At 33.3% G+C, this 114,295-nt stretch carries 109 protein-coding genes, 8 tRNA genes and 2 riboswitches; of the genes, 79 read left to right on the forward strand and 38 right to left on the reverse strand.

What is annotated here, in order from left to right:
• The first annotated feature begins 138 nt into the window (after positions 1-138).
• Positions 139-326, forward strand: a riboswitch (Lysine riboswitch).
• A gap of 132 nt (positions 327-458) precedes the next feature.
• The 28 genes from lysA (at position 459) to ACPLVF_RS01445 (ending at position 24,514) form a co-directional block, all read left to right on the forward strand.
• Positions 459-1,796 (forward strand): diaminopimelate decarboxylase, encoded by a 1,338-nt coding sequence (gene lysA / locus ACPLVF_RS01310; RefSeq protein ID WP_424906022.1) that lies wholly within the window; start codon positions 459-461, stop codon positions 1,794-1,796.
• 88 nt (positions 1,797-1,884) lie between these two features.
• Complete coding sequence (locus ACPLVF_RS01315) at positions 1,885-2,496, forward strand: site-2 protease family protein (RefSeq protein WP_424906023.1); 612 nt, start codon at positions 1,885-1,887, stop codon at positions 2,494-2,496.
• Between the two features lie 32 nt (positions 2,497-2,528).
• A complete protein-coding gene (gene trpS, locus ACPLVF_RS01320; protein ID WP_424906024.1) occupies positions 2,529-3,515 on the forward strand; it encodes a tryptophan--tRNA ligase in 987 nt (328 codons plus the stop codon).
• 18 nt (positions 3,516-3,533) lie between these two features.
• Positions 3,534-4,301, forward strand: a complete 768-nt coding sequence (locus ACPLVF_RS01325) for a segregation and condensation protein A (RefSeq protein WP_424906025.1) — start codon at positions 3,534-3,536, stop codon at positions 4,299-4,301.
• Positions 4,283-4,816 carry an SMC-Scp complex subunit ScpB gene (scpB, locus tag ACPLVF_RS01330; protein ID WP_424906026.1) on the forward strand — a complete coding sequence of 178 codons (534 nt, stop codon included), beginning with the start codon at positions 4,283-4,285 and terminating at the stop codon, positions 4,814-4,816. Before ACPLVF_RS01325 ends, scpB begins: the two co-directional genes overlap by 19 nt.
• A gap of 11 nt (positions 4,817-4,827) precedes the next feature.
• The gene (locus ACPLVF_RS01335; protein ID WP_424906027.1) at positions 4,828-5,454 is read left to right on the forward strand and encodes a DUF2953 domain-containing protein; all 627 of its coding nucleotides are present in this window, start codon (positions 4,828-4,830) and stop codon (positions 5,452-5,454) included.
• On the forward strand, positions 5,435-5,851 hold the full coding sequence (gene ytfJ, locus ACPLVF_RS01340; RefSeq protein ID WP_424906028.1) for a GerW family sporulation protein: 417 nt from the start codon (positions 5,435-5,437) through the stop codon (positions 5,849-5,851). The genes ACPLVF_RS01335 and ytfJ overlap by 20 nt, the downstream gene beginning before the upstream one ends.
• An 89-nt stretch (positions 5,852-5,940) precedes the next feature.
• A complete protein-coding gene (locus tag ACPLVF_RS01345; protein WP_424906029.1) occupies positions 5,941-6,345 on the forward strand; it encodes a MazG nucleotide pyrophosphohydrolase domain-containing protein in 405 nt (134 codons plus the stop codon).
• Between the two features lie 99 nt (positions 6,346-6,444).
• Positions 6,445-7,590: a D-alanyl-D-alanine carboxypeptidase family protein gene (locus ACPLVF_RS01350; protein WP_424906030.1), complete on the forward strand. Its 1,146-nt coding sequence runs from the start codon at positions 6,445-6,447 to the stop codon at positions 7,588-7,590.
• Positions 7,591-7,687: 97 nt separating this feature from the next.
• Positions 7,688-8,443 carry an FCD domain-containing protein gene (locus ACPLVF_RS01355; RefSeq protein ID WP_424906031.1) on the forward strand — a complete coding sequence of 252 codons (756 nt, stop codon included), beginning with the start codon at positions 7,688-7,690 and terminating at the stop codon, positions 8,441-8,443.
• 48 nt (positions 8,444-8,491) lie between these two features.
• Positions 8,492-8,725 (forward strand): hypothetical protein, encoded by a 234-nt coding sequence (locus ACPLVF_RS01360; protein WP_424906032.1) that lies wholly within the window; start codon positions 8,492-8,494, stop codon positions 8,723-8,725.
• Positions 8,726-8,731: 6 nt separating this feature from the next.
• Positions 8,732-9,805: a hypothetical protein gene (locus tag ACPLVF_RS01365; RefSeq protein WP_424906033.1), complete on the forward strand. Its 1,074-nt coding sequence runs from the start codon at positions 8,732-8,734 to the stop codon at positions 9,803-9,805.
• Positions 9,806-9,927: 122 nt separating this feature from the next.
• Complete coding sequence (locus ACPLVF_RS01370; RefSeq protein ID WP_424906034.1) at positions 9,928-10,872, forward strand: sulfide/dihydroorotate dehydrogenase-like FAD/NAD-binding protein; 945 nt, start codon at positions 9,928-9,930, stop codon at positions 10,870-10,872.
• Entirely contained in the window at positions 10,869-12,149 is a 1,281-nt protein-coding gene (locus ACPLVF_RS01375; RefSeq protein WP_424906035.1) for an FAD-dependent oxidoreductase, read from the forward strand. The genes ACPLVF_RS01370 and ACPLVF_RS01375 overlap by 4 nt, the downstream gene beginning before the upstream one ends.
• The gene (locus ACPLVF_RS01380) at positions 12,149-12,901 is read left to right on the forward strand and encodes a pseudouridine synthase (protein WP_424906036.1); all 753 of its coding nucleotides are present in this window, start codon (positions 12,149-12,151) and stop codon (positions 12,899-12,901) included. Before ACPLVF_RS01375 ends, ACPLVF_RS01380 begins: the two co-directional genes overlap by 1 nt.
• 12 nt (positions 12,902-12,913) lie before the next feature.
• The gene (locus ACPLVF_RS01385) at positions 12,914-13,372 is read left to right on the forward strand and encodes a GNAT family N-acetyltransferase (RefSeq protein ID WP_424906037.1); all 459 of its coding nucleotides are present in this window, start codon (positions 12,914-12,916) and stop codon (positions 13,370-13,372) included.
• A 111-nt stretch (positions 13,373-13,483) separates the two neighbouring features.
• On the forward strand, positions 13,484-14,308 hold the full coding sequence (speE, locus tag ACPLVF_RS01390; protein ID WP_424906038.1) for a polyamine aminopropyltransferase: 825 nt from the start codon (positions 13,484-13,486) through the stop codon (positions 14,306-14,308).
• Positions 14,309-14,321: 13 nt separating this feature from the next.
• Positions 14,322-15,185: an agmatinase gene (gene speB, locus ACPLVF_RS01395; RefSeq protein ID WP_424906039.1), complete on the forward strand. Its 864-nt coding sequence runs from the start codon at positions 14,322-14,324 to the stop codon at positions 15,183-15,185.
• Between the two features lie 14 nt (positions 15,186-15,199).
• Positions 15,200-16,450: an ABC transporter ATP-binding protein gene (locus tag ACPLVF_RS01400; protein WP_424906040.1), complete on the forward strand. Its 1,251-nt coding sequence runs from the start codon at positions 15,200-15,202 to the stop codon at positions 16,448-16,450.
• 13 nt (positions 16,451-16,463) lie between these two features.
• The gene (locus ACPLVF_RS01405; RefSeq protein WP_424906041.1) at positions 16,464-16,925 is read left to right on the forward strand and encodes a hypothetical protein; all 462 of its coding nucleotides are present in this window, start codon (positions 16,464-16,466) and stop codon (positions 16,923-16,925) included.
• Between the two features lie 24 nt (positions 16,926-16,949).
• A complete protein-coding gene (locus ACPLVF_RS01410; protein ID WP_424906042.1) occupies positions 16,950-18,191 on the forward strand; it encodes an NAD(P)/FAD-dependent oxidoreductase in 1,242 nt (413 codons plus the stop codon).
• A gap of 9 nt (positions 18,192-18,200) precedes the next feature.
• Positions 18,201-18,563: a chorismate mutase gene (aroH, locus tag ACPLVF_RS01415; protein ID WP_424906129.1), complete on the forward strand. Its 363-nt coding sequence runs from the start codon at positions 18,201-18,203 to the stop codon at positions 18,561-18,563.
• A gap of 18 nt (positions 18,564-18,581) precedes the next feature.
• On the forward strand, positions 18,582-19,241 hold the full coding sequence (gene cmk / locus ACPLVF_RS01420; protein WP_424906043.1) for a (d)CMP kinase: 660 nt from the start codon (positions 18,582-18,584) through the stop codon (positions 19,239-19,241).
• A complete protein-coding gene (locus tag ACPLVF_RS01425) occupies positions 19,241-19,822 on the forward strand; it encodes a lysophospholipid acyltransferase family protein (RefSeq protein ID WP_424906044.1) in 582 nt (193 codons plus the stop codon). Before cmk ends, ACPLVF_RS01425 begins: the two co-directional genes overlap by 1 nt.
• A gap of 28 nt (positions 19,823-19,850) precedes the next feature.
• Positions 19,851-21,848, forward strand: a complete 1,998-nt coding sequence (locus tag ACPLVF_RS01430; RefSeq protein WP_424906045.1) for a bifunctional 4-hydroxy-3-methylbut-2-enyl diphosphate reductase/30S ribosomal protein S1 — start codon at positions 19,851-19,853, stop codon at positions 21,846-21,848.
• A gap of 62 nt (positions 21,849-21,910) precedes the next feature.
• Positions 21,911-22,951 carry a type 2 isopentenyl-diphosphate Delta-isomerase gene (fni, locus tag ACPLVF_RS01435; RefSeq protein ID WP_424906046.1) on the forward strand — a complete coding sequence of 347 codons (1,041 nt, stop codon included), beginning with the start codon at positions 21,911-21,913 and terminating at the stop codon, positions 22,949-22,951.
• A 102-nt stretch (positions 22,952-23,053) separates the two neighbouring features.
• Positions 23,054-23,428 (forward strand): adenosylmethionine decarboxylase, encoded by a 375-nt coding sequence (speD, locus tag ACPLVF_RS01440; protein WP_424906047.1) that lies wholly within the window; start codon positions 23,054-23,056, stop codon positions 23,426-23,428.
• Between the two features lie 309 nt (positions 23,429-23,737).
• Positions 23,738-24,514 (forward strand): CheR family methyltransferase, encoded by a 777-nt coding sequence (locus ACPLVF_RS01445; RefSeq protein ID WP_424906048.1) that lies wholly within the window; start codon positions 23,738-23,740, stop codon positions 24,512-24,514.
• A 24-nt stretch (positions 24,515-24,538) separates the two neighbouring features.
• Here ACPLVF_RS01445 and ACPLVF_RS01450 read toward each other — a convergent pair whose 3' ends face one another.
• From ACPLVF_RS01450 to ACPLVF_RS01470, 5 genes are all read right to left on the reverse strand, one after another.
• Entirely contained in the window at positions 24,539-26,005 is a 1,467-nt protein-coding gene (locus ACPLVF_RS01450; RefSeq protein ID WP_424906049.1) for a sigma-54 interaction domain-containing protein, read from the reverse strand.
• Between the two features lie 281 nt (positions 26,006-26,286).
• Positions 26,287-26,362 (reverse strand) — tRNA-Lys (locus ACPLVF_RS01455).
• 8 nt (positions 26,363-26,370) lie between these two features.
• Positions 26,371-26,456, reverse strand: a tRNA-Tyr gene (locus ACPLVF_RS01460).
• A 12-nt stretch (positions 26,457-26,468) separates the two neighbouring features.
• Positions 26,469-26,544, reverse strand: a tRNA-Thr gene (locus ACPLVF_RS01465).
• 9 nt (positions 26,545-26,553) lie between these two features.
• A tRNA-Ile gene (locus tag ACPLVF_RS01470) sits at positions 26,554-26,630 on the reverse strand.
• Positions 26,631-26,760: 130 nt separating this feature from the next.
• Between ACPLVF_RS01470 and ACPLVF_RS01475 the strand changes: the two genes are divergently transcribed.
• From ACPLVF_RS01475 to ACPLVF_RS01590, 24 genes are all read left to right on the forward strand, one after another.
• A complete protein-coding gene (locus ACPLVF_RS01475) occupies positions 26,761-27,813 on the forward strand; it encodes a M42 family metallopeptidase (RefSeq protein WP_424906050.1) in 1,053 nt (350 codons plus the stop codon).
• Positions 27,801-28,820 carry a M42 family metallopeptidase gene (locus ACPLVF_RS01480; RefSeq protein WP_424906051.1) on the forward strand — a complete coding sequence of 340 codons (1,020 nt, stop codon included), beginning with the start codon at positions 27,801-27,803 and terminating at the stop codon, positions 28,818-28,820. Before ACPLVF_RS01475 ends, ACPLVF_RS01480 begins: the two co-directional genes overlap by 13 nt.
• 1 nt (position 28,821) lies before the next feature.
• Positions 28,822-29,799, forward strand: coding sequence for a M42 family metallopeptidase (locus tag ACPLVF_RS01485; RefSeq protein WP_424906052.1), 978 nt, complete (start codon positions 28,822-28,824; stop codon positions 29,797-29,799).
• A gap of 182 nt (positions 29,800-29,981) precedes the next feature.
• A complete protein-coding gene (locus ACPLVF_RS01490; RefSeq protein WP_424906053.1) occupies positions 29,982-30,194 on the forward strand; it encodes a 4Fe-4S dicluster domain-containing protein in 213 nt (70 codons plus the stop codon).
• A 1-nt stretch (position 30,195) separates the two neighbouring features.
• Positions 30,196-31,323, forward strand: coding sequence for a 2-oxoacid:acceptor oxidoreductase subunit alpha (locus ACPLVF_RS01495; RefSeq protein WP_424906054.1), 1,128 nt, complete (start codon positions 30,196-30,198; stop codon positions 31,321-31,323).
• A gap of 1 nt (position 31,324) precedes the next feature.
• Entirely contained in the window at positions 31,325-32,161 is an 837-nt protein-coding gene (locus ACPLVF_RS01500; protein ID WP_424906055.1) for a thiamine pyrophosphate-dependent enzyme, read from the forward strand.
• A gap of 12 nt (positions 32,162-32,173) precedes the next feature.
• Positions 32,174-32,695, forward strand: a complete 522-nt coding sequence (locus ACPLVF_RS01505; RefSeq protein WP_424906056.1) for a 2-oxoacid:acceptor oxidoreductase family protein — start codon at positions 32,174-32,176, stop codon at positions 32,693-32,695.
• Positions 32,696-32,712: 17 nt separating this feature from the next.
• A complete protein-coding gene (locus ACPLVF_RS01510) occupies positions 32,713-33,906 on the forward strand; it encodes a PLP-dependent aminotransferase family protein (RefSeq protein WP_424906057.1) in 1,194 nt (397 codons plus the stop codon).
• 143 nt (positions 33,907-34,049) lie between these two features.
• Entirely contained in the window at positions 34,050-34,355 is a 306-nt protein-coding gene (locus tag ACPLVF_RS01515) for a hypothetical protein (RefSeq protein ID WP_424906058.1), read from the forward strand.
• A gap of 125 nt (positions 34,356-34,480) precedes the next feature.
• Positions 34,481-35,671 carry a tetratricopeptide repeat protein gene (locus tag ACPLVF_RS01520; RefSeq protein ID WP_424906059.1) on the forward strand — a complete coding sequence of 397 codons (1,191 nt, stop codon included), beginning with the start codon at positions 34,481-34,483 and terminating at the stop codon, positions 35,669-35,671.
• A 14-nt stretch (positions 35,672-35,685) separates the two neighbouring features.
• Entirely contained in the window at positions 35,686-36,447 is a 762-nt protein-coding gene (gene surE / locus ACPLVF_RS01525; RefSeq protein WP_424906060.1) for a 5'/3'-nucleotidase SurE, read from the forward strand.
• 19 nt (positions 36,448-36,466) lie between these two features.
• The gene (locus ACPLVF_RS01530; RefSeq protein WP_424906061.1) at positions 36,467-36,634 is read left to right on the forward strand and encodes a YpmA family protein; all 168 of its coding nucleotides are present in this window, start codon (positions 36,467-36,469) and stop codon (positions 36,632-36,634) included.
• Positions 36,635-36,710: 76 nt separating this feature from the next.
• Positions 36,711-37,802 (forward strand): AAA family ATPase, encoded by a 1,092-nt coding sequence (locus ACPLVF_RS01535; protein WP_424906062.1) that lies wholly within the window; start codon positions 36,711-36,713, stop codon positions 37,800-37,802.
• A gap of 126 nt (positions 37,803-37,928) precedes the next feature.
• Entirely contained in the window at positions 37,929-38,657 is a 729-nt protein-coding gene (locus ACPLVF_RS01540; RefSeq protein WP_424906063.1) for a DUF6612 family protein, read from the forward strand.
• A 32-nt stretch (positions 38,658-38,689) separates the two neighbouring features.
• Positions 38,690-39,889 (forward strand): pyridoxal phosphate-dependent aminotransferase, encoded by a 1,200-nt coding sequence (locus tag ACPLVF_RS01545; RefSeq protein ID WP_424906064.1) that lies wholly within the window; start codon positions 38,690-38,692, stop codon positions 39,887-39,889.
• A 44-nt stretch (positions 39,890-39,933) separates the two neighbouring features.
• Positions 39,934-41,361 (forward strand): adenylosuccinate lyase, encoded by a 1,428-nt coding sequence (purB, locus tag ACPLVF_RS01550; protein WP_424906065.1) that lies wholly within the window; start codon positions 39,934-39,936, stop codon positions 41,359-41,361.
• Between the two features lie 14 nt (positions 41,362-41,375).
• On the forward strand, positions 41,376-41,579 hold the full coding sequence (locus ACPLVF_RS01555) for an FmdB family zinc ribbon protein (RefSeq protein WP_424906066.1): 204 nt from the start codon (positions 41,376-41,378) through the stop codon (positions 41,577-41,579).
• A 321-nt stretch (positions 41,580-41,900) separates the two neighbouring features.
• Positions 41,901-43,085 carry a thiolase family protein gene (locus ACPLVF_RS01560; protein ID WP_424906067.1) on the forward strand — a complete coding sequence of 395 codons (1,185 nt, stop codon included), beginning with the start codon at positions 41,901-41,903 and terminating at the stop codon, positions 43,083-43,085.
• A gap of 23 nt (positions 43,086-43,108) precedes the next feature.
• The gene (locus tag ACPLVF_RS01565) at positions 43,109-43,972 is read left to right on the forward strand and encodes a 3-hydroxyacyl-CoA dehydrogenase family protein (RefSeq protein WP_424906068.1); all 864 of its coding nucleotides are present in this window, start codon (positions 43,109-43,111) and stop codon (positions 43,970-43,972) included.
• Positions 43,973-44,006: 34 nt separating this feature from the next.
• Positions 44,007-45,158, forward strand: coding sequence for an acyl-CoA dehydrogenase family protein (locus tag ACPLVF_RS01570; protein ID WP_424906069.1), 1,152 nt, complete (start codon positions 44,007-44,009; stop codon positions 45,156-45,158).
• Positions 45,159-45,182: 24 nt separating this feature from the next.
• On the forward strand, positions 45,183-45,965 hold the full coding sequence (locus ACPLVF_RS01575) for an enoyl-CoA hydratase/isomerase family protein (RefSeq protein ID WP_424906070.1): 783 nt from the start codon (positions 45,183-45,185) through the stop codon (positions 45,963-45,965).
• 12 nt (positions 45,966-45,977) lie between these two features.
• Complete coding sequence (locus tag ACPLVF_RS01580; protein ID WP_424906071.1) at positions 45,978-46,778, forward strand: electron transfer flavoprotein subunit beta/FixA family protein; 801 nt, start codon at positions 45,978-45,980, stop codon at positions 46,776-46,778.
• 13 nt (positions 46,779-46,791) lie between these two features.
• On the forward strand, positions 46,792-47,991 hold the full coding sequence (locus ACPLVF_RS01585) for an FAD-binding protein (protein WP_424906072.1): 1,200 nt from the start codon (positions 46,792-46,794) through the stop codon (positions 47,989-47,991).
• Between the two features lie 149 nt (positions 47,992-48,140).
• Entirely contained in the window at positions 48,141-50,060 is a 1,920-nt protein-coding gene (locus ACPLVF_RS01590) for a sigma 54-interacting transcriptional regulator (RefSeq protein ID WP_424906073.1), read from the forward strand.
• On the opposite strand, the gene ACPLVF_RS01595 is transcribed toward ACPLVF_RS01590, so the two are convergent.
• Together ACPLVF_RS01595 and ACPLVF_RS01600 are read right to left on the reverse strand one after the other, a co-directional pair.
• Positions 50,057-51,067 carry a hypothetical protein gene (locus ACPLVF_RS01595; RefSeq protein ID WP_424906074.1) on the reverse strand — a complete coding sequence of 337 codons (1,011 nt, stop codon included), beginning with the start codon at positions 51,065-51,067 and terminating at the stop codon, positions 50,057-50,059. The two genes, ACPLVF_RS01590 and ACPLVF_RS01595, sit on opposite strands and share 4 nt — an antisense overlap.
• Positions 51,068-51,079: 12 nt before the next feature.
• The gene (locus tag ACPLVF_RS01600; protein WP_424906075.1) at positions 51,080-51,679 is read right to left on the reverse strand and encodes a metallophosphoesterase; all 600 of its coding nucleotides are present in this window, start codon (positions 51,677-51,679) and stop codon (positions 51,080-51,082) included.
• Positions 51,680-51,867: 188 nt separating this feature from the next.
• Between ACPLVF_RS01600 and ACPLVF_RS01605 the strand changes: the two genes are divergently transcribed.
• Both ACPLVF_RS01605 and ACPLVF_RS01610 read left to right on the forward strand, forming a co-directional pair.
• Positions 51,868-53,007 (forward strand): DUF362 domain-containing protein, encoded by a 1,140-nt coding sequence (locus tag ACPLVF_RS01605; protein WP_424906076.1) that lies wholly within the window; start codon positions 51,868-51,870, stop codon positions 53,005-53,007.
• Positions 53,008-53,201: 194 nt separating this feature from the next.
• Positions 53,202-53,915 (forward strand): hypothetical protein, encoded by a 714-nt coding sequence (locus ACPLVF_RS01610; RefSeq protein WP_424906077.1) that lies wholly within the window; start codon positions 53,202-53,204, stop codon positions 53,913-53,915.
• A gap of 439 nt (positions 53,916-54,354) precedes the next feature.
• On the opposite strand, the gene ACPLVF_RS01615 is transcribed toward ACPLVF_RS01610, so the two are convergent.
• Together ACPLVF_RS01615 and ACPLVF_RS01620 are read right to left on the reverse strand one after the other, a co-directional pair.
• A tRNA-Trp gene (locus tag ACPLVF_RS01615) sits at positions 54,355-54,430 on the reverse strand.
• Between the two features lie 112 nt (positions 54,431-54,542).
• Positions 54,543-54,935 (reverse strand): HIRAN domain-containing protein, encoded by a 393-nt coding sequence (locus tag ACPLVF_RS01620; protein WP_424906078.1) that lies wholly within the window; start codon positions 54,933-54,935, stop codon positions 54,543-54,545.
• Positions 54,936-55,083: 148 nt separating this feature from the next.
• On the opposite strand from ACPLVF_RS01620, the gene ACPLVF_RS01625 reads away from it, so the two are divergent.
• The 15 genes from ACPLVF_RS01625 (at position 55,084) to ACPLVF_RS01695 (ending at position 69,494) form a co-directional block, all read left to right on the forward strand.
• Positions 55,084-55,161 (forward strand) — tRNA-Asp (locus ACPLVF_RS01625).
• A 5-nt stretch (positions 55,162-55,166) separates the two neighbouring features.
• Positions 55,167-55,241, forward strand: a tRNA-Gly gene (locus ACPLVF_RS01630).
• A 6-nt stretch (positions 55,242-55,247) separates the two neighbouring features.
• Positions 55,248-55,336 (forward strand) — tRNA-Leu (locus ACPLVF_RS01635).
• Between the two features lie 176 nt (positions 55,337-55,512).
• On the forward strand, positions 55,513-57,459 hold the full coding sequence (locus ACPLVF_RS01640) for a sigma 54-interacting transcriptional regulator (RefSeq protein ID WP_424906079.1): 1,947 nt from the start codon (positions 55,513-55,515) through the stop codon (positions 57,457-57,459).
• A 141-nt stretch (positions 57,460-57,600) separates the two neighbouring features.
• Positions 57,601-57,903 carry a UxaA family hydrolase gene (locus tag ACPLVF_RS01645; protein ID WP_424906080.1) on the forward strand — a complete coding sequence of 101 codons (303 nt, stop codon included), beginning with the start codon at positions 57,601-57,603 and terminating at the stop codon, positions 57,901-57,903.
• Positions 57,900-59,057: a UxaA family hydrolase gene (locus tag ACPLVF_RS01650; RefSeq protein WP_424906081.1), complete on the forward strand. Its 1,158-nt coding sequence runs from the start codon at positions 57,900-57,902 to the stop codon at positions 59,055-59,057. Before ACPLVF_RS01645 ends, ACPLVF_RS01650 begins: the two co-directional genes overlap by 4 nt.
• Positions 59,058-59,068: 11 nt before the next feature.
• Entirely contained in the window at positions 59,069-60,013 is a 945-nt protein-coding gene (locus ACPLVF_RS01655; RefSeq protein ID WP_424906082.1) for a 2-keto-3-deoxygluconate permease, read from the forward strand.
• 14 nt (positions 60,014-60,027) lie between these two features.
• Complete coding sequence (locus ACPLVF_RS01660; RefSeq protein ID WP_424906083.1) at positions 60,028-61,269, forward strand: four-carbon acid sugar kinase family protein; 1,242 nt, start codon at positions 60,028-60,030, stop codon at positions 61,267-61,269.
• Between the two features lie 3 nt (positions 61,270-61,272).
• A complete protein-coding gene (gene pdxA, locus ACPLVF_RS01665) occupies positions 61,273-62,259 on the forward strand; it encodes a 4-hydroxythreonine-4-phosphate dehydrogenase PdxA (protein WP_424906084.1) in 987 nt (328 codons plus the stop codon).
• Positions 62,260-62,488: 229 nt separating this feature from the next.
• The gene (locus ACPLVF_RS01670; RefSeq protein WP_424906085.1) at positions 62,489-63,253 is read left to right on the forward strand and encodes an acyl-CoA dehydratase activase; all 765 of its coding nucleotides are present in this window, start codon (positions 62,489-62,491) and stop codon (positions 63,251-63,253) included.
• A gap of 36 nt (positions 63,254-63,289) precedes the next feature.
• On the forward strand, positions 63,290-64,558 hold the full coding sequence (locus ACPLVF_RS01675; RefSeq protein WP_424906086.1) for a double-cubane-cluster-containing anaerobic reductase: 1,269 nt from the start codon (positions 63,290-63,292) through the stop codon (positions 64,556-64,558).
• A gap of 210 nt (positions 64,559-64,768) precedes the next feature.
• A complete protein-coding gene (locus ACPLVF_RS01680) occupies positions 64,769-65,782 on the forward strand; it encodes an alpha-hydroxy-acid oxidizing protein (RefSeq protein WP_424906087.1) in 1,014 nt (337 codons plus the stop codon).
• Positions 65,783-65,968: 186 nt separating this feature from the next.
• A complete protein-coding gene (locus ACPLVF_RS01685) occupies positions 65,969-67,612 on the forward strand; it encodes an efflux RND transporter periplasmic adaptor subunit (RefSeq protein ID WP_424906088.1) in 1,644 nt (547 codons plus the stop codon).
• Between the two features lie 22 nt (positions 67,613-67,634).
• On the forward strand, positions 67,635-68,315 hold the full coding sequence (locus ACPLVF_RS01690; RefSeq protein ID WP_424906089.1) for an ABC transporter ATP-binding protein: 681 nt from the start codon (positions 67,635-67,637) through the stop codon (positions 68,313-68,315).
• A 3-nt stretch (positions 68,316-68,318) separates the two neighbouring features.
• Positions 68,319-69,494, forward strand: a complete 1,176-nt coding sequence (locus ACPLVF_RS01695) for an ABC transporter permease (RefSeq protein WP_424906090.1) — start codon at positions 68,319-68,321, stop codon at positions 69,492-69,494.
• 42 nt (positions 69,495-69,536) lie between these two features.
• Here the strand turns inward: ACPLVF_RS01695 and selD are convergent, their stop codons facing one another.
• Both selD and ACPLVF_RS01705 read right to left on the reverse strand, forming a co-directional pair.
• Positions 69,537-70,574 carry a selenide, water dikinase SelD gene (selD, locus tag ACPLVF_RS01700; protein ID WP_424906091.1) on the reverse strand — a complete coding sequence of 346 codons (1,038 nt, stop codon included), beginning with the start codon at positions 70,572-70,574 and terminating at the stop codon, positions 69,537-69,539.
• Position 70,575: 1 nt separating this feature from the next.
• Positions 70,576-71,736, reverse strand: a complete 1,161-nt coding sequence (locus ACPLVF_RS01705) for an aminotransferase class V-fold PLP-dependent enzyme (RefSeq protein ID WP_424906092.1) — start codon at positions 71,734-71,736, stop codon at positions 70,576-70,578.
• Positions 71,737-71,931: 195 nt separating this feature from the next.
• Here ACPLVF_RS01705 and ACPLVF_RS01710 point away from each other — a divergent pair, with 195 nt between their 5' ends.
• From ACPLVF_RS01710 to ACPLVF_RS01730, 5 genes are all read left to right on the forward strand, one after another.
• Positions 71,932-72,186, forward strand: a complete 255-nt coding sequence (locus ACPLVF_RS01710; RefSeq protein ID WP_424906093.1) for a DUF3343 domain-containing protein — start codon at positions 71,932-71,934, stop codon at positions 72,184-72,186.
• A 65-nt stretch (positions 72,187-72,251) separates the two neighbouring features.
• On the forward strand, positions 72,252-73,145 hold the full coding sequence (locus ACPLVF_RS01715; RefSeq protein ID WP_424906094.1) for a selenium metabolism-associated LysR family transcriptional regulator: 894 nt from the start codon (positions 72,252-72,254) through the stop codon (positions 73,143-73,145).
• Between the two features lie 36 nt (positions 73,146-73,181).
• The gene (locus ACPLVF_RS01720) at positions 73,182-75,308 is read left to right on the forward strand and encodes an S-layer homology domain-containing protein (protein ID WP_424906095.1); all 2,127 of its coding nucleotides are present in this window, start codon (positions 73,182-73,184) and stop codon (positions 75,306-75,308) included.
• A 63-nt stretch (positions 75,309-75,371) separates the two neighbouring features.
• Positions 75,372-75,476: riboswitch (TPP riboswitch) on the forward strand.
• 70 nt (positions 75,477-75,546) lie between these two features.
• A complete protein-coding gene (gene thiT, locus ACPLVF_RS01725) occupies positions 75,547-76,059 on the forward strand; it encodes an energy-coupled thiamine transporter ThiT (protein WP_424906096.1) in 513 nt (170 codons plus the stop codon).
• Positions 76,060-76,211: 152 nt separating this feature from the next.
• Positions 76,212-77,843 (forward strand): peptide ABC transporter substrate-binding protein, encoded by a 1,632-nt coding sequence (locus ACPLVF_RS01730; RefSeq protein ID WP_424906097.1) that lies wholly within the window; start codon positions 76,212-76,214, stop codon positions 77,841-77,843.
• 50 nt (positions 77,844-77,893) lie between these two features.
• On the opposite strand, the gene ACPLVF_RS01735 is transcribed toward ACPLVF_RS01730, so the two are convergent.
• On the reverse strand, positions 77,894-79,321 hold the full coding sequence (locus ACPLVF_RS01735; RefSeq protein ID WP_424906098.1) for a sigma-54 interaction domain-containing protein: 1,428 nt from the start codon (positions 79,319-79,321) through the stop codon (positions 77,894-77,896).
• A gap of 255 nt (positions 79,322-79,576) precedes the next feature.
• Here ACPLVF_RS01735 and ACPLVF_RS01740 point away from each other — a divergent pair, with 255 nt between their 5' ends.
• From ACPLVF_RS01740 to ACPLVF_RS01760, 5 genes are all read left to right on the forward strand, one after another.
• Entirely contained in the window at positions 79,577-79,999 is a 423-nt protein-coding gene (locus ACPLVF_RS01740; protein WP_424906099.1) for an RrF2 family transcriptional regulator, read from the forward strand.
• Positions 80,000-80,113: 114 nt separating this feature from the next.
• Entirely contained in the window at positions 80,114-80,719 is a 606-nt protein-coding gene (locus ACPLVF_RS01745) for a GTPase (protein WP_424906100.1), read from the forward strand.
• 64 nt (positions 80,720-80,783) lie between these two features.
• Positions 80,784-81,290 (forward strand): hypothetical protein, encoded by a 507-nt coding sequence (locus tag ACPLVF_RS01750; protein WP_424906101.1) that lies wholly within the window; start codon positions 80,784-80,786, stop codon positions 81,288-81,290.
• Between the two features lie 43 nt (positions 81,291-81,333).
• Positions 81,334-81,564, forward strand: a complete 231-nt coding sequence (locus ACPLVF_RS01755; RefSeq protein WP_424906102.1) for a hypothetical protein — start codon at positions 81,334-81,336, stop codon at positions 81,562-81,564.
• A gap of 6 nt (positions 81,565-81,570) precedes the next feature.
• A complete protein-coding gene (locus ACPLVF_RS01760; RefSeq protein ID WP_424906103.1) occupies positions 81,571-82,857 on the forward strand; it encodes an aminotransferase class I/II-fold pyridoxal phosphate-dependent enzyme in 1,287 nt (428 codons plus the stop codon).
• Positions 82,858-82,874: 17 nt separating this feature from the next.
• Here the strand turns inward: ACPLVF_RS01760 and lexA are convergent, their stop codons facing one another.
• From lexA to ACPLVF_RS01890, 26 genes are all read right to left on the reverse strand, one after another.
• The gene (gene lexA / locus ACPLVF_RS01765; RefSeq protein WP_424906104.1) at positions 82,875-83,480 is read right to left on the reverse strand and encodes a transcriptional repressor LexA; all 606 of its coding nucleotides are present in this window, start codon (positions 83,478-83,480) and stop codon (positions 82,875-82,877) included.
• 510 nt (positions 83,481-83,990) lie between these two features.
• Positions 83,991-84,971: an ABC transporter ATP-binding protein gene (locus ACPLVF_RS01770; RefSeq protein WP_424906105.1), complete on the reverse strand. Its 981-nt coding sequence runs from the start codon at positions 84,969-84,971 to the stop codon at positions 83,991-83,993.
• Entirely contained in the window at positions 84,961-85,974 is a 1,014-nt protein-coding gene (locus ACPLVF_RS01775) for an ABC transporter ATP-binding protein (protein WP_424906106.1), read from the reverse strand. Before ACPLVF_RS01775 ends, ACPLVF_RS01770 begins: the two co-directional genes overlap by 11 nt.
• 19 nt (positions 85,975-85,993) lie before the next feature.
• Positions 85,994-87,109, reverse strand: a complete 1,116-nt coding sequence (locus ACPLVF_RS01780) for an NlpC/P60 family protein (RefSeq protein WP_424906107.1) — start codon at positions 87,107-87,109, stop codon at positions 85,994-85,996.
• Positions 87,110-87,218: 109 nt separating this feature from the next.
• Entirely contained in the window at positions 87,219-88,094 is an 876-nt protein-coding gene (locus tag ACPLVF_RS01785; RefSeq protein ID WP_424906108.1) for an ABC transporter permease, read from the reverse strand.
• Between the two features lie 14 nt (positions 88,095-88,108).
• Entirely contained in the window at positions 88,109-89,029 is a 921-nt protein-coding gene (locus ACPLVF_RS01790) for an ABC transporter permease (RefSeq protein ID WP_424906109.1), read from the reverse strand.
• 107 nt (positions 89,030-89,136) lie between these two features.
• Entirely contained in the window at positions 89,137-90,735 is a 1,599-nt protein-coding gene (locus tag ACPLVF_RS01795) for an ABC transporter substrate-binding protein (RefSeq protein WP_424906110.1), read from the reverse strand.
• A 193-nt stretch (positions 90,736-90,928) separates the two neighbouring features.
• Complete coding sequence (locus ACPLVF_RS01800) at positions 90,929-92,035, reverse strand: dipeptide epimerase (RefSeq protein ID WP_424906111.1); 1,107 nt, start codon at positions 92,033-92,035, stop codon at positions 90,929-90,931.
• An 81-nt stretch (positions 92,036-92,116) separates the two neighbouring features.
• Positions 92,117-92,464 carry a DUF3870 domain-containing protein gene (locus ACPLVF_RS01805; RefSeq protein WP_424906112.1) on the reverse strand — a complete coding sequence of 116 codons (348 nt, stop codon included), beginning with the start codon at positions 92,462-92,464 and terminating at the stop codon, positions 92,117-92,119.
• A gap of 150 nt (positions 92,465-92,614) precedes the next feature.
• On the reverse strand, positions 92,615-93,574 hold the full coding sequence (locus ACPLVF_RS01810; RefSeq protein ID WP_424906113.1) for a dihydroorotate dehydrogenase: 960 nt from the start codon (positions 93,572-93,574) through the stop codon (positions 92,615-92,617).
• Complete coding sequence (gene pyrE / locus ACPLVF_RS01815; RefSeq protein WP_424906114.1) at positions 93,526-94,092, reverse strand: orotate phosphoribosyltransferase; 567 nt, start codon at positions 94,090-94,092, stop codon at positions 93,526-93,528. The genes ACPLVF_RS01810 and pyrE overlap by 49 nt, the downstream gene beginning before the upstream one ends.
• Positions 94,093-94,106: 14 nt before the next feature.
• A complete protein-coding gene (gene pyrF, locus ACPLVF_RS01820; protein ID WP_424906115.1) occupies positions 94,107-94,814 on the reverse strand; it encodes an orotidine-5'-phosphate decarboxylase in 708 nt (235 codons plus the stop codon).
• Positions 94,807-95,613, reverse strand: coding sequence for a dihydroorotate dehydrogenase electron transfer subunit (locus ACPLVF_RS01825; protein WP_424906116.1), 807 nt, complete (start codon positions 95,611-95,613; stop codon positions 94,807-94,809). The genes pyrF and ACPLVF_RS01825 overlap by 8 nt, the downstream gene beginning before the upstream one ends.
• Positions 95,610-98,795, reverse strand: a complete 3,186-nt coding sequence (gene carB / locus ACPLVF_RS01830) for a carbamoyl-phosphate synthase large subunit (RefSeq protein WP_424906117.1) — start codon at positions 98,793-98,795, stop codon at positions 95,610-95,612. The genes ACPLVF_RS01825 and carB overlap by 4 nt, the downstream gene beginning before the upstream one ends.
• The gene (carA, locus tag ACPLVF_RS01835; RefSeq protein WP_424906118.1) at positions 98,788-99,876 is read right to left on the reverse strand and encodes a glutamine-hydrolyzing carbamoyl-phosphate synthase small subunit; all 1,089 of its coding nucleotides are present in this window, start codon (positions 99,874-99,876) and stop codon (positions 98,788-98,790) included. The genes carB and carA overlap by 8 nt, the downstream gene beginning before the upstream one ends.
• Complete coding sequence (locus ACPLVF_RS01840; protein WP_424906119.1) at positions 99,836-101,155, reverse strand: dihydroorotase; 1,320 nt, start codon at positions 101,153-101,155, stop codon at positions 99,836-99,838. Before ACPLVF_RS01840 ends, carA begins: the two co-directional genes overlap by 41 nt.
• A complete protein-coding gene (locus ACPLVF_RS01845; RefSeq protein ID WP_424906130.1) occupies positions 101,139-102,077 on the reverse strand; it encodes an aspartate carbamoyltransferase catalytic subunit in 939 nt (312 codons plus the stop codon). Before ACPLVF_RS01845 ends, ACPLVF_RS01840 begins: the two co-directional genes overlap by 17 nt.
• A 244-nt stretch (positions 102,078-102,321) precedes the next feature.
• Positions 102,322-103,284 carry a stage V sporulation protein K gene (spoVK, locus tag ACPLVF_RS01850; RefSeq protein ID WP_424906120.1) on the reverse strand — a complete coding sequence of 321 codons (963 nt, stop codon included), beginning with the start codon at positions 103,282-103,284 and terminating at the stop codon, positions 102,322-102,324.
• Between the two features lie 130 nt (positions 103,285-103,414).
• Complete coding sequence (hfq, locus tag ACPLVF_RS01855) at positions 103,415-103,672, reverse strand: RNA chaperone Hfq (RefSeq protein ID WP_424906121.1); 258 nt, start codon at positions 103,670-103,672, stop codon at positions 103,415-103,417.
• Between the two features lie 41 nt (positions 103,673-103,713).
• The gene (gene miaA, locus ACPLVF_RS01860) at positions 103,714-104,664 is read right to left on the reverse strand and encodes a tRNA (adenosine(37)-N6)-dimethylallyltransferase MiaA (RefSeq protein WP_424906122.1); all 951 of its coding nucleotides are present in this window, start codon (positions 104,662-104,664) and stop codon (positions 103,714-103,716) included.
• On the reverse strand, positions 104,661-106,472 hold the full coding sequence (gene mutL / locus ACPLVF_RS01865) for a DNA mismatch repair endonuclease MutL (RefSeq protein WP_424906123.1): 1,812 nt from the start codon (positions 106,470-106,472) through the stop codon (positions 104,661-104,663). Before mutL ends, miaA begins: the two co-directional genes overlap by 4 nt.
• 11 nt (positions 106,473-106,483) lie before the next feature.
• Positions 106,484-109,066, reverse strand: coding sequence for a DNA mismatch repair protein MutS (gene mutS / locus ACPLVF_RS01870; protein WP_424906124.1), 2,583 nt, complete (start codon positions 109,064-109,066; stop codon positions 106,484-106,486).
• Positions 109,067-109,083: 17 nt separating this feature from the next.
• The gene (gene miaB, locus ACPLVF_RS01875; protein ID WP_424906125.1) at positions 109,084-110,406 is read right to left on the reverse strand and encodes a tRNA (N6-isopentenyl adenosine(37)-C2)-methylthiotransferase MiaB; all 1,323 of its coding nucleotides are present in this window, start codon (positions 110,404-110,406) and stop codon (positions 109,084-109,086) included.
• 44 nt (positions 110,407-110,450) lie between these two features.
• Complete coding sequence (locus ACPLVF_RS01880; RefSeq protein WP_424906126.1) at positions 110,451-111,194, reverse strand: uracil-DNA glycosylase; 744 nt, start codon at positions 111,192-111,194, stop codon at positions 110,451-110,453.
• 98 nt (positions 111,195-111,292) lie between these two features.
• Complete coding sequence (locus tag ACPLVF_RS01885) at positions 111,293-112,699, reverse strand: VanW family protein (protein ID WP_424906127.1); 1,407 nt, start codon at positions 112,697-112,699, stop codon at positions 111,293-111,295.
• Between the two features lie 107 nt (positions 112,700-112,806).
• Positions 112,807-114,204 (reverse strand): oxaloacetate decarboxylase subunit alpha, encoded by a 1,398-nt coding sequence (locus tag ACPLVF_RS01890; RefSeq protein WP_424906128.1) that lies wholly within the window; start codon positions 114,202-114,204, stop codon positions 112,807-112,809.
• Between the last annotated feature and the right edge of the window lie 91 nt (positions 114,205-114,295).

The following is a 114,295-nucleotide window of genomic DNA, read 5'->3' on the forward strand; positions in this document are numbered from 1 at the left end:
AAGTGACATTTTCACTGAGAAATTTTAATATGACATTATCACAGAAATACAACATCAACTATAAAAATGGTATTGACATCTATTAATTTATTGTGTTAATATATAAAAAACTAAATATCAATACCTCATCTCGAAATGAGTTGGGGTAGAGGCGCGGTAAGTCAAGAGTACTTTGGTGGAGGTGCGGAAAACCGGTGAAGCTAAAGGAAAGGGGCTACCGCCGAAGTGCAGCCTATTTTCCGGTAGGTTGTGCTGGGCCTATACCGAAGAGGTATAGGACTGTCACCAAAAAACCCCCAATTTTTTGGTGGAGCGCTACTTCAAATTCGGGGAGAGTGGGGTATTTGCCTTGCTTTTGATGAAAAAAGACAGCCGGCAAATACTACCGGGTGTCTTTTTTTATTAAATTGGCAAATATCTCCCCGAAAAAACAAAAAAATAAAAAAGGGGAGGATAATATGCTTTATGAAAATCTTTCGGTAAATGAAAAAGGGCATTTGGAAATTGCAGGTCTTGATGCAGTAGAGCTTGCAAAAAATTTTGGTACTCCGCTATATGTATTTGATGAAGGATTAATAAGGGAAAATTGCAGAAGGTTTAAAAATGAGTTATCTAATCTATACGAATCAAGCGGGGTAATCTATGCTGGAAAAGCTTTTATGACAATGAATATGGCAAAGATTATAAAAGAAGAAGGACTTTTCCTTGATGTAGTTTCAGGAGGAGAACTTTATACAGCAATAAAAGCTAATTTTCCTGCAAATAGGATATACTTTCACGGAAACAACAAATCTTACCAGGAATTGAAAATGGCGATTCAGTATGGTGTTGGTAGAATCGTAGTTGATAATTTTTATGAAATCGAATTAATAAATGATATTTGTAAAAAAGCAAGGAAAACGGTTGACATTTTACTCAGGATAACACCTGGTATAGAAGCTCACACTCACGATTACATTAAAACCGGACAAATAGATTCAAAATTTGGTTTCGGGCTTGAAAATGGACATGCGTTAATGGCTGTTAAAACTGCTATTAAAATGAAAACCTTAAATTTAGTAGGGCTTCACTGCCATATAGGGTCACAAATTTTCGATACAGAGCCTTTCAAAGATGCCGGATATATCATGATGGAACTTTTAAAAGTTATAAAGAATGAATTTAATTATGAAATTGAAGAATTGGATTTTGGCGGAGGGTTTGGCATTAGATATACAAAAAATGATAATCCCTTGCCAATAAGGGAATATCTTAAAGCTTTAACTCATTCTGTAAAAGAAAAAGCTGAAGAATACGGTTTAAATCTACCTAAGGTCTTAATTGAACCTGGACGGGCAATCGTAGGTCCTGCAGGCGTTACTTTGTATACTGTTGGCGCTATAAAGAATATTCCCGGTGTTAGAAAGTATGTAAGCGTGGATGGAGGTATGAGCGATAACATTAGGCCGGCTCTTTATAATGCAAAATATGAGGCTGTTATTGCAAATAAAGCTTCAAAACAGGCTGAAGAAGTTGTTTCTATTGCTGGAAAGTGTTGTGAGTCTGGAGATATGTTGATTTGGGATATTGAACTTCCAAGGGTTGAGCCTGGAGATATACTTGCAGTATTTTCCACCGGTGCGTACCACTATTCAATGTCCAGCAATTATAATATGCTTCCTCGACCGGCAGTGGTTTTTATTAAGGATAAAAAGGCGAGGTTGATCGTAAAAAGGGAAACTTATGAGGACCTTATTCGAAATGAAATTTTTGAAGATAATACAAAAACTGTTTCCTTTTTTGAACAGTCTATATAAAGGTGCGCAAAGAGCGCACTTTTTTATTTTTATTAAAATATGGTATAATGCTATATATAATAATTTATAAAAAGAGAGGATGTTACAAATGCCACAATTTTTCGGACCTGAAATGCTTTTAAGGATTCCTGCACTATTGGTTGCAATCACTTTTCATGAATATGCTCATGCTAAAACTTCTCATTTATTGGGAGATCCTACTCCACGATGGAGCGGACGTCTCACATTGAATCCTTTAGCTCATCTTGATCCAGTTGGACTTTTGATGTTGTGGCTTTTCCGATTTGGGTGGGCAAAGCCTGTTCCGGTTAATCCTCTTTATTACAAAAATAAAAAATTAGGTTTAATATCCGTTGCTTTGGCAGGACCTTTAGCAAATTTTGTTTTAGCTTTTATGAGCCTATTTATATTAAAGTTGGGCTTAGCAAAAGGTTACATCGAAAGTTTTTTATATGTTTTATTTTCCTACAATCTAATTTTATCGGTATTTAATTTAATTCCGATTCCACCATTAGATGGCTCAAAAATATTGATGGGGATCCTACCGGGAACGAATAATGAGATGTTTTATAAATTGGAGCAATTTGGGCCTTTAATTCTGATACTTCTTGTTTATTTAAACATTATTGATGTAATTTTGCACCCTTTAATTTCTATTGTTTATAGAATATTATTCGTTTTAACTGATCTTATTGTTTAATCTGCAATTATTCTTTAAAAGGAGTGAAAGCTATGTCAAAAGAACACAGAATCATGAGCGGAATGAGGCCAACCGCAAAGCTTCATCTTGGGAATATGATGGGGGCTTTGATGAACTGGGTAAAACTTCAGGATGAATATGAGTGCTTTTATTCTGTTGTTGATTGGCATGCCCTTACAACAGGCTATGCGGATACTTCAGAATTGAAAGAATATATTAACGAAATGGTTATAGATTGGCTAAGCGTTGGATTAAATCCCGAAAAATGCAATATATTTGTGCAGTCTCAGGTAAAGGAACATGCGGAATTGCATCTTCTTCTATCAATGATAACTCCTTTATCTTGGCTTGAAAGGTGCCCTACATATAAAGAACAACTCCGCCAGTTAGAAGGAAGGGAAATTAACACTTATGGGTTCTTGGGATATCCCGTATTAATGACAGCAGATATTTTAGCTTATAAAGCCGATAGGGTCCCTGTAGGAGAAGATCAGGCTCCTCACTTGGAGTTAGCTCGTGAAATAGTTCGTAGGTTTAATTATCTTTATAAACCTGTTTTTCCGGAGCCAGAAGCATTGTACACAGAGGCTAAAATACTTCCGGGTATTGATGGAAGAAAAATGAGCAAAAGCTACGATAATTATATTGCTATTTCAGCTTCTCCTGAAGAAATTAGGAAAAAGGTAATGATGATGGTAACAGATCCAAAAAGGATCAAAAAATCTGATTCCGGGCATCCTGAAGTGTGTACTGTATATGCTTTTAATAAAGTTTTTGGTGAAAAAGATAAAGTGAATGAATTAGGGGAATCCTGCAAAAAAGCTCTTATCGGGTGTGTAGAATGCAAAAAAAATTTGGCAGACCTTTTGATTAAATATATGGAGCCTATTCATGAGAGGAGAAAGATTTACGAGAAGGACCCTAATTTAATTAAGGACATTTTGGATTTGGGTGCAAAAAAAGCAAGAGATGTAGCTTCAAAGACTCTTGAAGAAGTTAGAGAGGCAATGAAGATTTAATAAACGAAGGTGAAAACTTTGATAAATGTAAAATTAGAGGCTTTTGAAGGCCCGTTAGATCTACTTTTACATTTGATTGAAAGAAATAAAATAAATGTCTACAATATTCCTATATCAGAAATAACCGAACAGTATCTTTCTTGCCTTGAAGATTTAGAGAATTTGGATATTGATACTGCAAGTCAGTTCTTGCTTATAGCATCAACGCTTTTAAGCATAAAATCTAAGATGTTATTGCCGCAGGCGAAGAAAAACGACGAAGCGCAAATGGAAATTTCTACTGCTTTTGATGAGGATCCGAGGGCAGAGCTGGTTGAAAAGCTTATAGAATATAAAAAGTATAAAGAAATTGCCATTCTCTTGAGGGAAAAAGAAGAAAAAGAAATGCTCTTAATGAAAAAGGAACCGGAAGATTTTAGTACTTTTTGGGAGGATGAAATTATCCTCCCAAAAATTTCGGTCAGGGATATAGTAAAAATATATCTTTCAATCTTAAGAGAAAGTAAAAACAAAAAAAGTCTTGAGGTAAAAGTGAATTTGAAAGATAGTGTTCCGCTAAAAGAAAAAATAAAACAGGTTTATAAAGAGTTATTAAAAAAGAAAAATGTTAAATTTACTGACCTATTTAATAAAAGCTGTTCCAGAATAGAAGTGATTGTTACTTTTCTTGCACTTTTAGAATTATTTAAATTAGGGAAAGTAGATATAATTCAGGAAAATCCTTTTGATGAAATTTTAATCTTATTAAAATTAGGGAGAGAAAATTTATGGACAAAGAGCTCTTAATGGGGATTTTAGAAGCTATTGTTTTTTCTTCAGGTGAACCCATTTCTGTTGAAGAAATTTCGAATTCCTTGGGAATTAAAAAAGAAGATATTTTTGAAGCAGTAGAAAGTTTGAAATTGGAGTATAAGAAGAGGCATAGGGGTATAACAATTTCAGTGATAGGGAACAGGCTTCGACTAACAACAAAACCGGAAATTTTCCCCTATCTTGAAAAAATATTTAAGCCCAAAATGAAGGTCAAGCTGAAAAGAGCAGCTTTAGAAACCCTTGCTATAATTATGTTTAAACAGCCTATTACAAAAACTGAAATTGAGATGATTAGGGGAGTAAATGTAGAAAAAACTCTAAGCAGCTTGATTGAAAAAGGTCTTGTAAGAGAAATTGCCCGAATGGATGCACCGGGCAAACCAATACTTTACGGTATTACCGACTATTGTCTTGAATATTTCGGTTTAGAATCAATAGATGAATTAAAAAATGAATATGAAAGCCTAAGGATTGCAGAAACTAATTAAGGGGATTATAAGTGGCAATAATATTGCTCTTTATTTTTATAATCTTTTTTGTATTTTTTTTTATTTTGCCTATAAACATCTATATTTCTATTCAATATGAAAAACCAAAAGATATAAAAGTCTTTGTGAATTTTTCCGGGTTTTTTTCTTTTAAGTTTGAACCAATAATTAGAAAGATAAATATAAAAATGTTTTTTCCTTTTTTGGAGTTTTCTGCGCAAACTCGCACAAAGAAATTGTCTAAAAAGAAAAGAAAGGCTAAGAAAAATAAAAAGTGGTTGGATAAGGAATTAATATATTTCTTTGGTAAAATGCTAAAATATATAAATATAAAAAAATTAAATTTTTACTGTAAAATAGGTTTTGATAATCCTGCTATCCTTGCTGAGATAGTGGGAGTGTTGTGGGGAGTGTTATTTTTTATTTATTCTTTTTTAGATAATTACCTTTGCATAAATAAAAAAAATTCTAAAGTATACATAGAACCGGATTTCTTGAAAAATCAAACTGAGGTAATATTTGAAAGTATAATATCCGTAAAGGTAGGCAATATTATAATTGCTGCAGTATATTATTTTTTGTCCAATACTTTTGGAAAAAGAAGAGAGGCGAAAAACTATGGAAGGTCATCCTATTGAAAGTTTGATGAAGACTGTTATGGAAAGTTTAAAAGAGATGATAGATGTAAATACAATAGTAGGGGACCCTGTAGAAAGCATGGATGGGAATGTAATCATACCTGTTTCAAAGGTTTCTTTCGGTTTTGCGGCCGGTGGAAGTGAATTTGCAATAGTAAAGAATGGGCAGGATAAGGAAAAAAAGGAAGAAAAACCACTGCCTTTTGGTGGTGGGACGGGAGCTGGAATAAGTCTTCAACCTATAGCATTTTTAATAGTTGGAGGAGGACAGATAAAACTTCTTCCTGTATATCAAAACGCTATGTGGGAAAGAATAATTGATATTTCACCACAAATTTTAGAACAAATTAAGGCTATCTTTAAGAAATCTGAAGAAAAGACAGCCCAGCCTATATAGACTGGGTTTTTTTCATTTGGTAATATTATTTTTGAAAAAGTACTTAAATAGGTAGAAATTGGCAAAATTAGATTTAAAGGGTGGTTGTGATGGAGCTAAAAAAAGCAGTTGAATTTATTTGGGAAAACAGGAAATATGAAACTCAGGATCCAAAGGAAGCAATAAGCCATCTTAATGAAGAAGTAGCTGAGTCATTGAAGGCCTTAATGAGGGGTGAAGTTTCCAAAGCAAAAAGGGAATTGGAAGATGCCTTATCTTGCTTATTTATAGCGCTCAAAGTAATGGATATAGACCCTGAAGAAGCAGTTAAAAGACAAGTTGTTCAGATGAAAAAGAGGCAAGGGAGATCAATGATCTTTAAAAAGGATAGAGTTGAGATATATGTAGATGGTGAATTAAAGGGTGGATGGTCCATAGGTTGCGAAGAGGATATAAAGGAAGCAGAAAAAATTGCAAAGGAATTTGGCTGTCATATTATTTACGAAGATAAATAATATTCAATTTTTAAAATAAAATTTTTATAAATCCCTCCATATTTTAACAGAATTTTTTAATATTTACTTACCCAGAATAAATTTATGGAGGGATTTTAAATGCGCAAATTTCACATAAAACATATATATAGAAAAATTTTTTTGTTTTTTTTAATAACAGTAATATTTATTTTTCAGCTTCAACCTCTAATTTTAGCAGATACTGAAAAACCTTACATCAATGCAAAGGCATTTGTCTTAATGGATAGGAATTCTGGAAGAATTCTTTATAGTAAAAATCAGGACTTAAAACTTCCAATGGCGAGCACAACCAAAATAATGACAGCAATCATTGCCCTCGAAAAGGGCAATTTAGACGATATGGTCTTAGTAAGCAAAAGGGCAACAAGAATAGGCGGATCAAAATTTTATCTAAAAGAGGGCCATAAGATTTCGTTAAAAAGTTTGTTATACGGACTTTTATTATGTTCCGGCAATGATGCTGCTATAGCAATTGCAGAACATATTGGTGGCAGTGTAGAAAATTTCGTTAGTATTATGAACAGTAAAGCAGCAGAAATTGGTGCATACAATACTCATTTTGCAAATCCCCACGGGCTTGACGATCCGGAGCATTATACGACGGCAAAAGATTTAGCTATTATTACAAGATATGCCCTTAATAATCCGGTATTTTGTGAAATCGTGAGTACAAAAGAGACAGAAATAGTTGAAGGAGACTTTAGGAGGAGAATAAACAATACCAACAAACTTTTGAGGATCGTTGATTATGTAAATGGTGTAAAGACGGGATATACGGGAAAAGCAGGAAAATGCCTTGTTGCATCTGCAACTTTAAAAGAGGTGAGCATTATATCTGTAATCCTCGATTCACAAAATCATTTTAAAGAGTCACTGAGATTAATAAATTACGGATTAAAAAATTATCGCCCTAAAGAATTAGTAGAAGAAAACAAGGTATATACGACCGTTAGAGTAAAATCCGGAATACGAGATAACCTTGATTTGATAGCATCAGAAAAAATAATTGCCCTTGTTGATGAGGATGAAAAAATAGAGATTAAAAGTTTTGTCCCGGATGAAATAAAAGCACCTATAAGAAAAGGTCAGGACGTGGGAGAGCTTTGTGTTTTTATAAATGGGGAGTTATCATACAAGGTTAAGCTTCAAGCTGCCTATGATGTACGAAGGAAAAGTTTATTTGATATTTTAAGGGAATTGATGTTTGAATGGGCGAGATTTTAAAAATTTAGATAGAAAAGAGGATTTTTATAGATTTTATAGAATAGATTTTATAGAGTAAATAAATTTATGTAGGTATATTAAAATAAGGAGAGGTAGGATGTCGCATAAAAAGGATGATATAATTTATTCTATTCTAAAAATGATTGCTGAAAGCACTGGCCCCGTAGGTTCGGGATATGTAAGGGAAAACCTAAAATTAAAGGGTATAGAATTGAGTGAAGCTACTTGCGGAAGGATTTTAAGGCAATTGGATACAGAGGGCTATACCGAAAAGATAGGTTTTAAAGGCAGGATATTAACAACTTTTGGGATGCAGAAACTAAAGGAATTAGAAAATGAACAAAAAATAAATGCTTACAGCAATGAGTTAAAAAAAGTAATTAAAGCTACAGGAAGACAAGAACTTTTAGATATCCTTGTGGCAAGAAAAGCAATAGAAAGCCAGATGGCAAAGCTCGCTGCAAAAAATGCCACGTTAAAGGAACTTAAAGAAATGAAAGAAGTTTTAGAAATTCAGCAGAGACATGTAGAAGAAGGTGTTTCAATAGCCGAAGAGGATGTAAAATTCCATAAATTGGTAGCTCAAGCTGCGAGAAACCGTGTTTTGGATGCTGCGTTAGACCTCATACGCCAATATGGACAGCTTTCTCCAATTCTTGAGTATATTAGGTTACAAGTTAAGGGAAAAATGCTTTATGATCATAATAAAATTTATGAAGCAATTGAAAAGAGGGATGAAAAGGCAGCAGAGGCAGCAATGATTGAGCATATCGAGAATTTGATGCATGATGTGGAAAAATATTGGGATATAATTTATTCAGGCCAAGAAAATTCGAAAGGAGAAAATAATTAAATTTTTTTTTAAAAATACTACTCATCTTTGATGAGAAGGAGGATTACTATGTCAAAAGCAATAGAAAAGGTTGTGGATGCTGTTGATTTGGAAACTTTTATTGTTTCTGAAAATGAAGAAGAAGGGAAAAAAACAGCGCTAACATTAATGAAGGAATTGGGTTTTAAAGATGTAGACTTGGTTTTCATACAATTTCAGGGTACCGGTGTACGCGTCAGGTTAAGAGGATATATATATAAGCCTGGTGATCGTTACAAGTGGCTTTTAAAAGAGGAGGAATAAAAAATTGTGATTACTATAGGGGTTGCTGGAACTGCTAAAAATACTGGGAAAACTACTACATTATCAGCTGTTATTGATGAATTATACCGAGAAAATCCTGACAAAATAGCTTTGACGAGCATAGGTTATGACGGAGAAGAAATAGATAATATAACAGGACTTTTAAAGCCTAGGTACAAATTGAAAGAAGGTGTCGTTTTAGCGACAGCAAAAGAAGCCTTAAACAAAAGCACTGGGGAATTTGAAGAGATTTGTGATACAAATATTTTTACCCCTTTAGGGAGGGTAAAGGTAGTAAGAATAAAAAAGGAAGGGCTTTTTGTTGTTGCAGGGCCAAATAAGGGAAGAGAAATAGAGGAAATTAAAAAAGTATTTTCTGAGATGTATATAACATACACTTTTATCGACGGTGCACTAAATCGTATTGCTCCAATGGAAAAAGCTGATGCTATTATTATTTCCACGGGAGCTGCTATGGATCCTAATATTGAGAAAATAAGCGATAATGCAGGAGCCATTTCTTATATATTCAATAACATAGAAAAAGCAGAATCTCGCTTAATAGATCTGTTAAAAGGGATAAATCAAATAACAATTATAAAGGACAAGGGTTTAAAAAAAATGTCCTTTAATTCTTTATTGGATGGCGAAAATTTAGATGATATTACAAAAGAAATTCATGAAAACGATCTTCTTTTTTTGCCAGGCCTTTCTGTAAATTCTTTATTAGGAGTGTTAATTGAAAGACTCATTGAAAAGAATTTTTCTGCTACAATTGTTTTTAAAAACCCTATCAAATTATTGCTTTCTGGGATTGCAGAAAAAACTGCAGATATTATCAATAAAGGTAAAAGTCACGGAATAAATTTTAAAATTCTTAAAAAAATTCCCCTTATTGCTTTTACTGTTAATCCTTATTATCCTCAATATAACCCTATAGAAAACATTTATAAAGAGGCATATATAGATGAAACTTTGCTTAAAGATAAAATGATAAAGAAAACAAATCTACCTGTAGTTAATATAAAAAAAGATGGACCTGAAAAATTGATAAATTTAATAAAAAGCTTAAAGGTCTAAATATTAATCCCTTATAAGGTAATTTCTTATAAGGGATTTTTTATTGTGCATTATCACAAAATTAAATTTTGCTACATATGGTAATAAAAAAAGCATTTTTATTTTCAAGGAGGTCTGAGCTAATGATTTTGAAATACTCTTGTATTGATATGGCTTCAGATTATTGTCCCTGCTATTTAGCCGAAACAGGAGATTGTGTTATATGTTCAATCTTAAGAGGACAAAATAATTGTGATTGCCGATGGCAGGGAATTTGTATTTTTCAAGAGTTTTTATGGAATGGTAAGAAAAAAGCGAGTTCTAGAAAAATGATAAAAGCAGAAATTGTTGATAAGAAAATTTTCACCGATAATCTTTTTATTTTTACTTTAAAACTTCCTAAGGATGTTCATACAATTTATTTCAGTCAAGCGGGGACATATGTTTTTGTAAAATCCCAAAATTCTCCTGATTTTTATGAGGTTCCTTTATGCGTAATGGATTTTGACGAAGAGAATAATTTACTGATTTTTGCAGTCCAGTTATTAGGGCCTAAAACAAAAGCTTTGTTTAAAGAAAATAAAAATATAGTCTTAAGAGGGCCTTATTATAATGGTATTTTTGGACTTAAATACATTAAATCCTCTTTTAATAGGAATTGTTTGCTTATAGGGAGGGGAATTGGTCAGGCATCGCTGATTTTGGTTGCAAAATCATTAAAAAGAGGATACAACAAAATTTTAGCAGTACTTAATCCAGGCAGCTTATCATATAATATCGCTAAGGAAATTCTTTTTAAAGAAGGTGTTTCTGTAAAAGAGGTCAATGATGAGTGTTATGAAGAAATAATTTTAAAAGATAATTATGATTTGATTTACAGTGCTGGGGCGGATTTTCAACACAATTTTATTTATGATGTTATCAAAAGGAATAATTTAAAAGCAGAACTTGCCATTTCTAATAATGCTCAAATTTGTTGCGGCGAAGGTGTCTGCGGCAGCTGCGCTGTTAATTTGAATGGTGAAAAAATTCGACTTTGCAAGATGCAATTAGAAGGGAAAAAGATATTGGAGGAAGGATTATTATGATAAGGGTTGTGATAATTGGAGGTGGATGGGCGGGATGCGGCGCTGCTGTTGCAGCAAGAAAAGCCGGTGCAGAGGTTATAATTATCGAAAAAACGGATATGCTTTTAGGGTGCGGCCTATTAGGAGGAATTATGAGGAATAACGGAAGATTTACTGCTGCTGAGGAAGCAATTGAAATGGGAGGTGGGGAGCTTTTTGAAATTGCTGATAAAACAGCAAGACATGTAAACATAGATTTCCCAGGACACAAACATGCAACTTTATATGATGTTACAAAAATAGAACCCCAAATAAGGCGATTTTTAAAAGAAATAGGAGTTGAGATAAAATTTATAAAAAGGGCAGTAGATGTGGAAATGAAAAAAAATACTATTAAAGGTATAATATTGGATGATGGGAAAAAAATATCAGGTGATGTCTTTATTGAGACAACAGGTTCCTCAGGGCCTATGGGCAACTGTTTAAAATACGGCAATGGATGCGGAATGTGTATCCAAAGATGTCCGGCCTTTGGGCCAAGGGTGAGCATAAGTCAAAAAGCTGGGGTTAATGATTTAGTAGGAAAAAGAGCTCCAGATTTATACGGTGCTATGAGCGGTTCATGTGAGATTAACAAGGATTCTTTAAGCGATGATTTGAGAAAAAAATTAGATGATGAAGGGGTGATTGTCCTTAAATTACCTGAAGAATTAATCAATAGAGAAAAACTTTCAATGAAGGTCTGTCAGCAATATGCTTTAAATGAATACGCAGAAAATATAGTACTTTTGGATACGGGTCATGTAAAATTAATGTCTCCTTATTTTAATTTAGAAGATTTAAGAAAAATCGATGGATTGGAAAATGTTATGTATGAAGGGCCTTATGCCGCAAGCAGAGGAAATTCAATAAGATATATGTCTATGGCTCCGAGAGATAACTTTATGAAGGTTGTAGGTGTGGAGAACCTGTTTTGCGCTGGTGAAAAATCAGGGCCCTTTGTGGGTCACACAGAAGCAATAGTTACAGGACTGGTAGCTGGCCATAATGCCGTAAGGAAAGCAGCAAATAAAGATTTAATACAATTGCCTTTGAGCACTGCAATTGGTGATATTGTTTATTATGTTAACCAAGAATTAAAAAAAACCGATGGATTATATAAGAGATTTACCTTTGCGGGGTCGATTTATTTTGAGCGGATGAAACAATTGGGTCTTTATACCATAGATAAAAAACAAATAAGTGAAAGAATTCATAAAGAAGGCCTTACCGGATTTTTTGAGAAAAAAGTGTTATAATGCTTTTAAAAATTATAAAAGATAAGGGGAGTTGCTTATTGGAACTAAGACTGCAAAAATTCCTATCAATGGCGGGAGTAGCTTCAAGGCGGGCTGCTGAAGAATTGATTTCACAAAAAAGGGTAAAGGTAAATGGTGTTACTGTAACAAAGCCCGGAATAAAAATTGATACCGAGAAGGACACTGTTGAAGTTGACGGAAAGGTTTGCGAATTAAAAAATACCTATGTTTATATAATGTTAAATAAACCGAAGGGGTATATAACTACTCTTTATGACCCCTTCGGTCGTCCTACTATTCTTGACCTTGTAAAAGGCTTGAAGACAAGAGTTTTTCCTGTTGGTAGGCTGGACAAAGATACTGAAGGGTTATTATTGTTGACCAATGATGGAGAACTTGCTTATAAACTAACCCATCCTAAGCATGGGATTGAAAAGACCTACATTGTTAAAGTAAAGGGAAAAGTTTCAAAAAAAGCTGTCAATGTTTTGCAAAAGGGTGTAATATTAGAAGAGGGAAAAACATCACCTGCCAAAGTAAGAATCTTAAAGAGTGGTATTGATTTTACTATTTTAGAAGTTAAAATACATGAAGGAAAAAAAAGGCAGATCCGCAGGATGTGTGAAAAGGTTGGACATCCCGTAATAGAATTAAAAAGAATAAAAATTGGTGAGTTAACACTAAAAGGTTTAAAAGCAGGAGAGTGGAGGCATTTAACAAATAAAGAAATAGAATATTTGAAAAATCTGTAAGGAGGGGTCTTGATGGTAATATTTAGAAGGGCGAAAAAGGAAGATTTTGATAGAATAAAAGAGATTGTTACAACCTGTAGCCTTTGCGGATGCGGTTTGGAGAAATGGTTTTCAAATTTTATGGTTATTGAAGAAGATGAAAAAGTGATTGGTACAGGAGGACTTGAAATTTACGGCGAATACGCAGTTTTGCGCTCGGTAGCAGTACTGCCGGAGTTTAGAAACCAAGGGTTAGGAGATGGTCTTGTTAGGTCGCTAATTAATTTAGCTGATAGGCTGGGAGTTAAAACAATTTACCTATTTACGGAAAAAGCAATGGGCTTTTTTGAGAAAATAGGGTTTAAAAAAACGTCAAGGGAAGAAATTCAAGAAAAATGCCCAAATACCGACCAGCTTTCAGGCTGCCCTTTAAATGCTACACCAATGAAACTGGATATAAATGAGTTTTTTAGTAATATTAAGTGTAAATAGTTAAATGAGCTTTTATGTTAATGTGATAAGAGTACCTATTTGAATATTTTCGCCATATTTGGTATAATTTTTCCGATATAGAAGAAGCAAAATAAAAAGGAGTGAAGGGATTTGGAATTTTGGTTTAGTGAATACCAGTCAAAAGATATAAAAATGAGCTACAGGATAAAAATGCAGCTTCACCGTGAAAAAACTAAATTTCAGGATCTTGCGGTGTTTGACAGTGAAGGTTGCGGAAGGATATTGGTTTTAGACGATGTAGTCCAGCTTACAACTAAGGATGAATTTGTTTACCATGAAATGATGTCTCATGTTCCACTATTTACTCACGGAAATGCGAAAAAAGTGTTGGTTATAGGCGGTGGAGATGGAGGAACCTTAAGGGAAATTTTAAAACATCCTGTTGAAGAAGCTCACCTTGTTGAAATTGACGAAGGAGTAATTGAAGCGGCAAAAAAATATTTTCCCGAGCTCAGTATAGCTTTTAAGGATGAGCGTGCAAAAATTTTCTGCGAAGATGGCATAGCGTTTATTAAAGACAAGAAAAACTTTTATGATGTTATAATAATTGACTCTACAGACCCAATAGGCCCTGCAGTTGGCCTTTTTGCAAAAGAATTTTATAAAAATGTCTATGAAGCTCTTACAGAGGATGGTATTTTTGTTGCCCAAACGGAATCACCTTTCTTTTACAGCGATTTATTAAAAAGGATTTACACTGATGTTTCATCGATTTTTAAATATACAAATGTTTATATTGCGACAATTCCTACATATCCCGGAGCTCTTTGGACGTTTACTATGGGTTCTAAAAAGATAAATCCATTAGAAAGAACAGTTGAAAAGATTGATTTTTCGACAAAGTATTATACCCCAGAAATTCACAAAGCTGCCTTCGTACTGCCAGCCTTTGTAAAAGAAATTATTTCTAAATAAAGGGGAGGGTATTTTGCTCCAAAAAGAGCTTTATTTAAATACCAATGGATTTTTACGGTCAAAAAATAATTACGAAAAAAGCAAAGCTGTAATCGTGGGTGTACCCATGGACTTTACAGTAAGTTTTAGGCCCGGCACCCGAATGGGGCCTAAAAAAATACGAGAAGTATCCTATGGATTGGAGGACTACAGCCCTTATTTAGATGACAACTTAAATAATAAAAATTTTTATGATGCGGGAGATCTGGATTTACCTTTTGGGAATGTGGAAAAGAGCTTAAAAATAATAGAAAAATCCGTTGAAAATATATTGGAAGACGGCAAAATACCGGTATTTTTAGGGGGCGAACATTTGATAAGCTATCCTTTAATTAAAAAAGTAGCAGAAAAGAATCCGGAACTTGCCGTTCTGCATTTTGATGCTCATGCTGATTTAAGAGATGAATTTTTTGGTGAAAAGCTTTCACATGCAACCGTTTTAAGAAGAGCGTGCGAGCATATAAAAGATAAAAGACTTTATCAATTCGGTATTAGATCCGGCGTTAAAGAAGAATTTGATTTTATTAGCCAACATGGGTATTTAAGCTTTGCAGAAGTAAAAGAAGGTTTTATGAAAAAATTTGATGAATTTAAAAATTATCCTCTTTACATTACCATTGACATTGATGTCTTTGATCCTGCATATGCTCCAGGAACGGGGACTCCTGAACCTGGAGGATGCACCTCTAAGGATTTTTTTGATATAATCCCTTATTTTAAAAAATTAAACATAGTGGGTATTGACCTTGTAGAGGTATCACCGATTAATGATATATCTGAAAGGACATCTTTGCTTGCAGCAAAGATTTTAAGGGAGATACTTATCTGTTTGTGTTAAATGCAGGTGAAAATATGAATGAAGGTTTAAAAGTAAAGGATTTATATTTTGAATACGAAGATAAAAGTATACTAGAAGAAATAAATTTTCAAGTCTATCCAGGAGAATTTATTGGCATATTAGGGCCTAACGGTTCAGGCAAAACAACCTTATTAAAGAACCTGAACCGTTGGCTTTCTCCCAAAAAAGGCGCTATTTTTATAAATGAAGAAAATATAAAAAACTTTTCAATAAAATCCCTTGCACAGATTATTGCTACTGTGCCGCAAGATACGCAAATCAGTTACGACTTTACGGTTGAAGAAATTGTGCTTATGGGAAGGACTCCGTATTTGAAACCATTAGAAAAGGAAAAAGAAGAGGATTTCTTTATTGCTGAAAAATCTATGGAAGCAGTTGGGGTCTATAATCTAAAACATAATTTTATTACCCAACTCAGCGGTGGAGAAAGACAGAGGGCTTTAATTGCCAGGGCTTTGACCCAACAGCCGAAGATTTTATTACTGGACGAGCCTATATCCCACTTGGATATAAAATATAAATGGGAAATTATGGAGATATTAAAGGATGTATCAAAAAATAAGGGCATAATAATAATTGCAACTTTGCATGATATAAATATTGCATCAACCTTTTGCGATAAAATTTTAATGTTAAAAAAGGGAAGAATTTTTAAATTCGGTACCCCCAAGGAGGTAATAACACCAGAAAATATAAGAGAGGTTTTCGGTGTAGAATCTTTGGTATCGGGCTTTACAGAGAAAGGCGCTCCCTTGCTTATAACCTTTGGTAAAGTTGGGGAGAAATTAAATAGAAAAAAATTTATAGATAAAGTTCACGTAATTTGTGGCGGGGGTTCAGGTGAAAATATATTAATGTTTTTAGAAAAAAAGGGATACGAAGTTTCCTGCGGTGTTTTGAATATTGGTGACAGTGACTGGAAGGTTGCAAAAGCGTTAAATATCAAGGTTGCTGAAGAACTGCCCTTTTCACCAATTTCTGAACAAAGCGCAAAAGTCAATTTAAGTTTAATGGAAATAGCCGATGCAATTATTTTAGTTAATACTCCTTTCGGTAATGGAAATTTGAAAAACCTGCAGCTTTTAAAGGAAATAATTGACAAAAACAAAAAAGTTTTTGTGATAGAAGAAACACCCATAAGTGAAAGGGATTATACCAACGGAAAAGCTGAGGAGTTATACTGTAAAATTAAAGAAAAAAGTATTGTAATAAGCTCTGTTGAGGAACTATATGAATATTTTTAAGTTGGAGGTTTTTATGGTAAAGATAAAGCTGGGGGATGAAGTTGTGCAGAGTAAAATAAGGTTCAAAGTTCGCTTAGATTTCAGAGGCGAGTATAAACCGGGAAGATTTTTGTTTGGAAGTCGCCCTGTAGAACAGGTAGCTCAAATGGTGCGAGAAGAACAGTTGACACTTTTAAGAAACATGCCGATGCAAGGGATAACTTTGGAAGATTATGATATTTCTGCAGAGCCTTATGTGATATTTGATGATTTGATAGGCGAAAAAGTGGCTTATGCTCCGGCAATTCTAACTATAACAGCTGATTCCATAGAAGACATGGTCAAATTTATTATGAAAGAAGAATTTCGAAAAATAGAAATTATAGAACCTCCGCAGATGATAATCACAAATAAGGATTTAGAGAGAATTCTCTTCAAAATGGGAGAGGAGTTTAGATCACAGCTTATTTATTTTGCAAAGAGGTTAAAGAAATAATTTTTAATTAAGGTAGGTACCAAAATGAAAACAATAGCTGTTGTCGGAGGAGGAGCTGCAGGACTTATTGCAGCTTATTTTGCTAAAAATAGTAATACTGAAGTAACTTTGTTTGAAAGAAATCAAAATTTAGGAAGAAAAATATTAATTTCCGGCAAAGGGCGATGTAATTTAACAAATATTAAAGATGTACGAGAGATAATCGAAAATATTCCGGGAAATGGAAAGTTTTTATATAGCGCCCTTTCTCACTTTTCCAACATTGATCTAATTAACTTTTTTGAAAGGCTGGGAGTCAAAACAAAGGTGGAAAGGGGGGGAAGGGTTTTCCCAGCTTCGGATAAATCTCAAGATGTGGTATTAGCTTTACAAAAGGCTTTGATAAGTAAAAAAGTTAATATTAGGTATAAAACAAGGGTAAAGGAAGTAGTAGTTCATAATAATAAGGTGAAAGGTATAAAATTATATGATTCTTTGGAATATTTTCCTTGTGATGCAGTAATTATAGCAACAGGAGGACTTTCATATCCTTCAACGGGTTCTACTGGAGATGGATATGAAATTGCTAAAAGCTTAGGACATACAATAATTGATTTAAAACCCTCATTGGTTCCCTTAATTGCAAAGGAAAAGTGGGTTAAAGAACTACAGGGTTTAAGTTTAAAAAATGTAGAAGTAACATCCTACTTTGATGGGGAAAAAATAAATTCAGATTTTGGCGAAATGCTATTTACCCATTACGGGGTTTCAGGACCTATAATACTGACTATTAGCCGTGAAATTGTGGATTATTTAAAAGAAAAAAAAGAAGTAGTTATTTCTATTAATTTAAAACCTGCCTTAACAAAGGAAAAACTATACGAAAGGGTAATCAGGGATTTTGAAAAATACAATAGAAAATTATTTAAAAATTCATTGGACGACCTTCTTCCTAAAAAGCTCATTCCGGTTTTTGTCAGCCTTTCAGGTATTTCACCGGAAAAGCCTGTCAATCAAATGACCAAGGAAGAGAGGATGAAGATAGTAAACCTTTTATCAGATTTTAAAGTTACTATAATAGGCTGCCGGGAGAAAGAAGCCATAGTTACCCGCGGCGGTGTTTCGGTAAAAGAGATAAACCCAAAAACAATGGAATCAAAATTAATAAAAGGGCTTTTTTTTGCAGGAGAGGTTATTGACATTGATGGGTATACCGGTGGATTTAACCTGCAGGCTGCTTTTTCTACAGGGTATTTGGCAGGTATAAGTGCTGGTGAGGAAGGTTAGGTGAAAAGGGTGAAAGTCAGAGGTATTAGAGGGGCTATTACAGTTAATTCAAATACAAAAGAAGAAGTAATAAATGCAACAAAGGAATTGCTGCAAGAGATGATAAAAGAAAATGAAGTGGCTATTGATGATATTTGTTTTATACTGTTTAGCGCGACAGAGGATATAGATGCAGCATTTCCTGCGCAAGCGGCAAGAGAGCTTGGAATGGAAAATGTTCCACTTTTAGATTTTGCGCAGATGAAGGTTAAAGGGGCTTTAAAAAGTTGCATACGAATACTTATGGTTTTCAATTCCGATAAAAAGCTTGAAGAAATAAAACATATATACCTAAGAGAAGCCAAAAGGTTAAGGCCGGACCTAAATTTTTAATTTTTATAAGGGGGGAATTTGTTGGATAAAAATATAAAGATAGCAATTGATGGCCCTGCAGGGTCTGGCAAAAGCACAATTGCCAGGATTTTAGCTGAGAAACTTTCTCTTATTTATATAGATACCGGGGCTATGTACAGGGCAATTACTTTAAAAGCTTTGAAACTTGGAAAATTCACTAAAGAAGATATTATATCCGTGGCAGAAAATTCACAAATTGATTTTGATGGAGGGAAAATTTATTTAGACGGGTCTGATGTTTCAGAAGAAATAAGAAAACCGGCTGTTGATGAAAACGTTTCTTATGTTGCAAGTATTCCCGAGGTTAGAGAAAAATTGGTAGTGCTTCAAAAGAAAATGGCTGAAAAAAAAGGTGTAGTTATGGATGGAAGAGACGTGGGGACCGTAGTTCTTCCTGATGCCGATTATAAGTTTTTTTTAACGGCAAAGGTAGAGGAAAGAGCAAAAAGAAGGTATAATGAACTTTGTAAAAAAGGTATTTTTAAAGATTATGAAGAAATAAAGAAAGAAATCATAAAAAGGGATAAACTTGATGCAGAAAGGGAATGTTCGCCTTTTAAAAAAGCTGAAGATGCTGTAGAAGTCGATACAACCGGTAAGGATATTGAAACCGTAGTTAAGGAAATATTAGAATATATAAAAAAAGGGGTTAAATAATGCTTTACGGTGTGGCAAAATTTTTGTGTAAAATTGTCCTTTTAATTTTTTTTAGAATTGATGTTAAAGGGTTAGAGAAATTCCCCCAAGACGGGGCTGTTATAATGTATTCCAACCACAAAAGCTTTTGGGACCCCATATTAATTGGATGTATGCTGGATAGGACCGTAAATTTTATGGCCAAAGTAGAGCTTTTTAAAAATCCTCTTTTTGCATTCATTTTAAAAAATTTAAATGCCTTTCCTGTAAACCGTGGGGCTCCTGACCGAAAGGCCATAAGAAAAGCCTTACAGGTGTTAAATGAAGGGAAAGTATTAGGTATTTTCCCTGAAGGTACAAGGAGCAAAGACGGGATTTTAAAAGATCCTGAACCCGGAATAGCACTTATTGCAGTAAAAGCAGGTAATGTGAAACTGGTACCAGTAGCAATAAAAGGGGATTATAAACTTTTTTCAAAAATTGAACTTATAATTGGAGACCCAATTAATTTTGAGAGCAGAAATGAAAGATATAGTTCGGAAAAGATTAATGCCTTAAGTTTAGAGTTTTTCAAAAAAATTGAAGAGCTTTTGGTGTCTTAAAATTTTAATATATTGGGATGTGAAAGATATGAAAATTTTTGTAGCAGAACATTCTGGTTTTTGTTATGGTGTAAGAAGAGCTATGAATATCTTACAGGATATAGAAAAAAAGGGAGAAGAAGCCTACACTTTGGGTCCTATAGTTCACAACCCACAAGTAGTAGAGTACTACTCAAAAAAAGGTATAATCCCAATTGAAATTGATGAATTAGAGAATATGAATAAAAAAAGAGTGATTATACGAACCCACGGGGTGGAACCTAAAGTCATAGAAATGTTAAAGGAAAAAGGAATAGATATAATAGATGCCACATGCCCTTTCGTAAAAAGGGTTCAAAAGCTTGCACAAGAAATAACAGATAAAGGACTTATGCTTATAATTATAGGTGAAAAAAATCATCCTGAAGTTATAGGAATAAAAGGTTATTGTAAAGGAAAATGCATTGTAGTGGAAAATAAAGATGAGGCAAAAGCAATGGATAATTTTGATAAAGCTGCAGTAGTTGTTCAGACTACTCAAACCCAGGAAAATGTTAGCAAAATAATGGATATTTTAAAACAAAAAGGTGAGGTTGTAGAATTTTACAATACCCGTTGTGATGCTACTACAAAAAGGCAGGATGCAGCAAGAAAACTTGCAGGAAAAGTTAATGTGATGCTTGTAGTTGGAGGTAAAAACAGCGCAAATACGAAAAAGCTTGCTTTAATTTGTGAAAGGGAAGGAGCAAAGGTATTTCACATTGAAACGGCAGATGAAATAAAAAAAGAATGGTTTAACTATAAAGACCAAGTTGGTATAACAGCAGGTGCTTCAACACCTGATTGGATTATAAAGGAGGTAATAAACAAAATGGAAGAAATTGCAAAAGAACTAAATGAAAATAATAATAATAATAATCAATTAAATATCCAAAAGGGACAAATAGTAGAGGGAACAGTAGTAAAGGTAACAGAAAAAGAGGTTATTGTTGACATCGGAGCAAAGCAAGACGGAATCATCCCTCTAAATGAAATTTCCTATAAGCCTGCTAGCTCTCCCCATGAATTTATAAAAGAAGGAGACAAAATAAAGGTGTTTGTGTTAAATCCTGAAGATAAGGAAGGGAACTTAGTCCTTTCAAAGAAAAGAGCAGATTTTATTATTGGATGGGAAAAAATTGAAAAGGCATTTAATGAAAAAGAAACAGTAGAGGCTACAGTTGAAGAAATCGTAAGGGGTGGTGCTCTGGCAGAGGTATTTAACCTTAGAGCATTTATTCCCGCTTCTCATATGGATATAAAATACGTATCGGATCTTTCAAGTTACATCGGGCAAACTTTGAATTTTAAAATTATAGAAATTGACAAAGAAAAAAAGAGAATTGTTTTATCTCGCAAGGCATATTTGGAGGAAGAAAGGGAAAAGACTAAAAATCAAATATGGAATAAAATAAAAGAAGGCGATGTGGTCACAGGTATTGTAAAAAGATTGACAGATTTTGGTGCTTTTGTTGACATAGGTGGATATGATGGGCTAATACATATTTCCGATTTATCCTTTAAGAGAGTAAGTCATCCTTCAGAAATATTAACTGTTGGACAGGAAGTCAAGGTCAAGGTGCTAAAAGTTGATAAAGAAAAAGGTAAGGTTTCCTTAGGATTAAAGCAGCTGGCAAAAGACCCATGGGCTGAAGCTGATAAAAAATATAAAGAGGGCATGATTTTTGAGGGGAAAGTGGTGAAACTTGCAAAGTTTGGTGCTTTTGTAGAATTAGAGCCAGGGGTTGAGGGTTTAGTTCATTTATCACAAATCTCAAACCAAAAAATTAAAAATCCACAAGAGGTTTTAAAAGTAGGAGATAAGGTAAAAGTTAAAGTTTTAGAAGTAAATACCAAAAATAAGAGGATAAGCCTAAGTATTAAAGAAGCATTAGAAGAAAATGCCACCAAAAAAGTAGAAGAAGTAAAAGAAGAGATAAAGGAAGAGGGCCTTAAAATTACAATAGGGGAAATTTTTGGCGACCTTCTTAAAAAGTCTATCCAATAAATGAATTTCACAAAAAGGGAGGATTTATTAAAATATCCTCCCTTTTTAAAGGAGAGATTCTATTGTCCGTTAGAAAAAGGATCAAACGAAAAAAAGAGCATATTTTGTATTCGCTTATTTTAGAAAATCAAATAAAAAGAGATGTTTTTAAAGATATAACTATTATTCATAATTGTTTGTCAGAAGTTTCCTTTGAAAATTTAGATATTAGTTCATCGCTCTTATCAACAAAATTGGATATACCCTTGATAATAAATGCAATGACTGGGGGTTTTGAAGAAAGTTATTATATTAATAAAGCATTGGCAGAAGTTGCTAAAGAAAAAAACATAGCTTTAGCTGTAGGTTCACAAAAAATTGCTTTTAAGTACAAAAATGCTCGTCAAAGCTTTGAAGTTGTAAGAAAAATATATAAAGAAGGTATTATTTTTGCAAATTTAGGTACCGACTGCACCATTGAGCAAGCTAAAAAAGCAGTTGATATGATAGGGGCAAATGCTTTACAACTGCATCTTAATGTGCCTCAGGAACTTTTTATGAAAGAGGGGAGAAGAGATTTTCGAGGGACACTACAAAAAATCCAAGAGATTGCGGCAAATTTAGATGTTCCTGTAATTGTTAAAGAAGTAGGGTTTGGCATAGCAATGGAAGAAGCAAAAAAATTGGTAAACCTGGGCATTAAAATAATCGATATAGGAGGGTATGGGGGTACGAATTTTATAAAAATTGAAGGCATGAGACGAAATATAAGAACTTTTAAATTTGCGAAATGGGGAATCCCTACTGCTATTAGTCTTATTGAAGTTTTATCTGCGGTTGAAGGAAAAGCGGATGTGATAGCTTCCGGAGGCATAAAAGACGGACTTGATGTGGCAAAGGCACTCGCATTGGGAGCAAAAGCCTGTGGAATTGCGGGACCAATTCTTTACAAACTTTATAAACATGGTAAAAAATCGGTTTTAAAATATATTGATGATATAATTTATGAGCTTAAATTAACATTGGCTATGGCAGGAGCAAATAATTTAAAGGAATTAAGCGAAAGACCAATTTATATTGGTGGAAATACGAATAAATGGCTGAAATTTAGGGGTATTTACTAAAAAACCGCAAATTTTAACGAAAATCTATTGACATTCTGATATAATCTGCTACAATTTAATGTGATTGATTAATTTTATTACAAAGGGGGCTGTGATACTAAAATGAAAGCATTGGGCCGTCACATCTTAGCGGAAATTTATGATTGCGATCCTTTTGTTTTAAATGACAGAGATTTGATTGAAGACATTATGGTCAAGGCTGCTCTTGAAGCAGGTGCTGAAGTTAGAGAAGTGGCATTTCACAAATTCAGCCCGCAAGGTGTTAGCGGTGTAGTGGTAATTTCTGAGTCTCATTTAACTGTCCATACATGGCCTGAGCTCGGGTATGCTGCGGTTGACGTTTTTACTTGTGGTGATAAAGTAAATCCGTGGGATGCCTGTAATTATATAGCAGAAAAGTTTCAAGCAAAACATATGACAGCATCAGAAGTAAAAAGAGGTGTTTTTGAAAAGCCTGTAAAAGTAGTAAACTTTTAAAAAGATAGTGAAAGAAGGGGATATGTTGAGTTATAAAAAGCCCTTGTCTTTTGATTTTGTATTTGATTAAGTGGAAAAATGCGTGGACGAAATGTCGCGCATTTTTCTGTTTTTAGAGGAATTTTTGATTAATGTATGTATATAATGATTAAATTTGGATAATATTAAAGATAGACCCCCTTTACATTAGCCCCCATGGTGCACAATATTATGAATTGTGTACCATGGTTTTTTTATTTTAATATGAACATGTTATTATGAATATGTTATAATTAAATTATTAATTTTTATTTTTAGAGGGGGATTTTCTTGCAGGACAAATATGGGGATTTTATTGAAAAAATAAAAAAAATAACGGGAATAGATTTATCATTGTATAAAGAAAAACAAATGAAAAGAAGAATAGAATCATTTATAAAAAGGAACGGTTTTGAGGAATATGAAGATTATTATAGATTCATAAAAGAGGATAAAAATAGATTGAGAGAGTTTTTAAATTACCTTACAATAAATGTCTCAGAATTTTTTAGAAACCCTAACCAGTGGGAAATATTGGAAAAAGAAATTCTGCCCGAATTAATTTCCAAAAATAAAATATTAAAAATTTGGAGTTCTGCTTGTGCAAGTGGAGAAGAACCCTATTCAGTTGCACTTTTATTTGAAAAAATTAATTTTAAGAATATAGAAATACTGGCTACAGATATTGATGAAGATGCAATAGAAAGGGCAAGGGAAGGCATTTATAACGAAAAAATTGTTGCAAATGTACCGGAGGATTTAAAAAAGAAATTTTTTATTAAAAGAGACGATGAATATGAGATAGTTGATGAGATAAAAAATAAAGTAAAGTTCAAGAAACTTAACTTACTAACAGATCCCTTTCCTAAAGGAATACATCTTATTCTATGCAGGAATGTTTTGATTTATTTTACTGAAGAGGCTAAAGACAGTATTTATAGAAAATTTTATGATTCACTAACTGATGATGGAGTATTGTTTGTTGGGAGCACTGAGCAAATAATTATGCCACAAAAGTATGGGTATTATAGTATAAAAAGTTTTTTTTACAAAAAGATACCTAAGTAGTGATAAAAAAATAAAATTCTTCTTTTATTTTTTCTTATCTAAAATATCTTTTTGAATACCATATTTTTTTATGCGATACTGTAAAGATTGCCTTTTTAAACCTAATTTTTCAGCTGCTTTTGTAATATTACCATCAAATTCTAATAGGGTTTCGATTATTAGATTTTTTTCAAATTCATCTATTTCCTTCAAGGATTTTATTTTTTGAGAATTTATTTGTCTATTTTTTGATTCTTGGTTGTCTAAACCCTTTGTAAAATCTTTATTCAAAAAATTAAAATTAACATATTTCAAATAATCAGATGTTATTATACCTTCATCTAAGCAATTCATTAATCCTTCTATAATATGTTCTAATTCTCTTATATTTCCGGGCCAGTGATATTTTAAGAATATATCAATAAGATTTTTATCAATACCCGATATATTTTTGCAAAATTTCTTGTTGTATTTTTGAATGAAGTAATCAACTAATAGTATAATGTCTTCTTTCCTTTCTCTTAAAGGAGGGATTTCCATATAAATTACGCTCAATCTGTAAAATAAATCTTTTCTTAATCTTCCAGTTTTTAATAGGATTTCGGGTTTTTCATTGGTAGTTGCTATAATCCTTACATCTACAGGTATATCGTAAGAAGCTCCAATTCTTCGTACCACTCCTTCTTGCAAAACTCTTAAGAGTTTACTTTGAAGGTTTAAGCCCATACAGTTTATTTCATCTAATAAAAGTGTTCCACCATCGGCTTGTTCAAAAAGTCCAGGTTTATTTTCTGCTCCAGTAAAACTCCCTTTGGTTGTACCAAAAAGTAGGCTTTCCAACAGAGACTCAGGCAATGCTGCACAGTTTTGAGCAATAAAGGGACCGTTTTTTCGCGGGCTTTCAGCGTGAATGCTTTGAGCAAAAAGTTCTTTTCCTGTACCCGTTTCACCGTATATAAGGACGGAAGAAGAGGTTTTTGACACTTTTTTTGCAAAGATAATCAAATCTTTTATTTTTTTGCTTTGCCCGATAATACAGTTGAAATCGTATTTTAAAGAAAAATTTTCTTTTAAAGATTTTTCGCCTGTTACTATTTGCCTTAATTCTACTATTTTTTTTGTAAGGTTATATAAATTGGTAATATCCCTTGATATTTCAAAAGCTCCGATAATATTGCCGTTTTCAATTATAGGGAATGTGGTATTTACAGCTTTTATCTCTTTTCCTAAAAAATTCATGTACTGCTGATACCTTTTAATAACTGGTTTTCCTGTTTTTAGAACCTGCCAAATGGTACTTTCCTCTGGAGATAAGGAAGGATATACTTCAAACAGATTTTTACCTATTACTCTTTCAGGATCTAATCCTTCAAATTTTCCTAAAATTTTATTGTAAAACAAAATTTTGAAATTATTGTCTACGATAATAATCCCTTCATCAAGGGAATCAAAAATCCGCCTTATAGATTCGTAAGAAAAAATATTATGAAGCTGTTTTTCAATTTCAAACATAACATATCACCAACAAGTTATTTTCTATAGATTATTTTCTATAGTTTATAGTTTTTTCCTTCTTATAAGTAAAAAATATTTCCCGGGGCATAGCAGGATTTGACAGGGAGGTTATAAAAATGCAAAATTAAGTGAAATTTTATAACAAAAAATGACATTTTTAGAGATGATAAGGTTTAAATTAACTCGATGCTATAAATGAGAATTAAACAAAAGTGTGTTATTTTCGATGGGCGACAAATAAAAAAATCCTCCTTCATAGGAGGATTATGGCTTTTTTATGGTGGGCCATGTAGGCTTCGAACCCACGACACCCTGATTAAGAGTCAGGTGCTCTACCAACTGAGCTAATGGCCCACATTTAATGGTGGAGAGAGGTGGATTCGAACCACCGAAGGCATCGCCAGCAGATTTACAGTCTGCCCCCTTTGGCCAGCTCGGGAATCTCTCCACATTTAAAAAATGGAGCCGACGAAGGGACTCGAACCCACAACCTGCTGATTACAAGTCAGCTGCTCTACCAATTGAGCTACGTCGGCATAAAATTTTGGTGGGCCCACTAGGACTCGAACCTAGAACCGACCGGTTATGAGCCGGTTGCTCTGACCGATTGAGCTATGGGCCCGAACGCAATTTATAGTATACATGAAAATAAAAAATTCGTCAATAGTTAAAAATAAAATTTTTTAATTAAAATATTTGAAGGAAACTAATAGTTGTTGTAGAAGTTATATATTGGAAAGGAGGCAAAAAAATTGGAAATAAAAGAGATATTAAAAGAAATAATAACTGATCATATTCCTTCAGGGAGGGAAGTGGAGGGTAGTGTTAAAGTAAAGGTTTTATTTGAAAAATCCTTTGATGAAGTTAAGTTTGATAAGCTCGGTAATATTATAGGCAAAAAGAAAGGAAATGAAGGTTCTTTTAAAGTGATGATCGCCGCACATATGGATGAAATTGGAATGATGGTTACAAAAATAGAAGAAAAAGGATTTATAAGATTTACATATGTGGGCGGAATTGACCAAAGAATACTGCTGGGACAGGAGGTTTTAATCCACGGCAAAAAAATTATACCGGGGATTATAGGAAGCAAACCTCCTCACTTGCAGGAACCTGATGAAAAAAGTAAAGCTTTTAAGAAAGAAGATTTATTTATAGATACGGGCCTTTCTTATGAAAAAATTAAAGAAATCATCAATGTGGGAGATTATATTACTTTTAAGAGAAAACCCCTTGAGCTTTTAAATAACAATTTTTCCTCTAATGCCCTAGATGATAAGGCGGGAGTTGCTGCAATATTGTGCTGTATGGAGGAGTTAAAAAAATTCAATTTTAAAGGCGAGGTATACGGTGTTGCTACTGTCCAGGAGGAGGTCGGCTTAAGAGGGGCAATAACATCGACTTACGGTATATATCCCGACATAGGTATTGCAATAGATGTTGGGCACGGCGATATCCCCGACCTGCATGAAGAAGAAACTTTTAAATTGGGGAAAGGCCCTGCAATTGCCTTAGGGCCCAACATTCATCCAAAACTCTATGAAAAGTTAAAATCCATTGCTGAAGAATATAAAATACCCTATCAAATTGATCCCAATCCTTCCTATACGGGGACAGATGCATGGTCGATACAGATTACAAGGGCAGGAGTTCCGACAGCACTTATATCCATTCCGCTAAGATATATGCATACTACCGTTGAAACATTAAATACAGAAGACATAAAACTAACTGGGCGATTGATTGCATTGTTTATAGCTTCCATAGATACGGAATTTGTGGAGGGATTAAAATGCTTTTATTAAAAAAGCTTTCTGAAGCAGCAGGGGTTTCGGGCTGCGAAAATGAAGTAAGGAATATTCTAAAAGAGGAATTAAAAGAGTATGCGGATTTTAAAACTGATGCTTTAGGAAATCTCCTTTTCGAAAAAAAGAATAAGGGCAAAAAGCCGCGAATTATGCTTGCAGCACATATGGATGAAGTGGGTTTGATGATAACCTCTATATTGAAAAATGGATTTTTAAAATTTGAATCAGTAGGCGGCATTGATGATAGGATACTTGTTTCAAAAACCGTAACCATAGGACCAAATAAAATAAAAGGAGTTATCGGTGCAAAACCCATTCACAGGCAGGACCCAAAAGAAAGGGAAAATGCTTTAAAAATAAAAAATCTTTATATAGATATAGGCGCAAAGGACCAGGAAGATGCGGAGAAAAAGGTAAAAATTGGAGATTATGCATGCTTTGATACGGAATTTGAGATTTTTGGTGAAAATATAGTAAAAGGGAAGGCTTTGGACGATAGAATAGGTTGTTTTGTAGTTGCGGAGATTTTAAAAAGGAATTATGAAGTGGAAATCTGTGGAGCGTTTACGGTGCAGGAGGAAATAGGGCTCAGGGGCTCTGGTGTTGCCGCATATCAATTAAAGCCCGATGTTGCAATTGTTGTGGAAGGCACCTTTGCTTCGGATGTACCAGGGACAAAAGAAGAAGAGTATAATACTGTGCTTGGGATGGGTCCTGCGGTAACAACTATGGATAGAAGCTTTATTGCAAATAAAGGTATGAGGGATAGGGTATTCGAAGTAGCAAAGAAAAATAACATCCCATGTCAGCCAAGGAGAACTAATTTAGGAGGCACCGATGGGGGAAGGATTCAATCCATTGGTGAAGGAATTCCCACAATAGTGATTTCCGTGCCCACAAGATACATCCATTCACCGGTTAGTGTGGCTGATATAAATGATATCAATAATACTATTTTGCTTATCAATTCTTTAATTTTAGATTACCAGGAAAGGGGAGTATAAGGTGAAAGAGTTAATTAAAACCTTGACAGAAACATACGGACCTTCAGGGAATGAAGAAAAGATAAGAAATGTCATTAAGGATTTAGTTACTCCTTATGCCGATGAAGTCAAAGTTGATGCTTTGGGCAATTTGATTGTCCATAAGAAAGGCTCAGGAGACAAGCTTATGCTTGCCGCTCATATGGATGAAATAGGAATAATAGTAACCAATATTGACGATAAAGGGTTTATAAGATTTTCAAGTATTGGAGGGGTCTCTCCATTTATATTACTAGGTGAAAGAGTTATTTTTGAAAATGGTACCATTGGTGTAATAGGTGTAGAGAAAATTGATGATATGAAAGAACTTAAGATGAAAAGGCTTTTTATTGACATTGGAGCATCGTCAAAAGAAGAAGCTATGTCGAAAGTAAAGGTTGGCGATATGGCTACTTATTACAGGGAGTGCAATTTCTTAGGGAAAAATATATCCGCCAAATCCTTAGATGATAGAGCCGGATGTGCTGTGCTTATAAAAGCGCTTCAAGAAGTAAAAAATCCTAAATATGACTTATATTTTGTGTTCACAACTCAGGAAGAAGTAGGAACGCGTGGGGCAAAAACTTCAGCTTATTCAATAGAGCCGGAACTTGCGATAGTAGTAGACGTCACTATTTGCGGTGATACTCCCGAAGGTGAAAAAATAGCGGTTGATCTTGGTAAAGGCCCTGCAATTAAAATTAAAGACATGAGTGTTTTAAGCCATCCAAAAATAAAACAACTTTTAATCGATGCTGCGGAGAAAAATAATATTCCTTATCAGAGAGAAGTGCTGGATTTAGGCGGCACCGATGCGGGATCGATTCACCTTACAAAAGAGGGTGTACCTTCAGGTGGAATTGCAATACCTACACGATATGTCCATACTCCTTCCGAAATGGTGAACTTAGACGATTTAGAAAATACAGTAAAACTATTGCTGGCGGTCATAGAAGGTTAAGTCTTAGAAGGTTAATAATAAAATATGTATTTTAACTTTTATATCCCCTTTTTAAATTTTTTTATGCACAATGGACAAAAAATTATAAAATGGCACAAAAAATGCATTAATATCAAAGCTTAGAAAATATTAAAATAGACAAAATATATTGATATTATTAACAAATCTATGGAGGGATAGAATTGAAAAAACGGTTCAAGATTACCGTAAATGAGCAAAGGTGCAAAAAATGCGGCATTTGTGTGGCTTTCTGCCCGAAAAAAGTACTTAAAATAGAAATTAATACTTTTCCGATTATTGAGAAGGAGGAGGAATGCATAGGTTGCAATTTATGCTATTTGAGATGTCCTGATATTGCTATTTTTGTTGAAGAAAGAGATGAAGGGGTGGTATAAAATGATAAACAATATTAAATTTCTTCAGGGAAACGAGGCTTGTGTAGAAGGTGCAATAAAAGCGGGTGCAAAATTTTATGCAGGTTACCCTATAACTCCTTCGTCGGAAATTGCAGAACTTGCTTCGATTAGGCTTCCTGCTGAAGGTGGAGTTTATATACAAATGGAAGATGAAATTGCCAGTATGGCAGCATTAGTAGGTGCATCTTTTGCAGGAGCAAAAGCTTTTACGGCGACAAGCGGTCCTGGATTTTCACTCATGCAAGAAAATATTGGGCTTGCAATTATGACTGAAGCTCCGTGTGTAGTAATTGATGTCCAAAGGAGCGGTCCAAGCACTGGACTTGCTACAAAACCGGCTCAAGCGGATGTTATGCAAGCAAGGTGGGGGACCCACGGTGACCATGCAGCGATTGTCCTTGCTCCTTCTACTGTCCAAGAGTGCTATGATTTGATAATTACGGCTTTTAATTTTGCTGAAAAGTATAGAACTCCAGTTATATTTTTGTCCGATGAAATTATCGGCCATATGAGGGAAAAGGTGGTTTTGCATGACGATATTCCCATTGTTAATAGAAAAATGCCTGATGGGGACCCGCTAAAGTTTAAACCCTATGAACCGGACAAGAACGGGGTGCCTCCATTGGCCTTTTATGGAAGTGAATATATTTTCCATGCTTCCAGTTCCATGCATGATGAAACGGGATTCCCAAACAACTCTCCCAAAAACGCCGAGAAAGTTATTAAGAGGCTATATAATAAAATTTATCAAAACAAAGAGGATATCATCATCACCAAAGAATTTTATACCGAAGATGCAGAAATACTATTGATTTCTTTTGGTGCATCGGCCAGAAGTTCAAGAGAAGCTGTAAATATTTTAAGAAAAGAAGGTAAAAAAGCAGGGCTTTTACAGTTGAATACACTCTGGCCTTTTCCGGATGAAAAAGTAGCTAAATTAGCAAATAAAGCAAAAGTGGTAATTGTTCCTGAAATGAATCTCGGGCAGATTATTGGAGAAGTCCAAAGGGTAATAAAAAACGATATGCCAGTGATTGGAGTAAACAAAGTAAACAGCGAAATAATAACACCCTTTGAAATAATAGAAAAGGTTAAGGAGGTTATTTAAGGTGGCAAGAAACATTTTTGATTATATAATCGAAGATAAACTTCCATTTTTTTGGTGCGAAGGCTGTGGCAATGGAATAATCTTAAAGGCTATAGCAAGGGCATTTGCGGATTTAAATTTAGACCCCCGCGAAATAGTAGTGGTTACGGGGATTGGATGCTGGGGAAAGGCAGATGATTATTTATCCGTAAACAGCCTCCATGTAACTCACGGCAGGGCGCTACCTGCTGCAACTGGTGTAAAGGCAGTAAACCCCAACCTAAAGGTTTTAGCATTAATGGGGGATGGAGATGGATTGACCATAGGAGGTAATCATTTTATTCATGCTGCGAGGAGGAATATAGATATCACAGCAATTATTTCTAATAATTTCAATTACGGCATGACAGGAGGGCAAGTGTCGGGAACAACACCTGAAAACAGCATTACCAGCACATCGCGCTTTGGCTCTGTAGAACCACCCTTTGATGTTGTAAAATTAGCTATTGCTTCAGGTGCAAGTTATGTGGCGAGGGCAACAGTTTTTCACGTGAATTTACTCGAAAAGTATATTAAGAATGCAATAATGAAAAGAGGTTTTTCAGTTGTTGATGTAATAAATATTTGCCCGACCTATTATGGAAGATTAAATCAAATGAAGACTCCTGTAGAAATGATGGAGTTTTTAAAGGATAATAGCACTTTTAAGCAGGACGAAGGTGATGTCAACTTAAGAAAATTTGCTTTAGGAGAATTTGTAAATATTGAAAAGCCAGATTTTTCTACCAAATATTTAGAAATACAAAAACAAGCGAGAGAAAAATTGTCTTCTCTTGAACAGGATGCAGGTGCAAGGTAAGGGGGTTATAGCATGGGAAGGAAAGAAGTTGTGCTTGCAGGCTCCGGAGGGCAGGGGCTTTTGTTAATAGGCAAGATATTAGGCGAGGCTGCGGCGATTTTTGAAGGTAAAAATGCTGTGCAGACAACTGCTTATGGGGTTGCTACAAGGGGAGGTTTTTCGAAATCCGAAGTGATAATATCCGAAGAGGAGATTGCGTTTCCGGAAGCAATGGACCCCGATTATGTAGTATGTCTATCTCCACAGGCTTTTGAAATATATAATGGTAAAATCAAAGAGGATGCTCTTTTAATTTACGATAAAGATACTATAAAATGTGAAAATCAAAAGTATTACGGTTTTTCAATGACCAATGCGGCTGTGGAATTAAAAAATATAAGGATTCTCAACATGATTGCATTGGGAATTTTGGTTAAACTAACCGGGATTGTAAGTCTTGATAGCATAGTAAAATCCTTGGAAAAGAATTCACCCGAACAGTTTAAAGAGCAAAACCTTAGAGCTTTTTATAAGGGCTTTGAAATGGCACCGTAACTTAAAGGGGTGAGAAAATGAATTTTGATAAATTTTTTTCCGATAGTATTATTAACCTTCCCCCTTCTCCCATAAGGGAGCTTTTAAAAGTTTCCCAAAAACCAGGAATTATATCCTTAGCGGGTGGCAATCCTTCCCCGGATACCTTTCCTGTATGGGAAATAAAATTATGTTTTGAAAAAGTAATTGAAGAGAAAGCAAAAAGGATACTTCAATACAGCCCTACTGAAGGACTGCCTGAATTGATAGAATCAGTTCAAGAATTATCAATAAAAGACGGAATAAATTGCGAAAAGGAAAATATTTTAATAACATCCGGTTCCCAGCAGGGAATGGACCTTGTATGTAAAGTTTTGTTGGATCCAGGGGATGAAGTAATTGTGGAATTGCCCAGTTATCCCGGCAGTCTCCATACTTTAAGAAGTTATAGAGCAAAATTAATAGGTATTCCTGTTGACAGCGAAGGGTTAGACGTAGAGATGTTAGATGATATTCTGAAAGAAAAAGCTAAAAAAGGGAGAATGCCGAAGTTTATTTATACTATTCCTACCTTTCAAAACCCTTCAGGAGTTACCTTATCCGAAGAAAGAAGGAAGAAAATTATAGAAATAGCAAAAAAATATGAAATCTTAATTGTTGAAGATGATCCATATTCAAAACTTCGGTATTCTGGAGACTTTGTAAAACCCATAAAAACTTACGATGATGAAGGCTTAGTAGTATATTTAAATTCTTTTTCAAAAATTTTTTGCCCAGGTGTCAGGGTTGCATGGATTATTGCATCAAAAGAAATCATTAGAAAAATGGTTATTGCAAAACAGGGTATGGATTTACATACCAGTAGCTTAAACCAGGCAATAATTGCGGAATTTTTAAAACAGGGGAAACTATACCCCCATATCGAAAAGATAATTCCCTACTACCGGGAAAAACGCGATGCAATGGTTTGGGCTATCAATGAGTATTTTAAGGAAAGGATTTATTTTACAAATCCTGAGGGGGGATTTTTTACCTGGATTACTTTAAAAGAAGAAAAAGATACAAAGAATGAGGTATTAAAGGCAATAGAAAAAGGAGTAGTTTATGTCCCTGGTATTTCCTTTGGAATAGGAGAAGAAAAAGGCTTAAAATCCTCTATGAGGCTTTCGTTTGCAACGGTGGATGTGGAAAGCATAAAAAAGGGAGTAAAGATATTATCCGAGATTTTTTAAAAAATTAAATATCTGGAGATTTATATTGAAAATTTTGGCTGTTGAATGTTTAAAGATTCAACAGCTTTTTTATTTTTATAAATCACATTATCAAAGGATACATCATAAAAGTAAATAAAGAAATCGTTTTTGGAGGGGTTATTTTGTCCTATAAATGTAAATTTTTGCAGTTACATAAAACTATACTTCTTATAGATACGGAATGTAGAATATATAAATGCCTTTTGGGGAATGCCCTTTTAAGAGAAAAAGATTTGCATGAAAAGTGGGCATGCAAAAGGTGCAAAGTAAAAGATTTATATGACAAAGTTTGCGTTAATTTGATTCCCCAAAAGGAATTTATTAAGCGTGGTATAAGTGAAACCTGGTTTTTTTGCAATTTGATGAATATTAGGTTTAAAGAGCCTGAAGAGTTCTGCCTTCGTTATTGCAAATATAGAAAAAATTGAGGGAATAAATGTCGATATTGCAGGGATTATATAATATTTTGTATAAAGGAAATTCAATTAAATAATAGAATAATATATTTAGCTATTAGAGTAGACAAGCTATCAAACTTTTGGGGGGAAAGAAAATGACAAAAGCTATTCTATGGGAATTTTTTAGTAAAATAATTGAAAGTGTTAAATCTATATACGCTAAAAATTCTTTATCTATTATAGAAGTGTATATTTATAAAATTATGTTTCATTTAAATATGTATTCAAAAGGGCTTGATAAAGTAGAAGAAAAAATCAAAAAAGAAAAAAATCCCAATATTTATTTATTGGCTTTTGGGGGATTATTTTCGTATTTGATAAAGGATTACAAAAGAGCCTTAAAATATTTTAAAGAAGTTGAAAAAATCACCAATTCTCCCTATGTCCAATACTTTTTAGCCAAAATTTATGAAGAATTATCGGAATATGAAAAGGCTATTGAAAAATATGAACTTACTTTATCAAACAGTGATTTAAAAGTAAGGTCTTATTGCCAAATAATCAAAATATTTTACAAGATGGAAAAATATAGTGAAGCTATTAACATAATTGACTTTATTATAGATACTGTTCAAGGTGAGGACTTGCAAACTTTATTAAACCAAAAAGGTTTGTGTTTATTAAAATTGGGTAATATAAAGGAAGCAAAAAAGAACTTTAAAAAAGCATTAGAAATATCAAAAGATGATTTGAGCATTAAGCAAAATCTTGCAACCAGTTTATTGATGCTTGAAGACTATAGAAATGCTGTTAATCTTTTTAAAGAGGTTTATAATAAAAATAAGATTGACTTGACTTTACTTAATAATTACACTATGGCTTTAGCAGGTTTAGGGAATTATGATGAGGCGATAAAATTGTGCGAAAAAGGATTGAAGATTGATTCTCAGAATACAGATCTTCTAATTAATTTGGGTTACTGTTTATATAAAAAAAATATGGTTAATAAAGCTATGGAATGTTTTAAGCAGGCAGAAAAAATAAATCCTGAGGACTACACTTTACAAAACAATATTGCTTACTGTCTAATATCTTTAAAGCGCTTTAAAGAAGCACTGGAAATTTTAAATAGGATTTTGCAAAAGAAGGAAAAAGATGATATATTATTAAATAAAGCCTACTGCCTTTTCAAAATGGGTCAATATAAAGAAGCAATCGAATGTTACGAGAAAATCAGCCCAGAAAGAATTAATTTTAATATAAAGACGATTATAGGCATTTGCTATGAAAGAATGGGTGATGAAGAAAAGGCGGTGGAAATTTACAACGAAGCGTTAACGGCTTAAGCGGGGTGAAAATATTGAAAATTCTTGTTTCAAATGATGATGGAATATATGCGGAAGGAATTTTCACACTTGTAAAAGAGCTTAGCAAAATAGCCAAAGTTTTTGTAGTAGCACCGGACAGGGAAAGAAGCGCTACTGCTCATGCTATAACCATGCATAAGCCACTTAGGGCCGAGAAGGTCGAAATTTTTGGTCCTGAAGTAACTGCCTTTAAAATAAACGGAACACCTTCCGATTGCGTAAAATTGGCCTTGGATGCATTGCTTGAAGAACCCCCTGATTTTGTGATTTCAGGAATAAACAGAGGGCCCAATTTAGGTACTGATGTTATTTATTCCGGGACAGTTTCAGCCGCAATTGAGGCTGCAATTTACGGTATTCCTGCTATTGCAGCTTCTGTGACAGCTTATGAAGAAATTTCCTTTGAATACCCAGCAGAATTTATAAGAAAATTGTGCGGGTCAATTAAGAATAAAGAATTTCCCAAAGATTCCCTTTTAAATGTTAATATCCCTAATTTAGAAAGAGAAAAAATAAAAGGAATAATGATAACTCACTTAGGAACAAGAAAATATAAAAACTGTTTTCATAAAAGATGTGATCCAAGGGGAAAAGATTATTTCTGGCTTGCAGGGGAAGTAATAGAAGATTTATTGGATATTGATTCGGATGTATGGGCTGTTAAAAACGGTTATATTTCAATAACCCCTATTCATTTTGATTTGACAAAATACGAGCTAATAGATACACTAAAGACATGGGACATTGATTATTAAAAATATTTTTAAGAAGGGAATGCGAATGGAAGAGAAGTTGGAATTAATTGCACAAAAGGAACTAAACTACAACGATGAGCTTTATCGATTTGTGGATTTTTTAAATAAAACCTTCAAGAAAAAAGGTTTCATTTTTGGGATAACTAAAAAGGATGATAAAGCAATAATTTCCATATATGAAACTTAATATTGGACATTGAACCTTTTTTGCCTCTCCTGAATATTCTAAATTTGAAAATCTATTTTCAGGAGGGGTTAATTTTATGCGCGGAAAGGAAAGAAGGTATTTTCCGGGAACAAGCACTCCAAACGGTTATCTTCCTTTTTTTAACAATGTAATTTCATGGCGGGACGCTAAAAAAATTTACGTTTTAAAAGGAGGGCCGGGAACGGGTAAATCCACATTTTTAGGGAATTTGGGGGAAAGATTATTGAATTTAGGTTATGATGTCGAATTCTTACATTGCTCAGCAGATAGCAACTCTTTAGATGGTATATATTTGGCGAATTTAGGTATAGCTCTTGTTGATGGTACAGCACCCCATGTAATTGATCCGAACTTTCCGGGAGCTATTGATGTTATTATAAATTTAGGAGATTTTTGGAAAGAAGAAGGTATTAGAAAAAACAAAAAAGAGATTATAAAATTGCAGGAGCAAATTAAAGATTGTTATATGCATGCTTTTTCGCATTTAAAAATTGCAAAAATTTATTATGATGAGATGGAAAATATTTATATTAAAGCGGTTAAAAAATTAGAGTTAAAAAAATTTATAAGCGACATTATTAATGTTGTATATAAAGAAAAAACATCTCCTTTTAAAATTCCTAAAATAAGGAAAATGTTTGCGAGCTCCATAACACCTGAAGGGAAGGTAAATTTTGTAAAAAATCTTTTTGATGGACTTGAATACAAATATATTTTTACATGTGCTTCAAGCGAAATTGTATATGAAGTTATAAAGGCAATAAAAGATAGGGCAGTATTAATGGGTTACGATGTAGAAGAATTCCATTGCCCTATATCACCGGAAAAGATCGACCATTTGATTTTACCAGAGTTAAATATGGGATTTGTTAATTCAAAAGAGCCACATATATACGATAAACCTGAAGGTAATTATGAATGCTTCAATTTAGATACTTTGGTTGACCTTGAAAAAATTACAGAAAACAAATTTTTGGAGGCAGAAAAAACTAAAATGATTGAGGCTTTAGATGAGGCCGTTGAAGGTATGAGAGAGGCAAAACGGTTGCACGATTACTTGGAAAAATTCTATATCGAATCTATGAATTTTGAGAAAATAGATGAAAAATTAGAAGAGGTTTATTATGATATTTTAAGAAATTTATGAAAAGTATAGGGCTATTTTTAGCCCTTTTTTAATTTAATTTTTTGTTACAAAAAAGGAAAAATAAATTTAGTGAAGAATAATAAATAATAATAAAAGTAAGGAAAAGTATTTTTTAGGAGGAAAACAATGAAAATACGCAGGATAAGCTTATACTTGTTTATAATAATTTTAACAGTAGTTACTGTTTTTTATATTTCCAGTTGCAGTGATAAGTTTAGTAATCTTTCCCCAAAGGATTCGATAATTAAGGCAAGTAAGAAATTAAAGTTTGTTAAAGCGTATAGAATGAAAATAGAAGCTGTACTTTCTATAAAGGATGTAGAGCAAAAACTTTCTTTTACAGGTGAAGTGCAAAATCCTAATATGATGCATTTAAGCGGTGAATTGATGGGCATGAGTATTGATATATACCAGAAGGACAGCAACTTTTTTATAAAAAATCCTGTCAACGGCAAATGGGTAAAGACAAATGATTTTACCCTTGGTGATATGAATGACATCTTAAAAACCCCTGAAAAAACAATCGAAAATTTAAAAGATATTATTGAAAAAGCAGAATATCTAAATGATGAACAAGTAAAGGGCGTCGACTGCAAAGTGATAAAGTTTATACCAAATAATGAAAAAATAAAGGAGATTTTGCTTGAAGGGACTAATGCCGATGATGTGGATGAAGTAAATGCAGTGTATACCTTGTGGATTGGCAAAAAGGATTTATTAATTTATAAAATGAACGTCGATATACTGATTAAAGATAATACATCGGGCAAGAGAGCTATGAACATGACAGTGGATCTTTATGATTTTAACAAAAAGGATGTTGTTATAAACTTCCCGCCCGATTTGCCAAAATAATTTATAAAAATTTTAATAGGAGGGTAAAAACAATGTTTCTTTCAGAAAAAGCAAAAGGCATAAGCCCCTCACCTACATTGGCAGTTGATGCCAAAGCAAAACAGATGAAGAGCGAGGGTTATGATGTTATCGGTTTTGGGGCTGGAGAACCGGATTTTGATACCCCTGATTTTATAAAAAATTCAGCAATTAAAGCTATTAATGAAGGTTTTACAAAGTATACACCGGTAGGAGGTATACCGGAACTTAAAAAAGCTATAGTTAATACTTTGAATGAGGAATTAGGACTTACATATAAACCTAATGAAATTATCGTATCAAATGGAGCAAAGCAATGCCTTTATAATGCCCTTTACTGCCTTATAAATCCGGGGGATGAAGTATTAATACCTCATCCTTATTGGGTAAGTTACCCAGAGCTTGTAAAGCTTTGCGGAGGAACGCCTGTTTTTGTGCCAACTTATGAAGAAGATGACTTCAAAATGAAAAAAGAAGTAATTGAACCTTTGATAACCTCAAAGACTAAGGTTATTATAGTAAATAGCCCCAACAACCCAACAGGTAGTGTATATTCAAAAGAGGAATTAGAGGGTATTGCTGAACTTGCAAATAAGTACAACCTTTTTATTATATCTGATGAAATATATGATAAACTTATTTATGACGGTGAGCAGCATGTAAGCATTGCAACCTTAGGGAAAGAAATTTTTGAAAAAACCCTTATTGTAAACGGAGTATCAAAAGCCTATTCCATGACCGGATGGCGAATTGGATATGCAGCAGGGCCTGAAGAACTTGTAAAAGCGATGACTGATTTTCAAAGCCATACCACCTCAAACCCCAATTCCATAGCCCAAAGAGCTGCTTTAGAAGCTCTTTCTAATCCCGACAGGAAAAAAGCTATTGCATCAATGGTAGAAGAGTTTTCAAAAAGAAGAGATTATATGGTTGAAAGAATAAACAGCATTGCGGGCCTTTCCTGTAGAAAACCAAAAGGAGCTTTTTATGTAATGATGAATATAACAAAAACCTTTGGAAAGAAGATTAAAGGTGTAGAAATCAAAAATTCTACCGATTTTGCCCAGAGCCTTTTAGAAAATTATATGGTGGCGGTTGTTCCGGGTGTTGCTTTTGGGACAGAAAATTATGTAAGACTATCTTATGCTACTTCTTTGACAAATATAGAAAAGGGACTTGATAGAATTGAAAAATTTATTAAAGACTTGGTATAATAAGCAGGTAAACCCTGCTTATTTTTTTAAAAGGAGTGGGAGCTTTGAAGGATATTTTTGAAAATCCACTTGTAGAAAGGTATGCAAGCAAAGAAATGTTGGAGAACTTTTCGCCAAAGAAAAAATATTCCCTTTGGCGCAAACTCTGGATAGCCCTTGCGGAAGCCGAAAAAGAGCTGGGGCTTCCTATCACTGATGAGCAAATAGAGGAGATGAAAAAATATGCGGAGGATATAAATTTTGAGGATGCGGAAGAATTTGAAAAATATACGAGACATGATGTGATGGCTCATGTATTAGCATACGGAAAACAGTGCCCAAAAGCGAAACCCATTATTCATCTTGGGGCAACCAGCGCTTATGTAGGAGATAATACGGATATTATTTTGATGCGGGATGGGCTTAGAATATTAAAAAAGAAACTGATTAATGTAATCAATAACTTAGCCGAATTTGCAATAAAATATAAAGACCTTCCTACCTTAGGATTTACCCATTTTCAACCGGCGCAATTAACAACGGTAGGGAAAAGGGCAACGCTTTGGATATACGATTTGCTTTTGGATTTAAAAGATATTGAATACACCGAAGAAAATTTGTTGCCAAGAGGAGTAAAAGGCACTACAGGTACCCAAGCAAGTTTTTTAAAACTCTTTGAAGGTGATGAAGAAAAAGTTAAGACACTTGATAAAATGATTGCTGAAAAATTTGGGTTCAAAAAATCCATTCCTGTTTCGGGGCAAACCTATACAAGGAAAATAGACAGCTTCGTATTGAGGGTATTGCAGGGGATTGCAGAAAGCGCACATAAATTTGCAAATGATGTAAGATTGTTATCGGGATTAAAGGAGATTGAAGAACCCTTTGAAAAAACACAGGTAGGTTCTTCGGCAATGGCTTATAAGAAAAATCCTATGCGGTGCGAACGCATGACTGCACTTTCGAGGTTTGTAATAGTAAATGGTTTAAATCCTTATATTACAGCATCCTGCCAGTGGTTTGAAAGGACTCTTGATGACTCTGCAAATAGAAGGCTTGTAATTCCAGAGATGTTTCTTGCAACGGATGCTATATTAAATATATTTATTAATGTAAGCGCAGGTCTTATTGTAAATGAAAAAATAATTGAAAAGCACGTAAAAGAAGAATTGCCCTTTATAGCCACTGAAAATATACTTATGGAAGCCGTAAAAAAGGGCGGTGACCGACAGGAACTCCATGAAGCAATAAGGGTTTATTCGAGGGAAACTCAGGAAGAAATAAAGGAAGGAAAGGCAAATAACTTAATAGATAAGATTTTAAAGGATCAAAGATTTAAAATAAGCAAAGAAGAAATTGAAAAAATGCTTGAACCTAGAAATTATATCGGTAGAAGTTCTTCTCAGGTAGTAGAATTTATAGAAGAAGAAGTAAAACCATATTTAAAAAAATATAGTGATTTCCTCGGCATGTCTGCTGTTTTAAAAGTGTGAAGGGAGGTAGTATTTTGCCTACTTATGATTTTGTTTGCACCGATTGCGGCCATAAATTTAGTGAATTTGTAAATATAAAGGATAAAGACAAAGTAAAATGTCCTAAATGCAACGGTACAGTTGCTCAAAGATTTACAGGCTTTGTGTATACGAGAAAGGGTGAATCGGGTCAAGGAGGATGTGCAGGAAGTTGTTCATCCTGCAGCGGCTGTAAGTAAAAAAATTTAAAAGCTGTTGGCAATATCTAAATAGCCAACAGCTTTTTGTCGTTATATGGCCTTTTTAGTAATTTTTAATGATTCGTTTTTTGAACATAAAAGTTTAAAAAATGAACACCTTCTAATATTAATTTTTTGTAAACCATAGTCCGTTTGTTTATTTTTTAAACTTTTTTCTAAAAAAGCGTATTGAAAAAGGCTTGATTTGATTAATTATTTTAGAATATTTTTTATATTAATATATGGCATAAATTTTGCAAATATAATTTAAAAGTCAGATATATATGATTAATTAAAAAAAACTCATAGGGAGGTGTAAAAATGCGCGAGGTAGTAATTTTAAGCGCAGTTCGCACTGCATGCGGCAAATTCGGAGGAAGTTTATCTGCGAAGACGCCAGTAGAATTGGGGAGTGAAGTGATTAAAGAAGCAGTAAGAAGGGCAGGAATAGAAAAACATATGGTTGAAGAGGTAATATGGGGAAATGCGTGGCAAGCTGGTGTTGGGCCAAATCTTGGCAGACTTGTTGCTGTAAAAAGCGGACTTCCTGTAAGTGTATCAGCTTTTTCAATTAATAAAAGGTGTGCTTCAGGATTAAAGGCTGTAGCTTTGGCAGCTCAAGCTATACGAGCAAACGATGCTGACTGTGTAATAGCTGGGGGTACCGAAATGGCAAGCCGAGCCCCTTATCTTTTACCAGGAGCGAGGTGGGGTTACCGCCTTGGAGCAGGAGAAATCCAAGATCATCTTCATCAAGACGGTTTTATGTGTCCTTTAGCTGGGATGATGATGGGAGCAACAGCAGAAGTTTTGGTTGAGGAATACGGTATTTCAAGGAAAGAACAGGATGAATATGCATACCTCAGCCATAAAAGGGCAATTGCAGCTATTGATGCAGGAAAATTTAAAGAGGAGATAGTTCCTATTAACATTGGTACTAAAAAAAATCCCGATGTTTTTTTTGATACCGAGGAAATACCAAGAAGAGATATTTCTTTAGAAGCTTTGGCAAAACTTCCACCTGTATTTAAAGAAAATGGCACCATTACGGCGGGTACAAGTTCTGCCCTCTGCGATGGAGCAGCGGCTTTGGTACTTATGGAAAAAGAAAAAGCAGAAGCTTTAGGTTTAAAACCTTTAGCTAAAATTGTTTCCCATGGGCAAAAGGGTATAAACCCCGTACGCATGGGGCTTGGACCTGTAGAAGCAGTTCCAATAGCTCTTAAAAAAGCCGGACTTACCCTAAAGGACATAGACTTAATAGAATTAAACGAGGCCTTTGCGGGCCAAGTAATTGCGGTGATGAGAGAATTGAAGCTGGATATTGAAAAAACAAATATTTACGGCGGAGCCATTAGCCTTGGCCATCCAATTGGCGCTACTGGAGCGAAACTTGTGACAACATTGATTCATGCTCTAAAAAACGAGGATAAAACATTAGGTATGGTTACTTTATGTGTAGGCGGTGGACAGGGCGAGGCAATGATAATAGAAAGATTAAATTAAAAAATACAAGGAGGTCTAAAAGGATGGAGGTTAAGAAAATATTAGTAGTTGGAGCCGGAACGATGGGACATGGGATTGCTCAACTTGCAGCACAGCAGGGATTTGAGGCGTATTTATTGGATACTGAAAAAACTATTGTTGATAAAGCTTACATGAAAATTAAAGAAAATCTTTTCAAAAGGGTAGAAAAAGGGAAAATCACTAAAGAGCAGGCTGAAGAAGTAATAAAAAGGATCACGGTTGGCACCGAATTAGAATCTTTTTCAGATGCTGATTTTGTAATAGAAGCTGTTTTTGAGGATATAGAGATCAAAAAGAAGGTTTTCGAAAAATTGGATTCGATATTTGGTCCAGAAGTTGTCCTAACAACTAATACAACTGCGTGTTCGATTAGTGAAATTGCTGCTGCCACAAAAAATAGAAAAAGGGTTATAGGAATGCACTTTTTTAATCCTCCTGTTATTATGAAGCTTGTTGAAATAATTCCAGGCCTTGAAACCGATGAAGCCACTGTGGAAAAGACAAAGGCTATGGCAGAAATGCTTGATAAAACGCCGATTGTTACAAAAATTGAGACACCTGCAGGAATAGTAAGCAGGGTTTTAGCAGCTCTGTTAAATGAAGCTGTTGTAGTTTATTCCGAAGGGGTTGCTGATGCAAAGGATATTGATACTGCTATGAAGCTCGGTGCAAACCTTCCTATGGGACCTTTGGAACTTATTGACATGATAGGCGTGGATATACACTTAGCTAAAACCGAAACCCTTTACAGAGAATACAGCGATCCCCGTTACCGTCCACCTTATATTTTAAGAAAAATGGTGAAAGCAGGGCATTTAGGGAGAAAGACAGGGCGAGGTTTTTACGTTTATGATGAGAATAAATAAATTTTTTGAGTTCAAATAAAAGGAGGTTATAATTATGGATTTTGATTATACTGAAGAACAATTTATGATTAAAAAAATGATTGCTGAATTTGCCGATAAAGAAGTAGCACCTTTTGCCGCAGAAAATGACAGGGAACAGAAATTTCCTTGGGAAATAGTTAAAAAGATGGGTGAATTAGGAATATTTGGAACTGTGATTCCCGAGGAATACGGAGGAGGGGGTTTTGATTATATTTCCCATGCCATTGTTGCAGAAGAATTAGGCAGGGTAGATTCTTCTGTAAGAGGTATTTATTCAGTTCAAATATCCTTGGTTGCATTGACGATTTTAAAATGGGGCAGTGAAGAGCAAAAGAAAAAATATGTACCCAAATTGGCGAGCGGAGAAATTTTGGGCTGTTTTGGGCTTACAGAACCGAACTCTGGTAGCGATGTAGTTAGTATGCAATCTACTGCAATAAAAGACGGAGATTATTATATATTGAACGGAAATAAAATGTGGATAACTAACGGCGGTGTGGCTGATATAGCAATAATTTTTGCTAAAACTGATAAATCGGCAGGCCATAAGGGAATTTCAGCTTTTATTGTAGAAAAGGGTACACCGGGTTTTTCCACTAAAGATATACACGATAAACTCGGCCTTAGGGCATCAAATACTGCAGAATTAATACTTCAAGATGTAAGGGTGCCAAAGGGAAATATTTTGGGTAATGAGGGAGATGGATTTAAAGTCGCTATGAGTGCATTGGACAACGGAAGGTATACAGTTGCGGCCGGATGTGTAGGCCTTGCTCAGGGCTGCTATGATGTTGCAAAAAAATATGCTTTAGAAAGAATTCAATTTGGAAAACCCATAGCGGGACATCAGTTGATACAGGAACTTTTTGCAGATATGATAGTAGAAATAGAAGCGGGAAGGCTATTAGTATATAGAGCAGGGCATCTAAAAAATAAGCACTTGCCCCATACAAGAGAAGTTTCTATGGCAAAGCTTTTCTGCAGCGAGATGGTAAACCGTGTTGCGTATAAAGCTTTGCAGGTATTCGGCGGGTACGGATTTTCGTCTGAATTCCCAATTGAAAGGTATTACAGGGATGCAAGGATTAATACTCTATATGAAGGAACAAGCCAAATACAAAAACTAATAATTGCAAATAGGGAATTGGGAATATCTGCTTTTTAAGAATTTCCCATAGGGGGTTATTATATGAGCAATGAACTTTACCTGTTTCAGATTCAAGAAGATATTGCTTACATAACTATCAATAGGCCGGAAGTAAGAAATGCTTTAAACAATCAACTGGTAGAAGAATTACATCAATTATTTGAAACTATTGAAAATAATAGCCAATTAAGGGCTGTAATAATAACGGGAGCGGGTGACAAGGCTTTTATGGCGGGTGCCGACATCAAAGAATTGGTGGAAAGGGATGCGGTATTAGGAAGAAAACACACAAAAAGACGTCAAGAGCTTTTTAATAAAATTGAAAATTTAGATGTTCCAGTAATTGCAGCAATAAATGGTGTTGCTGTAGGAGCTGGTTTAGAATTAGCTTTATCCTGTACCTTTAGAATTGCTGCGGAAAATGCTAAATTTGCTGCATCTGAAGTAAAACTTGGAATAATACCCGGTGCAGGTGGTACTCAAAGATTAACGAGGACTGTTGGAAAAACAAAAGCTTTAGAAATGATTTTGCTCGGTGAAATGATAGATGCCCAGGAAGCTTTCAGAATAGGGCTTTTAAATAAAGTGGTCCCATTTGAAAAGCTGATGGTCGAAGCAGGAGAATGGGCTGAAAAAATAAAAGCCCTTCCAAAGCTTGCCGTACAGTATGCAAAAGAAGCAGTAACCAGGGGTGCAAATATTGGGATGGAAATCGGTTTTGCCCATGAATCTTACCTCCACGCCCTATCCTGTACTACCGAAGATAAAAGAGAAGGAGTTTTTGCTTTCTTAGAAAAAAGGAAGCCTCAATTTAAAGGCAGATGAGGAGGTGGCATTTTGAAAGTTGTAGTGTGTGTAAAACAGGTTCCAAGCACCGAAGCAAAAGTAAAAATGGATCCAGTAAAGGGGACACTTGTAAGAGAGGGTGTGGAATCTGTAGTAAACCCTTTTGATGAATACGCTATAGAAGAAGGCGTTAGAATAAAAGAAAAATATGGTGCGGAAGTGATTGCAATTTCCATGGGCCCACCTCAAGCAAAAGATGCCTTAAAAACTGCCCTTGCTATGGGAGTGGATAAAGCTGTGCTTTTAAGCGACAAGGCTTTTGCAGGCTCAGATACCCTTGCAACTGCTTATACCCTCTCCCTTGCTATAAAAAAAATAAAAGATGTGGACCTTGTAATTTGTGGGAAGCAAGCAACGGATGGTGATACTGCACAGGTAGGTCCGGGGCTTGCACAAAGACTAAGTTTTTCTCAGATAACCTATGTTTCAAAGATAAGGGAAATAAATTTGGAAAATAAAGAAATAATAGTGGATAGGCTTTTAGACAACGGCACTCAAGTGGTAAAAGCTAAGCTGCCTGCACTGATTACGGTTGTAAAAGATATTAATCAACCCCGCATTCCCAATATATTTTCAATTAAAAAAGCGGCAAAAGCGGATATACCTGTGTGGGGGCCGCAGGATTTGGAAGGTGAAGCAAATAAATTTGGTTTTGACGGTTCACCAACACAGGTTATCAGAATATTTACCCCTCCTCCGAGGGGAGGCGGAAAAATAATTGAAAAAGATATAAAAGAATCGGTTGCAGAACTTATTGATATTCTTTCAAGTCAAGGAATAATTAAGATTTAAAGGAGGATAATATATGGCTCTAATTGTAAAAAAAGAAGAATGTACGGGATGCGGGATTTGCATTGATGTTTGCCCCTACAAAGGTATAAAGTTAAATTCAGCAGGAATTGCTGAGGTTACCGAAAACTGCATACTATGCGGGCAATGTGTGGATTCCTGTCCCGCAGGTGCCTTATATATCGAGGAAAAAAAACAGGAAAGAGAAAAGCAAAGTTACAGCGGTGTAATGGTCTTTATTGAACATGAATTTAATAAAGTCCATTCGGTTTCCTTTGAACTTTTAGGCAAAGGTAAAAAAATCGCAGATGAATTGAAAGTCCCTCTTTATGCGATGATTATAGGAGATCAAATAAATAATATTATAGAAGAAGTGAAAAATTATGATGCAGATATAATTTATGCAGTAAGTGCTCCCTGGCTTTCGGATTACCAAACAAAACCTTATATAATAGAAGCTGAAAATATAATAAAACTTGCAAAACCCGAAATAGTTTTAATAGGAGCAACAACTTTAGGAAGGGATTTTGCAGGAGCCCTTGCTACAAGACTGGAAACCGGCCTTACTGCTGACTGCACAGAGCTTTCTATTGATAAGGAAAAAGGGCTTTTGCTTCAAACCCGTCCTGCCTTTGGCGGAAATATTATGGCAACAATTACGTGCCCTTATAAACGTCCCCAAATGGCAACGGTAAGACCTAAGGTTATGCCTATGCCGCAAAAAATATTTAGGGCAGACTGCAAAGTCATTCAGATGCTTCCTGTTTCAAGTCATAAGGACTTAGATTTGGAATTAATAGATTTTTTGCCCGATACTATTGGGAAAGTGAATATTGCGGAAGCGGATATTATAGTTTCGGGCGGAAGGGGTATGAAGGGTCCGGAGAACTTTTCAATGCTTTTTGAACTTGCTGAGCTTTTGGGAGGTGCGGTGGGTGCTTCTCGTGCTGCTGTTGACAGCGGATGGATTCCTTATGCCCATCAGGTAGGGCAAACAGGAAGGACTGTAAGGCCAAAACTCTACATTGCGTGCGGAATCTCGGGAGCCATACAGCACCTTGCAGGAATGCAGACTTCGGAAGTAATAGTTGCAATAAACAAAGACCCTGAAGCCCCAATATTTAAAATAGCCAATTATGGCATTGTTGGCGACCTTTTTAAAGTAGTTCCTGAGATGATAAGACAGATTAAAGAAAGAAAGAGCAAAAATAGCTAAATATTAATAAAAATTTAACCGCTTATATAAAGCGGTTTTTTTATATTCGAATTTTATGTATATAAATAAATGTTTAGCAAAAAGGTAAATTTATTAAAAGATAGAATAATATAAATGTGTATTAAATTAAACCTTGAGAGGTGAAAATTTTGAAAAGCAGAATTGCGTTAATTTCACCTTATCCAGAATTGACAAATATAGCTCGAAAAATTTCTAAAGAACAAGGTGAAGAAATAGATATTTATGAAGGGATATTGGATGAAGGGGTAAAGATTGCAAAAAAACTTTCAAATGATAGGGAGACGGATGTAATAATAAGCCGGGGCGCAACGGGCGCATTGATTAAAAAAAATATTGACATCCCTTTTGTAAGCATTGAAATAACGGATTTCGATGTTTTTTTAGCCCTTTATGAAGTTGCTCCTTTTTCAAGTCATATAGGTTTTTTTGGTTATGATTATAAAAAAGGGCATTTCGATTTTGAGCTTTTTTCAAAAATATTAGGGAAAAAAATCTCCTGTTTTTACTATAAATCCGAAAAGGAATTAAGGGAAAGACTTTATGAATCTAAAGAATTAGGAATTGATATGGCTGTAGGAACAGGTGCATGTATAATTGAAGAAGCAAAAAAATTGGGTATTGAGGGGAGATTAGTCTTTTCAAGTACTTCATCGGTTATGCAGGCTATCAATACTGCTAAAAACATAAAAACCGTTATAGAAAGGGACAGGGGCCAAAAGGAGTTAATAAATACTTTATTGGAACATATCTCAGAAGGCATTATAGCCCTTGATGAAGAAAGAAAAATAATAATGTACAACTCTGTATCTGAGAAGTTATTAAAAGCACCTAAGAATGAGGTATTGAATAAAAAAATTTTTGATATTGATTACAATACCCTTCAAAAGATTTACAAAGAAAGTCAACCGTCAAACGAAGAGATAATTGAAATTAGTAATAAGAAATTATTGGTGAAAAGAGCAAATATTAATATAGAGAGCAAGAATGTAGGGACTGTTATTACTTTTCAGGATATTAGCAAAATACAAGAAGTTGAAAAATCCATAAGGATAAAACTGGTAAAAAAAGGCTTAATAGCGTCTTATAATTTTAGCGATATTTACGGGAAAAGCGAAGTGTTACTGAAAACCATAGAAAACGCAAAAAAATACAGTAGGACTGATTCCACCGTATTAATTTTAGGTGAAAGCGGTACGGGAAAGGAGCTTTTTGCCCAAAGCATCCACAATGAAAGTAAAAGGGCAAAAGGTCCCTTTGTAGCGATAAATTGTGCTGCTTTGCCTGAAAATCTTTTAGAAAGTGAACTTTTCGGCTATGAAGAAGGTGCTTTTACGGGGGCTAAAAAGGGAGGAAAGGTTGGGCTTTTTGAATTAGCTCACGGCGGAACTTTATTTTTAGATGAAATTGGTGATCTTTCTTTAAATTTACAGGCACAACTTTTAAGAGTCTTACAGGAAAAGAAAGTAATGCGCATCGGAGGGCATCAATTAATACCTGTTGACGTGAGGATAATTGCGGCCACAAATACCGATTTAAGGCAAAAGATTCAGGAAGGCAAATTTAGAAAAGATTTATATTACAGACTGAATATACTGACATTAAACATACCTCCCTTAAGGGAAAGGAAAGAAGATATACCAATACTATGTACAAACTTCATTAAAGAGTTTAACGAACTTTATGACAAAAAAATATCGCCCCAATTGGACGATAATATTTATAAGCTATTATATAATTATCAATGGCCAGGAAATGTAAGAGAATTAAAAAATTTAATAGAAAAATGTGTTATATTATGTGAAAAAGAAAAAATTTCTATAGAACTTATTTCCTCACTTTTAAATGAAACGGGATTAAACTTTAAAATTTTGGATATTGATGGGCAACAAATGATAGTAAATATTGGAACCTTAGAAGAAATGGAAAAACAAATATTAAAGGAGCTTTTTTCAAAGTATAAAAAAAATAAAAAGGAGCTTGCACGTATCTTAGGTATCAGCAGGACGACCTTATGGAAAAAGTTAAAATCAATTTCTAAAACAAATTAAAATCTCATTTTTAAAATTTCTTCTTCCAGTTTTAAAACCTTTTCTTTTGAATTGTCTTCCAAATTTTCAAGGATTTCTTTGCGCATAATTATAGCAAAATCCTTGCGCGTGTAGTTTTTATTCACTTTTTGCAAAACTTGAGGCCAATCTATTTTTATATTTTTAAAATATAAGTCTAAATCGCAAATTCTTTCTCCATCTGCTGAATATTCTAATGCAAGAAGTATTTTTTTGATCTCTACAGGCTGCAAAAGTGTAAATAATCTTATTTGGTAAACCATTATAGAAAGCAGAGGCCTTGGATAGTCTTTGGTCCAGCTTTCCCCTAATATTAATCCCAGTTCTAAACCTTCCAAAACTTCTGCCAATCTTTCAAAATGTAGTTTATATTTTCCGTATCTATCGTAAATTCTAATATATAAATCATACCATTCAGTCCCTAATAAGCCTTCATTTAGAAATCTTAAAGCCTGTATCCTCATTTTTTTATATAAACTGTTTTTATCCATATTTACAAGAAGGTGCTTTTGCTTTAAATCTGAAATATGAACTTTATGCTTTAAAGGCTTTTCAGTAAAACTTATAATAGTTTGATCAGAACCACCTTTATCGAGACATTCTGTTAATGATAAAACTTCACATTTATAAGTTTCTTTTAGTGAGTTCAATATATTCTCAAAATTACCCATTACACGCATTAGAAGTATCCCTGGAGCGATACGACAGTCATTTAAAAAACTGCAAAGTCTCAAGTTTATTATTCGACATAAAACCTCATAGGAAGGGAGTTTAATCAACAAAGATGCTTTTACTTCATCGAGCCTTGCTATTTTTTTACCGGGGTCGGTAATCACCAATATTGTATCTTCTTCTTCAGCGTTTTCAAGCATTTCTACCAAATTACCTTTTGTACTTGAAAATTCCTTCTCTAAAATATTTAAAAGGATATTTTCCTTTTCAGTTCCTATAACTATTAAACTTGCCCCTTCCCTCAATAGTGAATACAAAAGAAACCACCTCTAAAATCCAATTTTTAATCTATTTAGCCTCGAAAGGTTTGTGCCTAAGGGGTATGGTAGCTTAAGAACATCTTTGTTTTCCAAATCAATAATATTAATGAAATTTAGTCCATTTAAATAATTTGTATCTTCCCCCCAAATTGAGTCATGTCCGTATAAAAAGAAATCCCCTTTTTTTGAAAGGTTCTCTATTTTATGGGCAAGGCAAAAATCTATTGAGCCTATTAAAAGGTTTTCTCCTTCATTTTTTATTACAAACTTGTCATTTTTAAATTTAATAATATCCAACTTATCGTGATTGCCGGGAACAAGTATGATTTTGTTTTTTACATACAATGAAAGGGTATTCAAAAAATTTTCTGCTATTTTTTTATATCTATTTTCAAAGTATGGTTTATATTCTAATTTTAAATCATCTACCACATCTCCGGTATGGATGATAAAATCCGGAAACAATTTTTTTGAAAGATTTATTATATTTTTGTGTATTACAATAGGAGTATCGCTTATATGAATTAATTTATGCTTTAGTTTATAGATTTTTGGAGGCACGTAAATTTCGCCCATAGTAAAAGAAAACAGTTTTTTTAAAGTTTCCATATTCCCTCCGAAGATAAAAAGAATCTTTAAGTAGTGTTAAATAATTCTAAAGATCTTTTTATCATTATAACATTTAATCGAACTTAGAAAAAGTATAGGCTTTTTTGGAAAATAGTTTTTTTTGATTGTAAAAAACAATTGTTATATTTTAGAATTATTATAAAACATGAAATGTATTTATAAAGGAAGTGGTTATTTTGGCAAAAGTTGTAATATTAAAATGCGAGGAATACAATCCTAAATTTATTTATGAAAGAATCGAGTATGCTTTAAATTTAATAGGTTTTGAACCTAAAAAATATAAGAAACTTTTATTTAAACCCAACCTTTTGATGAGGAAAAAACCTGAGGAAGTTACTACTACGCATCCTGCTGTGCTTGAAGCAGTTATCAACCTTTTCAAAAAAGAAGGCGTTGATTTTATAGTAGCCGACAGCCCCGGAGGGCCCTACAATAAAAAAAGGCTTGAGCATATTTATGAAGGTACGGGGATAAAAGAAGTATGCGAAAAAACAGGGGCGAAATTGAACTATAATACGGATTTAGTTGAAATAGAAATTAGTGGAGAGAGTAAATTAAAAACATTGCCTGTTATTTATCCATTCAAAGAATGTGATGGGGTAATTTCCCTTGCAAAATTAAAAACCCATAGAATGTCCGTTTATACAGGGGCAGTGAAAAATTTGTACGGGATGATTCCAGGGGGATACAAAGTTGAACTACATTTTAGGTTGAGGGAAGTTGAAAGGTTTATGGACCTACTTTTGGATTTATATAAGTCTGTAAATCCCGTTTTATCAATAATAGATGGGGTAATAGCAATGGAAGGGGAAGGCCCTTCGCAAGGCACTCCAAGAAAACTCGGTGTTCTTATAGTATCTGATGATGCACTGGCTGCGGATTATGCTGCTTCGAAAATAATAGGTTTAAAAGAAGAGGATTTTCCGCTAATAAAAAGGGCTATAAAAAGAGGTATGTTTAAAGAAGAAGATGTAGTATTTTTAGGAGAAAATATAGATGATGTGAAAGTATCTGATTTCAAAATCCCTGCTAAAAAAGATATTACTTTTATTAAAGGAATCTTTCCAAAAGCTATAGAAGATTATTTGAAAGAATTGATGACACCAAAACCTTATGTTAATTTAAATTTATGCAAGGGTTGTGCGGAATGCTATATGACTTGTCCTCCAAAGGCTATAAGTATAATAGAAAAGAAAGCTAAGATAGATTATAAAAAATGTATAAAGTGTTTTTGCTGCCACGAGCTTTGTCCGGAAAAAGCCATTAAGGTAAAAAGGAATATTATTTACGAAAGATTTCTAAAATAATTTTTTTTGAAAGGAGACAAAAATGTTTATAGAGTTGGTTGATATGAAAATTCACAGGGATAAATTTCCTTACGAACTTTCAGGTGGAGAACAGCAAAGGATAGATATAGCCAGAGCAAATGTTATCCGTCTGTGATATTGTCAGGGTGAAATCCATCTGAGAAAATGTCAGTATGAGCAGGGAGATGATTGTTTTGTCACAGACAGAATTAAATAGACTTCATATCTTGGAACAAGTTCTGGGAGGGATGATTACAAATCTTTCAGGCCTCTTCTGGCTGGCAGAGGATTTTGAAGGATACCGCAGACTTATCTTTGATCTGGTTACTCATTACGGGATTCCGGTTGCTGTTTATACGGATCGCCATACTCTGTTCTTTTCTCCTAAATTTGCAAAAAACGGTCTCTCTCTCGAGGAACAATTATTAGGGCAAAAGCGGCCTTTAACCCAAATTGGCCGGATATTAAATGAGCTCGGTATCCGGCATATACCCGCTTTTTCCCCTCAGGCTAAAGGCCGCATTGAACGCTGTTTCCAAACTCTTCAACAGAGGCTCGTTGTTAGGCTCCGCTTAGCCGGCGCTTCTACTCTGGATGAGGCTAATGCTGTGCTTAATGAGTTCATAAAAGAATATAACAGCAAGTTCGCAGTGCAGCCTGATAACCCTATACCCGCTTTCCGCCCCATACCTTCTCATCTGCGCTTGGATCATATTTTCTGCTGGAAGGAATATCGTGTTTTGAATCCCGGTTATGTGATTCCTTTTGAAGGCAAGGTCTACAAAGTGGTTAATCCTAAGGATGCTCCTTTTATACCGCTGCGTTCGGTGGTGGAGGTGCATAAATTCCCGGATGGACGCCTGTTTGTGGGGTGGAAGGGGGTATATATATCCTCTAGAGTTGTTTGATTCCTCTTCTGGTTCAAGTAGCAAGGATTCTTCTAAAGAAGCCGTTGCCGGAACGGGCAATAAGACAACCTCTTCACGAGTTCGCAAGCCCGCTCTGGATCATCCATGGCGTAAGCCATGGAAACCTATCCAGCGTAATTATACCACTTCTACCCTGACAAATTCACAGACGAGTTTTACCTGACATTTTCATTGACGCTTGACATATTTTATTAAAACGTTTATTAACGAAATAATAGTAAAATATGAGTATTTATGATTAATTATCTTTATAAAACAAATAGTTTCATTGCAAATTAAATATTTTTTAATGAATACTTAGTCGTCTTTATTTGTGGAAAAAGGTATATGTTTGCACTGCTAACAACACGTTCGCAAAATGTTAGCAAATGAATTTAAGATAAAAAATAAAAAAGGCTTTAAAGCCTTTATTTTTTTCTGGCAGGGGAGACAGGACTCGAACCTGCAGCCAACGGTTTTGGAGACCGCTACTCTACCAATTGAGCTACTCCCCTGTGCAGATACATGATTTTATAATTATTCTCATGTCTATTTTGTATTATACAGAAACATTTTATATATGTCAATAAAAAGTGGAATTAAGTTATATATTAAATGGTGGAGTTATTATGTTATAAAATCTGATGGAAATTCCTTTGGATCTTCAAAATTGGGATTTATTTTTGAAATCATGGTAAATTTTATATTAATTTTATGTTTTTTTCTTTCAAATAATTCAACTATGGCGCAATTTTTTGTTACAAATCGTATGATTCCTTTTGTTCTTCTATAAAAGGTATCGTAAATTCTTCCCGCACTATAACAGCCTTTAGGAACGGTATTTACACTGTTTGCTACATATCCTACCTTACCAAAAGGATGAATAGTTACTTTTATAGCTTCCATATCATATTCATTATTAGGTTCTTTTTCGAGGGTAACAACCATTCCAGGTTTTAGTATTCGATATCCAAAGTAGTTTTCGCAACCGACTAATGCGACAAATCGTTTATGAGCCATATATACCCCTCCTTGGAGCAATAAATGTTCCTTAAAATTATTATATATAAAATCCCAAATCAATAGAATTTCTTTCTTTTGTTTCTCTAAAATACTTTACAATTAAATTAACTTTATGTATAATAATCCTATCAAAAATATTAATGAAGGCCCAGTAGTTCAGTTGGTTTAGAACGCCAGCCTGTCACGCTGGAGGTCGAGGGTTCGAGCCCCTTCTGGGTCGCCACAAATGCGGAAGTGGCTCAGCGGTAGAGCATCGCCTTGCCAAGGCGAGGGTCGCGGGTTCAAATCCCGTCTTCCGCTCCACTTAATGCCGGGGTGGCGGAACAGGCAGACGCACAGGACTTAAAATCCTGCGGGTAGCAATACCCATACCGGTTCGATTCCGGTCCCCGGCACCATTTTTTAGGTAACTATTAAACTTAATAAGAGAGTAATAATGCACTTATTCAGATAGTAAGCTAATTCTGAATAAAGTGCATTTTTTATTTGAAAAAATGTTGGGATGATCTACCACTTCATTTATTATAAAACTCATTTGTTTATTAATAATTTGTTTATTATAAAAACGATATTTATGTTAAATATTTATGTTAAAATATTTATAAATAAACAAATTAGATTTGGGGCGATCTTTATTATGAATTTATTACTAATAGCGCCTTATGAAAACTTATTAGAAACAGCTTATTTAGTTAAGAATGATCTAAATATTGAATTTAAGATTGAATACGGAAATTTGAAAGATGGATTAGAAATTGCAAAAAAATATAAAGAAAAAGGTATTGATGTTATTATAAGCAGAGGTGGAACATATCAATTAATTAAGGAAAATGTCGATATACCTGTTGTTGAAATAAAAGTAAGCCCTTATGATATTTTAAGACAATTTAAAGGATTAGTTAAGAATAACAAAAAAATTTGTGTAGCAGGATATAAAAATGTAATTTACGGTTGTGAGCTCATAGGGGAAGTATTTAATATAAATATAATAAAAACTGAATTTTGTGAAGAAGAAGATATTCCGGAACAAATAAAACAAGCTATAAAATCAGGAGCTGAAATAATAATAGGAGATGCTGTTGCAATTAACTATGCTTCAAATTTTGGTATTGAAAACAGATTGATAACATCTGGTAAGGAAGCCATTGCAAATGCCGTTAATGAAGCAATTAGATTAATTGAAGAAATTAAAAAAGAAAAAGCTAAAACCGAAGAAATAAGAACAATTTTGGATTTTATTCACGATGGTGTAATAGCCGTAGATAAAAAAGGTAAAATAACAATATATAATAAAATGGCTGAAAAAATATTTAGGAAACCTTCTGAAGAAGTATTAGGCAAAAACATAGAATTTTTAATTCCTGATACTAAATTATATCAAGTTATGAATGAAAAAAAATCGCAGTTAGATGCTTTACAAGAAATAGGGGAAATAAAAATAGCAACCAATAGGGTACCTATTATAGTTGAAAATGAAGTTATAGGAGCGGTTGCCACTTTTCAGGAAGTAAATACTTTAATGAAAGCGGAGCTAAAAATAAGAAAACAGCTTTTAGAAAAGGGGCATCTTGCTTTTTATAGATTTAATGATATAGTGCATAAAAGTGAAAAAATGTCAAAGTGTATAGAAATTGCAAAAAAATATTCTCAACTTGATTCTACAATATTGATATTTGGTGAATCGGGAACAGGAAAAGAAATTTTTGCACAAAGTATACACAATGAAAGCAAAAGAAAAAACGGACCTTTTGTTGCGATTAATTGTGCAGCTTTGCCTGAAAATCTTTTAGAAAGTGAATTATTTGGTTATGCAGAAGGTGCATTTACTGGTGCCAAAAAAGGTGGTAAAGTTGGCCTTTTTGAGTTAGCTCATAATGGAACAATATTTTTAGATGAAATATCTGAAATGCCATTGTCTTTGCAATCTAAATTATTGAGGGTAATGCAAGAAAAAAAGGTTATGCGCCTCGGTGATGATAAGCTAATTCCAATAAATATTAGAATAATTTGTGCTACAAATAGGGATTTATTAAAAGAAGTAAATAATGGAAATTTTAGACAGGATTTATTCTATCGAATAAATATTTTGCCCCTTTTTATACCTCCTCTTCGAGAAAGAAAGGAAGATATAATACCTTTAGCAGAATATTTTTTAAAGAAATATTCAAAATTAATAGGTAAAAATATCTTGGGTTTTACCCATTCTGCTGTAGATTATCTTTTATCCTTAGATTATCCAGGTAATGTGAGAGAGCTTGAAGGTATAATCGAAAGGGCTTGTGCAGTTTGTGAAGGAAAATATATTGATATGGAAGATTTGATTTTTAAATACTTTGAAATAAATCAAAACAAAATAAAAAGTCAGGAATTGTCAATTGAAGAACAAGAAAAAAATTTAATTTCAAAAGCATTAACAGAATCTAAAGGTAATATTACCTTAGCAGCTAAACTACTCGGAATTCATCGTACAACATTGTGGAGGAAAATAAAAAAGTATAATATCGACATTATGACCTCTTGATGCAAAATGCATCGAGAGGTTTATTTTTTGTTGCCGAATGCAACAGTTTCTTAAAGATAGAGTTTATAAATTTAATGTATTTTTAATTGGCATTGTTATTGCAATAATAAAATAAATAAAAAATTGTTGGAGGTGTTTTAATTGAAAAAATTTGCTGTTATTGCACATCCAAAGGATAATGTGGCAACGGCTGTAAAGGATTTATCATCAAGCGAAGAAGTATTAATCGAAGTTGAAGGTGTTGATCTAAAAATAACCCTATTATCAGATATTAAATTCGGTCATAAATTTGCTGTAAAGGATATTAAAAAGGGGGAAGAAATAATAAAATACGGGGAAGTTATAGGAAGGGCAACAGTTGATATCAAAAAAGGAGAACATGTTCACGTACATAATATCGAAAGCTTAAGAGGACGCGGAGATTGGGAGGAGGAATTAAAATGAAATTTAAGGGCTTTGTAAGACAAAACGGAAAAGTAGGTATAAGAAATCATTTATTAATAATACCTTCGTCTGTATGTGCAAGTGTAGTTGCAGAAAGAATAGCTTCCCATGTAGAAGGTGCTGTTGCCATTCCAAATCAGCACGGGTGCTGTCAAATTGGTGGTGATCTTGAATTAATAAAAAATACTTTAATCGGTTTGGGGAAGAATCCGAATGTTGGAGCAGTATTGGTTGTAGGTTTAGGATGTGAAGGTGTACCGACTGAGAATGTAGCAGCTGAAATTGCAAAAACGGGCAAACTTGTAGATTATATTGTTATACAGCATTGCGGAGGAACTTTGAAAGCAGAAGAAAAAGGTACAAGAATAGCAAGGCAGATGATGCAGGAAATTTGTAAATTTGAAAGAGAAGAAGTGGATATTTCAGAATTATTATTATCAATTGAATGCGGTGGTTCTGATACAACTTCTGGCTTAGCTTCTAATCCTGTAGCAGGCTATGTATCCGACAAAATTGTTGAACTTGGTGGGACATCAATGTTTTCAGAAACTACAGAATTAATTGGAGCAGAGCATCTTTTCGCAAAAAGGGCTGTGACAAAGGAAGTAGGAGAAAAATTACTTTATATCGTTAAAAGGTGTGAAGAAAAGGCAAAGACAATGGGAGTAGATATGCGAGGCGGACAGCCTACACCAGGAAATATCGAAGGTGGTATTAGTACTATTGAAGAAAAATCCTTGGGTTGTATTTATAAAGGGGGTACAAAACCCTTACAGGGTGTTTTAGAATACGGCGAAGAACCGCAGGGTAAAGGGCTTTATTTTATGGATACTCCCGGACAGGATATTGAATCTATTACTGGAATGACTGCAGGGGGTTCTCAGGTTGTAATATTTACCACAGGTCGCGGTACTCCAACCGGATCACCTATAGCACCGGTCATAAAAATTACCGGAAACCCCGAAACATATAAAAATATGGAAGATAATATAGATTTTAACTGTGGAACAATCGTAGAGGGTATTGAATCAATTAAGGATGCCGGTGAAAGATTATTTAATCTTTTGATAGAGGTATGCAACGGCAAAATGACCAAAGCGGAAACTTTAAGGCATAGGGAATTTGGTATGTATAAATTAATTTCAACTTTTTAAGGAGGGGCTATATGAAATTATTAAAAGCTATTAATAAAGTTCCCGGAGGATTGATGGTTATACCACTGCTTCTTGGTGCTACAATTAATACTTTTTTCCCAAGTGTGCTTCAAATTGGAGGTTTTACCACTGCTTTGTTCAAACAGGGTGCCATGCCGCTTATCGCACTTTTCCTTTTGTGCAATGGAGCTCAGATAACCGTAAGGCAAGCAGGAGTTTCTTTAGCAAAGGGAACAGCACTTACTTTAGTAAAGTTTTTGATAGGTGCAATATTGGGTTGGTTTACTGGCAAATTCTTAGGAGCTGCAGGACTTTTAGGACTTTCATCATTAGCAATCATCGCTGCAGTTACAAATTCTAATGGAGGGCTATACACCGCTTTAGCTTCACAATACGGTGATCCTACTGATGTAGGTGCGATTGCGATATTGTCTATAAATGATGGTCCATTTTTGACTATGGTTGCCATGGGTGTTTCAGGGCTTGCAAATATACCTTTTATTGCTCTTGTCGCCGTTATAGTTCCAATTATTATAGGAATGATTTTAGGAAACTTAGATGAGGATTGGAAAAAATTCTTAGAACCCGGGCAAAGACTTTTAATTCCTTTCTTTGCCTTTCCCCTTGGAGCTGCCCTTGATTTTAAAACAATTTTTAAAGCAGGGATACCGGGCTTATTATTAGGATTGATTACTGTAATATTTACGGGTATAGCTGGATACTTTACAATAAAATTTTTATTTAAAGAGAATAAAGCAGTTGGCGCAGCAATAGGGACTACTGCAGGCAATGCTGTGGCTACTCCCGCTGCTGTTGCTGCCGTTGATCCAAATCTTGCGCCGTTAGTGGGTGCAGCTACTGCACAAGTAGCAGCTTCTGTAATTATAACTGCAATATTATGCCCCTTATTAGTATCTTATTTAGATAAAAGGGAAAAAAGAAATAATGACAAATAAAGGAGAGAGCTAAATTGTTTAAATTTATAATAATAGCTGATGATTTCACGGGTGCAAACGATACGGGAGTACAATTAACGAAAAAGGGCTATGAGACATATACACTATTAGATTTAGAAGGTTTCACAAAATCTGAATTTGATGCTTTAGTAATAGATACAGAAACAAGGGGTTTATCTCCTGAAAATGCTTATAACAAAGTAAAAGAATCAATAAACAAATTGAAAGCATTAATAAACGTAGAATTGGAAGAAATGATTATTTATAAAAAAATAGATTCCACTTTAAGAGGTAATATAGTTGAAGAAATTATAGCCCTTTACGAAGAACTTAAGCCGGAGCTTATTATTTTTGCTCCGGCTTATCCTAAAAATAATCGAATAACGTTAAATGAGGTTCATTATGTTAATGGTAAACCGATTGATAAAACTGAATTTGCCAATGATATAAAAAATCCTGTTAATGTTTCTAATATAAAAATCCTACTAAGCAATACTAACGTCTTTAAAGTAAGGCATGTGTATTTAAGTGAAATTAAGAATTTAGAAGTTATAATAAAAAATTTAAAGGATATTAATACTTTAACCTTCGATGCTGAAAAAGATTCAGATTTAGTAGAAATAGCAACAAAGGTAACTGAAGCTAATAAAAAGGTTTTATGGGTTGGCTCAGCAGGCCTTGCAGAAGCATTAATTTCATCAATAAAAAAAGAGGGGAAAATTATCACTGTTTCTGGGAGTACAAGGAGTTTAACGATAACCCAGTTGATAAATTTATCTGAAAAAGGAAATATTCCCATAATCAATATTGATTTATATAATTTATTTAATGAGGCAGAAAGTGAAAAAAACAGGATTTGTTCACTTGTTAATACTTATAATGATAAGGATGTTATAATTACATCGTATATGGCGCAAGAAGATTTGGAAACAGCAAAGAAAATTTCATTAGAATTAGGAATTGAATTAAAAGATATAAGTCAAATTATTGCAGAAAAAATTTCAGAAATAAGCTTAAAGGTTATAAATTTTACAAAACCTAAAGGTTTAATATTGACAGGAGGGGATATAGCTTTTAACGTGGTCAAAAAATTAAATTCTAAAATTATAAAAATAAAAAATGAAATAGAACCAGGAATACCGGAAATTGAACTTTTTGAAGGTCCTTTTAAAAGGTTAAAAATAATTACTAAAGCTGGCGGTTTTGGGAATGAATTAACATTATACAATTCCTATAGGTATCTGAAAGGGGAATAAAAATTGGAAGAGTTTTTCGGTATAACAATGGGAGATCCAGCTGGAATAGGCCCGGAAATAATAGTTAAAGCACTTAATAATAATGAAGTTGAAAAACTAAAAATAGTGATATTTGGGTCAAAAAATATTATAGAGCACTATATAAATCTCTGTAATATAAATAGGGAAATAAATATTATCAAAAATTTAGATGAATTTAAGGATGGAGCTATAAATATTTATCCGGTTAATAATTTATCTATAGGTGAATTCATAATAGGAAAAATAAATCCGATCTGTGGAAAAGCTTCCTTTGAGTATATTCATACAGCAGTTCAATTTGCTTTAGAAAAGAAATTATCTGCTGTAATTACTGCTCCTATAAATAAAGCTTCATTAAACCAGGCAGGGTATCATTATAACGGCCATACCGAATTAATTGCCGATCTAACTAAGGCTCAAAAATATTCTATGGTTTTGACAAATGGAAGATTGAATGTAATACATGTTACCACTCATGTGGCGCTGAAAAATGTAAGTAGTTATATTAAAAAAGATAAAATTTTAGAAGTTATTCATCTTGCCGAAGAAGCAGGAAAACTTTTAGGCAAAACCATTCCTAAAATAGGAGTCTCGGCTTTAAATCCTCACGGTGGAGAAGCAGGATTATTTGGTGATGAAGAAATAAACGAAATAATTCCTGCCATATGTGAGGCTAATAAAGAGGGAATTAACGTTGTTGGCCCTATACCCGCAGATGTAATTTTTCTAAAAGCGTTGAAGGGTGAGTATGATGTAGTTGTCGCAATGTATCACGATCAAGGACATATACCAATAAAATTATTTGGATTAGAAAATGGAGTGAATTTTACTGTTGGACTTCCTATAATAAGAACATCAGTTGATCACGGTACAGCTTTTGATATAGCCGGAAAAGGAATAGCAAATGAAAAAAGTTTAGTAGAAGCAATTAAATTAGCTGATAAAATAGTTAAAAATAAAATAAAATAAAAAGGTAACATAAATATTTGTGAAGAATTGCCCCTGATAGTATATTTCAGGGGTTTTTATTTTTAAAGGTATAAAAAGTGATGATGGATTATCGATGAAATATTATTGAAGATATCAATAACTTATATAAAAGTTATTAAATATACAAATCACTTTTTTTATCATTTTGTGCTAAAATTAACGTGAAAATTTAAATATTAAAAAGCAATTTAAAGAGGATGAAAAATTAATGGCAAAAAAAGTTATCGGTATTGATATAGGTTCTACAAATACAAAAGCGGTTTTATTTGATGGAAGTATAAAGAATTTTGTAGTTTTTCCTACTTTGTATGAACCTCAAAAAGCTGCAAAAAAAGCTGTGGAATATTTAACAAAAGGTCATATAGACGAAATTATTAAAGAATATAAGATTGTTGCAACTGGTTATGGAAGAGTATCTTTTGATTATGCGGGTAAAAAAGTAAGTGAAATTACATGTCATGCAAGAGGGACAAAATTCCTTTTTCCGGATGTAAAAACTATTATAGATTTAGGTGGACAGGATAGTAAACTTATTTTCCTTGATGAAACAGGAAAAGTCAAGGAATTTTTTATGAATGACAAATGTTCAGCAGGGACAGGCAAGTTTTTGGAATATATTCTAAAAAGTATGAATATTGCAATAAAAAATTTAGACATACCCATTTCAATTATCCCTGCCAAGATAAACAGTATGTGCACCGTTTTTGCAGAATCGGAAGTTATTAGCCTATCTTCAAAAGGAGTAGCTAAAGAAGAAATAATCGCAGGAATAATTAATTCTATAGCGGAAAGGGTTACAACTTTCCTTTATAAATTTAATTTTGAAGAAAAAATTTGCTTTACAGGGGGTCTTTCAAAAAATCAATACTTAAAATTTTTACTGGAACAAAAATTAAACAAGAAAATATATACCCCTGAATATGCTTTATATTCTGCAGCAATTGGTGCGGCGCTAATTGGATATGAAGAATAATTTTAAGATAAATTAAAAAAGAACAGGAGGTAAAAAATGAGCGATTATAAAACCTTATGGGAATCCCTTGGTATGGATCTTGAAAAACACGACAAACTTTGTGCATTACTCCCAGGATTTTATGAAGAAGTATATTTATCTCAGGAGAAACGCCCACAGGGAATGAACTATTTTAATTTAGTGGTTTCTGCTATTCACGGTTTAAGACCACAAGAGCTTGTAAATCATAAAACGCAAGGGAAAAAGGTAGTAGGGACTTTTTGTGTATTTGTCCCCGATGAATTAATTTTTGCTGCAGATGCTATTGGCGTAGGACTTTGCGGGGGCTCACAGTTTTGGGTGCCTGATGGTGAAAAGGTACTTCCTAAAAATATATGTCCGCTAATTAAGTCTTTTATGGGGGCTAAAATTTCAAAAACATGTCCCTTTTTCCAATCCTGCGACTTGTTAATAGGGGAAACCACATGTGATGGTAAGAAAAAAGCTTGGGAAATATTAAAAGATTATGCTGATGTCCATGTAATACATTTACCGCAAATGAAATCAGAAAAAGAATTTTCTTTATTTATTAAAGAACTTAAAATATTAAAAGAAAAATTAGAAGAAATTACAGGAAATAAAATTACAGAAGATGCCCTTAAATCTTCTATTGAGCTAATAAACAATAAAAGGAGAGCTTTGAAAAGATTATATGATTTAAGAAAACAAAATCCCGTCCCGATAAGCGGAAAGGATGCATTGCTTATTAGCCAGATATCTTTTTACGATGATCCTACAAGATTTACCCAGAAGGTAAATGAAATTTGTGGCGAATTGGAAGATAGAGTAAAAAATGGAGAGGGTGTATTCCCAAGCAGTTCAAAAAGGATAATGATTACAGGGACACCAATGGCTATTCCAAACTGGAAGTTGCACCATATAATTGAAAGCTTAAATGCTGCTGTAGTAGTGGAAGAAACTTGCACAGGTACAAGATATTTTGAAAATGAAGTGAAGATAAAAGGCGAGTCAATGAATGAACTAATAAATTCTATCGCAGAAAGATATTTTAAAATTAACTGTGCCTGCTTCACGCCCAATAACGACAGAATCCATGATATAATAAGGCTTGCAAAAGAATACAAAGTAGATGGGGTGATCTATTACAATTTACAGTTCTGTCAAACCTATGCAATAGAATACTATAATGTAAAGAAGGCACTTGAAAAAGAAGGGATTCCCAATTTACTCATTGAAACAGACTACAGTGAAAGTGATACTGAACAACTAAGGACAAGGATTGAGGCCTTTATAGAAATGCTATAAAAATATAATCAAAGAGGCTGCTTCTTGTATACTATATGCTAAGCAGCCTCTTTTTCTTAAAAAAAAATTATTAAGGTTTTTTGGCTTTACATAAATTTTGAAGGATAGATTTTTTTTGTTTTATATAGTGCTAATATTTAGCAGTTTTTATAATATATATAGGAGAACTATAAAAAAAGATAAAATGCTTTAATGAAAAGGAGGCTTTTTATGAATTTAGAAGAATTAAGGTCTGTTGCAAAAGAAAACCTTAAAGGCTTCTGTCGCGTTTGTTCATTCTGTGATGGAAAGGCTTGTCGAGGTGAAGTCCCTGGAATGGGAGGGGTTGGAACTGGTTCTTCATTTATTGCTAATATCGATGCACTCTCTAATATAAAATTAAATTTAAGAACAATTCACAATGCTAAAGATCCAGATATTTGCATAGAATTATTTGGTAAAAAGCTTTCAATGCCCATATTAGCTGCACCTATTACCGGAACAAGTTACAATATGGGAGGTAAAATTTCTGAAGAAGATTTTATACAAATGGTAATATCGGGAAGCAAAGAGGCAGGAACAATAGGAATGTGTGGAGATGGGGGTAATCCAGTCTTTTATGATTCGGGCTTAAAAGCAATTGAAAAAGAAAACGGAAATGGAATTGCAATTATTAAACCAAGAGAAAATTATGAAATATTAGAAAGAGTAAAAAGAGCAGAAGATGTAGGAGCTTTTGCTGTAGGAATAGATATTGATGGAGCAGGTCTGGTTACAATGTCTTTGATGGGGCAGCCTGTAGGTCCAAAAACTAAAGAGGAATTAAAGGATATAATATCAAAAATTAAACTGCCTTTTATCTTAAAAGGAATTATGACGGAGGACGAAGCAGAAATGGCGGTAGAAGTAGGTGCAAAAGCTATTGTTGTATCGAACCATGGTGGAAGAATATTAGACCATACACCCGGTGTAGCCGAAGTTCTGCCAAAGATTGCTAAAAAAGTAAAAGGGAAATTAATTATTTTTGCCGATGGTGGAGTAAGATCAGGGGTAGATGTTTTGAAATATTTGGCTCTTGGCGCTGATGCGGTGCTTGTTGGTAGACCGATTATTATTGGTGCTTTTGGAGGGGGGAAAGAAGGAGTTAAATTTATTTTAGAAAAAATAGCAAAAGAATTAAAACAGGCCATGATTTTAACCGGTTGCAAAGATATAAAAAGCATCAATGAAAAGATATTATTTTAAAAATAAAAGCGAGGAATTTACCTCGCTTTTTTTAACATTAATATAGGTTTATAGAAAATTATCATAATTTTATCAAAAATATTTTATAAATTCCTCACTATTTTTTATTGTTTATTTGATAATATTAAGGCATAATATTTTTAAAATATGAAGTTTTTTATATAAAAATACTTAGGAGGTGTTCTGTTGAAATACAAAAAGATTTTAGCAGGGTTATTGATTTTCTTCTTATTATTAGCAGGAGTTTATTATATTTTTACTTCAAAAAATAAACGTACATTAGCAAATGCTAATGTATTACCTTATCAAGTTAAAGTAAGAAGGGGCAATATAACTTTAAGTATCAAAGGTTCTGGACAGGTTCAACCATATAATCTTTATACAATTTATCCTAAAAGTTCAGGTAAAATTGAAAAACTCTATGTAAAAGAAGGCGACACTGTAAAAAAAGGAGATATACTTTTTGAAATATCTAACAAAGATATTGATTTAGCATTAAAAAAAGCAGAACTAAATTTAAAGCAGCAGCAGATTGCAGTAAATGAACTTATATCCAGCGAAGAAAAGAAAGAGGTGAAATCCCCACAAGAAGGTTATGTAAAGGAAGTTCTTGTTCGAATTGGAGACCAGGTAAATAAGGGAACAACTTTAGCAAGAATTATTACAAATCCTGATAAATCCATTATTAAAGCACCTTTTAATGGTAGTCAAATTAAAAATATAAAACCAGGTCAAAAAGCAGAAGTATTTTTTACTGATTCATTATTTAGTGTTGTTGGGAAGGTAAAAAGTATAGATCAAAAAGGAGAATTGCAGTCAAATGGAGCAGTTTTTTATTACGCTCAAATTATTATCGACGGAGACTATTATGTTGAGGGTCAAAAAACTCCTGCAATTGTAAATGTATATACCGATAAAGGTATTGAAAAAAGTGTTGAAGCTGGCTACATAGAAGCACCGGAAATATTAGATGTAAAAGCTGATATTTCAGGATATATAAGCAATATCTTTATAAGTGAAAATGAAAAAGTTTCAAAGGGTGATAAACTATTTACAATAAGTTCTGATGACCTTGATAAACAAAAAGAAAATGCACTTTTATCACTAAAACAAGCGGAATTAGATTATCAACAGAAGTTATTGCAGAAAGAGGATTTGATATATAAAGCACCTATAGATGGGGAAGTTTTAGAGTTAAATATTAAAGAAGGTGATGAACTTACTCAAGGAACGAATGCCAATAGTTCAACTTCAAATTCTGGTCTTTTAACAATAGCGGACTTTTCTAAAATAAAAATTGTGGTTCCTGTAGACGAATTGGATGTAGTGAAAATAAAACCGGGATTTAATGTGAATATTACCTTTGACGCTCTTGGTGATAAAGTTTTCAAAGGGATAGTAGAAAAAGTTTCCAATATTGGTACGGTAAAAAACGATGTAACTACTTATGATGTAACAATAGTAGCAGATAAAATAGAAGGTATAAAGAATGGTATGAATGCAAATGTAGAAATTATTGTTGATAAAAAGGAAAATGTACTGTTGCTCCCTCAGATGGCTGTTAAAAGTGTAAATGGAAAATATTTTGTATATGTTTCTGAAAACAATTCAAATAGAGATGTAAAAAATGGTCAAAGCAGAAACAATATGAAAGAAATAAAAATTGGAATATCAAATAATAATTTTGTAGAAGTATTGGAAGGATTGAAAGAAGGAGATGTGGTATTAATTTATACTAATTCAAATTCTCAGAATAACAGCAGTTCCGGTCAAAACCGCAGAATGAATCAAATGCCTATTTTTGGGCCTCCAGCAGGACCGCGAGGATGATAAAAATAGGGGGTAAAACCGATTGATAGAGCTTAAAAATGTAAAGAAAATTTACGGTAAAGGGAAAAATGAATTGATAGTATTAGATGACATAAATTTAAAAATTGAAATGGGAGAATATGCTTCTATAATCGGTCCATCAGGTTCGGGTAAAACCACTTTGATGAATATTTTGGGTTTTATTGATGTTCCAACTTCTGGTGAATATTATTTTGAAGGAAGGCTTACCAGCAGTTTAAAGGATGAGGAATTATCAAAAATTCGTAACAAAAAGATAGGATTCATCTTTCAAAACTTTAATCTGATCTCAGAATTGACAGCTTTAGAAAATGTAGAACTCCCCATGATCTATGCAAACATAAACCCTTCTAAAAGAATTAAAAAAGCAAAAGAATTATTAGAATTGGTAGGGCTATCAAACAGAATGAACCATAGACCTTCTGAACTTTCAGGTGGACAGCAGCAAAGGGTAGCAATTGCAAGGGCTTTATCCTTAGATCCTCCGCTTTTGCTTGCCGATGAACCGACTGGGAATCTCGATTCAAAATCTGGGAAAGAAATAATAGATCTTTTAGAAAAATTAAACGAAGGAGGGAAAACTATAATTATAATAACTCATGATAGGCAAATTGCCTCGCGCACAAAAAGAAGGATAGAAATATTAGATGGCAAAATTGTAAAAGATGAAAGCGCAGGTGTTTGAAGGGTGTCAATTTTTGCACACTTTAAAATGGCATATCGAAGTTTGATAAGAAAAAAATTACGTTCATTTTTGACTATGCTGGGTGTAATAATTGGTGTAGCTTCAGTTATCACCATGGTTTCTCTAACTCAAGGTTCAGCGGCGGATATTACTGAAAATATAAAAAGTTTAGGGTCAAACCTGATTGCAGTAAATATTACACAGAGAGGATTTTTGCAGCCTTTTACTTATGAAGAAGTGATAAAACTTACCGAAATTCCTTTTATTAATAAGGCGGCGCCTGTTTCAAGCACAAGGCAAAGTGTGATTTATAACGGAAAAAGTTATGAAGATGTAAATATTATTGGAACCAATGAAAGTTATCTTGAAATAAGAAACCTAAAAATACAATCGGGGAGATTTTTTTCTGAGGAGGACGTTAAATTTCGAAAAAATGTAGCAATTATCGGCTCGACAGTAGCAAAAGAGCTTTTCGGGAATGATAATCCTTTGGGTAAGGAAATTAGAGTAAAAAATAAAATTTTAGAGATAATCGGAGTATTAGAGGCTAAAGGCAATACAATAGGGGGTTCAGAAGATGAAGTGGTTATTCTTCCAATAACTACAGCAAGGATTTTAACTACAAATAGCCGAATTAATCAGGTTTACCTACAGGCAGAAAGCCCTCAAACAGTTGAAATAGCAAAAAGTATTTTAAGTGATTTTTTAAACAATAAATTCAAAGGAAATGAAGAAGCTTATAGAATTTTTGATCAAACGCAGATTTTGGAAACAGTTCAAAAAACAACTAATACAATGTCAGCTATGCTCGGTGGAATAGCGGCCATTTCTCTCTTGGTTGGTGGAATCGGCATAATGAACATAATGCTTGTTTCTGTTACGGAAAGGACCAAAGAGATAGGTATAAGGAAAGCTTTAGGAGCTACCAAAAGAGATATTTTAATTCAGTTTTTAATAGAATCCATCGTGATAAGCGGAATAGGTGGGATAATAGGAATATTCATTGGGATTGGTATTGCCCTCGGTTTAAAAAATATATTACATACAAGTATAAAATTTACACCTCCAATTATGCTTATTGCCTTTAGTTTTTCACTTCTCGTGGGAATATTTTTTGGCTTATATCCAGCAAATAGGGCCGCTAATTTAAATCCGGCAGAAGCTCTAAGGTATGAATAAGAATTTTTATATAAATTTTAAAAGCCCCATTTTTTGGGGCTTTTATTCTAAATATATTCTTTTTTCCCTTTTTTCAACAACACGCCCTATTACAAAGTAATCTTCATAGTTTTTATCATTAAAGTTGTTAAAAAGTATATTTAATTTATCCTCGGGGCAGGAAATTAAAAGTCCTCCCGATGTTTGAGGATCAAATAGTATGTCAAGGATTTCTTCATTTATGTCGCTCTTTAATTGAATTTTTTCCTTTAAATATTTTTTATTAGCATAAAGCCCAGCAGGCAAAAGTCCCATAGAAGCAAGTTCAAAAGTTCCATCTATAATTGGCACATCCTTAACATTTATTTCAAAGGATACATCGGAAGCCTCTGCCATTTCGCAAGCATGTCCTAAAAGTCCAAAGCCGGTTATATCAGTTATTGCTTTTATACCGGTAGAAACAGCACAAAAAGACGCTGTTTTATTTAATGTGCACATTACTTCAAGGGCTTTTTCTAAAATTTCATCCTTTAACATTTGGGCTTTATATGCAGTTGCAATTATCCCCGTACCAAGGGGTTTTGTTAATATTAAAACATCTCCAGGTTTTGAAGCAGAATTTGTTGTTATATTTCCTAGATTTACCCTGCCTATCACCGAAAGTCCATAGAAAGGCTCGGGGTTTTTTATGGTATGGCCTCCTGCAATTACTGCTCCAGATTCTTTAACTTTATCTGCTCCGCCTTTTAAAACTAAAGGTAATATGTCTTCCACCAATTCTTCGGGGAACCCCACAATATTTAATGCGAGTAAAGGCTCTCCACCCATAGCATAGACGTCGCTTAAAGAATTGCAAGCAGCGATTTGGCCGTATAGATAAGGGTCATCGATGATAGGTGTGAAAAAGTCAATAGTATGGATTAATGCTGTTTTTTCATCTATTTTATATACAGCTGCATCGTCAGAAGTCTCAAGCCCAACTAAAAGAGATTCATCCTTCATTATAGGTATTTTTTTTAAAACCTGCGCCAGCGCCTGTGGCGGTATTTTTGATGCTCAACCTGCGCTGCATGAAAGTTCGGTTAATCTTATATTTTTCATATTATTCACCTTCTTCAATTATCTTAATAAGTGCTTTTATTGCGAAATCTACTTCTTCTTTGGTATTAAAATAACCAAAGCTAAAACGTAAAGTACCGTAGGGAAATGTGCCTATGGTTTTGTGGGCAAGAGGTGCACAGTGAAGCCCAGGACGTACCATGATATTGTATTGATTATCCAATTTATATGCTAAAAAAGCAGGATCAATATTATCAACGGTAATAGAAACAGTAGAAACCCTATTTTCTATATTTTTTAAACCGTGAATTTTTATTTTTGGAATTTCAATGATGCCTTCTATAAATTGTTTTGTCAACTCCAACTCATGATTTCTTATTTTATTTAAGCCCTCTTCCTCTAAAAAGTCAACGGCACTGGAAAGCCCTGCTATACCAATGGTATTTGGCGTCCCTGCTTCAAATTTATCCGGTAAAAAATCTGGTTGAAATTCAATCTCCGATTTACTCCCTGTACCGCCGTGGATAAAAGGAATAAGGGTTTTTGCAATATTGTCGCTGAGCACAAGTCCACCGGTTCCCTGAGGCCCTAAGAGGGATTTATGCCCAGTAAATGCTAAAATATCAATATCTAATTTTTTAAAATCAATATCTAAAAAACCTGCGGTTTGTGCAGTATCAAGAAGTAAAACTACGCCATTTTCTTTTTTTATTTTTGCTACTTCTTCAATGGGCATAACGGTACCTGTTACGTTTGAGGCATGGGTTAAAGCGATAAGCTTTGTATTCTTTTTTATTGCTTTTCTAATATCGTCAGGGTTTAAAATACCATTTTTATCGCAGTTTATTATAGTAAGTTCAATATTTCTATATTTTTCAAGGAATCTTAATGGTCTTATAACTGAATTGTGCTCCATAGATGTGGTAATAACATGATCTCCGGCGTTCAAAAACCCATTTAAGGAATAATTAATTGCGTGGGTAACATTTAAGGTAAAAATAATATTTTCTTCCTTTGGAGCGTTAAAAAGTTTTTTTAATTTACTTCTTGTCTCAAAAATAATCCTACCTGCATTTATACTATTTTTATACCCCCCGCGTCCCGGGCTTGCTCCAATATTTTTAAAATAATTTTGCATTGCATTAATAACCCTTTCCGGTTTAGGGAAAGAAGTTGCTGCATTGTCAAAATAGATGACATTCATTTAAAATCCCTTCTTTTAAAATTTTTTACTTTATATTTTTGAGTATTTCACTAAAAAATTTTTTTGTCAATAAATATGGATTTTTATAGAAAAATTCTATAATATAAATAGAAATTATTTATTTTTTAAATAGTTAGAAGTATCAATTTGTGATAAAATTTACATATCAATTAAATCCGAGGAGAGATAATAAATATGGCGGAGAAATATCCTTTTTATTTAATTACTTTTCCTTCTGTACATCATGCTTTAAAGTTTGAAAATAATTTTAAAGGAAAACTGCCCTTTGAACTTGTACCGGTGCCGAGGGAGATAAGCTCAAGTTGCGGAGTTGCCGCAAAAATCTTAGAAACCGAGAATATTTTAGATATTTCTTTTGAAAGTATCGATTACGAAGAAATTTTTTTATTTAAAGGTCCTAAAAATTTTTCTATTGTTAAAATGAAATAATTTAAAATAAAATAATTAAGGAGTATAAAAATAAAAAATTTAATAGTTAATAGGTAGGCGGTTATATGGATTTTCATCAATTGGAAGCCTTTGTGAAAGTTGCAGAGACCAAAAGTTTTTCAAAAGCTGCAGATTTGTTGTTTTTGACTCAACCCACAATCAGTTCACATATTTTATCCTTAGAGCGGGAACTTGAGGTCAAACTTTTTGACAGAAGGGGTAGAGAGGTAGAATTAACGCCTTTTGGCCACATTTTATATAAAGGTGCACTAAAGATTCTAAAGACAAAAGATGAAGCATTATTTGAACTTTTTAAATACATGAATAAAATAGAAGGAGATTTAAAAATTTATGCCAGTTCAATACCTGCAGTATATTTCCTTCCCGAAAAAATTAAAGGTTTTTTGGAAATACATCCAAGGATAAAAATGATTGTTGTTCAAAAAGATTCAATGGAGGTAATAAATTCAATAGAAGAAGAAAACAGTGAGGTAGGTATAGCAGGCACTTTTGTTCAAAATCCTTCTTTAGAATTTGTACCGTTTTGTTGCGATGAACTGGTTATAGTATCTAAATGTAATTTAACAGCCAACAATGATAATGAAATTGAAATTTGCGAATTGTTAAAGTACCCCTTTGTATTGAGGGAAAAAAAGTCCGGCACCAGAAAAACTTTTGAAAGGTATTTATTACAAAAGGGATTTTCCTTGGAAAAACTTAAGGTAGCTGCTGAGTTAGGAAGTTCAGAAGCAATAATCCAAGCTGTAAAAGCAGGTATTGGCATTTCAGTTATTTCCTACAGGGCGATTGAGGATTATAAAAATACTGGTCTAATTAAAACTTACAGAATAAAAGGCTTAAAAATGACAAGAGACTTTTATATTGTAACAAAAAAGGGAAGAACTTTGTCACCAAATGCCGAAAGCTTTATAAATTATCTTTTAAATGCAGGAAAGTAAATTCCTGCATTTTCCTTTATTTTATGAAGGAAATTTATGGATAAATGTCGAAATAAATTAATAATTAAGAAAGAAAGGAGCTGGAAGATGTTAAAAATAAAAAATAATTATTTTAATATTTTATCCACAACAATTGCTATAATTTTAATTGCAATATTTCCGTTAAATGTATATGCCATGCCATTTAAAGATTTGGAGGATAAAAAATTCGATTGGGCAAGGCCTTATGTAGAAAAAATGTACAACTTGGGTGTTGTTTCAGGAAAGTCCCAAAATGTTTTTGCACCTTCTGACCCTATAAAGCGGCAAGAGTTCATCGTTATGCTTATTAAGGCATTGGGAGAAGAAAGTAAAGTTAAAGGTAAATTATTGCCTAAGGACTTTACAAAACAGGAAAAAATTCAGAATTGGGCCAAGGAATATATTGCTTATTCTATAGAAAAAGGCATTATAACAGGGGAAGATTATAAAAATTTTAGGCCTGATGAAAACCTAAAAAGATACGAAGCGGTAATTTTTATAACAAAAGCATTAGGTTTTGAAAATGAAGCAAAGTCTATTAAAAATTTGAATTTGCCTTTCAAAGACATTTACACCCTTTCCTTTGAGACTAGGAAATATCTTCAAGTAATTATTAATAAAAACATTATGTCCGGTGTTGATAAAGAAAATTTCAAACCTTATGATGCTATTACTCGCGCACAAGCTGCAAAGATTTTAAGTCAGGTTTCGAAATTTGCTAAAAATACTAAACTATTATCAGGCAGAATTCAAAATGTAAATTATATCAATGGCAGTATTGAAATTTTAAAAGGTGATACCGTAGAGAATTATGAAGTGGAAAAAGAGGCATCTTTATTTAAAGAAGATGCTAAAGGAAATTTGGCTAAAATAGGATTAAACGACTTAAAAAAATATCAAAACGTCAATTATATTATAAAATCAAATAGAATTATTTATTTAGAAGTATTGTATTCAGAAGAGGTAAATAAAACCGAAGAAACCTATGAAGGTAAAATAAAAGCATTGAATCCACAAAATAACTATCTGATTATAGAAAAATTGGATGGGTCAATTTCTACATTCATAATAGATTCGAACACAAAGTGTTTTATAAATAATAAAAATGTACCTCTTACAGACAGCTTAATAGGGCAGAGGGTAAGTATTGCCACAGTTAACGGTAAAGTATTAGAAATCGAAATTATAGGAGAAAATAAAGAAGTAAAAGGGATATTAAAAGGGGTTATTTTAAATGCATCTCCACCTTATATTATTATAGAGAATTCTGACACAGGGCAAATAGAATCTCTCTTACTTTCTTTATCAGTTGAAATAAATAGGAATGATAAATTGGCAACTTTAAATGAATTACTTGGCGGTGACTTGGTAACGGTTACAGTTACAAATGGAAATGTAACTAAAATAATTGCTGAAAGTGCTGAAAAAACTTTAACTGGAATGATTAAAGCAATAAAATATACTAATAAAACCCCTATAATAACTTTTATTCTTTCGGACGGTAATACAAAAGATTTTGAAGTAGATAATCAAATAAAAATTATGAAAAATGGGGCAGCGGCAAAAATAAGTGATTTGAAAATCTCCGATGAAGCAACTGTTGTAGTTAGATATGATAAGATTATGGCTATTTCTGCTAAAACAGTAAAAAAGGAATTAAATGGCATAATAAAAGAAATCTCTCATTCCTCTTTAAATTATTCTAAAATTACTATAATTGACGAAAAGGGTAATGAAGATTATATTAATATAACTCCAAATACTGAGGTAATTAAAGACAAAAAATACATTACAGTATACGACTTAAAACCCGATTATAATATTAAAGCTGTATTAGAAGGAGAAGAAGCAAAAAGCATAGAAGTTTTTGTGAAGCAAAGTCTAAATACATTAAAGGGGAAAATAAAATATATCCATAAAGATGTAATGGTAATTATTATCGATATAGAGACGGAAAAAGGTTTAGAGACAAAAGAAATTCACTATAGTACAAATACCCAAGTTTTTAAGGGTAATAGATCTGTAGTATTAAGCAGGATAACCGACTATTTTATTGAAGGCGACGATATTCTAATTGTTGGAAAATTTGAAGGCGGATTATTTAAGGCAGATATATTAATAGATTTGACTATTGAAAGATGATATTGGAATTTATATGGTTTTGAAGTATAATATTATATTATAAAAATATGATAGATTAACTTTAAGATGTGCTGGGGGAGCCATAGGGCTGAGAGGAAGCTAATTTGGCTTCGACCCCTTGAACCTGACCGGGGTAATGCCCGCGTAGGGAAGCACTAATTTGAAAAAGTGCCTACCTATTCGGGTAGGTATTTTTTATTTGAAAGAATTTTTTAAAAAATTAAGGAGGGATTATATTATGCAAAACAAAAAACTTATAATTGTATTGGAAGGAGCCATAATGATAGCTATCTCACTAATACTAAGTTTTGTAAAAATATTTCAAGCGCCTTATGGAGGTTCTATAACCTTAGGAAGTATGGTTCCGATTATTTTGTATTCATTAAGAAATGGGCCTTTTGCAGGTATTGTTGCAGGTATAGCCTATGGTTTACTGCAGCTAATTATTGAACCTTATATTGTTCATCCGGTTCAGGTAATTTTGGATTATCCCTTAGCTTTTGGCCTTTTGGGATTATCAGGTTTTTTTAAAAATAACGTTTTCTTAGGCTCCTTTTTAGGTATATTCGGAAGATTTGTTTCTCATTTTTTGTCCGGAGTGGTATTTTTTGCATCTTACGCCCCAAAGGGCATGAATGTATTTTTATATTCTGCCCTTTATAATGGTAGTTATCTTTTACCAGAATTTATTATAACTTTTATTGTTTTGAGGTTTGTTTTATATAATAGGTTTTTGAAACAAAAAGAATAAATTTTTTTATTAATTTTAACTTAAATGCAATAAATTATATTAAATCTTACAATTATATTAATTTTTTTATTAAAACATTTATTGATTTAGCGCACTAAATTGTGATATAATCGTAACCAAAATTTTTTACTTATTTTAGAGGGGGTTTTTTAATGCTCAAAAAAACTGTATCTTTATTATTAATTCTCTTAATTACAACAGGGCTTTTGGCAGGTTGTTCTAATAGCTCTTCAAAGTCCGAACAAGAGCTGGTATTTTCAATTGCATCAGAACCGCCAACTCTGGATCCTCAGCTTGCTACCGACCAATATTCGATAATCGTTGGGAATGCGGTATTTGAGGGCTTGGTAAGGTATTACGACGGAAAAGTATATCCGGGTATGGCTGAAAAATGGGAGGTTTCTGAAGATAAAAAGGTATATACTTTCCATTTAAGAGATGCAAAATGGAGCGACGGTTCAAAGGTAACTGCTTATGACTTTGAATATTCGATAAAAAGGCTCCTTGATCCAAAAGTTGCATCTGGTTACGCCAATCAGGGATATTACATATTAAACGGCGAGGAATATAACCTCGGTAAAATAAATGATCCCAATCAAGTAGGTGTTAAAGCTCTGGATGAAAAGACTCTTCAAATAACACTAAGGGCACCTGTAAAGTATTTTGAAAGCCTATTAGGTTTTATCTCCTTTTTGCCTTCAAAGAAGGAATTGGTGGAAAAATATGCAGAAAAATATGCTGCCGATGCTGACAAGATGGTCTATAATGGTCCATTTATTATAAAAGAGTGGAAACATGAACAAGAAATTGTTCTTGAGAAAAATCCAAATTACTGGGCAAAGGATAAAATAAAACTTGACAAGGTAAGAATACTTATCGTAGCCGATCCGAACACTGCATACCAGATGTTTGAAAATAACGAACTTGATTTTGCCGATGTCCCAACCGTACTTGTTGAAAAAGTAAAAAGTGAAGGTAAAGCTTTAACTTATATGGACAGCTATGAATATTTTATTAGATTTAATATGAAAAAACAGGATAAACCTTGGCTTGCAAATGAAAATTTTAGAAAAGCAATAGGATTTGCAATTGATAGAGAAGACTATATTAATATGGCTTTTAAAGGAGTTTCTAAACCTGCAACAAGGTATATACCGCCAACTTTAAGCGGCTTTGAAAAGAAGTTTGTGGAAGAATTCCCCTTTGACTTTTATCCAACAAAAGCGGATGTTGCAAAAGCTAAGGAATACTTAAACAAGGCTATGAAGGAATTAAATATTAGCGACCCTTCTAAGATAAGCATAGAGATTACTGTCGACGACAGTTCTGGTACAAAAGTAGGAATTGAAGCAATTCAGGATATGCTGATAAAGAATTTGGGAATCAATGTTTCTATAAAAACGTATACCTTTAAAGAAAGGCTTCAAAGAATGAGGAAGGGCGACTATGAGGTTATGATTACTCGCTGGGGTCCAGATTACGACGACCCAATGACTTATTTAGACTACTGGACTATAAGCGAAGGTATGACAAACAGCGGTTGGACTGATGAAAAATACAATGAATTGTGTCAAACCGCAAAAACTATTTCAGATTTTAAACAACGTAACCAGATTATGTTTGAAGCTGAAAAATACCTCCTTGAAAAGGGAGTAGTGGTGCCTTTGTATTTCAGAGAAAAAGTATGGGTTAAAAAGGATTATGTACAAGGTTTAGTAAGAACCTTCACAAGTGGTTCTGATCCTGATTTCATCTATGCTACTGTAGAAGGTAAACAAAAATAAAAATTAAATAATAAGTCCGGGGTTATTCCCTGGACTTTTTTCGTAAAAAATTAAGTATAATCGATCTTCTTTTTGATATTATATTTTTTTATTTTATTATGGAGGGTTTGTTTTGGTATTTTTAGCATTTTAGATGCACTGGTGAGATTGCCATTAGATTTTTGTAAAGCTAAAAGAATTATCTTTTTTTCAAAATTTTCTACCATTTCTTTTAAAGATTCGATATTAACTGGATTTTCGAAGTTCAAACTTATTCCGTTTTCTTCTGGGAAAGTGATATTTTTAATGTATTCAGGGATATCTTCAATTTTTATAATATTGTTTTCTGTAAAATTGACGATACTTTCAATTACCGATTTTAATTCTCGCACATTGCCGGGCCAGTGATAATTAATGAAAATATTCATGGCATCATCAGAAATGCCTTTTATATTTTTGTTTAATTTTTTATTAAAGTAATTTAAGTAGTATTCTATTAATAGCGGAATATCTTCAATCCTTTCTCTTAAAGGGGGAATATAAAGAGAAATTACGTGAAGCCTATAAAATAAGTCTTGCCTTAATGTGCCTTTTTTAATAAGTGTTTTAGGGTCTTCATTGGAGGATGCTGTTATCCTTACATCTACTTTAAAAGCTTTTTCACCCCCAACCCTTCTAATAAAACCATCTTGAAGGACCCTTAAAAGCTTAGCTTGAAGTTCTAAATCCATTGAGTTTATTTCATCTAAGTAAAGGGTACCTCCATTTGCTAATTCAAATAGACCTGCTTTTTCTTTTGCACCTGTAAAACTTCCTGCTGAAATACCAAATAATATGCTCTCAAGCAAAGTTTTAGGAATGGCTGCGCAATTTTGGGCAATAAAAGGTTTTTGGCAGCGTTTTGTACTTGCATTATGAATAGCCTGGACAAAAAGTTCTTTACCTACTCCGGTTTCTCCATAGATAAAAATAGGAGAATCGCTGTTGGCAACTTTTAATGCTTTATTTTTCAGTTCTTGAATTATTTTACTTTTTCCAATAATGTCATCAATTGTATATATAGTTCCATTGCCACTATATTTTTCAGGGTTTTTAGATTTTTTATAAAGCTCTTTCTGAAGAGAAACTATTTTTTCAGCTAAATCTTTCAAATTCGTTATATCTCTATAAATTTCTACTGCACCTATAAGCTCTCCGTTTTGTATTATGGGCATTGTTGAAGTTACAATAGTAACTTTTTTTCCTTTTATATTTGTATATGTTTGAACATAATCTATTAGAGGTTTTTTAGTCTTTAAAACATTATAAAAAGTACTGGTTTCTTCAGTTAGATCGGGAAAAAGTTCTAATATGTTTTTTCCCAAGGCTTTGTTAGGGTCTAGGCCTGCTATTTCTGTAGCTGGTTCATTAAAGAAGGTTACATTGGCATTTTTATCGACTACAATAATACCTTCATCGAGGTTTGTTAATATAACTTCTAATAAGTTTTTATAATCCATAATTAACCCCCTGGAATAAAAAATAAATAAAATAGCTAAATTTCATAATATTTTATTGTTTTAATTTTAATATATATGACGATGAGTGTAAATAACTTTTTAAAAGCCTTTTTACCTTTAATTTGACTTTATATTGGTTAGTGTGGTAAATTTAAATTAATTAATAGTATTTCTATAGGATTTATTGTATATGGGAATATTAATACTTAAATAAAAATTATAACGAATTAAAGATAAAAAAGGAGGTAGTGGGTCTTGAAATTATCTACAAAATCTCGATACGGGCTTAGGGCAATGGTGAAGTTAGCATTACATTACAATCAAGGGGCGATACCGTTAAGCAAGATTGCAGAAGAAGAAAACATTTCGGAAAATTATTTAGAGCAAATAATTACATTGCTCAAAAATGCAAATTTAGTAAAAAGCATTCGGGGTTCACAGGGAGGGTATATTTTATCGAAAAATCCAGAGGAGATAACTGTTGCAGATATTTTATCTGTGCTCGAAGGGCCTATAAGCCTTGTCGATTGTTTAAATGAAAATATTGATAATTGTAGTAATAAAAATAAATGTGTAACAAGAAGCGTGTGGAAAAGAATAAATGACAACATTTTATCAACAGCTCAATCTATAACATTAAAGGATTTATGCCAGAATTATAAGCGAGGTAAAGATTAACCGCGCTTTTTTTATTTTTGGTGAGAATAATGATATTTTATGAATTTAAATAAAACAAAAAGAATAAAGATAAAAGGAAAGAAAATTTATATGCACGAAGGGAGTGATAATTATTTGAAGCAATGTGCTGTAGTAGGTAAGCCTAATGTAGGAAAGACGCTTTTTGTAATTAATTTTTCAGAATTTTTAGGTATTAAAGAATTAGAATTTGAGGTAACGGCCTTTAACGGAATGAAAATGATAAAAAAATATTCTATAAAAAAAGCGATAGAAGAACTTGTGGATGATAATCCGCATAAAACAAGACAAATCCATTCTATTATAGTAAATCTCCCCTTAAATAAAGGCAAGAAAACTATAAAATTCATAGATACCATAGGATTCACCGATGGTATTCACCCTGAACAAGATATAAGAAGAGCAATATCACAAACCCTCCAGGTTGTTCAAGCTGCTGATATTATATTCCATATTATAGATGCCTCTGCAATTGAAAAAAAACTTCCTAATTCCATTGGAGAAATTGATTTATCTATAGCGCAATTTGCAGAAATTAAAAAAGGTTATTGTATTTTAGCTAATAAAATAGACTTGCTGGAAGGTAAAGAGAATTTAGAAAGACTAAAAGAGCAGTTTAAAGGAAACCTCATAATACCTATTTCAGCAAAATATAAAAAGGGTTTTAAGGAGGTGAGAGCCTTTGTCATCAATGCTGTTTAATCTAATAAAAAAATTTTTTTCTATATTTCTTACCGGAATTGTAATAAAGCTTTTGGATGACTATTTGGATGAAGATAAGGACTATCTTTTGAGTAGAAAAAACTCATATTTTTATTTAAAAAAAGGAATTTTACCTTATACACTTTTAATTTTTTCCTTTGCTGTAATACTTAATCATAAATATAGTGTAAGCCTTTTTTTGTCTGCTTATATTTTAGGGATGATTAACAATTTTGATGAAAAATTAGTTTTAGGTACTCCTGCATATACAGAGATGATTGTGATATCTGTAATAGGTTGCGTTGTCTTTGGTATTAAAGAGATGTTCTCATCGATTTTTCTAATTGCAAGTATACAATTAATAGATGATTATATTGATTACGAAAAGGATAAACCTTTTAAAAAAGGGTTTGCATGGAAATTAGGTAAAACTGAATGTTTGTTAATATTTATAATATTTTCGTTAATATCTCTTTATTTAAATGTTTTAAAAGCAATTTTCACTTTTATTAGTATGATTATGATTATATTTTTATATCAAATATTATCTTCACCAAAAATGAATAAGTAAATTCAATTTTAAGTATGAAATCAAAAGGGTAGGGGAGTTTAAGATGTATTATAAAGTATTGAAGTTATGTATTTTTGTTTTAATTATTTTTACTGCAGGATTCATTTTAGGCAAAAAAGAGGGCAAGAAAGAAAGTATTAAGGAAGGAGAGATTTTCTATAATATTAAGTTGAAAGAGAAATTGCTAAAGGAAGGACTTTGCCCAATTTGCAAAAATGAGTTGAAAGAATCTTCTGGCCGTGATACAATGATAGAAAAAAATCAGGAGGTATAGCATAAATTGTATAATTCATCATTAAATTTTATGAAGGAACATTTTAACATAGATGAAAAGTTAATCTTACTTTCTCAAGAAGTCCTTGAAGAATTAAAAGAGGAATTTGCTGAAATCGAAAAAATAGAAGAGTACAATCAGTATAAAATAATAAAAGCCATGGCCAAAAATGAACTTTCTGATTATTGCCTTTTAGAATCAACAGGCTATGGTTATAATGACATAGGAAGGGAAGCAGTAGAAAAGATCTTTAGCTATGTGTTTAAGTCGGAAGATGCCCTTGTAAGGCCTCAGATTATATCGGGAACCCATGCTTTATCCCTATGTTTATTTGGTATTCTCCGGCCTGGTGATGAACTTTTATCGGTAACAGGTGAACCGTATGATACTTTAAAAAATGTTATTGAAGGTGAAGGTTTAGGATCATTGAAGGATTATAATATAAAGTTTTCAAAAATAGAATTAAAACATGGGAAAGCCGACTTTGAATCAATTAAAAATAGTATAAATGAAAAAACTAAAATGGTGCTAATACAAAGAAGCAGAGGCTACAGCCTAAGGCCTTCCTTATCTATTTCTGAGATAGAAGAGTTAATAGGATTCATTAAAGGTTTAAATAAGGAAATAATATGCATGGTGGATAATTGTTACGGCGAATTTGTTGAAGAAAAAGAGCCTATTGAAGTAGGCGCTGACCTATGCGCAGGCTCATTAATAAAAAACCCTGGTGGAGGGATAGTCCCCACCGGTGGATATATTGTTGGGAAAAAGAATCTAATTGAATTATGTTCCTATAGGCTTTTTGCACCTGGAATCGGAAAGAATTGCGGGCCATCGATAATACCGAATAGAATAATACTGCAAGGACTTTTTTATGCACCAATGGTAGTCAGTGAAGCTAAAAAAGGTGCGCTTTTTACTGCTAAAATGTTTGAAAGCTTAGGGTTTGAAGTATTCCCAAAAAAAGAAGAAAAAAGGAGTGACATTGTAACTGCATTATTGTTAAAAAATAAAGAAATATTGATTGAATTCTGCAGAGGGCTACAAAAGGTAGGGCCTGTAGATTCCCATGTTACTCCCGAACCTTGGGATATGCCCGGATACGACCATCAGGTAATTATGGCAGGAGGCAGCTTTATTCAGGGCGCTTCTATTGAATTAAGCGCCGATGCACCAATTAGAGAGCCATATGCCGTTTATGTACAGGGAGGCTTAAGTTTTTATCATGTTAAATTGGGAATACTTTGTGCATTGCAGAATCTAATTAATAAGAAATTGATAAAATTGCCATAATAATTTAAATTAAATCTTTAAAACCTCCTGAAAAGTCCAATAACTTTGCCTAAAATCTTAACATCTTTTACGATAATAGGCTGCATGTGAGGATTTTCCGGCTGCAGCCTAACAAATCCTTCTTCTTTATAAAATCTTTTTACAGTGGCTTTATCTTCAATTAATGCTACTACGATATCTCCGTTTTCTGCTGTGTTAGTAACTTTTACAAAAACATAGTCCCCGTTTAATATACCAGCATTTATCATACTGTCTCCTTGTACTTTCAGCATAAAAACATTTGAGTCATGTATAAGTTCTTTAGAAAGAGAATAAATTTCTTCAATATTTTCTTCGGCGAGAATAGGTTGACCTGCTGTTACATTGCCGATTAACGGCACTTCAACTAATTGATTATTAAAAATTTTCTTATCAATAACGTCAATTGCTCGAGGTTTTTGAGGATCGCGGGAAAGATATCCTTTCTTTTCTAGCTGAACAAGATACCCATGAACCGTAGCTGTGGAACGTAAATTCGTAGCAGCACATATTTCTCTAACAGAGGGAGGATAACCTTTGGTCCTGATAAAATCATAAATATAATCTAATATTTGTTTTTGTCGGGGTGTTAAGTCTTTATACAAAAAAATCACTCCAATCGGGAAAATTTCTATATAAAGAAACTTTTTTGCTTATATGTTTAATTATAACATATTTTTATTTTTTTTAAACTGGTGTTCGAATTTCTAGCAGGATTATATATTAAGCTGTAAAATATTGAACTATATAAAATATTAAACTACATAATTTTAGTGTTAGTAGAAACAATAAAAAAAATTGAAAAGCTTTAGAGGGAAGAGGATATTTTATATATTTTAGTTTAAAAAACGTCCGATAATATACATTATGTTAACAAATATTAAATATAAGCCAATTTTCAGTTGAAGTTTAAGCCTAATAAAATCTAAAAAACGCAAGCGCAGAAATTAAATTTATATCTAAGGAAATAATGCAAATAATGCTGAAAGCAATAATTTTGCAAGGAAAATCATTGGAGAGGTTTCAAAAAAGATTTATGATTATTTTTTAAACAAATAAAAGCCTTATCAAAACTTAGATAAGGCAAAAGAACATTTATAATTTATTGCTTTAATTTATTCTGCATCCGCGTAAAGATGGCATGCAGTAAAATGCTTGGGTGATATTTCTTTTAATATAGGTTCTTTAATTTTACATATTTCCTTTACAAACCTGCAACGCGTATTGAAACGGCATCCTTGTGGCGGATTTATTGGGCTTGGTACATCACCTTCCAATATTATCTTTTTCTTTTTTACCTTAGGGTCCGGTATAGGTATAGCTGAAATTAATGCTTGTGTATATGGATGCAATGGATTCCTATATATTTCTTCGCTTTCTGCGAGTTCAATTAACTTTCCCAAGTACATAACTCCTATCCTATCGGAAATATGTTTTACCACATTAAGCCCGTGAGCAATAAATAAATACGATACGTTAAATTTTTCTTTAAGTTCATCTAAAAGATTTAAAATTTGGCTTTGTATAGAAACATCAAGAGCTGATACAGGCTCATCACATACAATTAAATCCGGGTTAGTTGCCAACGCTCTTGCAATTCCTATCCTTTGGCGTTGGCCGCCTGAAAATTCGTGAGGATATCTTCTTAGGTGATTTGAAGATAATCCTACCATTTCAAGTAAGCTTTTAACCCTTTCTTCCATTTCCTTCCCTTTGGCAATATTATGAAATTCCAATGCCTCCCCTATTATATCCATTATTGTAAGCCTTGGGTTTAGCGAACTATAGGGGTCCTGAAATATGACCTGCAGTTTTGGACGTATTTTCCTTAGCTCATTTTTATTTAACTGCATAAGATCTGTATCATTATATAATATTCTCCCCGAAGTTGGTTCTATCAATCTTAGCATACATCTTGCAGTAGTAGTTTTACCGCATCCGCTTTCCCCCACAAGCCCTAAGGTTTCACCTTTTTTAATTGTAAAACTTACATCATCCACAGCTTTGACATACCCCACCGTTCTTTGAAAAACTCCGGCTTTTATGGGATACCATTTTTTTAAATTTTCTACCCTTATTAGAATATTATCCTTCATATAATTTCACCTCCACAGAGGATTCGGGAGATGAATCGACAAGAAAACATCTTACCTTTCTTCCCTCACCTAAGGAATTCAGGTTTGGAGATTTTTGTCTACATATATTTTTAGCTTCGGGGCATCGTGGGTTAAAGCGGCATCCTGTTGGAAAATTAAGAGGATTTGGCACTGTGCCTTCTATTACGTGAAGCTTACCTTTTTTTGAATCAAGGCGCGGGATAGATTTCAAAAGCCCTCTTGTATACGGGTGCAGGGGTTTTTCGAACAAATCTTCCGCTTTGGCTTCTTCTACAATCTGCCCGGCATACATCACAATTACCCTTTCAGCCATTTCAGCTACAACTCCAAGGTCGTGGGTTATCAAAAGAACGCTCATACCAATTTTCTCTTTTAATTGAGAAATTAATTCCAATATTTGAGCTTGAATGGTTACATCAAGAGCGGTAGTCGGTTCATCGGCAATTAAAAGTTTAGGATTACAGGATAATGCCATTGCAATCATTACTCTTTGCCTCATACCCCCAGACATCTGATGAGGATATTCATTATAACGCTTTTCGGGATTTGGTATGCCTACCAGCCGAAGCATTTCAATTGTCTTTTCTCTTGCTATTTCTTCCGATACTTTCTGATGGATAATTATAGCTTCTGAAATCTGTTTCCCAATCGTAAAAACGGGGTTTAAAGAAGTCATTGGTTCCTGAAAAATCATAGAAATTTTATTTCCTCTAATTTTCCTCATTTCAACCTCGGATTTTTTAAGTAGATCTTCGTTTTCAAAGATTATCTTGCCAGATGAAATTTTTGCAGGCGGAGAAGGCAAAAGCCGCATTATAGATAATGATGTTACGGATTTTCCACAGCCCGACTCACCTACTAAACACAAAGTTTCCCTCCTATTTATATAAAAGCTTACATTATCAACTGCGGTTATCTTTCCTTCATCGGTAAAAAAGTTAACGGTAAGATTTTCTATTTCAAGTAACCTTTTATTTTCCACTTTTAATCCCCCTTGAGCTTTACGGAAGAATTCGACGAGCTCCAATAAATCTTTGATCCAAGTATTCCGAATAGTCGGGATCATTTTTATCAAAGCTGTTAATTGAAATCCCGGATTTGCTGCCTGCATGTATAAATTTGTTATTGCCAATGTATATTCCTACGTGAGAAGGACCTTCTTTATAGGTTTGGAAAAATACTAAATCTCCGGGTTTTAAATCCTTTTTATCTTTTATTGCTATACCTTGTTCAAACTGCATATCAGCATCTCTTCTTAAATTATAACCGTTCATTTTAAAAGCAAATTGTGTAAGACCGGAACAATCAAAACCATAAGCAGTAGTTCCTCCCCACAGGTACGGGAGGTTTAAATATTGTTTTGCAGTTGCTATTATACTTTCTGCATCCTTTTTAGTATTAAATACTTCTTCACGGGATTTTATTACTATTACATCTTCTTTATTTAAATAAACCTTTTGCCCTCCGGGAATTATTGCGGAAATCTTATTTCCCTCGTCAGCAATATAAGGTATTACTGTCCCCTGAACCAATTTTTTATCAAAGAGAGGTTTTAAATCTTTTCCTAAAGCATCAGTCATTTTAGCTTTTACAAATACGAATTTACTTTTTTTATAATTTTCAAGAGAATCCCTATTGCATCTCCATATATAATTCCCATCTATCCATCCTAAATAATTATCTTCCATTTGAACAAAATACCAATTTTCTTTCATTTCAAATATTTTTAAAATATCCCCCATTTTAGCTTGGGTAACCACATCATCACCCTCAGCTTTATGGGGAGCATTGCCTAAATTTACTACCGGATATTTTACTACTGCAAATATCTCATCATTAAGTTGTTTATCAGGAAGTATAGCTATATTATCTACGTATTTTGAATTTTCTTCTCCTAAAATTTTCAGAAATGATTTAATATACAACTCTTTTAAATTACTATCAGAAGTTTTACCTGCAAAAAGCAGGTTATTTTTTTTATCTAAACTTACACTTATATCTAATATTACTTCTCTTTCGGTAAGCCCAATTTTATTTAAAACTTCCTTTTTTGTTTGAATAGTGAGTTCTGAAAGTTTTTCGCTGCTAAAAGCAGGTAAGGTATTGTCATATTTCATATTTTTGTTACACCCTCCTAAAGATATTAAAAGACAAAAAAGTAATATTATTAAAAACAATTTGTTGATATTATTAACATTCATTTTAAATCCCTCATTATAAGTAATTTTATCTTTTTAATTTAGGATCAAAGGCATCCCTCAAACCGTCTCCTAAAAGATTAAAAGAAAATACCATAATCATTATTGCAAGACCCGGCCATACCGAATACATTGGGTTTGTTCTCATATAAGCCCTTGCGGCGTAAATCATGTTTCCCCAACTTGGTGTAGGCGGCTGAACACCCAATCCTAAAAAGGAAAGTGAAGCCTCAGCTAAAATTGCTCCCGGAATTCCCATTGTAATAGAGACAATTATCGGTCCTACACAATTGGGGAGAATATGTTTCAATATTATTCTTAAATCAGATAAACCTTGAGCTTTGGCAGCTTCAATATATTCCATCTCCCTCAAGGAAATTACCTGACTTCTTACTAAACGAGCCATTCCTGCCCATCCTATCAGTGCTAATGCTACAAAAACATTATAGATACTCGGCCCTAAAGCAAACATTACTCCTATATAAAACAAAAGGTCAGGAAATGCAAATAAAATATCGGCAAGCCTCATAATCAACATATCGATTTTCCCACCGTAATAACCTGCTAATGACCCCATGGTTACTCCGACGATTGTCACTAATATTTGAGAGATAATCCCGACACTTAAAGAAATTCGTGCACCATATAAAATCCTTGATAATATATCTCTTCCAAATTCATCTGAACCAAGGATATAAATACCGTTTTTACAAATATTTGATGGAGAACCTGGTGGTTTTAACCTATTTGAAAGGTCTTGTTTTATAGGGTCGGCTGGCGAAAGCACCGGAGATAAAATAGCAAGAATGGTAAATAAAATAATTATAACAAGTCCGATCATTGCAGGACGGTTTTGTTTTAACCTCTTAAAGGCATCCTGCCAAAAGGAATAATTTTCAGCCACTCTTGATGCCCTCCTTACTGCAGCCTGACTCTTGGGTCTAAATAAGCATATGAAAGATCTACAATCAAGTTTCCGATTACAAAAACAACTGCTGTAAAAAGAACCGTCCCTTGGACAAGAGGAAAATCTCTATTGGATAAAGCCCATACTGAAAGTCTTCCTATACCAGGAATTGCAAATATTGTTTCCGTTAATATAGAGCCGGTTAATAGTCCGCTGATTTGCATCCCAATTATGGTTACAACCGGAATGAGAGCATTTTTTAACGCATGAACAAAAATTACCGTTTTTTCGGCTAAGCCTTTTGCACGGGCAGTTCTTATGTAATCCTGCCTTATTACATCGAGCATCATACTCCTGGTGTACCTTGCAATGGAAGCAGCAAACCTAATACCCAAAACAACTGCTGGCAAAATCATGTGCTTTATTGAAGAATATCCTGAAATTGGGAGCCATCCCAAGTATAGCCCAAAATATATTTGTGCAATAACAGCAACCCAAAAAATTGGTGCGCTAATTCCAGCTAATGCTATAAACATGGAGAAATGATCAAAAAAAGAATACTGTTTTACGGCTGAAATTATTCCTACAGTAAGACCTATTATTATTGCAACAAAAGCAGATGAAAGTGCAAGCTTTAAAGTGGTTGGGAAGGTTTCTAAAATCATTTTTGTTACAGGTTGACCTGTCTTAAATGACCTTCCTAAATCTCCTCTTACTGCATTAAACAAAAACCTAAAGTACTGAACATAAAGGGGGTCGTTTAAACCCAGTTGTTGCCTTATTTTTTGTACAGTTTGCGGATCTGCGTGTTTACCGAGCATTTCTACTACCGGATCTCCTGGAACCACATTGAGCAAAATAAATGTTATTAGAGACACTCCAATTAATACGGGAATAGAAAAAAGCAGCCTTCTTAAAATATATTCTAACAAACTGTTACACCTCCAAGAAGTAAACGTAGAGAGATGCACATTTTATGTGCATCTCTCCTTTATAATATTCCTCTAAGTAAAAACGCAAAAGTCAAACGCTAAACCTATTATTCTTTATAAGCATTAATATAAACCGTTACGCCAGTAGGATGAATAAATATTCCCTTTACATTTTTCTGTGTTGCAAGCAAACTCTTTATATGGAATAAGGGGATTACAGCAACATCTTCTTTTACGATAGTATCCTCAATTTTCCTGTAGAGTTCATTGCGTTTTACTGTATCAGTTTCTGCACGAGCTTGTTCTAACATTTCTTGAACTTTTTTATTGTTGTAACCTGAAGACATTTGATTGGTCTTTGCAAAGAATGTATATAAATAGTTATCGGGGTCAGGAATATCTGCCCACCAGTTGCCATAGTTTGCAGGAATTTTACCCTTACTCCTTGCATCGCCGAAAGCAGCCTTTTCTACTATTTTGATATCAAGATCAATTCCTACTTCTTTTGCCATTGCCTGAATGGCAATATTTGCATCTGTTAACCTGTCTCCACCTCTTTGCCAAGCTTCAACTTTTACATTCCCGCCCAATTCTTTCACCAATTTTTTTGCTTCCTCAGGATTATAGTCATAGGCTGGACCCTGACCTAATTCGTATGCTCCCGGGATTCCAGGTGTTACAAAGGCTTTTGCCACTGTTCCCCGTGGGCCATATAGGGTTTCTACTAATTTTTTCTTATCAATAGCCATAGCCATAGCCTTTCTTATACGTACATCAGACCATTTTGGATCGCTGACGTTCATTAAGAAATAATATGTATTTAATGCTACACTTTCTAAAACATTGTATTTTCCTGAATCCTTAATCCTCTGATATTCAGTAATAGGAATTGTAGCCACGTCAAGGGTGCCATTTTCAAATTCCATAACTGCTGTAGTATCGTCAGGAATTATCCTGAAATGGATTTCATCAAGTTTTGGCAATCCAGGCTCGAAATAATTGGGGTTTTTCTCTAAAACGATTTCGGTATTTGGTTCGTATTTCTTCAATTTGAAGGGCCCTGTTCCCATTGGGTTGAATTTCCAATTATCGCCACCAGCTTTAACAAGTTTTTCCGAGTATATAGATGCGGAGGGAACTGCAAAATTTTGTATAAAAGGAGCATAGGGTTTTTCTAATATTATTTGGAATTTATAATCGTCAATTTTTTTGAAACCCTCAAGGGAATTTGATTTTCCTTCCATGAAAGCCTTTGCGCCGAGAATGGGCTCGAAAAGCCATGTGCTTGCACCTTTGCCGTTAGGATCAAGCATGCGTTCAATTGTAAATTTCACATCATCGGATTTTAATTCTGTTTGGCCGTCATGGAATTTTATTCCCCTTTTGAGTTCAAAAGTATAAACCTTACCATCTTCAGATACTTCGGGCATTTTTGCCAAAAGTTCTGGTTCAAGTTCTAAAGTTTCGCCTTTGTACCTTACTAATGTGCTGTATAAGAGCCTTGCCATAGTATACATTGAAAGGGTCGTACTTTCCTGAACATCAAAACCGTTTGGATCTTCAGTAAAATAATCGTTTAAAACCTGTGCAATATTTTGAGTTTGCTGCTGAGAAGGCTGTTGCCCTTGATTTTTTGTGCCGCATCCAGCAAAGAGGCTGATTGCAAGAGCAGCAATCAAAATAATGGCAAAAATTTTCTTTTGCATTAATATACCCCCTTAATATTTTGCAATTTTAAAAAATATTTTTAAATTAACTACTATTTTTATCACCTCCAATGACAATAAAATGATATTTAAAATTATAATAAAACTTAATTTTTAATGTTACCGTAAATAATTTTTAAATTCAATATTTCCTATCTTAATCGATTTACATCATATTATCATAATAGTATTTTTATTCTCCAAAAATTTCATTTTTTAACTCTATTTTTTCTATACCAAGACCGAAACCTTCGGAAAATGTTATATCTGAACCGTTATAGAAAATACCACCTATCACAGGATCGTTATTTAGGAGAAAAGGAGCATCTAAATCGCATCGCGTAATGTTTGATTTTGCTGCAGCTAAATGTGCGGCAGCTGTAACAGAAACCTTACACTCCATCATGCTTCCTACCATACATTCTATACCTGCAGACTCAGCTAAAGAATTTATTTTTAAAGCATTGTAAATTCCGCCACATTTCATTAGTTTTATATTTATTATGTCGGCGGCCTTCATGGAGATAATTTTAACGGCATCGTAAGGAGAAAAAATGCTTTCGTCGGCCATTACCGGAATTGGTGAGTTTTTTGTAACTTCTTTTAAACCTTCTAAATCGTAAGCTTTTACCGGCTGTTCTAACAATTCAATATTATACTTTGCGATTTCATTAGCGGCAAATATTGCTTCCTTTGTTTTCCATCCTTGATTTGCGTCTACTCGTAAATTTATTTTTTCTCCAACAGCTTCCCTAATTGCTTTTACTCTTTGAATATCCTTTTTATAATCACCTCCTACTTTTATTTTTAAAGTATTAAAGCCCTGATTTACAGCTTCAATTGAGTCCAAAACCATTTTTTCTATATCATTTAAACTAATCGTTATATCAGTACTTATGCTTTTTTTTGCTCCACCTAGGAATTGATATAACGGTACTTCATAATATTTTGACAAGATATCATAAAGGGCTATATCACAGGCAGCTTTAGCACTGGTATTGTGTAAAATAGAATTGTTTATTTTTTTTATGATTTCTTCAAAATCTTCAATATTCATCCCGATTATTGCAGGCTTTATAAATTTTTCTATGGCTTCTATTATGGAACCGTGAGTTTCACCGGTGATTGCAGGAGTAGGTGCAGCTTCGCCAAAGCCTTCTAATCCTTCATCAGTAATGATTTTGACAATAACATCTTCTACCTCTATTGCTCTGCGAAGTGCAGTGATGAAAGGTTTTTTAAGGGATGCCTTAATAATTCCAGTTTTGATGTCGACGATTTTCGTTTTAACCACCTCCAAAAAAATGAAATCCAGCCAAATACGCAGTAAACACGTATTGGCTGGATTTTATCACCGCTGAATTAAGGTAATAAAGCAGCCCTATGGGATTTCTTCAATATTCTTTTTCCCATTTTTAATTTGCAAATATTTTTTATGGGCATCTTTGAAAGCTACAATTATGGCTTTTTGAGAAGACCCAAAGTATCTTGCTTCAATTTCTTCGATGATTTGATTTATATCTTCTTCCATACTTCTACCTACAAAAAGGGATTTAATAAAATTAATAGAACTTTGAAGTATAAATGAAGCATCTGCGTCTAAAATAATGCCAGAATTTTTTTCTACTACAAATCCTATGAAAAAAATATTATAAATTTGAGTAATGGGGTTATTTTGTTGAGATTTAGAATTACCTATAATGTAAATAGTATTTTTGGGATACATCATAATCTTATCTACCTACACGACCCAAAATACGTAGTGACTTTTTTATAAAGCCACGATTGTATTTTGGGGAAGTTTCATTATTTTATTATATATTCTACACTTATTTTAAAATTCCTTCTATACAATTTAGTTTTGTACTTCTAATTTTTATCATCTTTCTAAAATACCGATAAATTCCATTATATCGTATATTTTTTCATGTAACATATATTCTTTTATTCCTTCAATTACTTCTTTTATAACCTTAGGATTTATAAAATTTGCCGTCCCAATTTGGACTGCAAAAGCCCCTAATGCCAAATATTCTAACGCGTCTTTGGCATTCATTATACCTCCACATGCAATGACAGGAATATTTATCTTTTTGTTATTTATGTCATATATAAGTTTCATAATTATCGGTTTTATAGCAGGGCCTGAAAGACCTCCTGTTTTATTACCCAAGTATGGCTTTTTTGAATTTAAATTTACCAACATGGCAGGTATTGTATTGGCAACAGTTATTGCATCTGCTCCAGCTTCTTTTGCTTTTTTTGCTATTTCGGTTATATCAGTTACAAAGGGACTTAATTTTGCTATAACTGTCTTTTGGGTTTTATCTTTTACTCGTTTAATTACCTCATAAGTATCTTCAGGGCATTGTCCAAAAGTTTTTCCTCCTTTTTCTATATTTGGACACGATATATTAACTTCGTAGCCAGAAAAGAAATTTTTAGTTTCTAATCTTTTCACAATCTCTTCATATTCATCGTAAGAAGTTCCGGCAATGCTCACAATAAAATTTGTTTTTATAAAATCCTTTTTATCCTCCCAAAAATTTATAAACTTTTCCACGCCTTCGTTTTGAATTCCTATAGAATTTATTATTCCCCCTGCAACTTCGACTAACCTGGGAGGTGGGTTGCCCTTTCTCTCTTTCAATGTAATGCTTTTAGGAATAAAAGCACCCATTTCATTAACATTGAAAAAATCCATATACTCGAAAAAATCAAAGGTACCCGATGAATTCATAACAGGGTTTTTAAATTCCATATTTCCTATTTTAATTGTTAAGTTTAACTTTACCGCTGCCTGCTCCCCGGTTTTATAAAAGGAATTCCCTTTTTGCAAAGTGGGCAATCCTCCTCGTTAAATATTTCTAATTCGATCTTTATCAAGCTAAAAAAAGGTACATCAAAAATTTGTTTTTCTTTACTCCTGTCTACTAAAGATGCTACACCAACTATTTCTCCCTTTAAGTTTCTTACAAGTTCTATCACTTCCTTTGCAGAGCCGCCAGTTGTGATTACATCTTCTGCTATTAGCACTTTTTCTTTTTCCTTTATTTCAAAACCTCTTCTTAAAGTAAATATGCCATTTTCTCTTTCTGCAAAAATTGCCCTGATGCCCAGTGCTCTTCCTAACTCATAGGCAACGGTAATTCCTCCAATTGCAGGCCCTATAACAGTATCAATTTTTAACCCACTTAATTTTTCTGCTAACATTCCCACTATTTTTTCTGCTTCAATAGGGTATTCAAAAATTTTAGCACATTGAATATAAGTATCGCTGTGTTTTCCTGATGAGAGTAGAAAATGCCCTTTTTTTACTGCTCCGAGCTCAACAAATCTTTCTAATATATTCTCCATTAAAATAGCCCTCCCTAATCTAAAAGGTCATATAAAGCTTTTTGCGGGTCATTTGCCAAGGTAATTTGTCTTCCAACAACAACATAATTCGCACCTTCTGAAATTGCTTCTTTAAGGCTTAATTTTCTTTTTTGGTCATCTCCGGGTATAAAGCTTTTTCTAATACCGGGAGTAATAAATATAAGTTTATTTTGATATATTTTTTTAAGAATTGGTAATTCTAAAGGCGAGGAAACAACTCCGTCTATACCTTCTTCTTTTGAAATCTTTGCAAGTTTTAATACTTCATCTTCTAATTTTCCTTGTATTCCTAATTCTTTTAAATCTTCATCTTCTAAACTTGTTAAAAGTGTTACAGCAATAATTAGAGGCCTTTTTTTATTTTTCTTTTCAGCCACTTCAATTATGGTATTTTTTGCTTCTCTCAGCATATTCCTTCCGCCCAAAGCATGTACTGTAGTCATAAAAATATCGTATTCTATCAAATTGCTTAAAGCTTTTTTTACGGTATTTGGAATATCATGAAGTTTAAGGTCAAGAAATACTTCTTTATCTTTTGCTTTAACTTTTTCTATAATTTTTGGACCACAAGAAAGAAAAAGTTCCAAACCGATTTTAAATATCTTTATTTCATTATTTAAAATATCCACTATTTCTAAAGCCCTTTTTTCTTCTGAAAAGTCCAGTGCAACTATTACCTTGTCTAAAATTTTTTTATCCATTGTTCTCCTCCTCAAAATCAATTTCTTCTATATTAAAAATGGGGCCATCTTTGCATACTCTTTTGTATTCACCATTTGTCATTTTAACCGAACAGCCAAAACAGGCACCCATTCCGCAGGCCATTTTTTCTTCCAGAGAAGCGTAAATTGTACATTCTGTTAAATTTAAATTTTTTAAGCCTCTCAACATGCCTTTTGGGCCGCAGGCATACAAAATAAAGGGCTTTTTTATATTTTCAATTTCAGAAAGCAAAAGTTCTAAAACACTCATTTTATGGCCCTCGCTTCCATCATCCGTTGAAATCTTTAATTTAAAACCAGCCCTTTCAAACTCACTTTTTAAGATTATCTCCTCTTTGGTTCGGGCACCTAAAAGGGCAATTTTATCAGCTTTTACAATCATTAAGCATTTTGCTAAATAAGCTAAAGGTGCAGCACCTATGCCACCTCCTACAAGAACAATGCTTTTTTTGCTATTTATCAAATCTTTATCAATTTCAAAGCCATTCCCTAATGGTCCTATAATTTCTACTATTTCTTTTGGCTTCTTGTTTACTAATAACCTTGTACCTTCTCCTACAACTTTTATACAAAAATATACTTCCCCTTCTTCCTTATTAACATAAGCAAAACTAAACGGCCTTCGCAATAACGGTATGGTATTTTCATTAACTTTCAACATTGCAAATTGACCGGGGTTAGAAAGTTTTGCAACTTGCGGGGCGTAAATTTTTATTAAGTTTATATATTTTCCTAAAGGCTTATTTTTTAAAATTATTCCCTCTTCAATAACTTTCATTTTATTCCTCCCGAACATTCAAGGCTTAATGGTTTTAATGTTACAGATTCCAAAGCTTTATATAAAGCCTTAGCTGTATCTAAGGAAGTAATGCATAATATGCCGCTTTCAGTAGCTGCCCTGCGTATTTTAAATCCATCTCTTTCCGGGGCTTTTCCTTTCGTCAGGGTATTTATAACTATCTGAACCCTTCCTTCCCTAATATAATCTAAAATATTAGGTTCTTCTTCAAAGGCCTTTTTAACCCTCTCTGCAGGTATTTTAGCTTTTTCAAGGGCTTTTGCAGTCCCTTCGGTTGCAATTATAGAAAAACCTAATTCATAAAATTTCTTTAAAAGTCTAATTGCTTCTTTCTTATCCTTATCTGCAATCGTTGCAAGTATTGCTCCGTGCTCAGGTATTTTCACTCCTGTTGCTAAAAATGCCTTGTATAAAGCCTTTTCAAGGCTTTTATCTATTCCGATAACTTCTCCTGTAGATTTCATTTCTGGCCCTAAGGAAGGCTCTACTCTCTTCAGCTTTGAGAAGGAAAATACCGGCATTTTTACTGCAATTATACCATCTTGCTTGTAAAGGCCTCCTTTTAACCCCAAATCCTTTAAACTTTTTCCTAAAGCAACCCTTGCTGCTATTTCTGCTAAAGGTATATTTGTGATTTTGCTTAAAAAGGGCACTGTCCTGCTTGAACGAGGGTTAACCTCTATTACGTAGACTTCGTCCCCCTCAACTACAAATTGAATGTTAATTAGTCCTTTTATTTCTAATGCTTTTGATATCTTTTCAGTATAATTAATTATTTTATCAATTATTTCTCTTTTTAAATCCTTAGGAGGGCAAATTGCTATGCTATCACCAGAGTGAATTCCAGCCCTTTCTATATGTTCCATAATGCCCGGTATCAATGCCTCTTTGCCATCTGAAACGGCATCTACTTCCACTTCTTTTCCCGAGATGTATTTATCAATTAAAATGGGTTTTTTATCCGATACTTTAATTGCTTTTTTTAGATAATCTTCTAATTCTTCAATGCTGTAAATTATTTCCATAGCTCTACCACCAAGCACGTATGATGGCCTTATCAATACTGGAAATCCCAAGTTTGATGCAGCTTTTAAGGCTTCCTCTTTACTTTTTACTGCTACTCCAGGTGGTCTTTTGATTTTTAACTTTTCAAGAAGCATATCAAATTTTTCTCTATCTTCAGCTATATCAATAGATTCTACAGCTGTACCAAAGATTTTTATATTGTTTTTCGCTAATTTTTCTGCCAAATTAATAGCAGTCTGACCACCAAATTGCAAAAGGACCCCATCAGGATTCTCATTTTTTATTACCGAAAGGACGTCTTCTATATAAAGGGGCTCGAAATATAATCTATCTGCCAAGGTAAAATCCGTACTAACGGTCTCTGGGTTATTGTTAATAATAATGGTTTTATAGCCTTCTTTTTTTGCACCGTTTACCGCGTGAACGCTGCAGTAATCAAATTCTATACCCTGTCCTATTCTAATCGGCCCTGAACCTATTACAACTACTTTTTTATCTTTTATAGGAAGGGCTTCATTTTCTTCTCCAATACTCGAGTAATAATAAGGAGTAAAGGCTTGAAATTCTCCCGCGCAGGTGTCTACCATTTTATATGAGGGTTTTAGTTTTTTAGTTAGCTCCTCTATCTCTTCTTCTTTTCTTTCTAAAATATCAGCTATCAATTTATTAGGAAAACCTATTAATTTTGCTTTTTCTATCGTCTCTTCAGTAGGTTTTTCTTTAAGTTCCTTTTCCACTTTTATTATGTTATTTATTTTCTCTATAAAAAAGCGATCTATTTTGCTTTCTTTGGATATTACTTCAAGATCGAATCCTCTTCTTAAACCTTCAGCTATTGCAAATATTCTTTTATCTGTAGGAATCCTAATCATTTTCATTAAACTTTCATTGTCAATGTTTTTATATTCCAGAGACTGTAGGCCTAAAAATCCTTGTTCTAAAGATCTTACAGCCTTCATTAAAGCATTTTCGAAATTTCTACCTATAGCCATTACTTCACCAGTAGCTTTCATTTGAGTATTTAGCGTCCTATCTGCATCCTCAAATTTGTCAAAAGGGAACCTGGGCATTTTTACAACAACATAATCAAGTGCAGGCTCAAAAAATGCAGTCTTACCTGTTATTGGATTTTTGAGTTCATCTAATGTATAACCTAAAGCTATTTTAGCTGCTATTTTAGCTATGGGGTATCCTGTTGCTTTTGATGCAAGAGCGCTTGATCTTGATACCCTCGGGTTTACTTCGATTACATAGTATTTTCCGCTTTCTTTATCAAGGGCAAATTGGATGTTGCAACCTCCTTCTACTTTGAGAGCATTTATTATTTTTAGCGCCGCACTTCTCAGCATATGGTATTCCTTATCCGTTAAGGTAAGACTTGGTGCGACCACAATACTATCTCCAGTATGGACTCCAACTGGATCTATATTTTCCATATTACAGACCGTAATGCACTGTCCTCTTTTGTCCCTTATAACTTCGTATTCAATTTCTTTCATGCCAAGTAGACTCTTTTCAATCAAAACCTGTTTTATTCTGCTGTAAGAAAGTCCTAATTTTGTAATTTCAATTAAATCTTTTTCGCAAAAAGCAATTCCTCCACCTGTTCCTCCCAATGTATAAGCAGGTCTTATAACTAGCGGGAATCCATGTTTTTTTGCAAATTCTAAAGCTTCACTTTCATCTTTTACAATTATACTTTCTGGTACTGGCTCTCCTATTTTAAGCATTAGTCTTTTAAAAAGTTTCCTGTCTTCTGCTTTTTTTATAGCAGTAATTGGTGTGCCGAGAAGTTTTACCCTTTCCCTTTTTAGTATTCCGCTTTCGTAAAGCTCTGCTGCAAGGTTCAATCCGGCTTGGCCGCCCAAAGTTGGTAATATTCCATCCGGTTTTTCCAGTTTTATAATTTTTTCTGCAAAATCTAAATTAATTGGTTCCATATATACTTTATCGGCAATATTGGGATCTGTCATTATTGTCGCAGGATTGCTGTTTAAAAGTATTACTTTAATACCTTCTTCTTTTAAAGCAAGACATCCTTGCGTGCCAGAATAATCAAATTCCGCAGCCTGCCCTATCACAATCGGTCCAGAACCAATTACTAAGACTCTTTTAATATTTTTATCCTTAGGCATCTAATTCCTCCTTTGTTATTAGATTTAGAAATTTATCAAACAAATGCTCTGTGTCTTTCGGACCTGGACACGCCTCTGGATGAAATTGTACCGAGAAAATTTTATAATCTTTGTGTTCAATCCCTTCTATAGTCCCATCATTTGCGTGAATATGAGTTATTTTAACCTTTTTTTTCAAACTTTTTTTATCAACGGCAAAACCATGATTCTGAGTAGTTATAAAAGCCTTTTTTGTTTTTAAATCTAATACAGGTTGGTTTGCACCGCGATGTCCGAATTTTAATTTGTAAGTATCTCCTCCTAAGGCAAGGGATAAAAGTTGATGCCCAAGACATATACCAAAAATGGGGATTTTCCCAATGAGGCTTTCTATAGTCTTTATTGCAAATTTTGCTTTTTTAGGATCACCGGGCCCGTTTGATAAGAGTAAACCATCAATTTTTTCCTTTAAAATATCATCAGAAGAAGTAGATGCAGGAAAAACGATAACTTCACAGCCCCTTTTTGTTAATGCATTTATGATTCCTTTTTTTACCCCAAAATCCAATATTCCAATTTTTAAAAAAGTTTTTGCTTGACTAGACGGTTTATATATCTTTTTTTCTGAAGTAGTAACTTCTTTAATAAGGTCTTCTTCTGTCAAATTAGGAACTTGTTTTAAATAATCTATAAGTTCCGATTTGTTAAACTCAGTGGAAATAGCAGCCTTCATTACCCCGTAATTTCTTAATTTTAAAGTGATAGCCCTTGTGTCAATATTTGTTATCATAAAAGTATTATTCTTTATCAAGTAATCAATCAAATTTTCAATTTTTGAGGAAGATATAAAATTTATTTCTTTTGCTACCATACCTCTTGCAAAAATTTTTTCTGATTCCTGAAATTCATCAAATATACCGTAGTTACCTATTAAGGGAAAGGTAAACATAACAATCTGGCCTGCATAGGACGGGTCTGTTAAAACTTCTTGATAACCTGTCATCCCAGTAGTAAAAACTATTTCACCATAATTTGTCCCGCCTTTACCAAAGCATAATCCTTCATAAATCGAACCGTCTTCCAGTGCCAACAAGGCTTTCATGATGTACCTCCTTATATACTTCTTTTCCCTTTACAATTGTCCTTATCGCTTTTCCTCTTAATTTATAGCCATCAAAAGGAGTGTTTTTGCCTTTTGATAAAAATTCTTCTTTTTTTACAGTCCATTCAATGTAAGGGTCGATTATAGTAATATCAGCAAAAGAACCCTGTTTTAGTGTACCTCCATCAATATTTAATATTTTTGCAGGATTTAGAGACATTTTTTCTACCATTTGGCTTAAAGATATAACACCTTTATTGACAATTTTATCGAGGATAAGCCCGAGAGATGTTTCTATACCCGATATTCCAAATGGTGCGTATTCGAATTCCATTTCTTTTTCTTCTTTGGTATGAGGTGCATGGTCAGATGTAATACAATCTATTGTGCCATCTTTCAGGCCCTCTATTAGGGCTTCAACATCCTCTGATGTCCTTAATGGAGGATTTACTTTTGCCAAAGGATTATATCCTTCAACTTCATCTTCGGTTAAAATTAAATGGTGCGGGGTTACTTCACAAGTAACATTAACCCCTAATTCCTTAGCTCTTCTAATAATTTCGACTGAACCTTTGGTACTAATATGAGCTATATGCACTTTGGATTTTGTTTCCTTTGCAAGAATTACATCCCTTGCGACCATTATTTCTTCAGCGGATGCTGGTATTCCCGTAAGCCCTAATTTAAAGGACATGTAACCTTCATTTATCTGCCCACCTTCAGATAGAGCAGGATCCTCACAGTGATCGATTATTACTTTATCAAAACCTTTTGCATATAAGAGGGCTCTTTTCATCAATGCGCTGTTTCCTATTGGACTTCCATCATCGGAAAATGCTACAGCACCTTGTTCGCTCATTTTACCAATTTCGGAAAGTTCTATGCCCATTCTTCCTTTTGTTACGCATCCTATGGGATAAAGTTTTATTAAATCATATTCTTTAGCTCTATCAATTACATATTTAATTAAATAAGGATTATCTAAAGGTGGGTTTGTATTGGGCATACAAGCAACTGCTGTAAAACCACCTCTGGCTGCTGCCAACATCCCTGTTTTGATATCTTCCTTTTTTTCAAAGCCGGGCTCTCTAAAATGGACATGCATATCTATAAGCCCTGGAGTTATTATTTTTCCTGTAAGATCTTCAATTTCCGCATCGAATGATGTTAAATTTTTCCCTATACCTGCTATTTTTTCACCCTCAATCAAGATATCTAAAATGTCATCAATCCCTTGAGAAGGGTCTATTACCCTTGCATTTTTAAATAACTTTTTCATACTCCTTACCTCCTAGCAAAAGATTTAAAACCGCCATCCTTATGGCTACTCCATTTGTAACCTGTTCTCTAATACAAGATTTTTCTCCATCCATTACCTCTGAAGTGAGCTCTATTTCCCTGTTAACGGGTCCAGGATGAAGTAGTAGAGCATCCTGTTTTGCGAGATTTAACACCTTAGAATTAATTCCGTAGTATTTTGCATATTCACCGGTGCTTGGAAATAAATTTTTCTTTTGGCGCTCCAGCTGCAACCTAAGCCCCATCACCACGTCTGCTCCTTCAACTGCCTCTTCGACATTGTTTTTAACAATTGCCCCAAACTTTTTGGCAATCTCGGGTACTAAGGTACATGGACCCGCTATATAAACCTTAGACCCCATTTTAGAAAAACCTATTATATTTGATTTTGCCACTCTGCTGTGGACAATGTCTCCAATAATTGCTACTTTCAAGCCTTTTAGGGTGCCCTTGTATTCCTTTACCGTCATCATATCAAGCAAAGCCTGTGTAGGATGTTCGTGCATTCCATCCCCCGCATTAATTACTGGGAGATTTATATATTTTTTCAAATACATTGGAGTACCCGACATGTTATGCCTAATAACTACTGCATCGATTCCCATTGCTGTCAATGTTATCACTGTATCCTTTAAAATTTCACCTTTTTGTACACTGCTCCCCTGAGTTGTAAAATTTATAACATTTGCGCCAAGATATTTTGCAGCAAGCTCAAAGGAGTTTTTTGTCCTCGTGCTTGGTTCATAAAACAAATTTACTATTGATTTTCCTCTAAGTGTTGATAATTTTTTAATTCCTTTATTGATGTAATCTTTGTACACAAAAGCCAGGTCTAAGATTTCTTCGATATCTTCTTTTTCTAAATGCTCGATGCCTAAAAGCCCGTAATTTTTAAACATTATATCCCTCCTTTTCTTAAAAAAATTCCCCATACCGTGAGGCATGGGGAATTTTTTATCGAATTTAAATCAAAGCGGATTTTGGGCACAAAAAAAGCCCTCCTCCGTCAGGCAGAGAAAGGCTTTTTTTCTCTTTTATTTTTTTTCGCCTCACCTTACCAGCCTCACGGGACCAGTTTAAAGGTGGCTATTTATTTAAGTTAATTATAACATGTATTTATGTAGTGTCAAGAAAAATTTTTAAAAACTATTCTTCCAATGGCACAATGTCTTCCGGCCTTATATAAATTAAATCTTCTTTGGATATATTTTTTTGATTTATAAGCCGAAGCGCCTGTTTTCTTATTGCTTTTTCAATAAGATTTCTTACCAACCTTGCATTACCTAATTTATCGTAATAAATTGACTTTTTACTTTCTATAAATATTTTTTCTAATTTTTCTATGGCTTCTTTTGTAAATTTATATTGTCTTTTTTCAACCATTATTATTGCTATCTGTAAAAGTTCTTCTAAAGTATAATCGGGAAACTCTATTTGAATAGGAAATCTTGAACGAAGTCCGGGATTTGTCCTTAAAAACCAATCCATTTCATCTTTATAACCTGCCAAAATAACAATTAAATTATCTTTATAATCTTCCATTGCTTTTACCAATGTATCTATTGCTTCCTTACCAAAATCCTTTTCTCCTCCCCTTGCAAGTGAATAAGCTTCATCGATAAATAATATGCCTCCTAAAGCCTTTTTTATTTGATCTCTTGTTTTTTGGGCAGTATGTCCTATGTATTCTCCAACAAGGTCAGCCCTTTCAACTTCAATCAAATGACCTTTTTGAAGGATTTCCATTTCTTTAAACATTTTCCCAATGAGCCTTGCAACCGTTGTTTTACCAGTGCCTGGACTACCCTTAAAAATCATATGAAGGACAAGAGGATCAGTTAGCAAATCCTCTTTCTTTCGCCTTTTTTGAATTTCTGCAAAGGCGTGTATCTCTTTTACGAGCTGTTTTACTTTTGTTAAACCTACCAAACTGTCTAGTTCTCTTAATACATCTTCCAACTTTTCCTCTTTATTTTTTTTTATTTCATATTTTTTACTTTCAATTTCTTTAAATAAAGATAAGGCTTCTGGAGGTGAAATAATTCCATTAGTGACTAAATTAAAAATTTCAGTGGAATCCTTAATTATAATATTTTTTATATCAACCATAGTTTTTCCACCTAAACATTAAAATTTTTTTCAATAAACTGATGCTATAGTTATAATATGAGGTTTCTAAATCATTTGACACAATTAAAAACTTCCGAGGCTGTTCCTCGGAAGTTTTTTCTTCCTAATATTATTCTTCCTGTTTTTTTTCATTGTTATTATTGTTGTTAGTAAAGGAAACAGGTTTTTGAGGAGAAATGGTTGAGACTGCGTGTTTGTAAATCAACATCTGTTTGCCTTCAGAATCCAAAACCACTGTAAAATTATCAAAGCCTTTTACATGGCCTTTGATCTGGAACCCATTAATAAGATAAATTGTTACAGCTATATTCTCCTTCCTTACTTGATTTAAAAAAGCATCCTGAATGTTAATTTGATTTTTTGACATTCTTTGTCCCCCTTTATATTTATATATCTACAAGATATATTCTAATAATTTTTTAATTTTCCTTCAACTGCTAAAACAATATGTTGGATAATTTTTTCTTTGCCTTCTTTTGAAACATCAAGCCAAATAATATCTTTGTTTTTCTTGAACCACGTAAACTGGCGTTTGGCATAATGTCTTGTATCACGCTGAATTTTATAAATTGCTTCATCTAATGTAATTTTTCCTTCTAAATATTCAATGGTTTCCTTATAGCCTAATCCCTGCATTGAGTTTAAATCTTTGGAATATCCTTTTTTTAGCAAACTTTTAACCTCATCAATTAGACCCTGTTCAATCATTTTAATGACTCGTTTATTTATTCTGTCATATAATTCCTCCCTCGGCCTTGTCAGCCCAAAAATAAGTAAATCATAAGGACTGGTTCTTTTTTTAGTTTCTTCTTCAAAAAAAGAGAAAGGTTTTCCGGTACCGAAAAAAACTTCTAAAGCTCTTATTAACCTTTTTCTATTGTTCACATGTATTTTTTCAGCAGATTTTGGATCTACCTCCTTTAAAATATTATATAAATATTCATTTCCATAATTCTTTGCTTTTTCTTCCAATTCTTTTCTTAAGTTATCATCCTTGTGAAAATTAGAAAAGGCATAGTTGTAGCAAACTGCATTTATATACAGTCCCGTGCCACCAGTTAAAATCGGTACATTTCTTCTTTTTGAAACATCTTCGATAACTTTTTCGGCTAAATATTTGTAATCTGCAACACTGAATTCTTCATCTGGCTCAATAATATCGATTAAATGATGAGGAACCCCTTTTCTTTCCTCTTTGGTAGGTTTTGCAGTTCCTATGTCCATATATTTATAAATTTGCATAGAATCTGCCGATATTATTTCTCCCTTTATTCTTTCAGCAACTTCAATTGCTATTTCCGTTTTCCCCACAGCTGTCGGACCTACAATTGCAAGTAAAAATATTTTCTCCTTTTTCAAATTGAAACCCTCTTAAATTTTTTTTCCAACTCATATAAAGAAAAGGATATTATCGTAGGCCTGCCGTGGGGACAATTATATGGATTTTCTGTTTTTAAAAGCATTTTAATAAGCTTATCCATTTCCTCGATATTTAATTTCTCTCCCGCTTTTATAGCTGAATGGCATGCAAGGGAAGCTATTATCTTTTCCTTGTCTTTAGGAAAGCCCTCTTCTTTTAATTCATCTAAGACTTCCTTTATATATGAAGGTTCTTTTGGAATTCCAAAGGTGAAAGGTACAGCACGTATAATAATAGAATCATCCCCAAATATGTCCACATCAAATCCATTACTTTTGAAAATATCAACTGTTGTTTTAAAAAATTCCATTTCAGAATAGGTAAGCTTAAAAATTTGAGGAACTAAAAGCTCTTGAACCACAAAGGACTTTGAATAATTTAAATACATTTCATACAATATCCTTTCGTGAGCAGCATGTTGGTCAATCAAATAAAAATTATTTTCTTCTTCAAAAATAACATAGGTATTAAACAACTGTCCAACTATTTTATACTCTCTTATTAGTTGACTTTTTTCTTGACATTTTTTAATGACCTCATTTTTTATCAATTCTGCTGTATTATATAAGTTACTATTTTCCTTAAATAGATTGTCAATTTCATTATTGGGCTTTTTTTCTATTTTATCCTCAAAATCATAGAAATATTCCCTTTTTATGGTAAATTTTTCATTTTTATTCTGAAGTTTTTCTAAAAAAGTAATACTTTCTTCTTGTAGGTATCCTTTATCTTTTGAGAGTGTTTCTTTTGGGATTAAAATATCTCCTTTTAAAGCTTCTTTCACGGTTAAATATAAAGAATCAAAAATTTTATACTCATCCTTAAATTTTATTTCCGTTTTTGAAGGATGCACATTAACATCCACATAGGATTCATCGATATTGATGAATATGATTGCAATAGGAAACTTTCCGTTTGGTAAAAATGTGGAATAGCCTTTTTCTAAAAATAAAGATAAGTTTTTATCTTTTATATATCTTCCATTTACAAAAAAAATTTCATAAGATCTATTGCTTCGAGCATAATGAGGAGGCAATAAAAATCCTTCTATCTCCAAAACACCAAAATGTTTTTTGACTTCAATTAAATTTTTTGCTTCTTCAATTCCATAAATTTTTGCAAAAACCTCCTTAATATTACCATTTCCGGACGTAGTAAAAATTTCCTTTCCATCAATTTTTAATTTAAATGAAATTTCCGGATGTCCAATAGCGTATTTTGTAACAACTTCTGAGATAAAAGCTGATTCTTTTGAAGATGATTTTAAAAATTTTAATCGCGCAGGTGTATTAAAAAATAGATCTTCGACAATTAAACAACACCCTTCTTTTGATAGGGCTTCATCAAAATATTCAACTTTTCCACCCACAACAATGCATTTTGTGCCAATATTTTCATCTTTTGTCTTAGTAAGCATAGTGACTTTAGAAACTGCAGCAATACTCGGTAGAGCTTCTCCTCTGAATCCCAAAGTTTTTACAATAAAGATATCTTCAAGCTTTGTTATTTTGCTTGTAGCATGTCTTTGAAAAGCTAATAAGACATCATCGGAGGATATACCTTCTCCATCGTCTACAACTTTAATGAGTTTTTTGCCCCCATCCTTAATCTCAACATGAATGCTTTTAGCCTTTGCATCAATAGAATTTTCAATAAGTTCTTTTACAACAGAAGCTGGTCTTTCAACGACCTCGCCGGCTGCAATTTTCTGAGCAATCTCCTCATCTAATACCCTTATTTTTCCCATGAGTTTTCCCCTCACATAATTTCTAACTTAAGTTTATACAAGAAATTTAGAGCTTCTAACGGTGTCATTGTATTGATGTCTATTTCTTTTATTTTTTGAATGATTGCTTCATTTTTTATATTCATTAGGTCTAACTGAGAATCAGTTTTTTCTGTTTCTGGTAAAGTATTATTATTTACATAAAATTTTTCAGGTAAACCTTTTTCAAGAGTTTTTAATAATTCTTTAGCCCTATTAATTAAACTCTTAGGTAATCCAGCTAATCTTGCGACTTCAATACCGTAACTTTTATCCGCTTCTCCCGGAACAATCTTTCTTAAAAATAGTATATCTTCTCCTTTTTCTTTAACGGTCACTTTATAGTTCTTTACACCAAAAAGCTCTTTTAATTTTGTAATTTCATGGTAGTGTGTAGCAAATAAGGTCTTGGCTTTTATGTTTTTATGAATATACTCTACAACAGCCCATGCAATACTTAAACCGTCATAAGTACTGGTACCTCTACCTACTTCGTCGAGAATGATTAAACTTTTAGGAGTAGCATATTTTAAAATATTAGCAACTTCTGTCATCTCAACCATAAAGGTGCTCTGTCCATAAGCGAGGTTGTCAAAAGCTCCGATTCTTGTGAAAATTCTATCTACAATGCCTATTACAGCTTTTTTTGCTGGAACAAAACTACCAATTTGTGCCATTAATACAATTAAAGCTACTTGTCGCATATATGTAGATTTACCTGCCATATTGGGTCCAGTTATTATCGAAATCATAGAATCTTTGCAGTTTATATGCGTATCATTAGGAATGAAAATATCATTTTTCAATGTTAATTCTACAACTGGATGTCTTCCTTCAATAATTAAGATTTCGTCTTTGGTGGTGATATCGGGTTTTACATAATTATTATCCCGAGCAACCTGTGCTAATGCTACAAGAACATCTAATGTCGCTACTGCGTTTGAGCTTTTCTTAAAGCGCGGTATGTTTAACAATAGCTGGTTTTTAACCTCGCAAAATATTTGGTACTCCAAATTTATAAGTTTTTCTTCTGCACCGAGAATCATTTCTTCATATTCTTTAAGTTTTTCAGTAATGTATCTTTCTGCATTAGCAAGGGTTTGTTTTCTAATATAATCCTCAGGCACAAGATTTAAATTCGCTTTTGTAACTTCGATATAGTAACCGAAAACCTTATTGTAACCTACCTTTAATGATTTAATCCCAGTTCTTTCCCTTTCTTTGGCTTCAAACTCTGCAATAAAATCCTTACCTTTAAAAGCGATTTCTCTTAGTTTATCTATTTCTTTGTTAAAGCCTTCTTTAATGATATTTCCTTCTTTGACAGAAAGGGGAGGATCCTCACAAATTGCTTTATCCAATAATTCAAAGACGTCGTTTAATCCATCCAATTGGCTTTCTAAGCTTCTCAAGAGCTTAGATGATGAATTTTTAATTAAATTTTTAATCCTTGGAAACCGAGAAATTGTATTTTTTATTGCTAATAAATCTCTTGCATTGATATTTCCGCAAACTAATTTACCAGTTAATCTCTCTAAATCATAAACATTTTTAAGCTCATTTTTTAGTTCTTCTCTTTTGAAAAAGTCTTCAAATAATTCTTCAACAGCGTCAAGGCGTTCTTTGATTTTTATAGGATCGATTAAGGGTTGTTCTATCCACTTTCGTAGCAATCTGGCCCCCATCGCTGTTTGAGTTTTATCAAGAACCCAAAAAAGGCTGCCCTGTCTTTTTCTTTCGAAAAGGGATTCAGTAAGTTCTAGGTTTCTTTTTGTATTGGCGTCAAGCACCATATATTCCAAAGGTTCATAATACCTGATAAAATTAAAATGTGCTAATTGCTGTTTTTGAGTTTCTATTAAAAATTTTAGGCAGGCACAGGAAGCTTTTTGGGAAAGAGGCCTGCCCTCCAAGGCTTTTAAAGAAGTTTCGTCAAAATTGTTAGAAAGCAAATCCCAATCTATTTCAAAATAACTTTCACTTTTTAAAGTTAATGCATTATTATTGAAATCGAAATAATTTTTCTTTAAAATGGGATTATTTAAGATTTCACTATTTACAATGCATTCGCTGGGAGAAAATTTGTAAAGCTCATTAATTACTTCTTGAAAATTGCTGCCCGCAGTTATTTCAGTTGTAATAAATTCACCGGTCATTAAATCAGCAAAAGCCAATCCAAATTTATTTTCCGATTTATAAATTGCACAAAGGTAATTGTTCTTTTTTTCATCCAAAATATTTATATCTGTTACTGTACCGGGCGTAATAATTTTAACTACTTCTCTTTTTACAATATTTTTGGCAAGTTTGGGATCCTCTACTTGTTCGCATATAGCTATTTTATAACCCTTTTCTATAAGTCTTGCAATGTATTGGTCCGCTGCGTGGTAAGGTATACCCGCCATGGGCACCTTATTTTCCGGATCCCTTGAAGTTAATGCAATTTCTAACTCCCTTGAGGCTATATAAGCATCGTCAAAAAACATTTCATAAAAGTCGCCCAGCCTGAAAAACAGTATATAATCTTTATATTTCTCTTTAATTTCTTTATATTGTTTTATCATTGGAGTATCCATTTAAAAAATTGACCCCCTTAGGTAGTTAAAAGCTCTCCTATCAAAGAAAAGGTATGAGGTTCAGTAATTTTTACCTTAACAAGTTTTCCAATTATATCCTTAGGTCCCTTAAAATTTACCACTTTGTTCGTTCTGGTCCTGCCTGTTAATTTTTCTTTATCCTTTTTAGAAAATCCTTCCACAAGCACCTCTACAACTTTATCCTTCATCTGTTCATTTTTTTTAGCGGAAATGGTATCCTGAAGCTTCATAAGTCTATCTAACCTTTCTTTTTTAACTTCTTCATCTACCTGGTTTTCCATTTCTGCAGCAGGTGTTCCCTTTCTTTTTGAGTACATGAACATAAAAGCTTGATCGTATTGGACCCTTTCTACTATATCTAAAGTATCCAAAAAATCTTCTTCATTTTCTCCGGGGAACCCAACAATTATATCAGTCGAAATTGCAATATCAGGTATCTCCTTTCTTAATTTTTCTATTAGCCCTAAGTAATGTTCCCTTGTATAATTTCTATTCATCAACTTTAATATTTTATTGCTACCCGCTTGAATTGGAAGATGAATATGCTCACAAACTTTTTCCAAATCACGTATAGCAAAAATAAGTTCATCACTTAAGTCTTTGGGATGGGAAGTAGTGAATCTTATTCTCTCAATTCCATTGATTTTATTTAATTCTTTTAATAAACCTGCAAAATTAATATTTTCATCTTTTAAGTCCCTTCCGTAAGAATTTACATTTTGACCTAATAAATTTATTTCTTTTATTCCTTCTTCTGCTAATGATTTTACTTCATTTATTATATCCTCAGGTTTTCTGCTCCTTTCCCTACCCCGAACATAAGGTACTATACAGTAGGTACAAAAATTGTTGCAACCATAGGTTATAGTAACCCACGCCTTTACCTTATCTTCTCTAACATAGGGGAGGCCTTCTTCTACCCAAGTTTCGTCTTCAACTGTCTCAACAATGGTATAATCGGAATAAATTACATTTTCTATAAGCTGAGGTAATTTGTGAACATTGTGAATTCCAAAGATTATATCTACAAAAGGATATTTTTCCTTAATATACTCCACCACATGTGGCTGCTGAACCATACAGCCGGTTATAGCGATGATCATATTAGGCTTATTTTGCTTTAAGGGTTTTAATTGTCCTAAACGACCGTATACTTTCTGCTCAGCTGTTTCTCTTACGCTACACGTATTTAAAACAAGAATATCTGCATCCTTGATATCTTCGGATGGGGTATAACCCATTTTTTCAAGTACGCCGGAAACCACTTCGGAATCATGTACATTCATCTGACATCCCCAAGTAATAACTTTATATTTCACTAAAAATATCACTCCCTTGTAAGTATTGATTGTATTTTATTTATTTATTTTAACAATTCTTTGAGTTTTAATAAGGCATTTTTGAAATCCGTATAAATTTCTTTTTTTGTAATCTCCAGTTTCTCACCTCTTTGCCTCAACACATAAGCAGGATGATAGGTAGGCATTATCCATATATCTTTTTCTTTTATCCATATACCCCTAGACTGGGTAATACTTTTATCAGGTCTAAAGAACTTTAATGGAGTAGACCCCAAGGTAATGATTACCTTTGGAGATATAAACTCTAGTTCTAAGTTTAAAATATTAGAGCATGCTTTAACTTCATTGACATAGGGAGTTCTATTCTTTGGTGGTCTGCACTTTACTACATTTGTTATGTAGATACGGCTCCTGTCAATATTAAACTTATTGAGAAGAGCGTTTAAAAGCTGGCCAGCTCTGCCTACAAAGGGCCTGCCTAATTTATCCTCTTCTTCTCCAGGACCTTCGCCAATTAAAACAATAGGTGATGCAAAGTTTCCTTCACCGGCAACTTTCTGGGTATGGCAGTCGGCAAAACAAAGGGGGCAACTTTTACATTCAAGTAAATACTCTTTAATCTTATTATAAATAAAATCTTGCATTTTTTTTGCTTGCTCGTTTTTTTCTTTTATTTTTCTAAGTATATTTTCATAAGATTGGTTAATTATGCCAAATTCTTTTTGTAGAGATAGGATAATTTCAATTTTCTTAGGTAATATAATTTCTTCACCCTTAAAAAATTCAACAATTTCACTAATTTCCATTTTATTCTCCTCCGATTTCTCATTTGATATTATAACAATTATAAGAGCAATTGAAAATAAAAAATTAACCTCAAAAGGAGGTTAATTTTAATATTTATTTATTCATTTGATAACTCACTATCTATATTACTTGGTAACTCTTTATTATTATTTTTATTATTTTCAATACCTAAACTTGGATTAACTATTTTTTTGCCTACATATACTATTGTATTTAAAGGCTTATAAATGTCGGTGGATATTAATTTCTTTTCAATTTTTCCATTGTTATTTATTATCTTCCATACTTTTACCTTACAACCTGGCCTGCCTTCTTCAATGCGCATTTTACCCATTTCTAAATTGCAGTCATCTTTTAAAATTTTGGAAGGTGGAGTTGTAGTTATAATTTCCGAAATAATATCTACTTTCTTTTTCATTCTTTCACTACTATAAAATTTCATTATTATACTATTGTTTTTGACTTCAGCAAACAATACTAAATAATTTCCTGTATTATTTTTAAATTTTAAATCTAAAGAACCGTAACTTACGGTTGCATCTCTTCCAGGAGGAACGTAACCTACAGGCATTGAATGGTGATGTCTTTCAATAACCTCTAAATCTGTAAAAAGAACCAGATTATAAAGTGTTGTTGATATTTGGCAAACTCCTCCGCCAGTACTTTGAGATATTTCATTATTGAAATATATTGGCGCATCAAGGTAGCCCCTTTCTTTTGTCCTTTCACCAACTGTCTCATTAAAAGAAAATATCTCCATCGGTGCAATTATAGTTCCGTTTAAACTTTCAGAAGCCAATTTTAGATTGTTACTTCTTTCAATCTGATTTAAGTTAAATTTTGTTGAAAAAGAAGCTATTTCATATTTTATATTCATTTGCTGTAATTTTTCTTTTGTATAAAAAGGTTTAATAGTAAGTATTGGTATTTCTATGATAATTTGTTTGTCAAAAATTTTATTTAAAATATTCTTTTTTAATAATTCTTCATTAATTTTTGTTCCTTCTTTATCACCAACTATTTGAATTTTATTCTCTTTAATTATAAATTTTGCGTTTTGAGGCTGGATGCAAATTTCCTTCTCTATTTTATTAACAATATTATTAAAATATTGATCATTTAATTTAACATATAAAGGTAAATTAATTAATTTTCTTATTTCAAAGAAATCCAAGAAAAAGGACTTAAAGAAAAACTCACCTTTTTTTATATTTAAAGCTTCATTAATGCTTTTTTCTTTATCAAAAGTAATTAATTCCTTTAAATTTATATAATATTCTTTACTTTTGTATTTCAATATTATTTGTTGTTGATATTTTCTATTTATATATTCTAAAATTTTTTCATTTGCATCTTCCATACTTAATTTACTTACATTTACTGGGCCAATATAAGTATTATAAGGTAAAACATTGCTATTTTTTAATTGGTAATTATATACAAAAAGGCATAATAACAATATTATTATACATAAAAGTAGGATAAGGTAATTTTTCTTCTTCATTTTTCTCACCTTTCTATATTTCCTACTTTTATGTATAATGTTTAAATGTTGGAAAAATGATAAAATTTATGCGTTAAAAAATGGCTCCTCTAAAAAAGGAGCCATTTTTACACCGGATAGTATTTAAATTTATTATCCTCAAAAAGAAGATTTGAATCGTATCTGTACTTCCCTGCTTCTCTTTCTTGGAAAAACTTCATCGCAATCTGTGGGAATAGAGCATAAGTTAGTACATCCTCTTCTTTTTCTATGAAACCCGATATAGCAGCAAAATCTTTTTCTAACTCAGGTTCTAACAAGTCAGCAGGCCTGCAATCAATGGGTTCTTCATCTCCAATAATTTTCTTTTTAATTTCTGGATTTATTTCTCCTGGGGGTTTGCCATATAAACCTTTAATGTAATTTTTAACTTCATTAATTACAACTTTATACCTTTCTCCCGTTATTACGTTTATTACAGCTTGGGTTCCTACAATTTGGCTTGTAGGAGTAACAAGCGGAGGATAACCCAAATCTTCTCTCACCCTTGGAACTTCTTTTAGTACCTCAGGGAGCTTGTTTAATGCGTTTTGCTGTTTTAACTGACTGGTAAGGTTGGATATCATTCCTCCGGGTATCTGATAATTTAAAACTGCAGTATCTACTATTGTAATAACGCTATCAATTTTGTAGTTTTCTCTTACTTTTTTGAAATGCTCCGATATTTCTGATAAAAGTTCTAAGTCAAGTCCAGTATCATATGAAGTATCTTTTAATACTGCCACAATAGTTTCGGTGGGAGGCTGGGACGTTCCCAAAGCAAATGGTGAAAGAGCTGTGTCAACTATATCTGCTCCAGCTTCAATAGCTTTTAAATAAGCCATAGAAGCCATACCGCTTGTGTAGTGGCTGTGAACCTGAATAGGAATATTAATTTCTTCTCTTAACCTTTTAACTAATTCATAGGCATTATATGGTGTCAACAATCCTGCCATGTCTTTAATGCACAACGAATCTATGCCTAACCCCACTAGTTTTTTGGCGATATCAACATAGTATTCCAAATTGTGTACTGGGCTAATAGTGTAGACGATAGTGCCCTGCGCATGGGCTTTATATTTTTTTGTAGCTTCTATAGCTTTTTGCATATTTCTTACATCATTTAAGGCATCAAATATTCGTATTATATTAATTCCATTATCTATAGACTTTTTCACAAAAAACTCAACAACATCATCCGGATAATGGTGATATCCAAGAAGGTTTTGCCCTCTCAAAAGCATCTGTAAAGGTGTTTTTTTGATTTTTTCTTTTAGTTTTCTTAATCTTAACCATGGATCTTCATTTAAATACCGTAGGCAACTATCAAAGGTAGCTCCACCCCATGCCTCAAGAGAATGATAACCTACCTCGTCTAATTTTTCTGCTACAGGCAGCATTTCTTCGGTTTTCATCCTTGTTGCAATAAGAGATTGGTGAGCATCCCGTAAAATAGTATCTGTAATGCCGATTTTCTTCTTCTGCAATCGACATACTCCTTTCACAAAAAATATAACTTTTATCCATATAATGAAAGCAGTACACCTGCAACAATAGCAGTACCTATAACCCCTGCCA

Origin of the sequence: Thermovenabulum sp. (assembly GCF_049701175.1) — a bacterium.
GTDB lineage: Bacteria > Bacillota > Thermosediminibacteria > Thermosediminibacterales > Thermosediminibacteraceae > Thermovenabulum.

Excerpts from the sequence above, each read along its gene's own strand:
- ACPLVF_RS01570 (WP_424906069.1), top strand. The coding sequence starts at position 44,007 with ATGGATTTTGATTATACTGAAGAACAATTTATGATTAAAAAAATGATT.
- carA (WP_424906118.1), bottom strand. The coding sequence starts at position 99,876 with ATGAAAGCCTTGTTGGCACTGGAAGACGGTTCGATTTATGAAGGATTA.
- ACPLVF_RS01880 (WP_424906126.1), bottom strand. The coding sequence starts at position 111,194 with ATGGAAATTAGTGAAATTGTTGAATTTTTTAAGGGTGAAGAAATTATA.
- ACPLVF_RS01575 (WP_424906070.1), top strand. The coding sequence starts at position 45,183 with ATGAGCAATGAACTTTACCTGTTTCAGATTCAAGAAGATATTGCTTAC.
- ACPLVF_RS01640 (WP_424906079.1), top strand. The coding sequence starts at position 55,513 with ATGTTAAATATTTATGTTAAAATATTTATAAATAAACAAATTAGATTT.
- ACPLVF_RS01375 (WP_424906035.1), top strand. The coding sequence starts at position 10,869 with ATGATAAGGGTTGTGATAATTGGAGGTGGATGGGCGGGATGCGGCGCT.
- ACPLVF_RS01355 (WP_424906031.1), top strand. The coding sequence starts at position 7,688 with ATGTCGCATAAAAAGGATGATATAATTTATTCTATTCTAAAAATGATT.
- pyrF (WP_424906115.1), bottom strand. The coding sequence starts at position 94,814 with ATGGATAAAAAAATTTTAGACAAGGTAATAGTTGCACTGGACTTTTCA.
- ACPLVF_RS01535 (WP_424906062.1), top strand. The coding sequence starts at position 36,711 with ATGCGCGGAAAGGAAAGAAGGTATTTTCCGGGAACAAGCACTCCAAAC.
- mutL (WP_424906123.1), bottom strand. The coding sequence starts at position 106,472 with ATGGGAAAAATAAGGGTATTAGATGAGGAGATTGCTCAGAAAATTGCA.
- ACPLVF_RS01715 (WP_424906094.1), top strand. The coding sequence starts at position 72,252 with ATGGATTTTCATCAATTGGAAGCCTTTGTGAAAGTTGCAGAGACCAAA.
- ACPLVF_RS01350 (WP_424906030.1), top strand. The coding sequence starts at position 6,445 with ATGCGCAAATTTCACATAAAACATATATATAGAAAAATTTTTTTGTTT.
- ACPLVF_RS01825 (WP_424906116.1), bottom strand. The coding sequence starts at position 95,613 with ATGAAAGTTATTGAAGAGGGAATAATTTTAAAAAATAAGCCTTTAGGA.
- thiT (WP_424906096.1), top strand. The coding sequence starts at position 75,547 with ATGCAAAACAAAAAACTTATAATTGTATTGGAAGGAGCCATAATGATA.
- ACPLVF_RS01805 (WP_424906112.1), bottom strand. The coding sequence starts at position 92,464 with ATGATGTATCCCAAAAATACTATTTACATTATAGGTAATTCTAAATCT.
- ACPLVF_RS01425 (WP_424906044.1), top strand. The coding sequence starts at position 19,241 with ATGCTTTACGGTGTGGCAAAATTTTTGTGTAAAATTGTCCTTTTAATT.
- ACPLVF_RS01670 (WP_424906085.1), top strand. The coding sequence starts at position 62,489 with ATGGCAAAAAAAGTTATCGGTATTGATATAGGTTCTACAAATACAAAA.
- ACPLVF_RS01370 (WP_424906034.1), top strand. The coding sequence starts at position 9,928 with ATGATTTTGAAATACTCTTGTATTGATATGGCTTCAGATTATTGTCCC.
- pyrE (WP_424906114.1), bottom strand. The coding sequence starts at position 94,092 with ATGGAGAATATATTAGAAAGATTTGTTGAGCTCGGAGCAGTAAAAAAA.
- ACPLVF_RS01840 (WP_424906119.1), bottom strand. The coding sequence starts at position 101,155 with ATGAAAAAGTTATTTAAAAATGCAAGGGTAATAGACCCTTCTCAAGGG.
- ACPLVF_RS01540 (WP_424906063.1), top strand. The coding sequence starts at position 37,929 with ATGAAAATACGCAGGATAAGCTTATACTTGTTTATAATAATTTTAACA.
- ACPLVF_RS01345 (WP_424906029.1), top strand. The coding sequence starts at position 5,941 with ATGGAGCTAAAAAAAGCAGTTGAATTTATTTGGGAAAACAGGAAATAT.
- ACPLVF_RS01650 (WP_424906081.1), top strand. The coding sequence starts at position 57,900 with ATGAAATTTAAGGGCTTTGTAAGACAAAACGGAAAAGTAGGTATAAGA.
- hfq (WP_424906121.1), bottom strand. The coding sequence starts at position 103,672 with ATGTCAAAAAATCAAATTAACATTCAGGATGCTTTTTTAAATCAAGTA.
- ACPLVF_RS01510 (WP_424906057.1), top strand. The coding sequence starts at position 32,713 with ATGAATTTTGATAAATTTTTTTCCGATAGTATTATTAACCTTCCCCCT.
- ACPLVF_RS01545 (WP_424906064.1), top strand. The coding sequence starts at position 38,690 with ATGTTTCTTTCAGAAAAAGCAAAAGGCATAAGCCCCTCACCTACATTG.
- ACPLVF_RS01530 (WP_424906061.1), top strand. The coding sequence starts at position 36,467 with ATGCGAATGGAAGAGAAGTTGGAATTAATTGCACAAAAGGAACTAAAC.
- trpS (WP_424906024.1), top strand. The coding sequence starts at position 2,529 with ATGTCAAAAGAACACAGAATCATGAGCGGAATGAGGCCAACCGCAAAG.
- ACPLVF_RS01600 (WP_424906075.1), bottom strand. The coding sequence starts at position 51,679 with ATGGAAACTTTAAAAAAACTGTTTTCTTTTACTATGGGCGAAATTTAC.
- spoVK (WP_424906120.1), bottom strand. The coding sequence starts at position 103,284 with ATGGTTGATATAAAAAATATTATAATTAAGGATTCCACTGAAATTTTT.
- ACPLVF_RS01655 (WP_424906082.1), top strand. The coding sequence starts at position 59,069 with ATGAAATTATTAAAAGCTATTAATAAAGTTCCCGGAGGATTGATGGTT.
- ACPLVF_RS01520 (WP_424906059.1), top strand. The coding sequence starts at position 34,481 with ATGACAAAAGCTATTCTATGGGAATTTTTTAGTAAAATAATTGAAAGT.
- ACPLVF_RS01755 (WP_424906102.1), top strand. The coding sequence starts at position 81,334 with ATGTATTATAAAGTATTGAAGTTATGTATTTTTGTTTTAATTATTTTT.
- ACPLVF_RS01675 (WP_424906086.1), top strand. The coding sequence starts at position 63,290 with ATGAGCGATTATAAAACCTTATGGGAATCCCTTGGTATGGATCTTGAA.
- ACPLVF_RS01620 (WP_424906078.1), bottom strand. The coding sequence starts at position 54,935 with ATGGCTCATAAACGATTTGTCGCATTAGTCGGTTGCGAAAACTACTTT.
- ACPLVF_RS01400 (WP_424906040.1), top strand. The coding sequence starts at position 15,200 with ATGAATGAAGGTTTAAAAGTAAAGGATTTATATTTTGAATACGAAGAT.
- ACPLVF_RS01405 (WP_424906041.1), top strand. The coding sequence starts at position 16,464 with ATGGTAAAGATAAAGCTGGGGGATGAAGTTGTGCAGAGTAAAATAAGG.
- carB (WP_424906117.1), bottom strand. The coding sequence starts at position 98,795 with ATGCCTAAGGATAAAAATATTAAAAGAGTCTTAGTAATTGGTTCTGGA.
- speD (WP_424906047.1), top strand. The coding sequence starts at position 23,054 with ATGAAAGCATTGGGCCGTCACATCTTAGCGGAAATTTATGATTGCGAT.
- ACPLVF_RS01735 (WP_424906098.1), bottom strand. The coding sequence starts at position 79,321 with ATGGATTATAAAAACTTATTAGAAGTTATATTAACAAACCTCGATGAA.
- ACPLVF_RS01705 (WP_424906092.1), bottom strand. The coding sequence starts at position 71,736 with ATGAATGTCATCTATTTTGACAATGCAGCAACTTCTTTCCCTAAACCG.
- ACPLVF_RS01720 (WP_424906095.1), top strand. The coding sequence starts at position 73,182 with ATGGATAAATGTCGAAATAAATTAATAATTAAGAAAGAAAGGAGCTGG.
- ACPLVF_RS01495 (WP_424906054.1), top strand. The coding sequence starts at position 30,196 with ATGATAAACAATATTAAATTTCTTCAGGGAAACGAGGCTTGTGTAGAA.
- ACPLVF_RS01560 (WP_424906067.1), top strand. The coding sequence starts at position 41,901 with ATGCGCGAGGTAGTAATTTTAAGCGCAGTTCGCACTGCATGCGGCAAA.
- ACPLVF_RS01585 (WP_424906072.1), top strand. The coding sequence starts at position 46,792 with ATGGCTCTAATTGTAAAAAAAGAAGAATGTACGGGATGCGGGATTTGC.
- ACPLVF_RS01480 (WP_424906051.1), top strand. The coding sequence starts at position 27,801 with ATGCTTTTATTAAAAAAGCTTTCTGAAGCAGCAGGGGTTTCGGGCTGC.
- ACPLVF_RS01565 (WP_424906068.1), top strand. The coding sequence starts at position 43,109 with ATGGAGGTTAAGAAAATATTAGTAGTTGGAGCCGGAACGATGGGACAT.
- ACPLVF_RS01795 (WP_424906110.1), bottom strand. The coding sequence starts at position 90,735 with ATGCAAAAGAAAATTTTTGCCATTATTTTGATTGCTGCTCTTGCAATC.
- ACPLVF_RS01770 (WP_424906105.1), bottom strand. The coding sequence starts at position 84,971 with ATGAAGGATAATATTCTAATAAGGGTAGAAAATTTAAAAAAATGGTAT.
- ACPLVF_RS01885 (WP_424906127.1), bottom strand. The coding sequence starts at position 112,699 with ATGAAGAAGAAAAATTACCTTATCCTACTTTTATGTATAATAATATTG.
- ytfJ (WP_424906028.1), top strand. The coding sequence starts at position 5,435 with ATGGAAGGTCATCCTATTGAAAGTTTGATGAAGACTGTTATGGAAAGT.
- scpB (WP_424906026.1), top strand. The coding sequence starts at position 4,283 with ATGGACAAAGAGCTCTTAATGGGGATTTTAGAAGCTATTGTTTTTTCT.
- ACPLVF_RS01780 (WP_424906107.1), bottom strand. The coding sequence starts at position 87,109 with ATGAAATATGACAATACCTTACCTGCTTTTAGCAGCGAAAAACTTTCA.
- ACPLVF_RS01505 (WP_424906056.1), top strand. The coding sequence starts at position 32,174 with ATGGGAAGGAAAGAAGTTGTGCTTGCAGGCTCCGGAGGGCAGGGGCTT.
- ACPLVF_RS01710 (WP_424906093.1), top strand. The coding sequence starts at position 71,932 with ATGGCGGAGAAATATCCTTTTTATTTAATTACTTTTCCTTCTGTACAT.
- ACPLVF_RS01380 (WP_424906036.1), top strand. The coding sequence starts at position 12,149 with ATGCTTTTAAAAATTATAAAAGATAAGGGGAGTTGCTTATTGGAACTA.
- ACPLVF_RS01315 (WP_424906023.1), top strand. The coding sequence starts at position 1,885 with ATGCCACAATTTTTCGGACCTGAAATGCTTTTAAGGATTCCTGCACTA.
- ACPLVF_RS01450 (WP_424906049.1), bottom strand. The coding sequence starts at position 26,005 with ATGTTTGAAATTGAAAAACAGCTTCATAATATTTTTTCTTACGAATCT.
- ACPLVF_RS01730 (WP_424906097.1), top strand. The coding sequence starts at position 76,212 with ATGCTCAAAAAAACTGTATCTTTATTATTAATTCTCTTAATTACAACA.
- ACPLVF_RS01430 (WP_424906045.1), top strand. The coding sequence starts at position 19,851 with ATGAAAATTTTTGTAGCAGAACATTCTGGTTTTTGTTATGGTGTAAGA.
- ACPLVF_RS01385 (WP_424906037.1), top strand. The coding sequence starts at position 12,914 with ATGGTAATATTTAGAAGGGCGAAAAAGGAAGATTTTGATAGAATAAAA.
- mutS (WP_424906124.1), bottom strand. The coding sequence starts at position 109,066 with ATGGATACTCCAATGATAAAACAATATAAAGAAATTAAAGAGAAATAT.
- lysA (WP_424906022.1), top strand. The coding sequence starts at position 459 with ATGCTTTATGAAAATCTTTCGGTAAATGAAAAAGGGCATTTGGAAATT.
- ACPLVF_RS01410 (WP_424906042.1), top strand. The coding sequence starts at position 16,950 with ATGAAAACAATAGCTGTTGTCGGAGGAGGAGCTGCAGGACTTATTGCA.
- ACPLVF_RS01360 (WP_424906032.1), top strand. The coding sequence starts at position 8,492 with ATGTCAAAAGCAATAGAAAAGGTTGTGGATGCTGTTGATTTGGAAACT.
- ACPLVF_RS01680 (WP_424906087.1), top strand. The coding sequence starts at position 64,769 with ATGAATTTAGAAGAATTAAGGTCTGTTGCAAAAGAAAACCTTAAAGGC.